Origin of the sequence: Candidatus Avoscillospira sp. LCP25S3_F1 (assembly GCF_052117125.1) — a bacterium.
Lineage (GTDB): Bacteria > Bacillota > Clostridia > Oscillospirales > Oscillospiraceae > Avoscillospira_A.
Window position 1 is genome coordinate 1 of sequence record NZ_JBQKJT010000003.1, and the last position, 115343, is coordinate 115343.

A 115343-nucleotide genomic window follows, 5' to 3' on the forward strand; every position below is an offset into this window, starting at 1 on the left:
CTGGCGGCTTGAAGTTGTGCGCTCTCGCGAAGAAATGCGCCGGGAAGCCTATGGTTTCCTGCCTGATGGGTGATTCGACAGCGCTTGCCTCAGCAATTGTGCGGTGCTGCCTTAAATCTCCTTTAATTTTGTCATGAGACGAAAAATGGACGACTGAATGTTTAACCCATTGGAATCATCTCCTAAATTGCCATAGATAGACTATAGCATATGTCATAAAGTTACCCCGATTTCTATTTTTCTGGGATATTCTAAATTATAACTTATGAATATATATTTGTCAATAAACTATATATTTACAAAAAGATATTTTTTATTTATACTGATTATCAGAAAATAACAACACCATAGAGGACAACATTATGGCTCAAAAAAAGGAATCTTCCAAAAAGAGCGGTACCGTTGCCAGCATCAATGACTCTTTGAAAAAGGCCACCACAGAGATGCTAGTTCTGTTTGTACTGCATCAAAAATCCATGTATACCTACGAGATGATGAGTACGATAGAACAACTTAGCGAGGGAAGACTGTCGTTTAATACGCTTTATCAGGCCATCTATCGTCTGCGCGATCACGGATATATTGAAGAATCAGAAAAAATCCTGTCACAGGACAACCGGGTTCGGATTTATTTCGCCATTACACCGGCAGGAGAAGCGTATCTCCAGGATCTGCGGCAAGAGTACCAGAACTTCATCGATACGATTGCTCTGATTTTTTCCAAGGATGGCAGTTTACAGGGGGATGAGACAACATGAAAGAAGTATGGAATATGTATGCCAGAGAACTTCGCAGTTGTTTGCAATGCTCCCGCGCACAAAAGAACGCATTTTTACGAGAAACTAAGCGGCTGGCCGTGGATTATTTGGCCGGTGTTCCTGAGCCGAGCATTGAGGATCTGATTGAATTTTTAGGAACACCAGAGGAACTGGCCCGTTCCTATCAGGATACCCTCGGAGAGCAAAGTGCAAGGATATACCGGAAACAAATCAACCAAAAGCTGTGGCTACTTTGCACCATCAGTCTGGTTGTACTGGTTGGCGCCATCGTCTCGACTGCTTATTGTATGTACCTTTCCGACCGCTGGCATGACGTTACAATCACGCAAGAGGAAACTGTCATTATTTATGAAGAGAGCGAAACAACGTAAACCCGATCTGTAAAGCATATTGCTTCGCATGGCTGGCAATGTAATATGTTGGACCCTGGCTTCTATTGTCGCTCAAAAGGATTAAAAAGGAGAAAGACCGATGAAAAAAATTCTTTCCATGGTAACCGTTTTGGCGCTCTTATGCGTCATGCTTACAACCTCTGCACTGGCACGCCAAGAAGTCCGTACCAGTATTACGGATTTGGGCAATGGCATCACGGTAGAGCGCGTTATTACCGTGAATGAACTGGACACGCGCAGTTCCACCAAAAAGGCATCCGCCAAAAATACATTTAAAAATAACGGTGAAGTAATTGCTACTGTGACCTTGACCACCACCTTTGGTTATGATGGCACGAGAGCATGGGTTGTCAGTTCCTCCGGGTCCCACTCAGTTGAATCGGGCTGGACTTATAAGAATGAAAACATAACAAACTCCGGCGGTACATCGCGGTTGACGGCTGAACTTAAAAGCACCACAGGGCTGAGTCGCGTACCGGTAAATATCGACCTTGTTTGCACAAAGAATGGTGAGATTTCTTAAACCAGATTGTGTCGATAGAGGATGATGGTTTCAATTACTCAGGTTAGCCATGCATAGTAATGTGTTGATATTCTTTCTGCGGAGACATGCTTAGTAAATATTTTGTGGCACGGCTAGAGTTGCTACTAGTCGTGCCACAAAATATCTGGGAACAGAGCACATAGAAAATACACATGATCAATTGTCTCTTTTGTTCCACTAGTGGTTAAACTGCCACCCAATCCAGTACCACCACCTGTCAAAAAGGCGCAGGCAACCAGATGGTTGCTTGCGCCTCATTTTTTTCTCGACAGGTTATCCGAGGGTTCTCCAGCAAACGCCGGGGAATCTTGGGATAGCCCGTCGAGATATGGACAGGATTCTTACGCCAACGCTTGCCATGTAGACAATTTTGCAAAAAACTTAGAAAAATTTTTGCATTTTGGTAGAAAAAGATATTCTTGTCGTGATCCTCCCGATTTTCGTTGACCATCCACGAATCAACGAAAATCAAAGGAGGACCTACCATGTTTGACCGCAGCAGCGATTACGCTTTGAACAAAAAGGAACCGGAGGCCATCGTATGCAAGAGCGCCACCGGAGTACATATTCGTTTGACCCGCAATGACTTTTCCAGTGAAGCAGAATTTGAGAAGTGGAAACATTGGTCTGACGAGGACTATCACGCCGCCGAAAAAGCCGACCATCGCCACGACAACCGCAAACTCTCCCTGGAGGGCCTGGCTGAATTGTCCTTCGCCGTACTCTCTGCCGAGACCGAGATCATGGATCAGTATGATCGTCAAGATAGAGCCCGTCTGTGCCGTCTGCTGGCCGAGGGATTGGAGGCCTGCTTGACCGTATCCCAGCGCCGCCGCCTATGGCTCTACTGTGTGGAGGGGCTGACGGTAAAAGAAATTGCGGCACAAGAGAAGGTCAAACATCAGAATGTATCCAAGCGTATTTTGGCCGCTAAAAAAATTCTCAGAAAATTTTTAGAAAGGTGGGTGCAGAACTGGGGCTAAACCGGCGATAGGTGAAGGATGGTTTTTCATTCCTTCTATGTTACTGACAACTGAATAGGGCAAGCCAGATACTTGCCGTACTCTGTTGAGCCATACGCTGGGTGCGCCGGGATCTTCCATCGGGAAAGGAGGTGACAACTCCGATGGAAGGGAGCGATCCACACCGCCAGCGCAAAGCGGTCGGGCAAAACCGCAGGCCATGACACAGGTACGGGATCATGCTACTTGCGTCGGCTATGCGTCACAGCGTAGGACGCCCCGCCCACGGGAATGGGGGGAGGTTTATCAGCCTATGGAGCGGCTGCCAACCGCCGCTGGCCTGTCTATGATATATTATATGCACTGTTAGCGTACCGTTATAACCCGAATGAAACGACCGTTTTGCGTCTCACCGTGAGACATGATTGATAGGAGCGAGACATGAAACCTATGGAAGTAAAACAATTTCCCTCTGAAGTTGTCACCATTGACGGCTGTACTGTCATTCTGCGATATGCTGAAAAACCAGTACCCGGAGCATTGGATGCTATGCGGGAAACCTTGATAAATCAAAACTTTTCTGCTGAAAAACACTCTATTTCTTGCAAAAATGACAAAAATATGGTATAATAATAGTGTAAAATGTACCTTGACAAATAAATAGAGAGATAGAGAAAACAAGGATACATACACTGTTTTTCCAAGTGAAAAATGAGGTGTATGGTATGGAAAATACATTACGAGTTTACTGTCTGTATCGCGTATCTACGGTAGGACAGGTTGAAAAAAATGATATCCCCATGCAGAGGGAATTTTGCCGGGCATTTGTAGACAGTCACCCCGGTTGGCAGATTGAAAAAGAACTGTATGAAAAGGGCGTTTCGGGCTTTAAGAAGTCAGCCAAGGAGCGAGACGCCATACAGGAAATCCTGCGTGACGCTGTGCAGGGAAAATTTGATATTCTGCTGGTCTATATGTTTGACCGCCTGGGTCGCAAGGATGATGAAACGCCGTTTATCGTTGAATGGTTTGTACGAAACGGCATTGAAGTCTGGAGTGCAACAGAGGGAGAACAGCGGTTTGATAACCATGTAGACAAGCTGCTGAATTACATACGCTACTGGCAAGCCTCCGGCGAAAGTATCAAAACCTCTGTACGCACCAAGACCCGGCTGGAGCAGCTTACCGAGAGCGGCTTTTACACGGGCGGTTCCATTGCATATGGCTATCGTTTGGACAAACGGGGCCGTACCAATAAGCGGAATAAGGAAGTTTATGATTTGGCGATAGACGAGGACGCCGCAAAAATCATCCAACTGATTTTCCATAAATATGTCTATGAGGGGTTCGGCGCTCAGCGTCTTTCCAAGTATCTGACGGAAATGAATATCCGAAAACCAAACGGAAAGAACTTTCCGAACACATCCATAAACCGAATCATCAAAAATCCCATTTATACAGGGGTCATTCGGAATGGTGAAGTACAATCGGAGATCATTCCAGAATTACAGATCATAGACCAAGATACATTTGACCGGGCGCAGAAAATCATGTCTGACAGAACGACACACCATGCGGAAACGCCCTTGAACTTGAAAGGACAGTCTCTTTTGGTGGGTAATATTTTCTGCGGACATTGCCGGAATCGACTTACCTTAACCACTGGCGGCAGAAAACGGGTCCGAAAGGATGGCAGTATTTATCACGATGTTCGTGCCAGGTATCAGTGCCACTACAATGTGCGCCATCCGGGAGAATGTGATGGACAATCGGGCTATGGGGTAAAAAAGCTGGATGGAATCGTGGACCGGATCGTGCGCTATCAGCTTTCCAAAATCAGCACGGCATCCGGGGAAGATATTGTAGCCAAGCAGAATCAAAAGGCCATCGATCTTGCCAAAGCAAAGCATCATATGGCAACCATGCAGTTAGCAGACAAGAAAAAAGAACTGGTTGATTACCAGAACGAAGGTATTAAGGTAATCCGTGGGCAAAGCAAATTTGACATGGATTTTCTTAATGAACTTGTGAACAAAGTCAAAACCGAAATCCAAGAGTTAGAAGCCACTGTGAAAGCAGCAAGGGAGGAACTGGACGCACATATTGCCAATGCCGATGTAGAGCGGAAGGAATATGAAAAGATAAAGACCTGGGCTGATCTCTATGATGGCTGTACCTTTGCTGCAAAGAAGATGATTATTTCTCAATTCATCAAATCTGTCTATGTCTATCGAGATTACACACTGGAAATCGAGTTTAATGTTTCCTTTGAGGAGTTCCAAACCATGGCAACAGAATGCCGGGATCAAGGCGCAAATGAGCAACCTTTGGTCTATATTACGGCATAAAAAAACAGGCTTGCATAAGCAAGCCTGTCTGTGGTGGACCCAAAGGGACTTGAACCCTCGACCTCTCGGATGCGAACCGAACGCTCTCCCAACTGAGCTATGGGCCCATATATCTGTCACGGCTGACTACCAAGTGAGTCACCGGACCAAACATATGACGGTATGAAGTTTTTCCAAAAGGGATGCGAACCGCATGGGGACCGCATGAGTTACCGGCCCCCATGCGGGGGCATATAACTGGCCCGTGCGCGCTCCCAGCTGAGCTATAGGCCCAAATCAACAGTTCCAAAAGCGGAACAGAAGAATAAAGCAATATGAAATTATAGATGTGGCAGAAAACCGAACCCTTTGCGCTCCCAACTGCACTACAGGCCCATAGACCGTGGCCGGGCCTGCCGCAGCGATTCCTAGTCGGCGGCGAAGCCTTGGCCCCGATGCAGGAGACATGTGGTAAGCGGCATGTTTCCTGCCGCATTATTATAGCGTATCTACAGCAAAATTGCAACACTGGATTGTGGATTTTTATCACCTTATTGACATTGGGGGCAGGGATCGTAGCCGTTACTCTGGGCCAGCTTGCGGCTGTAGGCCCAGAAGCTGTCCCGTTTGAACTGGCTGCAATCATAGGCGTGGTACAGACCGCTCCCGTCGTTGTTGACAAATACAACGTAACTGTCCATGAAATTGGCCTTCTCACTGGCTGCGGCATAGGACGACTGGAGACTGCTCAACTGCTCCTGCAGCGACTGGGCGGTTTCCTCCAGCGTGGCCTTTTCCTCCATCAGCTTGTCCAACTGCTGCTTTTGAGAGGTCAGATCATACTGGGACTGAGATACGTTGCTCTGGGATTCATTGAGCTGCCGTTCCAGCTTGCTGATTTCCTCTTCCAGAATGGCAATGGAACTGTTGGCCGTCTCCAGCTGGGCATTGAGGATTTCTTTGCTCTGTTCCAGGGCGGCAAATTCATTTTCCCGCTGTTCCAGCAGCTGCTGTCGTTCCTGAAGACGGTTTCGCTCCACCATCAGCCGGCCATGGGTCAGGGCAATATATCCAACAGCGCCGGCCAGCAGCAGGGACACCAGCACCAGGGCTACAGTGACGTCTTTTTTGGAGGAACGCCGTTCCGTGCCGCGGGCGCTGCTGCTCTTCCGGGCATCCGACGGACGGGACTGGGCGGCGGTAGCCGGACGGCGAACCGGTTCCCGCTGTTCCGGAGCCTGACTACAGGCGGCACAAAACAGTTCGCCTTCAGGAATCTCCCGGCCGCACTTAATACAATTCATCGGAAACACCTCCGTAGAAACGGGTCGAATTTATTTGAAATTATATCGCATCTGACAGCGATTGTAAACGCTGTACTGTTAGATTTCCGCAAAAAACGGAAATTATTCCCGATATTGTGAATGTTCCAAGAAGAAACCGTGAACTTTTTTAGAATTTGGGAACCTGGGAACCGCCATCTCGTCCAAGGAGACAGGAAGCGCGACGAGGCGTTTCCATATATCCGGCCCCCTGACCCCGGGCCAACGATTCAAAAGGAGATCATAACAATGAAAAACAAACGTTTCTTGATGCTGGCCGCCGTGTCCGTCCTGTCTGTTGCCCTGCTGGCAGGCTGCTCCGACAAGAAGGACGAGGATGCCACCGAAACCACCACGCCTTCTACCAGCGAGACCGGCGAGACCAACACTGACGCCACCACGGAGATGGCTCCGGAGAATCAGGAGATCGACGAGACCACGGCTGGTGATGAGACTGCTATGCCCACTGAAGACACCGACGCCGGTGATGCAACCACCAACGGCGACGAGACGACCGCCACCGACGGCGACAATGCTGCCGCCGACGAGGAGAGAGACTCCAATGACGCCGCTGAGGAGCAGCAGCCCGAGACCACTGAGGCTGGCAACGCCGGCTGATTCCGTATCCATAAGCAAAAAAGAGTCCCTCCGTGGAGGGGCTCTTTTTTTAGTATATGGCTTTTCATTTGGCGGCACCGGCTTTTGCGTTGGCCTTGGCGTCACACTTGGAGACGTAAATGGCACAGGTGGCGTCGCCGGTGATATTCAGGGTGGTACGGCCCATGTCGAAAATCTTATCGACACCGGCAATCAGCGCGATACCGGCTACAGGGACGTTGACGCTCTCCAGCACCATGGCCAGCATAATCATACCGGCGCCGGAGACACCGGCGGTACCGATGGAGGCCAGGGTAGCCGTCAACACGATGGTGGCCATCTGCGCGATGGTCAGGTCGATGCCGTAGCAGGAGGCGATAAACACGGAGGTGACGCCCATATAGATGGCGGTGCCGTCCATATTGATGGTGGCGCCCAGGGGCAGCACAAAGGAGGAGACATCGGGGTTGGCGCCCAGCTTGTTGCAGCACTCCAGATTCAGGGGCAGCGTGGCGTTGGAGGATGTGGTGGTAAAGGCACAGATCATGGCAGGGGCGATACCCTTGAAGAACTTGCCCAGGCGCATGCCGCTGAGGAAGCGGACGGAAGCGCCGTAGACCACCACCACATGGACGATGTAGGCGGCATAGGCTACACCGATGACAATGGCCAGGGACTGGATGATGGAGGGACCGTTGACGGCCACTACGTCGCACATGAGGCAGAACACGCCGATGGGCGTCAGGCCGATAACCATCATCATTACTTTCATGATGACTTCATAGAGATCGTTGACCAGACCGGCAACCCGCTGGCCCTTTTCACCGGATAACAGAATGGCCGTGCCGATGAACAAGGCGATGACGATGACCTGCAGCATATTGGCATTGGTGAAGGCTGACCAGATGTTATCGGGGAAGATGGCCACAATGGTGTCCATGACGTTGGAGGATGCCGCTTCATACTCCACACCGGCCGTCTCCAGCAGGGGGAACGTGGACTTGAAGACGTTGGCAAAGAACAGGCCGATCACCACGGCCACGGCGGTGGTACACATATAATAGAGGAATGTGCGGCCGCCGATTTTGCCCACGCGCTTGATATCCTGCAAGGCCACTACGCCGTCGGTGATGGACAGGAAGACCACCGGCACCACCAGCAGCTTCAGCAGATTGATGTAAATGGTACCGAAGGGTTTGATGTACGCCGTCGTAAAGTCGCCGTGACCCACGAAGGCAACGCCTGCCACGATACCGAGCGCCATACCAATGAAGATTTTGGCGCTGAGGTTCAGTTTCTTTTTCTTCATAAAACATACCCTCCTCTTTTCTTTTGCAGCAGCAGCCGATGCCGCTTGCACAGTAAAATCATACCATAGCCTTTTGCCGCATTCCATCGACTTAACGGTATCTAAACGGATATGCGGCCTCTGTTAACGAAGTCTAAACAGGTTGGCGGCGCAGTGTACAAAAGAAGACGGGCAGCCTATGGAATTTTCTGCGTAGGTATACAAGGAAAGAATCAGTGGAAAAATTTTATGTTTTGCGGTATGATGAGGAAAAAATGCAATGGAGGAGCGGCCATGATCGAAATTTTGTGGCAAAGCGACGACGCGGTGGTGTGCGTCAAACCGGCGGGGATGACCTCCCAGGAGGGGGGACTGGTGGATGTGCTGCGGCAGCAGCTGGGGGGGGAAATTTATCCGGTCCATCGGCTGGACAAACCGGCCGCCGGCGTCATGCTCTTTGCGCGGACGGCGGAGAGTGCGGCCTTTTACGGGAAAGCCATCCAGGAAAACCGGGTCCATAAGGCGTATCTTGCCCTGCTGACCGGCGTGCCGGAGACAGCGGAGGGACGGCTGGAGGATTTGCTGTATCATGATCCCCGCCGCAACAAGACGTATGTGGTAGATCGAAAGCGCCGGGGTGTCCGGGAAGCGGCCCTGGAATATCGGGTGGTGGCGGAGCGGGAGGGCCGGGCCTTGGTGCGGGTCCGGCTGCTGACGGGCCGGACCCATCAGATCCGGGCCCAGTTTGCCGCCCGGGGCTTGCCCCTGGCAGGCGACGGCCCTTACGGCGGCGGCAAGGGTCCGCTGGGTTTATGGTCTGTCAGTTTGACGTTCCCACGGCCCGACGGCACGGAAAAAACCGTCGAGCGGATGCCCGACGGTCTGCCCTTTGCGGAGTTTCTGCCTTAGAGTACTATTTTTCCGGGTTGAATTTCAGCAGCATATAGGGCTCGATGTTCAGCACCGTGGCAATGTTGAACAGCAGCTCCAAGGAGATGCCCCGGTTCATGTTGGGCGCCTCCACGGCCCCCATGTGCTGCCGGCTGATGCCCACCCGTTCGGCCAGCTGGTCCTGGGAAAGACCCCGCCGTTTACGGTAGTAGGCAATGGCAAAGCCCAGTTCCGTAAACCGTTCCCGGTTGTCAAAATGGTTGTCGGCCATGGCCGCCGCCTCGCTTTCTCCAAATTGTGGATACCTCTATTGTAGTCGGTTTCAGGCGCGATGGAAAGCAGGTGTGAAACGATTTTTTCTGTGTTACACACGATAAATTCTCTGCTGAAAGCGTAAAAGGAAAAAGCGTTGGGAAATTGACGGACATACCTTGACAAAGGAAAATTTTTCGGATATAATAGTACAGCTTGTGAAACACAGGCATCCTTGCCGGCGCGGCGCGTCGGCCATTAGACCATAAGGAGGTGCAATAACATGGCAAAGATTACTGGCAAGTATGAGGTTCTCTATATCATCGACCCCGCTGTGGGCGAAGAGGGCATTCAGGCTCTTGTGGAGAAGTTCAAGGGCATTGTCGAGGACCATGGCACGCTGAGCAGCATCGACGAGTGGGGCAAGCGGAAGCTGGCCTACCCCATCAACGACCTGAACGAGGGTTACTACGTCCTGATGACCTGCGAGGCCAAGCCCGAGTTCCCCGCTGAGCTGGACCGTGTGTTCAAGATCACGGAAGGCGTTATGCGTTCCCTGATCACCGCTCTGGAGGCCTGATCGGCTTCCCCCGATAGGAGGGCTCATTATGTTGAATCACATTGTTCTCATGGGCCGTCTGACCCGTGACCCCGAACTGCGCCGCACCGGCTCCGGTGTGGCAGTAGCCTCCTTCACCCTGGCTGTGGACCGCGATTTTGGCGGCCGCGACGGCGGTGAGAAGGAAACGGATTTCATCGACATTGTCGCTTGGAGAGGTACGGCGGAGTTTGTCTCCAAGTATTTTGCCAAGGGCCGTATGGCGGTGGTATCCGGTCGGCTACAGATCCGTGGCTGGACCGACAAGGAGGGCAACAAGCGCCGCAGTGCGGAGGTTGTTGCCGATAACGTCTACTTTGGCGATTCCAAGCGGGACAATGACAATGGGTTTGCCCAGAGCTACGGCGGCGGTCAGAACTACGGCGGCAGCCAGACGTTTGCAGGCGGCCAGCAGGGATACGGCGCCCCCCAGTATGGCGGTGCTCCCGGTTATGGCGCGCAGCCCAATTACGGCGGCGGCTATGGCGATCCCGGCTTCGGCGGTCAACAGTCCTTTGGCGGCGAACCCAGCTATGGCGGTCAGCCCGGCTACGGCGCACCGACGGCGCAGCCGACTCCGGCTCCGGCGGCGGCTCCCGGCGATTTCGCCATCATGGAGGACGATGACAGCGAACTGCCCTTCTGATTCCTTTTCTACAAGACTTTGAAGTAAGGAGGTTTCCTCATGGCTAACGATAGAATGCGTCCCCGTAAGCGCAGAAAGGTCTGCAGCTTCTGTGTGGACAAGGTCACGCAGATCGATTACAAGGATACGGCCAAGCTGCGCCGCTTCCTGTCCGAGCGCGGCAAGATTCTGCCCCGCCGTACCACCGGCACCTGCGCTGCTCACCAGCGTCAGCTGACCACTGCCATCAAGCGCGCACGGCACATCGCCCTGCTGCCCTACGTGGCTGAATAAGGTATCGAGGACGAACCGCGAAACGGTTCGTCCTTTTTTCTCCCCGGCATACGGGGAAAATTTTTGTAAAACGACATAATTTCCGTTGATGATACCGGATAGCTGTGGTATACTGTAGGCGGAAAAATCCGTATTGCATTTATTTATCACATCCAAAAGGAGATTTAAAATTATGAGACTGACCAATGTCAAAGACGTGCAGAAGTTCACCCAGGTTGTCAACGAGTGCGAGCACGATGTATACCTGAAGTCCCAGGAGGGCGACGTGTTCAACCTGAAGTCCTCCATGTCCCAGTATATCGCCATCGGCCGCCTGATCGAGGAGTCCGGCGATACGCTGGAGCTGTTCGCCGACAGCAAGGAAGATGAGGCCCGTCTGATCCGCTTCCTGTGCGAGCTGGACGAGAGCCACAACGAGGATGGCAAAAAGGCCTGATTCTATTGAATCAATATGAGAAATCCCTGTCCGGAAAAACCGGACAGGGATTTTTTTCACCGCGCTGGCGGGTTATTCTACTTTCGGCAGCTGGGCCAGGCTGGCGGCCAGTTCCTCATCGGTGGGGATGCGATCGGTCATTTCGCCGTCATTGAACCGCTGATAGGCCACCATATCAAAGTAGCCGGTACCTGTGAGACCGAAGACAATGGTCTTTTCCTCGCCGGTTTCGCGGCACTTAATGGCCTCGTCCATGGCGACGCGGATGGCGTGGCTGGACTCGGGAGCGGGCAAAATACCCTCCACCTTGGCAAAATAGGTGGCGGCTTCAAAAACCTTGGTCTGTTCCACGGAGACAGCTTCCAGGAAGCCGTCATGGTACAGCTGGCTTACGGTGGAGCTCATGCCGTGGTAGCGAAGACCGCCGGCATGGCTGGCCGAGGGAATGAAGTTGCTGCCCAGAGTGTACATTTTGGCCAGGGGCGTCACCATGCCGGTGTCGCAGAAGTCATAGGCGTACTTGCCGCGGGTCAGACTGGGGCAGGAGGCAGGCTCCACAGCGATGATACGGTACTGCTTCTCACCCCGGAGCATCTCACCGACAAAGGGAGAGATCAGGCCGCCCAGGTTGGAACCGCCGCCAGCGCAGCCGATGATGAGATCGGGGGTAATGTTGTACTTCTCCAGCGCTGCCTTGGTCTCCAGACCGATAATGCTCTGGTGGAGCAGCACCTGATTGAGAACGGAGCCCAGGACATAGCGGTAACCCTCCTGATTGGCGGCGGCTTCCACGGCCTCGGAAATGGCGCAGCCCAGGGAGCCGCTGGTGCCGGGGTGCTCGGCCAGAATCTTGCGGCCTACCTCAGTGGTGTTGGAGGGAGAGGGGGTCACCTGGGCACCGTAGGTCCGCATGACCTCCCGGCGGAAGGGCTTCTGCTCATAGGAGCACTTGACCATGTACACCTGGCAGTCCAGACCCAGGTAGGCGCAGGCCATGCTCAGAGCTGTGCCCCACTGACCGGCGCCGGTTTCGGTGGTCACGCCCTTGAGGCCCTGCTTCTTGGCGTAATAGGCTTGGGCAATGGCGGAGTTCAGTTTGTGGCTGCCGGAGGTGTTGTTGCCCTCGAATTTATAATAGATTTTGGCCGGCGTCTGGAGCTTTTCTTCCAGGCAGTAGGCCCGGACCAGGGGAGACGGACGGTACATCTTATAGAAATCCTGAATCTCCTGGGGAATGTCGATGTAGGGGGTGACGTCGTCCAGCTCCTGCTGCACCAGCTCCTTGCAGAACACGGGTTCCAGGTCGGCGGCCGTCATGGGCTGATGGGTGCCCGGATGCAACAGGGGGGCGGGCTTATTCTTCATGTCGGCCCGCACGTTATACCAGGCTTTGGGCATCTCGTGCTCTTCCAGATAGATCTTATAGGGGATGGCGTGGATATCGGACATGGTAGTTGGCTCCTTTCTGTGGGGGAAAGAAGGTATAAAAAAACGCTCCTGTCCCCAATGAAAAACGTTCATTGCTGGGACAAGAGACGAACCTCTTGCGGTGCCACCCGGCTTGGCGCAGTACGCCCACTCTGTGCGTACTAACATACGCTGCTGTTGGTAACGGAGTGTCTCTCCGGCTTGCCTACTGCCAAAGGGGGTTCGGCTTGCCCTCAAAAGCCCATTCCCAGCAGTTGCCCTCACCGCCTCACACCACCCGGCGGCTCTCTGAAGAGTTAAAACTACGGTACTTACGCTTTCTCAACGGTTTATCTGGTTGTAATTTATCACAGCAATGCAGCGATGTCAATAGCAAATTTATTTTTTTCCAAAATAGGACAAATTCACCCATGTTCTTGCAATTTTCCGCTGGTTCGTCTATAGTGAGAAAAAAGGACCGGCGGATATTTCCCAGGAAGCGATAAAATGCCGCCGGGTGCAGATACTATGGTCGTTGCCGCGGCAAAGCGGCGCAAGGAGGGGTCATATATGTCCGGAACCTATCCGCAGGAACTGGCGGAGGTATTAAATCTGATGCACCAGCCGGTGCTGCTGGCGGTGGGCGGGGAAATCGTCTTCCGCAACGACGCGGCCATGACCGTCAGCCGGCCCGAAGCCGTGTCCCTGTCGGACTATTTGCCGCCCCTGGCGTTGGAACAGTACCGGACCGCCGGACCAGGTACGCTGGAACTGACAGTGGAACTGCTGGACGGCGCCCACAGTGCTGTGGTCCGCAAGAGCGGGGCATACGACACCATCGCCGTACGGCCCAGGGCCCAGTCCGATGCCCTGCGGTTCGACGCTATGACGTCGGTGGCACGGGCCGTGCGCCGAGACCTGACGGCACTCTTTGATTCTGCCGCCGGTCTGTTTCCCCTGTTGGAGGAGCTGGAGGACCCGGATATCCAGGACAAGACCGCTCGCTTTAATCAGGGGCTGTACCGGCTGCTGCGGTTGTCGGGCAACTTGTCCGATGCCGGGGCGTATCTCAGCGGGCAGGGGCGGGGCTGTTTTGTCCGGCAGGATGTGGCGGAACTGCTGCAATCGCTCCACCGGTCGGCGTCGCCGCTGGTGCGGTCGGCGGGACTGACGCTGGAATTGCAGCTGCCGGACGGCCCGGTTATGGCGGCGGTGGACGGGAAGAAGCTCCAGCGAGCGGTCCACAACCTCCTGTCCAACGCCATGCGGTTTACGCCTGCCGGAGGGACCATCACCCTGTCCCTGGTGGACTACGGCCACGCGGCCCATATTACGGTTCGAGACAACGGCGAGGGCATGAGCCCGGCCCAGTTGTCCCGCATGTTCGACCACTATGAGGACCGGGAGCCGGGTTTTGGCGACGACCGCTGGGGCGTGGGCTTGGGTCTTCCCCTGGTGCGGATGATTGCCAATCTCCACGGCGGCACGGTGGTGGTCAATTCCGAGCAGGGCCAGGGGACCACGGTCACCATGTCCATCTCCCGGCGGTTGCAGCCCAGCGACGGCGACCAGGTCCGCAGTCCCATACAGCAGATGGAGGACCACGGCGGCTACGATGTCCATGTGCTGGAACTGTCCGACGCCCTGCCCCGCAGCATCTTCGACAGCCGGGGTATGTAAGTGTCCCATAAAAAAACGTGCGTGCTGTTGCGACACAGCACGCACGTTTTTTACGTGAAATGAAATTCAGAGGCCGGAGGCGTCCATGAGCTGAATGGACACCGCATAATATTTGCCGTTTCGGTAGACGGTCAATTCCACCGTCTGACCGGCTTTATATTGATTTTTCACCATTTCCAGGTCTTCGCCCGTGGAAACGGCAATGCCCTCGATGGCGGTGATGGTATCGCCTTGGCGCAATCCCTGGGCATAGGCGTCGCTGCTGGGGTCCACGGTGTCCACATATACACCCTCGGGGATGCCGTAGTAGACGCGGACAGCGGCGGGCAGGTCGCGGGTGTTGATGCCGATGGCGGGACGGCCGGAGATATAGCCCTGCTCGATCAGTTCATCAATGATGGGCTTGGCCGTGGCGATGGGAATGGCAAATCCCAGACCCTCCACGGAGGCGGAAGTGTAGTAAGAACTCATTTTCATGGTGTTGATGCCGATGACCTGTCCATAGGCGTTGATCAGGGGGCCGCCGGAGTTGCCGTTGTTCAGGGCGGCATTGGTTTGCAGCAGCGTCATGGTGCGGCCGTTGACGGTCAGATCCCGGTTGATGGCGGAGATGATGCCGTCGGTCATGGTACCCCGCAGCTCCGTGCCCAGGGGATCACCGATGGCCACCACCATGTCGCCCACCTCCATACTATTGGAGTCGCCGAACTCCGCCGGGGTCAGGCCCGTGGTGTCGATTTTCAAAACGGCCAAATCGGAGGTGGCGTCGCTGCCCACCAGACTGGCGGCGTAAGTCTGGTCCATGGAAGTCAGAACCTCAATGGCAACGGCGCCGTCAATGACGTGGTCGTTGGTGATGATGTAACCATCCTCGGACATGATGATGCCGGTGCCGCTGGCGGAGCCGCTGCGCTGGGTGGAAATGATGGAGACAACGCTGGGAATGCACTTGCGGTAGATGGCTTGCAGGCTCAGCCCCTGGCCGCCGTCGGAGGCGGTCTCCGGCAGGGGACCCGGTGTTTCTGTCACCATCAGTTGTGCGCCGCTGCCGGTGGGGTTTCCGCTGGGCTGCAAAACTGCCACATCGTCTCCGGCTGTTTCTGCGGATTGACTTTCCGCGTCGCTGCCGCTGGCAGGACTCTGAATGGACAGAGTCACACCACTGCTGGTTTGGCGCAAATTGACGGAAAAGCGGCTGAGGACAGCTACCACGCCGCCGATGACCACCACCAGCAGCAACAGCAGCCACCACCCGCCCCGGTTGCGGCGGCAGCGGCGGGGAGGACGGCCGCTGCCGTGACCATAATAGTCTTCATAGGGATACGGGTCTTCGGGTGTGGGGTCCGATTGGTTTCCATAAGGGTACAACATGGACATGAGCGGCCCTCCTTTCACAGTAAAAAGTTGTGAGTATAGTATATCCATCCCGGCGGGGAAAGTGTTTAAGATTCTGTTAATTTGCCCGCTGAATTACTTTCGAATGGGCAATGTAAAGGAAAATTCCGTTCGCCCGTCCTTGCTGGTGGCGTAGATGTCCTCACCGTGGCCCTCAATGATGGTCTTGACGATATAGAGCCCCAGACCGTAGCCGTCCCGGTCCACGGAGCGGCTCTTGTCCATCTTGTGGAACCGGTCAAAGACCAGGGGCAGCTCCTCCGGCGGGATGGTGGGGCCGGTGTTGCCCACGGTGACCCGGGCCCGCTGGCCCTCGGCGGCGACGCGAACCCACAGCTGCCCCTCCTGGGGACAGAATTTCACGGCGTTGTCGGTGAGGTTATAGATGACCTGGGTGATGGCGTCGCTGTCGGCCCAGACCATCAGACCTTCATCGGGCAGGTCCGCCTCCACTTCGATGTGCTTGTCGTTGATCTTCTGCTCGAAGGAGATGAGCACCTGACCCACGGATTCCACGATGTCAAAGCGGCGCTTGCGCTGCTCGGGAATGCCCTGGGACTGAAGCCGGGAGATATCCAGCATGGACCGCACCAGCCGCGACAGCCGCCGCACTTCGTCGGAAACGGTCTGCATGTACTGGCGGTGGCGCTCCGGCGGAATGGTGCCGTCCAGCATACCATCCATAAAGCCGGCAATGGTGGTCATGGGTGTTTTCAGCTCGTGGCTGACATTGGCCACAAACTCCCGGCGGCGGATCTCCGATTGCTCCAGGGAGGCGGCCATATTGTTGAACTCGGCGGCCAGCTCGTGCATTTCCACGGTGCCGCCCTCGTCCACCTTGGCCCGGGCCCGCAGGTCGCCGTGGCCGAAGCGATGGGCCGTCTCGGCCAAATCCTTCAGCTGCTGGGCCTCATATCTGGCCAGAATCGAGGAGGCGGCCAGAGCCACCAACAGCACCACACCGGCGGTGATGAGGAAAATCTGGAACATGGGGCCCATGAGCTGAGCCGCTTCTTCGGCGGGGGTGGATACCACCACAAAGCCGATGCTCTCGCCGGTGGCGCGGGACACCACCGGCGTGGCTACATAGTATCGGGTGCTGTCATACAAATCCTTCAGGTCGCCCTTGGCGTAGGTCTCGCCGCCCAGCAGGACGGCTGCCGTCAGACCGGGGTCCAGTTGGGTGCCCAGATGGGGACAGGCGATATCTTCGCAGGAACAGAGAATGACCCGGCCGTTTTCATCGCAGATGACGGCGTCATTCTCTGCTACATGGGAGGCAAAGCTGAGACTGATGCGGAAATCCCAGTTGTCCTCCAGCTGGCCGGTGGTATCGTAGGCCGAGGCCAGCTCCGCCACGGCCTGTGCGTTGTTGCTCAGGGATTCCCGGGCGGCGCTGATTAAGTAGTTGCTCAAAAGCGCCCGGAAGCCTGCCCCCAGAAAGAGGACGCACAGCAGTACCAGACCGGCAATCAGGCCAAAGAGCCGGGCAAAGGTTGTCTTCACGGCGTGTTGACCTCAAATTTATAGCCCACGCCCCAGACGGTCTTGAGGCTCCACTGATCGGATACGCCTTCCAGCTTCTCCCGCAGCCGCTTGATGTGGACGTCCACAGTGCGGCTGTCGCCGAAGTAGTCGAAGCCCCACACCTCGTCCAGCAACTGGTTGCGGGTGTACACCCGGTTGGGGCTGGCGGCCAGATGGTACAGCAGCTCCATCTCCTTGGGCGGCGTGTCCACCTTTTTGCCGTCCACCACCAGCTCAAAGGAATCCAGATCGATGATCAGCTTGTCATAGACCAGCCGCTTGCGGGGGGACTCCTCCGGCAGGGCGCCCCGGCGCAGCACCGCTTCGATGCGGGCCAGGACCTCTTTCATTTCAAAGGGCTTGGTAATATAGTCGTCGGCGCCCATTTTCAGACCCGAGACTTTGTCCACGGTTTCGCCCTTGGCCGTCAGCATGATAATGGGCACCTGGGAGGACTGGCGGATGGTGCGGCAGACACCCCAGCCGTCCAGGCCCGGCAGCATAATATCCAGCAGCACCAGGTCCGGCTCGCCGGTGCGGAACAACTCCACGCCCTTGAGACCGTCGGCAGCCGTCAGAACGCGATACCCCTCTTTTTCCAGATAAAGACGCAGAAGTTCGGCGATGTTGGAGTCATCCTCTACCACCAGTACGGTTTTTGCCATGGAAACCCCCTCCTTGTAAATTCGTTTTTTTCATTATACCCTCCGGTCCGCTCCGGCGGGTGAACAATTTGTAAAAGATGGACCGAAGATAGGCGGAATTCCTGCGATTTTTCCAGAGATTCTGCGAAAAAAATCCTTGTCACTCCCGAAAAACCGTGTTATATTATAAAATTGAGAGATTATTGAAAAAATGAAACAACCGAAGGGAGCGACCGTTTTATATGGCGCAGGAAAACATTCGTAACATAGCAATCATCGCCCACGTCGACCACGGCAAGACGACGCTGGTGGATCAGATGCTCAAGCAGGGCGGTGTCTACCGCGAGAACCAGGCCGTCGTGGACCGGGTCATGGACTCCGGCGATCTGGAGCGGGAGCGCGGCATCACGATCCTGGCCAAGAATACCGCCGTCCACTACAACGGCGTGAAAATCAATATTGTCGACACTCCGGGCCACGCCGATTTCTCCGGCGAGGTGGAGCGCATTCTCAAGATGGTGGATGGCGTTCTACTGCTGGTGGATGCCGCCGAAGGACCCATGCCCCAGACCCGCTTCGTGCTGCAAAAGGCACTGGAGCTGGGCCACAAGGTCATTGTTGTGGTCAACAAGATCGACCGCCCCGACCAGCGCATCGACGAGGTCTGCGATGAGGTTCTGGAACTGCTGCTGGACCTGGACGCCACCCAGGAGCAGTTTGATTCTCCCACCATTTTCTGCTCCGCCCGTCAGGGTATCAGCAGCTATGCCCCCCATGTGCCCGGCACGGATTTGAAGCCCCTGTTCGACACCATCATCGAGTATATCGATCCCCCCAAGGGCGACGAGAACGGCCCCTTGCAGGTGCTGGTCAGCTCCATCGATTATAATGAGTTTGTGGGCCGTATCGCCATTGGCCGCGTGGAGCGGGGCGTCATCCGTCAGAACCAGGAGGTCATGGTCTGCGACTACCACGATCCGGAAATCAAGGAAAAGGCCAAGGTGGTGGCCCTGTACGAGTATACGGGTCTGGGCCGCAGCCCCATCCAGGAGGCTTCCGCCGGTGAGATTGTGGCGTTCTCTGGTATTTCCGATATCACCATCGGCCGCACCATCTGCGCCCCGGATGCGGTGGAGCCGCTGCCCTTTGTCAAGATCAGTGAGCCCACCATTGAGATGACCTTTTCCGTTAACGATTCTCCCTTTGCCGGCCGCGAGGGCAAGTTTGTAACCTCGAGAAATCTGCGCGACCGTCTGGAGAAGGAACTTTTGAAGGATGTGTCCCTGCGGGTCACCGAGCAGAGCGCCGACGCCTTCAACGTGGCGGGCCGCGGCGAGATGCACCTGTCCATCCTCATTGAGACCATGCGCCGTGAGGGCTACGAGTTCCAGGTGTCCACCCCTCGCGTCCTGACCCAGGAGATCGATGGCAAGCTGTGCGAGCCGGTGGAGCGCCTGGTGGCCGACGTGCCCGAGTTTGCCGTGGGCTCCGTCATCGACAAGATCAATCAGCGCAAGGGCGAGCTCATGGCCATGAACCCCGTGGGCGACCGCATGCGCCTGGAGTTCCTGGTTCCCTCCCGCGGTCTCTTCGGCTACCGCAGCGAATTTTTGACCGATACCCATGGTGAGGGCATCATGGCCTCCCGTCTGGAGACGTTCGCGCCCCTGAAGGGCGAGATCGACCGCCGTAAGACCGGCTCTCTAGTGTCCTTTGAGACCGGAGAAGCCGTCACCTACGGCCTGTACAACGCCCAGGAGCGCGGGCAGCTGTTCATCGGCGCCGGAACCCCGGTCTATGCCGGTATGGTGGTGGGCATCTGCTCCCGCAACGAGGATATGTCCGTCAACGTCTGCAAGAAAAAGCAGCTGACCAATACCCGCGCCGCCGGTTCCGACGACGCCCTGCGGCTGACGCCGCCCAGAGTCATGAGCCTGGAACAGTGTCTGGAGTATCTGGCCGACGACGAGTTGTTGGAGGTCACGCCTCAGAACTTGCGCATCCGCAAGCGCATTCTAGACCACTCCGAGCGTATGAAAGCCCTCAAGGGCAAGGGATAACTCCCGCCTATACGAAAAAGAAGCCATCCCAAAACGCGGGATGGCTTCTTTGGTTCACGGAGAAAGGTTACAGCAGACCGGCGGCCTGCAAATAGGCAATGGCGCCGTTGGCTATGCCGCGGGACAGGGCCTTCTGATAGGTGGTGTCGGCCAACATCTGACACTCGTCGGCGTTGCTCATGTAGCCGGTTTCCACCAGAATGGCGGGCATATCGGTCTCCCGCAGCACATAGTAATTGGCGGTGCGGACGCCCCGGTCTTCAGGGGACGCCGATTTCAAAATGGCGTCGTGGACGTAGTTGGCCAGCACTTCAGACTGTCCGCCCAGCTTGTAGCAGTACGTCTCCAGACCGTTGATGTCCGGTTTCTGGGGAATGGCGTTGGCATGAATGCTGATGAAGATATCCGCACCCAGTTCATTGGCCAGATCAGCCCGGTCCGACAGTGCAATGTAGGTGTCGTCATCGCGGCTGTAGATGACGCGGCATCCGGCGGCTTCCAGCCGCTGCCCCACCTCCAGAGCCATGGGCAGTACAAAATCCTTTTCGTTATAGCCGCTGTATATGGCGCCGGGGTCCTTGCCGCCGTGACCGGCATCCACCACCACCAGGGGCCGGGGATCGCCCACCTGCCGGATGGAAACAGAACCGCCGGTGGTGCTGATCTCCAGGTCCTCCTTGGTCATGCCGGTTTGCAGGTCCAGCACGATGCGGGCCACATAGGGGGTATCGTCGTAGCCATGGTCGTACTGATTGTAGCGAATGGTTTTGACCACGGGACCGTTGACGGCCACCGTGCCGCCGGCCTTGTCCAGCTTTCCGCCGGGATAGTCAAAGACCACTCTGCCGTCCAGGGTGAATACCCTGGGGGACACGGCGGTGTCACTGGCGGCCCAGGACAAAACGCCGCTGGCGGACGCCTGGGGGACGGATACGGTATAATCCGGCTCCACGGCGGGGGCCTCCGGCTCTGTAGAGGGTTGCGGTTCTTCCGGTGAATCAGGCACTTCCGGCGTCTCAGGCACTTCCGGTGCTTCCGGCTCCTGCGGCGTCTCCGGTTCCTGGGGGCTGGTGATGGAGACCAGATATTGCTGCTGGTCCCACGCCACCGACGCGCCCAGCTGTTCCGACACGAAGCGCACCGGCACAACGGTTCGGGAAATGCCGTTCAGGACAGCCATGGTGGCCGGGACACCGTCATACAGGGCCACACTCTGGCCGTTGACCAGGGCCGTGGCGGAACCAATGGTGAGGATAATGGTTTTATCCGGTGTGGTGATGGTGGCTTGCAGCGCGTCCTGATTCCAGTCCACATTGGCCCCCAAGGCGTCACTGATAAAGCGGATGGGCACCATGGTGCGGGAACGGTAAACAAAGGCCGGAACATCGGTTTGCAGGAGCTGTCCGTCCACCTCCAGGGAGGCCGTATTGACTGTGACGGTCTCAAATTGTCCCGGGCCGGTGCGCACCGACAGGGCGGTGGTCGTGGTGGCGGCTGAGGCCGTCACCGCCAGCAGCGCCACAGCCGTGAGAATCAGCAGCAGCACGGCGGCAAATCGTTTCATGTACAGACTCCTTTCCGATCAACCATGTCATTGAGAATATGTCAACCAGTTTAGTATACAATAAATTCAAAGTTTCGTCCATAGCCGCAGCCGGTGAAAAAACTGGAAAGGCTGTTTGCAACCACGGCGCCATCATGATATAATACCACAGAAAACCTAAGTATTGACCTCGGAGGAAAACCATGAGAGCAAAAACCAATCGAACCTTGATCCTCTGTCTGCTGATTGTCGCCGGTGCGGTGGGATGGGTCCTGCGCCGCTGGCAGCTTTCCACGGCCTTTGATGAGGCGGGGCTGGTCCGCAGCGGCAACCCGTCCGTCTGGGTGCTGTCCGTATTCGCCCTGGTGGTGACGGTTCTGGCCGCCTGGACAGCGGCTCGGCTGGACAAGCGCAGCGCCTATACCGACTGTTTCTCCTCCGGCGCGCCGGAGATGGCTGTCACCGTTCTCAGCGGCGCACTGGTGCTGGCAGGGTGTGTCCTGGCCATGGCCAACGGGCAGCGGACCGCGCCGGTGACGGTGCTGGGTGTGGCGGCGGCGCTGGCTATGGGGGCCGTGGGCTTGCTGCGCCGCCGGGGCGTGATGCCTGTGGCGGCGGTCCATCTGATCCCCTGCGCCTACCTCATTGTGACGCTGATTGTGGATTTCCGCCGCTGGAGCGTGGACCCCACGGTGCTGGACTACTGCTTCGACCTGTTCGCAGCCATCGGCGCTGTCTGTGCCACGGTGAATTGCATGGGCTTCTGCTTTGACAAGGGCCGCCGCCGGGAAACGGTGTTCTGGTGTCTCGCCGGGTGTTTCTTTTCCATGGTGTCCCTGGGAGATATGGGCGCGGTCCGCTGGCTCACCACCGGGGGCCTGGCCCTTTGGCTGGGCGTCAACGGCTGGCAGCTGCTGGAGGACTGACGGCAAAATTCCAGACGGAAATTTAACTTTTTTGCAGTTGAATTTCCGGTTTCGCTGGAATCGATGCGGGAACTGTCCAGGCAGCGCTGGTCGCGCCTATTTTTGACAGCGTCAAAATTCGACAAAAAAGCTTGAAAAAAAGTGCGCCATGGGGCGCACTTTTTTATTGACAATCAGTTGGCGCTGCGGAGGGTACGGGACAGCATCATGTCTCCGGCAGCCATGGCTACCACGCTCTCGGCGGCACAGGCGGTGGTGCCGACGGTGTTATAGGTGACAGAGGGGGTGGGGTTGTCATAGACGCGAACCATCAGGGCCACAGCCTGCTCATTGGTCAGCAGGTCCGTGGGATTAAAGCAGCCGTTGTTGCCGCTGAACAGGCCGCAGGCCGTCAGATCGGCCACGGACTCCACAGCCCAATCGGCAATGTCTTCCACATCGGCATAGACAGACAGTGCGGTGGTGCTGCCGGTCAGATCGGCGCCGGCGGCTTCCAGAACGCGGGAGGCGATGACGGCGGCTTCCTGACGGCTGATGGCGCCGGTGCCGTCGGTGTTGGACACCAGACCCAGTGCAGCGGCCTGCTCACAGGCCGTATCGCCTTCGGCGGTCAGACCGTAGGTGGACAGGATGTTGACAGCCATCTGGCAGAAAGTCTCCCGGTCAACGGTGGAGCCAAAATCGGTCTTGAGGTCGGCGATACCGGCCTCGGCGGCCTGCTGGATGTAGGGCTCGGCCCAGGCGCTGACAGCGGCCACGGAGCCCTCCACGGGCTGAATCTCCTGGCCGGAGCGGGACACCAGGGTGTAGCACTCATAGGCGGTGGTGGGGAACTCCAGGACCCGGTTGATACCGGCCTGACCGTTCCAGCTCCAGTTCTGCTCGAAGAGCGTCAGACTGTCGCCGTTGTTCTCCTTGACGATGGCCCAGTGGCTGTAGCCCTTGCCGCGGGCGGCGGGGCTGCCGTAGAGGACGTCGCCGGGCTGGGGGTTGTCGGTCTTGACAAAATAATAGTCATCGTTGTTGAGGACCGTGAGGGAACCCTCGCTGCAATGGAGCTCCAGGCCGTAAACCTCGGCAAAGTACCGGGGAATCAGCTCGGCACAGTAGTAGGTGGGGCCGGTGAGGTTATAGTAAGCAGGCACACCGTTCATGGTGTCGGCCACAAATTCATTGCCGGTGATGGGAACATATGTACAGTCCAGCGTGACCTCGGCAGCGGCGGCCGGCAGGGCCAGGGCGGCGGTCAGCAGGACACCGCCGATGGCGGCCACAAGTCTCTGATAGCGGGGACGATGGAACAAGCTGGTCATCCTTTCACAAAAAAGCTATCCCAATAGTAACATTTTGTAACCAACTTGTCAAGACATTTGTTGCTGATTTGTAACTAATTGGCAGAACGATTTTGGATGGCATCGAGGATGCGGCAGGCGGCGTCCTCCTTGGACAGCAGGGGAAGCGCTTCGACGCCGTCGGCGGTGATCAGGGTGAGGATGTTGGTATCCACACCGAAGCCCGCCCCGGCCACCTTGAGATTGTTGGCGCAGATCATATCCACATGCTTCTTTTCCAGTTTGGCCCGGCTGTTTTCCAGCATATCCCGGGTCTCCATGGAAAAGCCGCAGAGAAACTGTCCGGGCCGCTTGTGATCGCCCAGGTATTGCAGAATGTCCTGGGTGCGGCGCAGGGGAATGGACAGGTCGCCGTCCTTCTTCTTCACCTTATCGTCGCTGTAGTCGGCGGGGGTGTAGTCGGCCACGGCGGCGGCCTTGATGACCCAATCGCAGGTAGGACTGTGGGCGGCCACGGCCTCAAACATGTCCTGGGCCGACACCACCGGCACCACAGTGACAAAGGGCGGCGGAGCGATGGAGGTGGGACCGGAGATCAGCGTTACATCCGCGCCCCGCAGCATGGCCATGCGGGCGATGGCGTAGCCCATCTTGCCGGTGGAATGGTTGGTGATATATCGGACCGGGTCCAGGGATTCCTGGGTGGGTCCGGCGGTGACGAGAATCCGCTTGCCGGTCAGGTCGTGGGGCAGGGCCAGATGGCGCAGAACATGCTGCAACAGGTCCTCCGGCTCCGGCATCTTGCCTTTACCCACGTCGCCGCAGGCAAGACGGCCCGCCGCCGGTTCAATGACTTCCCAGCCGTAGCGGCGGAGCGTGGCGAGATTGTCCTGGGTCACGGGGTTTTCATACATATTGGTATTCATGGCCGGAGCGATCAATTTCGGGCACTTGCAGGCCAGTACCGTGGTGGTGAGCATGTCGTCGGCCAGCCCGTGGGCCACCTTGGCACAGACGTTGGCCGTGGCCGGGGCGATCAGGACCAGATCGGTCCGGTGGGCAAGGGAGATATGCTCCACCTGATGGGTGAAATTCCGGTCGAAGGTGTTGACGATGGTGCGGCGGCCCGTCAGCTGTTCAAAGGTCAGCGGGGCGATAAACTCCGTGGCGTGTTCCGTCATAATGACTTCCACCGCCGCGTGCTGCTTGACCAGGGCCGAGCAGAGGGCCGCGGCCTTATAGGCGGCAATGCCGCCGGTGATGCCCAGAAGGACGGTTTTTCCCTGTAACATCGGAAATTCCCCCAATTTGAATGGTATCGGTTTGACGAACCTTATTATGTCACAGAATAAACACAAAGTAAAGTGGCTGCGGCCTATTGCAAAAATTGGACAGCGGGGATATAATATACCGTCGGCGACAGGCAAAGCCTGCGCCAAATTTTGCGTTGCATCTCCGCAGGGCGGGGAGCGACAGCAGGAGGTAATTGCATATGAAAACCCGCAAGAAAGACACCCGCTGGATGGCGGCGGTGGCTATGTTTGCCGCCATCATCGTCGTACTGGCCAACACGCCCTTGGGCATGATCCCATTGGTCATTACCAAGGCCACCACTGTCCACATCCCGGTCATTCTGGGCGCCATTTTGCTGGGGCCCCTGGCCGGCGGTATTCTGGGCGGCGTCTTCGGCATCTGTTCGGTCATCAGCAACACCATGACCCCGGCCCTGACGTCCTTTGCGTTTTCCCCGTTCCTCAGCACCACCGGCGTGCCGGGCGCGCTGAAGGCCGTCTGGGTAGCCGTGGGCTGCCGCATTCTCATCGGCGTTGTGGCCGGCTGGCTGTGGAAGTTCCTCCGCCAGCGGAATGTCAACGGCTGGGCGTCCCTGCCCCTGGTGGGCTTCGTGGGCTCCATGGTCAACACTGTGCTGGTCATGGGCAGTATCTACGTGCTCTTTGCCCAGCAGTACGCCGCCGCCAAGGACGTGGCCCGGGAGGCCGTCTTCGGCCTGGTCATGACCACTGTGGCCTTTAATGGCATCCCTGAGGCCCTGGCCGCTGCCGTGCTGGTGGCCGCCATCGGCAAGGCGCTCCTGCGGGTGACCCGCACCCAGCTTCAGACGGCGTAATATAGAAAACAGGGCAGCACCGCATAATTTGTCAAGAGCACTGGGCGAGCTATTTTGACTCAAATAAAAGTTTGAAAATCGCCGGGATACTGGATGTATTTCAAGATTTACAAACTGTACAGTTGGGGCAAAAGAGCCGTCCAGGGCCGCAGACACCATTATGTGGTGTTGCCACAAAAATAAGAGGTGAAATGGATGCTCCTGGCCATCGATATCGGAAACAGTAACATCGTTTTGGGCGGCATTGACGATGGTACCATCGTCTTTGAGGCCCGCATTGCCACAGACCACATCAAAACCTCCGACCAGTACGGCATGGAGATCCGCAATATGCTGGAGTTCTTCCATGTGGACCTGGATACCGTGGAGGACTGTATCATTTCATCGGTGGTGCCGCCGGTGTTCAACGCCGTCCATACGGGCATCATCAAGCTGACGGGCCGCAAGCCCATGGTGGTGGGGCCCGGCATTAAAACGGGTCTGAATATCCACATGGATGACCCGGCCTCTGTGGGCAGCGACCGCATCGTCATTGCCGTGGCGGCATTGCAGGAGTATGAGCCGCCTCTGGCGCTGGTGGATATGGGTACGGCCACCACCATTGAGATTGTGGACCACGACAACACCTACCTGGGCGGCTGCATTATTCCCGGCGTCCGGGTGTCGGCGGAAGCCCTGTCCAGCCGGGCTTCCCAGTTGCCCGGTATCCAGCTGGATAAGCCCAAGCGCGTTATTGGCAAGAATACCGTGGAGTGTATGCGCAGCGGCATCATGTATGGCGCCGCCGCCATGCTGGATGGGATGCTGGACCGCATGGAGGAGGAGCTGGGCAAACCGTTGCAGGTGGTTGCCACCGGCGGCATCGCCCGGTATGTGGCGCCACTGTGCAAGCGGGAGATGAAGCTGGAGCGGGACCTGCTCCTCAAGGGCCTCTATATCCTCTACCAGAAGAACAAGCGCAAGTGATTTTCGGGGCGGAGCCAGTGGGTTCCGCCCCGTTTGTTGCGCCGATTTGAAATTTATAGTATACTGATTGCCGGAATTACGAATGTGGGAGGAACCCCTTTGGAAAACTATTTTGAACCGCAGATGGACAAGCGGGCGGTCAATGAGATCAGCGCCTTGGGACTGGCCCATGTGGGCGACGGTGTCTTTGAGCTGCTGGTCCGCACCTATCTCTGCACCGGCGGCCGGGCCACCCAAACCAGCCTCCACAAGGCCACGGTGCGGCAGGTCAGCGCACCGGCTCAGGCGGCTCGTATGGAGCGGATGCTGCCGCTGCTGGACGAGGAGGAGCAGTCCTACTACCGCCGGGGCCGCAATGCCCACGCCCATCACGCCATTCCCAAGAATGCCAGCCGGGACCAGTACGCCAAAGCCACGGGGTTGGAAACGCTGTTTGGGGCCTTGTATCTGCTGGGGCGGCGAGATCGGATTCTGGAACTGTTCACCCGGACTATGGAGGAGACCAATGCCATTTGACGCTGTATTTTTAACGGCCGTGGCCCAGGAGCTGCGGCAAGGAGCCCAAGGGGCCAAGGTGGACAAGGTCTACCAGCCGGCACGGGATCAGGTGATTCTGCAATTACGCACCCGGGATGCCAACCGGAAGCTGCTGCTGTCGGCCAGTTCCAATACGCCCCGGGCCCAGTTCACCGAAGAACCCTTTGAAAACCCTGCTCAGCCGCCCATGTTCTGCATGCTGCTGCGCAAGCACTTGGTGGGCGGCCGCATTGCGGAAATTCGCCAACCACCCATGGAGCGGCTATTGGACATGGTTCTGGACTGCACCGACGAAATGGGAGAGCCGGTGCAGAAGCGGCTGATTATTGAGATCATGGGTCGCAACTCCAATCTGATTCTCTGCGGCGGAGACGGGAGAATCATCGACTGTTTGCGCCGGGTGGATTTTGAAATGAGCGAAAAGCGCCAGGTGTTGCCCGGTCTCTTCTATCAGTACCCGCCCACCCAGGAAAAGCGGAACCCGGTGGAGACGGACCGGGACACCGTTCTGGCATTGCTGCGCTGTGAAGCGGGGGACATTCAGCTGGACAAGTGGCTGCAATCCCACTTTGCGGCGCTGCCGCCGGTGATCTGCCGGGAACTGTCCTATGGCTACTGCGGCGATACGGAGTGCCGTCCCACGGAAGCGGAGTATGAAGCGCTGGCCGATTATCTGGCCCAACAGTTTGCCGGGCTCAACGGACCCTATACGCCCACCCTGCTGCTGCGGGAGGGCAGTCCCAAGGACTATTCCTACCGGACGTTGGAGCAGTACGGAGTTTTAGGGGAGAATGAGACGTTCCCCAGCTTTTCCGCGCTGCTGGACCGGTTCTACGCTAGCCGGGAGCGGGGCGAGCAGGTGCGCCAGAAGAGCCAGGCCATCCATAAGACACTGACCAATCTGCGGGATCGAACGGCCCGAAAATTGGAAATTCAGCGGAAGGAGCTGGCCGCCACCTATGACCGGGAGCGGCTGCGGCAGCTGGGCGATATCGTCACGGCCAACCTTCACGCCATCACCCGGGGCCAGCCCCGTTTGACGGCGGTGGACTTCTACGACCCGGACATGAAGGAGATCGATATCCCCTTGTCGCCCACCTTGTCCCCCCAGCAGAATGCCGCCAAGTTCTACAAGGATTACACCAAAGCCAAGAACGCGGAAAAGATGCTGACGGGTCTCATTGAAAAGGGTGAGCAGGAGTACGCCTATTTTTGCAGCGTTCTCGACGCCTTGAGCCGGGCCGAGGGGGAAAAGGATATTGCCGATATCCGCGCTGAGCTGACGGACGGCGGCTACCTCAAGCGCAGCGGCGGCAAGAAGCAGATGAAGCAGCAGCCGTCCAAGCCCATGGTGTTTCAGTCCGACGAGGGCTACACTATCTATGTGGGCCGCAATAACCGCCAGAACGACCAGCTGACGTTGAAAACGGCGGAGAAATACGACCTCTGGCTCCACACCCAGAAAATCCATGGCAGCCACGTCATCATCGACTGCACCGGAAAGGACAAACCCGGCGACCTCACCGTTACCCAGGCGGCCCAGTTGGCGGCCTATTATTCCCAGGCCCGGGAGGGACACAACGTGCCGGTGGATGTGACGGCGGTGCGCAATGTGAAGAAGCCCGCCGGCGGCAAACCGGGCATGGTCATCTACGACCACTACAACACCGTGTATGTGACGCCGGATGCGGCTCTGGCCGACCGTCTCCGGGTCCAATAAAAAAGGAGGCATCCCCATGGCGAAAAAATGGGAGGGAAAGCACTACAGCTTTTTCCAGAATACCCAGTGCGAGTATTTTCCCTGTCACAAGACCGACAAGCCCGAGGACTTCAACTGTCTTTTTTGCTATTGTCCCCTGTATGCCCTGGGTGACCGCTGCGGCGGCAACTTCCGCTACACGGAAAAAGGATATAAGGATTGCACCAACTGCATGATCCCCCATCAACGGCAGAATTTCGGCCGCATTACCAGCCGGTACCAGGACATTGCGGAACTGACTCGACGGAAACCATAATGGTGTATGAAAATCGCCCTTCTCTGTCAAACTAAGACCAGAGGAGGGCGATGCCATATGAAAAAGGGACCCAATCAGTTGCCCTGGGAACTTCATGACCCGGCGCCGGAGCCGCCGGTGTGGAAGCAGCCTGTGGACCTGTCGGACCATATGCCCGCGGAAAACGTGCTGCCCCGACCGGTTTCGACAGAACGGGTGGAATTGTGACACAATGGGACTTCCAGGCATAGAATGCGTCGTGGCGGCAAGAGCCGCCGCGACTTTTCCGACTGGAGGGACTATTTATGTGTCAACAATGCTGGATGCGTCAGATTTGCAATCAGTGCCGCTGCCAGTGCGGCGGCAGCCCCTATTTCTGGGGCGGTATCGGCGTTGTCCGCTGCTGCGGCAACAATGGCTGCGGAAACAACAGCTGCGGTGGCAACAACTGCGGCTGCAATTCCTGCAGCTGATACCGACGGTTTCCGGGGGACGGCCATGCCGTCCCCCTTGCCGGGCCATGGTCCCTGTGCTACAATGGAGAAAAATCCACAGAGAGGAGCACAGGGACCATGGAAAAGAACTATCGCGCCCATCTCACCGGCGTGTTCGGCGATCCAGTGGACGGCAATCCCACCGGCGTCATGGAGGAGGCGGCTTACGCCGCCAAAGGGCTTAACTTCCGTTACATCACCATGCGGGTTCAGGCGGAGGACCTGGAAGCGGCTTTTGCAGGAGCCAAGGCCATGCACTTCGACGGCTTCAACCTGACCATGCCCCATAAAATCCGCGTGATTCCGCTGCTGGACCGGCTGACGGAAGCGGCGTCCATCATCGGCGCCGTCAACACCGTCTATCGGGACGGCGGCGACTGGGTGGGGGAGAACACCGACGGCAAGGGCTTTGTCCAGGCGCTGACGGCGCAGGGCGTGGACCTGCACGGCAAGCGGGTGGCGATTCTGGGAGCCGGGGGCGCGGCCCGCGCCATCGGCGTGGAGTGCGCCCTGGCGGGCGCGTCCGCCATTACCATTCTCAACCGCACGGAACAGCGGGGCCGGGAGCTGGCACAGCTGATTGACGAAAAGACGCCGGCCACCGGCAGCTTTCAGCCCTGGGTGGGCAAAGCCACGATCCCCGCCGGAACGGAGATCGTCATCCAGGCCACCTGTGTGGGGCTGCACCCCCACGGCGACCAGATGCCGGAGGTGGACCTAGACACCATCACGGCGGATATGGTGGTCTGTGATGTGGTGTTCAATCCGGTAATGCCCCGGTTTTTGCAAGAAGCGCAGCGGCGGGGCGCGCAGATTGTCACCGGCATCGGTATGCTGGTGCAGCAGGGCGCCCGGAACTTCACCCTCTGGACCGGCGAGGAGGCCCCGATACAGGTTATGTACGACACCCTGGAGCGGGAATTTGCCGAATAAGCCAAGAAGGGCGCTGCGGTCGGCAGCGCCCTTCTTGCGGCGGCCGGAAGTTATCCGGCGTGCTTTGGAATGCGGATGGTGAGCACGATTTCCTGGTCCGTCTCCTCCTGGGTCTTGGCGGCGGAGATTCCGGCGTTTTTGATCAGGTCCAGATTGTGCTCCACGGTGTTGAGAAACAGCCGCACATCCCGCAGCAGGAACCGGCCCAGACTGCGCCGCACGGGTTCCGGATGCTTCTGCTGCTCCAGCAGCCGGTCGATGTACTGTTCGGTGGCGGCTACATTGAGCTGCCGCCGGACGATTTCCTGGAGGGCGTCCATACGGGCTTGTTCGCCCTCCAGCCGCAGCAGGGCCCGGGCGTGGCGTTCCGACAGATGGTTGGCACGCAGGGCGTCCAAAACGGCCTGGGGATGCTTCAGGAGCCGCAGCTTGTTGGCCACCGCCGATTGGCTTTTGCCCACCCGTGCGGCGGCCTGCTCCTGGCTGAGACCGTACAGCCGCATCAGCTGGGCCAAACCCTGGGCCTCTTCGATGAAGTCCAAATCCCGGCGCTGTAAATTTTCCACCAGAGCCAGCATACCGGACTGCTCCTCATCCACCGTCAGTACGATGCAGGGCACCTCCAGCAGGCCGGCCAGTTTGGATGCCCGCAGGCGGCGCTCTCCGGCCACCAGCTCATAGCCGTCGGGCTGACGGCGCACCGACAGGGGCTGCAAGACACCGTACTGGGCAATACTCCGGGACAGCTCCTGCAATCCCTGGGGATCGAAGATTTTCCGGGGCTGGGCCGGATTGGGCCGGACCGCGTGGATGGGCAGCCATACCACCCGGCCCGTCTCCAGAAAGGAACGGGTTTTCGGCTTTTGCATATGCTCTCCTCCTTTGCAAAAGGGACGGGAAATCCCACTCCGATTTCTCGCCATTTCCGATAATTCCAGTATAACAAATATTTCCAAAAATTCCCGCGAAAGTTGTCGGTCATTAGAAAAACGGGTTTATATTCCGTGTTTCAACTGTGAAATGTTGGGAAATGTCGGGAAATGGCTAACGGGAGCCTGTGGAGAAAAAACCGAAAAATTCCAATAAAAAAGGCCCCCGACGACCGGTTATCCACAGGCCGTCGGGGGCGGCAAAACGCCTCCATTGGTAGAGCTGTACATTGAGCATAGCACAGTTTGCGCGCAAAGTTGGGCGAATGGCCCCGATGCCTTGCGACCGAGGTGATTTTGTGATAAAATCATTAAACTGCCGCCGGGTATGCCCCTGTGGATACTGCGCGGTGGTTTTGTTGCAAAAGGAGGAATCACCTGTGCGTTTTCTGTGGATTTTTCTTTCCGCCGCCGTCATGGTGGGGCTGGACCAGTGGACCAAGGCACTGACCGTGGCCAATATTCCCCTGGGCGGCGAAGTGCCCGTTTGGGACGGCGTATTCCATTTCACGCACTTTCAGAATACCGGCATGGCGTTTTCCATGCTGGAGGGAGCCCGCTGGCTGTTTCTGGTGCTGACTGTGGTGATGCTGGCGGCGCTGCTGTTTGCTGTGGGCAAGCGGTGGATTCACGGCCCCCTGGGGGTTGCGGCGGTGGCCTGCATTGTAGGCGGCGGCGTGGGCAATCTCATCGACCGAGCCGTGCACGGCTATGTGGTGGATATGATCGAAGTGGAGTTTATGAACTTTGCCATTTTCAACGTGGCGGACTGCTTTGTATGCATCGGCGCGGCGCTGATGGTGCTGTGGGTCCTGTTGTTTGACCGGAAAAAGGGGGACAAGCTGTGACCGTCACCTGTACGGAAAGCGGTGTGCGCATGGATGTGGCGTTGACCCAGCTGCTGGAGGATGTGACCCGGTCCGCCGCCCAGCGGCTTCTGGAGGAGGGCCGCATTACTTGCGACGACCGCACGGTGAAGAAAAACGAAAAGACCACCGCCGGACAGGTCCTCACCGTGGACCTGCCGGAGCCGGAAGCCGTGGACATTGTACCCCAGAACATTCCTCTGGACATCCGCTATGAGGATGACGATGTGATTGTCCTTAACAAGCCGAAAGGGCTGGTGGTCCACCCTGCCGCCGGCCACGCCGACGGCACCTTGGTCAACGCATTGCTTTACCACTGTGCCGGGAGCTTGTCGGGCATCAACGGAGAACTGCGGCCCGGCATTGTCCACCGGATTGACAAGGACACCTCCGGCTTGCTGATTGTGGCGAAAAACGACTTTGCTCACCAGAAGCTGGCGGCCCAGCTGGCCGATCACACCCTGGCCCGGACCTATGAGGCCATTGTCTGCGGCGGTGTGAAAGCCGACAGCGGCACCATCGACGCGCCCATCAGCCGCCACCCCACAGACCGGAAAAAGATGGCCGTGACGGAGAAGAACAGCCGCCATGCTGTGACCCATTACGAAGTGATCGCCCGGTATCGGGGGTATACCCATGTCCGGTGCCGCCTGGAGACGGGCCGAACCCATCAGATTCGCGTTCATATGGCCTACAAGGGCCACCCCATTCTGGGGGATATGGTCTACGGCCATAAAAAGCCGGAATTGGGAATGGACAGCCAGTGTCTCCACGCCCGGGAATTGACATTCCTGCACCCCCGCACCGGCGAACCGGTGACAGTGTGCTGTGAACTGCCGGATTATTTTACGGAAGTGCTCTCCAAACTGATTCCCCAGTAGGATCATGGAAACAATCTGGAAATCCCAAAAATAAAAGTTTTACTCGATTTTTAAAAAAATCGCAGGGTCCAGGGGCAGCGCCCCGGTCGCGCCGCGCACGGCGCGAAATACCCCAATCGTCCCCAGCGCCATCCGCAGATGGCGCAATCCTCGGCCATTGGCCATAGTTCCCTCCGCCGCCCCTGCGGGGTGGACGGTGGGAACCATATACCAGCAAAGAAACCGACATATTGGATACCCATAGGAAAAAGCCGCTGCGACACACGTCGCAGCGGCCCCATTTTTATGCTTGCAGCAGGTCCGCAACCAGCAGGAACAGGTCCCCATGAGTGAGTTTGGCGGGGATGTGTTCCGGGGCTTTACCCAGCTTGGCCGCCAAAAATTGCAGCAGCTCCTCGGCGGTTACCGGGTCCTCGGGGCGAATCCGGCCCTGGGACACCGAGAGACAGCCCTTTTGCTGGGCCAGCATCAGCGCTGCGGCATAGGGATGGGTGATCGTGCAGTCGTCAAAGGGCAGGCCGTGCTCTTTGCGCAGCAGCTGCACCCGCACCGGCACGCCGTCCCAGCCGAAGGCCATCATGGCCAATGCGCCCCGGGTCAGTACGGTGCTGGGCCGCAGGCTGTTGTCCCGGAAGGCCGGACACCAGCCGTGTTCCAGCAGGACCCGGGCCGCTGCCGCCCGCCGGTCGCTTTGGGGAACGTCCCGGAAGGGGGAACGCTCCAGCAGCTCCGATACGGTGACCACCTGATAGCCGTGCTGGGTCAGCAGTTCCAGCTGCTTGCCCAGACCGTCGGCCACCGGGGAACGGCGGGCCATGTTGTAACCGTCCTTCTGGAAAATGATCTGACCGCAGAAGTAGTCGGGGTTTTCCGCGAGCCTTTGGGCCACGGGCTTCCACATGGCCTCCACCTCGGCCTCGTAGGTGGCCAATGGAAGCCAACCGGCGCCGTCGTAGCTGGCGGCCATGTACTGGACCCCGGCCAACGCATAGGCATCATAGCTGTCGAATCCTCCGGCGATGCCGTCCACATAGTGGGGAGGACGCGACAGAGTCATGGTGTAGTTGTGGTGCTCTTTCAGATAGTGGTTGAGCCGCTTCACATCCTCCACCGCCGATTCCAGGTCCGGCAGGTGCTTGCGCTGGCCGTAGACAAGATTTTTCCGGCCAAAGAGAATATGGGAATAGGTGTGGTTGGTGATCTCGTGGCCGCCCTGCAATAGCCGGTCGATGAGCTCGGGACAGTGGACCGCGCCGCCGTCGGCGTCCTTGGCAAAGTCCGGGTAGTGGTCGTAGGCCACGCCGCCCCAGGTGGCAGAGCCGTGCTTGCCCTTGTGGTCCGGGTAGTTGTTGGAGGTGTCGCCCACTACGTCAAAGGAACCACGGGCGCCGTACTGTTCCAGTGTTTCCGCCAGCACCAGCGTCAAGGGCTTGCCGCCGTGGTTGTCGGGGTTGGCGGGCAGACGGCAGGGGCCGTCGTCAAAGGTCATGGCACAGAGCCGCTCGTTGAGGGCCACCTGCTCGATGCGGCGGACCGGAGACAGATAGACCGGCGTGCGGGCTCGCAGCTGGTCCTGGAAACGGTGCTTGGCCTTTTTGGCCAACCCGATGGATTTGGTCAGAAGAGACATGATGTTAATCCTCCTTTGGAGCGTGTACGAGATCGCGGAACAGGCACAGGATTTCATAGGCCAGGGCCTTGCCGGTTCGGAGAACGCCGCCCCGCTTCCGGGCCTTGGCCAGCTGGGAAAGTCCCTTTTCCCGATGGGTGGTGTGGCGGCGCAGGACCGGACGGCATCGGCCTGCGGCAATGGCTGCCTGGAGGGCAGACAGGGTTTTTGCCGGACAATCCACCTCGGTGTAACCGTTGCCCACCTCCTTACAGCCGTGGCTGTCGCTGCCGCCGACGGCGGGCAGGCCGTGGTTTACGGCCCATTGGCGGGCCTGGGCGTTGGCGTCGGGAACCTTGAAATTGGCCCGGGCGTTGACGCCCTCTACGGCGTCCAGTCCCGGCGGCAGCCGGGAACCGTCCACGCCGGGCTTCTGAAAGGGATGGGCCGCCACGGCCAAACCGCCGCAGCGGTGAATCTCTGCGACGGCCGCTTCTCCCGTGGGACGGCCGTCTTTGCAAAGTGCGTCAAACGCAATGGGGCGGTCCAGAAACAGGCCGGTGATATGGCCGGACCGGGTGGAAATCTCACAGGCGGGAATCAGCAGCACGCCGGCCAGCTCCGGCGGCAGCGGCGTACACTGGTCGTGGTCCGTAATGGCCAGGGCATCCAGTCCCGCCTGTTTGGCGGCGGCGGCCATGCGCTCCAGGCTGTGGCGGCCGTCAATACTGCGGTTCGTATGGACGTGAAGATCAACGCGCAACGTCATCGGTCACCTCCGCAGCAGGGAGCGGTAATAGAGCAGACCCGGCTTCACGTCGCCCCACTCCCACAGGCCGTCCTTGACGGCGGGGCGCAGCAGATCGCCCACGGTGCCCAACGCCCGGCCCCATTGGCCCCGCTTGGCATAGCCCACGGCGCTGCACAGGTCGGAGGCCGTAAAGTGCATCCGGCAGGGTTGCGGCTTGGGGATGGGGGGCAGGGACAGGGGCTTGTCCGGGTTGCCCGCGTTGTGGGCAAGAATGGCCCACAGCAAACTCATGCGGCTGCCGCTGCGCCGCGTCAGGGGATAGGTACCCCAGACCCGGGGATTGACCTCCAGCAGATAGGGCTTGCCATTGCTGTCCTCTTTAAACTCAAACATGGCAAGGCCGGTGTATTGGGTGGCTTCCACCATGGCGGCGGCCATGTCCACCAGCTGGGGGGCGTCGATGCAGTCGCAGCAGGCCGACGGTCCGCCGCTGACCGGGTATTCCCGGACCCGTCGGTGACACACGGCGGTGACCAGTTTCCCGTGGTCTGCCAGGACCGAACAGCCCAGGGCCCCGCCGGGCAGATACGTCTGCACCAGGGGCGGTTCTCCGGCCAGCTGCCGAAACCACTCATAGATGGGAACAAAGGACGTCATATCTCTGGCAATGGAATAGCGCTGGGACGCCGACAGGCCCAGCTTTTCCCCGCACAGGGGCTTGACCACCACCGGATAGGGCAGACGGGCGGCAAAGGTGGTGACGGCTTCGCCCTCCCGCTGCACATGGGCGGCAGGCACAGGCAACCCCAGGGACTGGGCCAGTTCCGCCACCCGGGCTTTGCTGTTGAAGTCATCCAGCTGCCGGGCCGTGGGAATCCACAGGCCGCAGACGGCGGCAAACCGCTGCCGCGTCTCCGTCTGGGCCAATGTGTTCAGTGTATCGGCGCCCACGGGCAGCAGGGCGGGTTTTTCTCCGTCTGCCGCTGCGGTCTGTTCGCACAGATGATACAGGCTGTCCAGCCAGGTTTCGGCGGGCAGCGTCACCGTCTCGTCGGCGGCGGTGCTGGAAAAACCCAGAGGAGCGGAAATGCCCTCCCGTTCGCAGCAGATCAGCCGGTGGCCGGCTTCGTGGAGGTCCCGCAGCACGGCCAGGGACATGCGGTAATGGACGTCGGTGACAATGACGGTCATGGGACCATCTCCTTTCGCGGAAAAATGCCGCACTCCGCACAGGGAGGACCCGGTGCGGAGCGGCAGACAATCATTCAGGGGTGGATGCGTCCTCATCCGGAGACGGCGCTGCCTCCATGACAGGGTTCTCGGATTCTACCGGGGCCGTGTCATCGGCAGAAGCCGGTTCCGGCCGGTCCTCATCGGCGGCAAAGGTAAATCCGCTGTCCTTTTCGGGAATGGGCCGGTCCTCCATGAGGGCCTCGAACTGGGCGCGGCTCATGGTATCGTGTTCCAGCAGGAAGTCGGCGACAGCCAGCAGCTTGGTCTCTTCGGCTTTGAGGATTTCTGTGCAGCGGGCGTAGGCCTTGTGCATGACAGCGGTGATCTCCTCGTCAATCTCCCCGGCGGTACGCTCGGAGTAACTGCGCTGCTTCTCATAGTCACGGCCCACAAAAATCTCGTTGCCGTCGGCAAAGGATACCGCGCCCAGGCGGCCGCTCATGCCGTAGCGGGCCACCATATCCCGGGCCATGGCCGTGGCCCGCTGGAGATCGTTGGATGCGCCGGTGGAGATGTCGTCCAGATACAGTTCCTCGGCCACACGGCCGCCCAGGAACGCGACGATATCCTCATACATCTCATTGCGGGAGGCGTAGCTGCGGTCCTCCTTGGGCAGGCTGATGGTCATGCCGCCGGCGCCGCCCCGGGGGATAATGGTGATCTGATGGACCGGGTCTGCCGTGGGCAGACGGTACATGGCCACGGCGTGGCCCGCCTCGTGGACGGCGGTGAGCCGCCGTTCCTGCTCGCTGATGACGCGGCTGCGCTTTTCGGGACCGGCGATGACCTTCATCATGGCCTCTTCCAGATCGGGCATGATGATGACCTTCCGGTTTTTCCGGGCGGCCAGCAGCGCCGCCTCGTTGAGGAGGTTGGCCAGGTCCGCGCCGGTGAAGCCGGAGGTGGCGCGGGAAATCACGCCCAGGTCCACCGTGTCGGCCAGGGGCTTATCCTTGGCATGGACTTTCAAAATGGCTTCGCGGCCATGGGCATCGGGTGCGCCCACATAGATCTGCCGATCAAAGCGGCCGGGACGCAGCAACGCCGGGTCCAGAATGTCCTGGCGGTTGGTGGCCGCCATGACGATGACGCCCTCGTTTTTGCCGAAGCCGTCCATTTCCACCAGCAGCTGGTTCAGCGTCTGTTCCCGCTCGTCGTGACCGCCGCCCATGCCTGCGCCTCTGCGGCGGCCCACGGCGTCGATTTCGTCAATGAAGATGATGGACGGGGCCAGCTTCTTGGCCTGATCGAACAAATCCCGGACGCGGCTGGCGCCGACGCCCACATACAGCTCCACGAAGTCGGAGCCGGAAATGGACAGAAACTGGACGTTAGCCTCACCGGCCACGGCCCGGGCCAGCAGCGTTTTACCGGTACCGGGAGGGCCCACCAGAAGCACGCCCTTGGGAATCCGTGCGCCCAGGGCAGAGAAGCGCTTGGGGTCCCTGAGGAATTCCACCAACTCCTGAAGCTCGGCCTTTTCCTCGTCGGCGCCGGCCACATCGTCAAAGGTGACCGGTGCGTTCTTGTCGGTACCGATGCGGGTGTTGGCCCGGCCAAAGCGGGCCATGCCGCCGCCACCGCCGCCGTTGGCCCGGTTCATCATAAAGAACCAGACCACAATAAACAGGATACCCAGCAGCAGGTACGGCAGAATGGTGACGATCCAGGGCAGCTCCGTGGCGGGCTCGTACTGGTATTCCAGCAAAATGCCGTCGGCCTGCTGCTGATGAATCAGAGCGCCCAAATCGTTGTAGAAAATACTCAGGCTACCCAAGTCGTGCTGGACCGTTTCACTGCCCTCATAGGGCTGGTACAGCTGTAGGGTGAGCACCCCGTCCTGAATGGTAAAGGACTTGACCTGCTCTTCCTCAAAGAGGGCCACCACCTGGGAGTAGTTTTTGATCTCCGGCGGGCCGGGGGGCTGGAGCAGGGTGGACAGGGAGGCAAAGAAGATGACCAGAATCAGGGCGTAGAACAGGAACGCCACCGGCTTGAACTGTCTTTTCAATGTGTTTTCTCCTTGTGATCGAACAAAATGGCATTAGTCCTCGTAGACCGAGGGCTTCAGCACGCCCACATAGGGCAGATTGCGGTAGTAGTCGTCGTAATCCAGGCCGTAGCCCACCACAAAGGCGTTGGGAATGGTAAACGCCACATAATCGGCCTTGATATCCACCGTGCGGCCTGCGGGCTTGTCAAGGAAGGTGCAGATTTTCAGGGAAGCGGGGCCCCGCTGACGCAGCAGGTCGCAGACATAGGACAGCGTCCGGCCCGAATCGAGGATATCCTCCAGAATGACCACATGGCGGCCGGCAATGTCGTGGTCAATGTCCTTGCGGAAGGTCAGCTTTCCCGTGGACTGGGTGCCGCCTTCAAAGGAGGTCACCGACATAAAATCCCACTGGCAGGGGATGGGAATGCAGTGGGCCATTTCGGCGAAAAAGGGGACGACGCCTTTGAGGACGCCCACAAAAATGGGCTTTTTCCCGGCATAGTCACGGCTCAGCTCCTGGCCCAGCTCCGCCAGACGGGTATGGATTTCCGCTTCCGATACGAGCACACGCTCAATATCCTGGGACATGTCAAAGGGATGAATCATAGTATCTGCACCTCTCCTTCTTTTGTATACAGGTGAATGGTGTAACAGCGCTGTCCCGGCCGGGGCAGAAAGGCCGGGTCCGCGCCCACGCCCCAGACGGCGACGACGCGGCCATCCACTTCCAGAACGGGGATGCCGTCGCGCAGGGGGGCGGGAATTTTTTTGTCAATGAGCAAGGCTTTCACCGATTTGGTGCCGCCGGAATGGTGCAGCCGGTCGCCGGGGCGGCGGCTTCGCACCAAGGGCGGCGCGTCCAGCACCAGATGCAGCCCCGGTCCAGGGACGTAAGGGTGTGGACCGTCGCAGCGGAGGGTCCGGCCATCGGGAAACGGCAGAACGCCGCCCAGGGGCAGCGGGGCTGGGTCCAATGGGACCGACACCGGAACTGTCGTACAGAGCAGATCATACTGCCGCCGCAGCGTCACGCTTGGTAGATCGAGAGAGGATGACGGCCCGGCAGTCAGCAGGGCTTCCACCGCTTCCAAATGGCGCAGAGACAGGTTATTTGCACCGGCCTCTTCCAACAGTTGCCGCAAAGCCCGCAGCCGCAGGGGACGGGGGGCTTCCAACAAGGGAGCAACCTGCCAGCCTTCGGCAGAGGCGGCGGTCTGCAATAGCCTATGCGCCAGGTCTTCCAGCAATGCTTCATCCTCCCGCAACAGCAGGGACGTGGACAAGGCCGCGCGGCTCACCGCCGGATTTTCCCGGTACAGGGCCGGAATCACATCCAGCCGCAGCCGGTTGCGGCCGCAGAGGGGCGCGGTGTTGGTGCCGTCCTCCACATGGGGCAGATGATATTCCGCCAGATAGTCGAGAATCTCCTGCCGGTTGGCGCACAGCAGGGGACGGATGATATTGTCCCGTCGGGGAGGAATGCCGCCCAGGCCCCGTAAAGCGCTGCCCCGGGTCAGATGGAGCAGCAGCGTCTCCAGATTGTCGTCGCTGTGGTGGGCCGTGGCGATGGTTTCCGACGAACCGAAAAAGTCATAGCGGACCCTTCGGGCCGCCGTCTCTACGCCGGTGCCCCACTGCTGCGCCAGAGCCGACACGTCGGCTCCGCCGCAGCGGAGGGGCACGTTCCAGGAGGCGCACAGGTCCCGGCAAAAGGTTTCATCCCGGTCTGATTCCGCCCCCCGCAGATGGTGGTTGAAATGGGCGGCGGAGACGGTCAGGGACAGGGGCAGATGCAGCAGTACATGCAGCAATGCCACCGAGTCAGCCCCGCCGGACAGGGCCACGGTGACGGCATCGCCAGGGGCCAGAAGCCGCTGGGTCCGGCACCAATCCAATACCTTATCCGTCAGCATGTTTCCACTCCCGGTCGGCAAAGGAGGTGTACTGGGGCAGCCACTGGAGCTTGACGGTGCCGGTTTCGCCGTGGCGGTTCTTGGCCACGATGCACTCGGCCACGTTTTTCTCCTCGGAATTTTCGTTGTAGTAGTCGTCGCGGTACAGGAACAAGACTTCGTCGGCGTCCTGCTCGATGGCGCCGGATTCGCGCAGGTCCGACAACATGGGCCGCTTGTCGGCGCGGCTTTCATTGGCGCGGGACAACTGGCTCAGGCAGATGACGGGGACATTCAATTCCTTGGCCATGATCTTCAAGGCGCGGGAGATCTCCGACACAATCTGTACACGGTTGTCGCTGGCTCGCTGGGGACCACCGGCGGAGGTCATCAACTGCAAGTAGTCAATGAGCACCAGGCCCAGATTGTCGATGCGGCGGCATTTGGCGTTCATCTCCGCCACGGTGATGGAGGGATTGTCGTCCACGCGGATATCCGTCTGGCTCAGGGCTGTGGCGGCGATGCCCAGCTTGGTCCACTCCTCGTCGGACAGCTGGCCCGTCACCAGACTTTGATTGTCCACGAAGCTCTCCGTGGCCATCAGGCGCATGACCAGCTGTTCCCGGGACATTTCCAGGGAGAAAAAGGCCACGGTGCGGTCGGAATATTTTTTCGCCACATTGAGGGCGATGTTCAAGGCGATGGAGGTTTTACCCATACCGGGACGGGCGGCGATCAGCAGCAGGTCCGTCTTGTTGAGACCGTTGATCTTCTTGTCCAGGTCCCGGAAGCCCGTGGAAAGGCCCGGGATGTCGCTGCCGGACAGGGCCAGCTCATTGAGCCGGTCGTAGACCTTCAACAGCACGGTGCCAATATGCTCCAGGCTTTCGCTGCCCCGGCCTTTCCGCAGTGCGAAAATTTTCTTTTCGGCGGCTTCCAGAATGTCCTGGGCCGTACCCACGCCTTCATAGACGGTCTGGGTAATCTCGCCGGCAGCGGTGGCCACATTGCGCAGCAGCGCCTTGTCCCGGACGATCTCCGCGTACTGCATGACATTGGCAGCCGTGGGGGTGATCTCCATCAGCTGCATGATGTAGGGGACCGACGTTTTTTCGTCGTAGACGCCCCGCTCTTTCAGCTTATCCAGCACGGTCACCGGGTCGATGACCTGGGAGAAGTTAAACATGGAGTAGATGGTCTCAAAAATGATCCGGTTCTGCTCCTGATAGAAATCCTCGGGCCGCAGCGCGCTGATAACCTCGGCCACACAGCGGCTGTCGATGAGGATGGAGCCCAATACGGCCTGCTCCGCTTCCAGAGAATGGGGCATTTGCCGCCCTAACAGTTCATCCATATTGGGACTCCTTTCCTTACAATGTTAGGCTTCCACCACCTTGGCGGTGATTTCGCCGGTGATTTCGTGGCCCAGCTTGCACTTCATGGTGTAGGTGCCGAAGGCCTTGATGGGCTCGTCCAGAACAATCTTGCGCTTGTCGATGGCGATGTTGTGCTGGGCCTTGAGGGCGTCGGAGACTTCGGCGGAGGTGACGGAGCCGAAGAGACGGCCGCTGCCGCCCTTGGCGGGTACGGTGACAATGATCTCCCGCAGCTTCTTGGAAATCTCCATGGCCTCGGCCCGTTCTTTGGCAGCCTTTTCGGCGGCGGCCTTGTCGTTCATCCGCATGGTGTTCAGGTTGTCGGCGTTGGCTTCCACCGCCAGCTTGCGGGGCAGGAGGAAGTTGCGGGCGTAACCGTCGGAGGCCTCAATGCACTGGCCCTTCTTGCCCTTGCCCTTGACGTCCTGTAAAAGAATGACTTTCATAGTTTGATACTCCTTATTTTCCGTAGTCCCGGAGGACAACTGTATTGGTACGTTAGTGGTCCTGCCCGTTGGACAGCCCCGCGGCAATGCGCAGGACCGCCGCCACCGGCAGGAGAAAGTATCCCGGCACACCGCCCGGCGTCAGGCCACCGATGGCCGGGGAACAACCGGCTTCCGCCGGGTACAGAAGACCCGGCAGCGTCCGGTTTCAATTGGTTTTCATACGATTTGGTACGTATCTACTGATCTTCTAAATGATTTGTTTGAGAAGAATCGTCTGGAGGCGGCTGCTCCTCCTCGACGGTATATCCGGAAAAACCGGTGCCGAAACAGATGACGGCCACAATGGGCAGCGCATACCCGCCCAAGATTCCGAACAGAACGCTGCCCCGACCAAATAACAAGCACCAAATAGCGGATACGCCAAGAAAGATGCCCAGAAGCATCCATTTCAAATCACGCTTCATACCATTATTCCTCAAAGTATTTGTCAATGGACGCAATCAACTCATGGAGCACGGTGTTCATATCCTTGCCGGTGATCTGACAGCCTGCCGTGGCCGCGTTGCCGCCGCCGCCCAGGGGCTCCAGAATCATCTGCACATTGGTGTCACCGATGGAGCGGGCCGACATGATGACCCGGTCCCCGTCGGGGTAGAGGACGAAAGAGGTATTGATACCGGCGATGTTCAAAAGCTCGTCGGAGGCCTGGGCCGCAATGGTGCGGCTGGCCGTGTAATCCAGGGCGGCAATGGCGATATCGCCCCGGTAGAGCCGGGCCCGCTGGATGATCTGATAGCGCTGCAACGTGTCTTTCAGATTGTTCTGGAACAGTTTCTTTACGTCCACCGTATCCGCGCCGGTGCGCCGCAGGAAGGCGGCGGCTTCAAAGGTCCGGGCGCCGGTGCGTACAGAAAAGTTCTTGGTGTCCAGTACAATACCGGCCAGCAGGGCCTGGGCTTCACCGGGCAGAATGTCCTTGGAATCGATGGCGTATTGCAGCAGTTCCGTCACCAGTTCCGAGGCGGAAGAAGCGTACGTCTCGTGGAGGTTCAGCACCACCTGCTCAATGTAGTCGGCAGCCCGGCGATGGTGGTCGATGACGGCCACACGGGGAATGGACTCCAGCAGGGGCTTCGATTCCACCTGATCGGGCCGGTTGGTGTCCACCACGATCAGCAGACTCCGGGAGTCGGCCAGCAGCATGGCGTCGTCCGGCGTCATAAAGGCGTCGGCGTACTCCGGCAGCTGTTCCAGCTGGGCAATGAGCTCCTTGGCGGCATTGACCTGCCGGTCAATGACAATGTGGGGCTGCTTGCCCTTTTTGCGGCACAGGCACACCACACCGGCGGCGGCGCCCACGGAGTCAATGTCGGCGTTTTTGTGGCCCATGACAAAGACCTCGCTGGACTGAGCGATCAATTCCGAGAGGGAATTGGCAATGACGCGGGATTTGACCTTGGTGCGCCGTTCCGTCTCTTTGGTCTTGCCACCGTAGAACGTAAAGTTGTACCGGTCCTTAATGACGGCCTGATCGCCGCCGCGGCTCAGAGACATCTCAATGCTCAACGAGGCAAAGCTGTAATTCTCGGCAAACGTCGCGCCGTCCTTGCCGAAGCCCAGAGACAGCGTGGCGGCAATGCCCGAGGGATTTACCACTTCCCGGATGGATTCCAGAATAGAGAACTTGCTCTCTACAAATTTTGGTAGGTCCTTGGCCTCAAAGAGGAACAGATACCGGTTGCGCTCCAGTTTCCGCAAAAGACCGTCCACGCCGTCGGTCCAGGCCGACAGACGGTTGTCGATGGCGGCGTTGATGGAGGACACCACGCCGTCGGGCAGATTGCTGACCAATTCGTCGTAGTTGTCCACCAACAGAATGGATACGATGGGACGGGAACGGATATACTCGTCCCGGACCTGCAACAGCTCCGTCATGTCCACCAGATAGATGGTGGCCAAAAACAGGGAGGGGTCGTACTGATCGGAGTGAATCTGACTGCCCAATACCCGATAGCGGCGATTGCCTAGAGTATAGTCGCCGGGGCACTCGGGCTTGCCCTCGGCCAGCCAGCGGATGGAAAGTTTGGGCAGCACCGTCTCCAGCTTGGGGCTGAAGGTGGAGGGTTTGAGGCCCGTCAATTGGTTGAAATGGTCGTTGGACCAGAACACCTCGTTGTTGGCAATGGACACAATGGCCATGGGCAGGGGCAGTTCATCCCGCAGGGCCGTGTCCAGAGAGGCGGTGGTGGACTGAATGTACCGGAGAATTTCCTTTTTCTTCCGAGTCGTGGAAATCCGGAACAACACCAGCATGATCACTGTCACCGCCAGCTCCACACCGGCCAACACATACTGGCCCATAATCGCTGCCACGCCGGACAGGAGCAGCAAAACCACAAAATAGAGGGGGGCGCCGGGCACCAGAAACCGCCGAAACGGGTTGTTCACAAGCCTTCACACCTTTCTCTTCCGGGGGATCATCCGCACAGGGTACAGATAGATTGTATTATAGCAAAAATCCTAGTAAAACTCAATGGAAACTGTCTGAAAATCCATGGGATTTTCCGGGCGGACGGAGACGGTTCCGGAGCGTCGGAGAAAAATGTGTATACTTTTCCCCCCTGTTGTGGTATACTGTATCATACGGATCGCTTTTGCAGCGACATGGATTGTGCGTTATGCGCCCCAACGGCGCATTTCAATAGAGACTGTACTTTTTTATGAATACGGCGCGGCATGGAAACAGGCGGGCGTCCGGTGACGGAGAAACGGGGCCGATTACCGGGATGAACGGGTGTCTTGGTTTTTGTGCGCTTTTTTGCCGTAATTCTTGGGCTACAGTCGCTGATTTGCGAAAAAACGCAAGCCGGTTTTCACCGGTTTTACCACCGACGCCTGCCGGTACAAGCCGCCGGAGGCGTGATTTTAAAGGAGAAGTGATTATCATTGGCTGAAAAACTGAAAATTATGAGTCTGGGCGGTCTCAACGAGATCGGCAAGAATATGACCGTGCTGGAATATGGCCGCGACATCATCATTGTGGACTGCGGCGTGGGCTTTCCCGAGGGCGACATGTACGGCGTGGATCTGGTGATCCCCGATGTGACGTACCTCATCAAGAACCAGAACAAAATCCGCGGCATTTTCCTGACCCATGGCCACGAGGACCACATCGGTTCCCTGCCCTATGTGCTCCAGCAGATCAAGGCCCCGGTCCACGGCACCCGCCTGACCCTGGGCCTGGTGAAGCTGAAGCTGGAGGAGCACAAGATTCTCGACAAGTGCAAGCTCATCACCCACGAGGCCGGGGAGACCGTCAAGGCCGGCAACTTCCAGGTGGAGTTCATCCACGTCAACCACTCCATTGCCGATGCCGTGGCCTTCGCCATCAAGACGCCCATCGGCACTGTGGTCATGACCGGCGACTTCAAAATCGACCCCACCGCCGAGGACGGCATGATCGATCTGGGCCGGTTCGGCCAGCTGGGCCGGGAAGGCGTTCTGGCGCTGCTCTGCGACTCCACCAACGTGGAACGGGGCGGCTACACCGCCAACGAAAAGGTGGTTACCGAGAGCTTCGACCGGCTGTTCAAGAACTGCGATCAGAGAATCATCGTCTCTACCTTTGCCTCCAACGCCTACCGGCTCCAGTCCCTCATCACCGTGGCCCACAAGTACGGCAGAAAAATTGCCTTTTCCGGCCGCAGTATGGAGAACATCCTCAAGGTGTCCACGGAGTTGGGCTATATGAAGCTGCCCCCCAAGACGGTGGTGGACATCAACCAGATCAAATCTATCCCCAAGGAAAAGCTGGTCATTGTGGCCACCGGCTCCCAGGGCGAGGATATGTCGGCCCTCTATCGTATGGCCTACGCCTCCCACCGGCAGGTGGAGATTCAGCCCGGCGACCGGGTCATTCTGTCGGCTTCCGCCATCCCCGGCAACGAAAAGGCCATCGGCAACATTATCAATGAACTGTACCGCAAAGGCGCCGATGTGGTCTGCGACAAGCTTTCTGAGGTCCATGTGTCCGGCCACGCCTGCCAGGAGGAATTGAAGATTATCCACGGCCTGCTGAAGCCCCGGTTCTTTATCCCTGTCCACGGTGAACAACGCCATCTGCGCATCCACGCCAAACTGGCGGTCAACGCCATGGGCATGGACCCCCGCCATGTCATCATTTCCGATCTGGGCCGCGTCATTGAGCTGACGGGCCGCTCCTGCAAGCTGACGGGCACCGTCCCCGCCGGTAAGGTCCTGGTGGACGGCAGCGGCGTGGGCGACGTGGGCAGCGTGGTCCTCCGCGACCGTAAGCATCTGGCCCAGGACGGCATGCTGGTGGTGGTGGTGAACCTCAGCGCCGAGGACGGCTCCATCCTGTCCGGCCCCGATATCATCACCCGCGGCTTTATCTACGTGAAGGAGTCCGAGGAGCTGATGGACAATCTCCGGGAGATCACCCTGGGAGCCCTGGAAAAGTGCCGCAACCGGCAGGCCCGCGACTGGGCCGCCATCAAATCGGCCATCAAGTCCGACTTGTCCCATTATCTGTTCAAGACCACCAAGCGCAATCCGATGATTCTTCCCGTCATTATGGAACTCTGAGAACCTGTTGGCCGGGCCTGCGATACAGGCCCGGCCATTTTTGCACCTTCTGGGCGGCCAACGCATAGAATGGACCATCTTTTCAAGAATGAGGTGACCGCCATGGAACCAGATACTCCCTTGCAATGCTCCGGCGGCTGTGCCAACTGCCCCAGAATGGGACAGTGCGGCGTTGCCGCATCCCAACCGGTGGAGCCGACGGCCTCCACAGCGCCGCCGTCGGACAATACCGCCTTGGAAACGTTTCTCAAAGAAAATCCCAGTCGCGGCGTCCTGCGGGTCCAGGCCTTCCGGGGCAATCAGGCCATCCCGGTGCAGGGCGTCGACATCACCGTCAGCCGGCAGCTGAGTGACGGGACAGACCACGTTTTTTACACCGGCACCACCGACGAAAGCGGTCTGGTGGATGCCATCGCCCTGCCCGCCCCGGAGTTGCAGCAGTCGGTGGAGCCGGGCGAACCCCATCCGGACGCGGCCTATCAGCTGGTGGCCCGCCATCCGGAATTTGAACCGGTCACGGCCACGGTCAATATTTTTCCGGGCATTAAAACGGTGCAGCCGGTCCAGTTGCAGCTGCGGGGGGAGTGAGCCATGTCTACGCCTGTGATCCCCGAGACCATCACGGTCCATCTCGGCTTACCCAACGACAAAACAGCGCCCAACGTGCGGGTCCCCTTTGTGGACTACATAAAAAATGTGGCATCCAGCGAGATTTACCCCACCTGGCCGGATGCGGCCCTGCGGGCCAACATTCTGGCGCAGATCTCCTTTGCATTGAACCGGGTCTATACGGAGTGGTACCGAAGCCGGGGGTATGATTTCGACATCACCTCCACCACCCAGTATGACCAGAAATACATCCAAGGCCGGGAGATCTTTGAAAATATCGGCCAGATTGTCGATGAGATTTTCAACGACTACGTGGTGAGGCAGGGGACCGTGCAGCCCCTGTTCACCCAGTATTGCAACGGTACCACCGTCACCTGCGACGGCCTGAGCCAGTGGGGCACCGTGGATTTGGCGGAACAGGGACTGGTGCCCTATGAAATTTTGCAGCAGTTTTATGGCGACGATATCGGCATTGTCCGGGACGCCCCCACGGGGCCGAATCTGCCGTCGTATCCCGGCAAGGCGCTGCGGTTGGGCGATGTGGGCGAGGAGGTGCGGACCATTCAGCGGCAGCTGAACCGCATCGCCCGGAACTATCCGGCCCTGGGCCAGGACCTGCCGCTCAATGGTATTTTCAGCGCCGCCACCGAAGAGATGGTGAAGAAATTTCAGCAGATTTTCAATCTCCAGGTGGACGGCGTTGTGGGCAAGGCCACCTGGTATCAGATCAAGGCCATCTACAATGCCGTCAAGGGATTGGGGGAATTGACCGGCGAGGGTCTCACCATCGACGAGATCGACCGGATTTTCTCCAAGGTCCTGCGCCGGGGCGACACCGGCGATCCCGTGCGGACCATACAATATTATCTGTCGGTGCTGGCGTTCTTTGACGACACCTTGCCGCAGATCGTCATTGACGGTATTTTTGGCGAGGCCACGGAACAGGCCGTCCGCACGTTCCAGCAGCAGCAGGGATTGACTGTGGACGGCATCGTGGGCCGGAACACCTGGGATGCCCTGACCAAGGCCTACAATCAGCTGCGCGCGTCCCTGCCGGAACAATATCTCAACGCTTCCGACGAGATCTATCCAGGCAAATTTTTGACGCCGGGCCAGGAGGGACCGGAGGTGGCCAGCTTGCAGCGGCTGCTGCGGCGGGCCGCCCTCAATGTGACCTTTATCCCGGCGGTGACGGAAAACGGCGTCTATGACGCCGCCACCGAGGCCGCCGTCAAATCGGTGCAGGAACGGACGGATCTGGAGGTGACGGGCATTACAGGTCCTCTGACCTGGGCGGCCATTGCCGCCATTGCCCAGGGGCTATAAGCCCCCAACAGCAACAAGCCCACCGGCCGCCGCCGGTGGGCTTGTATGGTGGTGACACTTAGCCGCTCTGCCGGGAAACCAGCTGCCAGGGAATCACCTGGGACTGGCAGGGCTGGCCCTGCATCAGCCGCATCAGCAGATCGGCGGCCATGTGTCCGGCGTTCTGCTGGCCATGGGACAGAGAGGTGACGGGAACCGGGGAAATGTCGCAGTAGGGGCTGTCGTCAAAGCTGACCACAGCCAGGTCCTCCGGTACCCGGACGCCCCGTTTCAGCAGCATGGAGATCAGCCGTGCCGCAATTTCGTCGTTGTAACAGACCAGCGCCGTACAGTGCTTGAATGTATTGGTGATGTACTGACAGTATTGGTCGTCGTTGAGCAGCCGTTCCCGGTGCTCGGTGTTGTACCAAAAAATATGACGGTCCTCCAGAGGCAGGCCCAAGTCCCGCATGGCCTCCACATAACCGGCGTACCGCTCCACGCCCTGCATATCATCGTTTTTAAAGAACCCACCGATGGCGGTGTGGCCCTTTTTGTGGAGGTATTCCACCAGCTGGCGGCCGCCGCCCCGGTTGTCATCCATGACGGACACGGCGCTTTCCTTCAATTCCTGATAGACGCCGTGCATAAAGACCAGGGGAACGCCCTGCCGGCGCAGCTGCTCGTACAGGTCCAGATTGGGAGAGGGCAGGCCGGTCTTGGTGCCCTCCACCAGAATGCCGTCGGGCAGATCGCCCTCCAGCAGCGTCTGTAAGATCCGGCGCTCATTGCCGATGTGGTTTTGCGTGGCGAAGAGGGTGGGGGCGCCGTTGTTGGCGGCCAGCACCGTTTCAATCTCCCGCAGAATATTGGGGAAAATATAGTTGCTGATATAGGTGGTGACGACGGCCACGGTTCGCCGGGGGCTGGCTGCCGGGCTGGGGTTGGCCAGAATGTGGGAACCGCTGCCCTGCCGCCGTTCAATGAGTCCCTCACTGACCAGCAGGCTCAGGGCCTGCCGTACGGTCTGACGGCTCATGTGGAATTGTGCACAGAGTTCGTATTCCGTAGGCAGCAGCATGGTGTCCCGATAGCGGCCGCTGCGAATTTCCTCCCGCAGCGTACCGGCCACCAACTGATATTTTGGTTGCATAGGCTCGGATTCTCCTTGTTGGTATATCCGTGCTGCCGGATGCGGCGGCACACGGACGTGCTCCATTCTGTGACCAAGCATATCACACTTGTAGTATGATGGCAAGAAAAATAATATTTGTACCATACAATAAGGTCGAAACTGGAAATGAACTGGGAGAGGTTATGGAAGAACACCGTCGGAACCGCCGGAAATCCTGCGAGAGAGACCGTACAAATTTATTTTAAAGCGAACAAAATACAGTCCAAATTTACCGACTGTGCACTATGACCAAACAGAAAAAACAGACAAAATTGAAAAAATGTTGCAATAACTTTTAAAAAACTGTTAACAGGCCAAGTTTTTTTTAAAAAATCGGAAGAATTGCTTTTCTAAAGCAAAGTGTCAAAATTTTTGTATTGTTACAAACTGAGAAACATAAAATTGTCCGTACCTCTTATTGACATTTGCAAGGAAAAGCGTATACTAAGAACCATCAAACGGCCGGATGCATCGGGGGTGACTACCCGAAAGAGCCGCCGGCCAATCATGAAATGGAGGAAAATTCATCATGAAGAAATTTGTTGCTCTGCTTCTTGCTCTGATGATGGTACTTGCCATGGGCGCTTGCAGCTCCAACGGCACCACCACCGAGACCCCCAACGACACCGCCGCTACGGATGACGCAGCTACCACTGACGACGCTGCCACCACCGATGACGCTGCCACGGAGGACACCGGCGCTGCCGATGGCGAGCTGATCAAGGTTGGCTTCGCTCAGGTTGGCCACGAGTCCGACTGGCGTACTGCTTCCACCAAGTCCGCTCAGGACGTCTTCACCGCTGAGAACGGCTATGAGCTGTCCTTCGTCGACTGCGACAACGATTCCGCTGTGCAGCTGGACGCCGTCCGTAACTTCATCCAGCAGGGTATGGACTACATCATCATCGACCCCATCGTTGCCACCGGCTGGGACACCGTTCTGACCGAGTGTGAGGACGAGGGCATTCCCGTCATCGTCATCGACCGTACCGTCGACGACTCCGACAAGTACGTTTCCTGGGTCGGCTCCAACTTCAAGACTGAGGGCCTGGCCTGCGGCGAGTGGCTGAAGGCCTACGCTGCCGCACAGGGCATCACCGAGATCAACGCTCTGGTCATCGAGGGTTCCACCGGCGCTTCCGCTACCATCGGCCGTACCGAGGGCTTCAAGGAAATCGCTGACCGCGAGGGCTGGACCATTCTCGACTCCCAGAACGGTGACTTCACCGAGGCCGGCGGCCAGGAAGTCATGGAGTCCTACTGCCAGAGCTACAAGGGCCAGTTCAACGTTGTGATCTGCCAGAACGATAACGAGGCTTACGGCGCTATGACCGCCATGGATCAGGCCGGTGTCACCTACGGTGTCGGCGGCGACGTCATTCTGGTTTCCTTCGACGCCAACAAGGCTGCCCTGCAGCTGGTGCTGGACGGCAAGATCAACGCCAACTTCGAGTGCAACCCCATGGCTGCTCCCGACGTAGACGCCATCATCAAGCAGCTGGAGGCCGGCGAGACCCCCGAGAAGGAAGTCTACATGAACGAGTCCTGGTTTGTTGCTGAGGACGTGGCCGGTGAGACCATCACCGTCGACGGTCAGGAGCAGGCTCTGGTTCTGATGACCCAGGAGGTCCTGGACGCTCGCCCCTACTAATTCTTTCAAATATCCCTAAATCGTGTTATACCCAGGGGAGGAACCCGGCGTTTCCCGGGGTCCTCCCCTTCAAATTTTGTAGAGGTGATCCGTTTTGGAAAACAACATTGTTTTGACCGCCCGCGGGATCTGTATGACCTTCCCCGGCGTCAAGGCCCTGGACAATGTGGACTTTACCCTACGCAAGGGTGAAATCCATGCCCTCATGGGTGAAAATGGCGCCGGTAAGTCCACCCTCATCAAGTGCCTCACCGGCATCAACGATTTTGAGGCCGGCGAGATCCGCGTGGACGGCGTGGACGGCCCGGTAAAGAACCGCTCTACTCTGGACGCCCAGCGGGTCGGTATCTCTACCGTGTATCAGGAAGTCAATCTCTGTCCCAACCTCAGCGTTGCTGAAAACCTGTACATCGGCCGCGAGCCCATGACAGCGCTCCATACCATCAATCGCCGGGCCATGTTCAAGCGGGCCGACGAGCTGGTAAAACGTCTCGACATCCATGTGGATATCACCCAAAACCTGGAAAATTACTCTCTAGCTATCCAACAGATGATTGCCATCGCCCGCGCGGTGGACATGAACTGCAAGGTGCTGATTCTCGACGAGCCCACCTCCTCCCTGGATGACGGCGAGGTGGAGAAGCTCTTTAATATGATGCGCACCCTCAAGGAGCAGGGAGTTGGTATAGTATTTGTCACCCACTTTCTGGAGCAGGTCTACGCCGTCTGCGACCGGATTACGGTTCTGCGCAACGGTACGCTGGTGGGTGAGTATCCCATCGCCGACCTGCCCCGTCTGGAACTGGTCTCCGCCATGATGGGCAAGGACTTCGACGATCTGGTGGACATCCGTCCCGAGGGATACAACGACCGCACCTTCGACCAGCCGGAAATCGAGGCCCGGGGCATGAGCCACCGGGGTACCATCAAGCCCTTCGATCTGGATATCCGCAAAGGCGAGGTCGTGGGTCTCACCGGTCTGCTGGGTTCCGGCCGCAGTGAGTTGGCCCGCGTCATCTACGGCGCCGACAAGAACCAGACCGGCACCTTGAAGGTGGGCGGCAAGGAAGTCAAGATCAACCAGCCCATCGACGCCATGAACCTGGGCATGGGCCTGCTGCCCGACGACCGCAAGGCCGAGGGCATCATCGGTGATCTGTCCGTCCGGGAGAACATTATCCTGGCCATGCAGGCCAAGCGCGGTATGTTCCGTCTGATCCCCCGGGCCAAGCAGGAGGAAATCGCCGATCACTACATCCAGCTGCTGCAAATCAAGACCGCCAGCCGCGAGACGCCCATCAAGCAGCTGTCCGGCGGCAACCAGCAGAAGGCCATTCTGGGCCGCTGGCTGGCCACCGACCCCGATTTCCTGATTCTGGACGAGCCCACCCGCGGCATCGACGTGGGCACCAAGACGGAAATCCAGAAGCTCATTATCAAACTGGCCCAGGAGGGCAAGAGCATCCTGTTCATCTCCTCGGAAATCGAGGAAATGATCCGTACCTGTAACCGGATGGCCGTCCTCCGCGACGGCGCCAAGGTCGGCGAGCTGGACGGCGAGCTGACGCAGGAGCGCGTGATGAAAGCCATTGCAGGAGGTAGCAAAGTTTGAAACAAAGCGATAGCCGAAGCAGAAGGAAAAAGGGCGCAAAAACACAGCCGCAGGGACTGCGGGAAAAAACGATATGGAAGAGGGTCTCAACCTGACTCGACGGCCAGTTCGTCCTTGAAAATATAGCCCCGCTTGCGAAGTAGAGCCAGGCCCTCCGCCTTGGAAATAACAACGGAATGCTCCGTCAGCTTGTCGGCAAGATAACCCTTTGCGGAATAAGGCTCCAGCTTGGACAGGACGTTCCAGATAGCGGTCAGAAGCATCCGGCATACAGCGATAATCGCTTTCTTGTGCCCACGGCGGGCTTTGATTCTGCGGTAGCGTTCCCTGCATTCAGGGTGCCTGTCGGATTTTATGACGGCATTTGCTATTTGAACCAGCAGAGGCTTCAAATAGCAGCCAGCTCTGGAGATTCGTGTGGACTTCACTTTCTTATTGCTCTGGTCATTTCGAGGACAGCATCCAGCCCAGGAAGCCAGGTGCTTTGCAGAGGGAAATACCGACATATCAACGCCGATCTCGGAGATAAGGGCCACAGCCGTCAGCGGAGCGGCGGCAAAGCCAGGAACCGTGCGGATCAATTCCAACTGGTAAGGATAGGGCTCAGCAAGCCGGAGGATTTCAGCTTCGATACGCTCCCTGTGCGCATTCAGTTGGTCGATGTGCAGCAGGCATTCCTTGAGTTTGGCTGCCTGTTCACGGGATACCACCCCGTCCACAGCAGCTTGGATTTCCTCAACAGGATGCTTGCAGCGCCGGTGGATAAACGGAGTCACATCAAACTGCTCACCAGGATGCTCCAAAATGTACTGGATAATGGAGCGTGAGGATTTTCCAAACACGTCAGAAAACACATCATCCAGCTTCAGATTGGAAACGGTGAGGCAGTTTTGGGCGCGGTTCTTCTCTCCGGTCAGCATATTGGTGAGCTTCACACGGTAGCGCATCAGGTCACGGAGCTGGCGGATGTCCGGCGGTGGGATAAAGCTGGGCTTGACCATGCCGCACATATACAGGTCGCAGATCCACTTGGCGTCCTTGCGGTCGGTTTTGTTGCCCTTCTGCGGTTTCGTGTATTTCGGGTGCGCCAAGGTGACCCAACAGGTCTTTTCAAGGATATTGAATACAGGAATCCAGTATTTCCCTGTGGATTCCATGCAGACATCCGAGCAGGAGTATTTCGCAAGCCAGTCAGCCAGATCCCTCAGTCCGTTGGAAAACGAGGAAAAGCGAGCCTGCTTGTACTCTGTCCGGCCATTGGAATCCGTGATACCGATACAGGCAAATATCCAGGTTTTGTGAATGTCCAGTCCACAGCAGTTTTTGCGGAGAATTTTGAAAGCCATTTGCCTCCCTCCAGACACAGTGTTTGGGGAGGTTCGGCAGGGACTGGCCACCCGGCAAAATCGAGTCGATTTGAAAGAGATAAGTTTACGGGCTGCTGTCATGCGCCATTCGTTGATGCCTTAACGGGTGGCCGAACCATATAGAAATGCGGGGTTGCCGTTATACAGCCCCGCCACTCACCTCCACGGTCTCTGTAGTATACCGAGCACTCCCGTGAACAGTATAGCAAACATCAATTTCAGGCGAAAGCACCTGCGTTTCATAACCCCGTCGGTGCCTTTCGCAGAAAGGCGGATTATAGGAATGAACACCTTACGAAAAGCCACACGGCAGCAGCTGTTTCTGCCCATCGTGTGCGTCATCCTGGTGCTGGCCGTCAATATGTTCTATGACGCAGCCCGTGGCGCAGGCATCTTCAACTTCTTTCACATCTATATTCAGAACGACCTGCTGCAGGGCCGTCTGATTAACATTCTCAACCGCGGCAGTGAGGTGGCCATCCTGGCCATCGGCATGACCCTGGTGGTGTCGGCCTCCTCCGGTACCGATATTTCCGTGGGCTCGGTCATGAGCCTCTGCGCTTCCTTCTGCTGCATGCTCATCGCCGGTTTCGGCGTGTCCAGCGTGGAGAGCGCCGACCAGTTTGCCATGCCCATCGTGGTGGGCCTCATCGGCGCCCTGGCTATGGGCGTTCTGTGCGGCATCTTCAATGGTTCCCTGGTGGCCTATCTGGGCATTCAGCCCATGGTGGCGACGCTGATCCTCTGGTCCGCCGCCCGCGCCATCGGCCTGCTGCTGTGCAACAACCTGATCGTCTATATCCGCGTGCCGGAGTTCGGCATCTACGGCGGCTACATCGGCTGCGTGCCCACGCCCATCATCATTGCCGCCGCCTGTGTGCTGGTGGTGTCCCTGGTGCTGAAAAAGACGGCCATGGGCCTGTACATCCAGTCTGTAGGCATCAACAAGAAGGCCAGCCGCATTGCCGGTCTGAATTCCCGCAAGATCATCTTCATCTGCTACCTGCTCTGCGGCCTCTGCGCCGGTATTGCCGGTATCGTGGCCTCCAGCCGTATCACCAGCGCCGACTCCAACAACATCGGCCTGAACATGGAACTGGATGCCATTCTGGCCGTGGCCCTGGGCGGCAACAGCCTGGGCGGCGGTAAGTTCAACCTGGCCGGCTCCATCATCGGCGCCTACACCATCCAGGCCATCACCACCACCATGTATAACCTGGGCGTGTCCACAGAGGTTACCCCTGTGTTCAAGGCCATCATCGTCATTCTCATCGTCGCCATCCAGGCGCCCCCCGTCAAGGCCTGGTTCAAGAAGCACAGCGCAGCCAAGGCTGCCAAGAAGGAGGTGGCCCGCGTATGAAAGCGCCCGCCAATGCCATCAAGCGCCGCAGCGGTTCCATCAACGGTCATACCCTGCTGATGCTCATTACCATTGTTCTCTTTATCCTGCTCTACGCCGGCGGCTGCATCGCCTACGCCGACAAAAACTTCACCCGTGTGCAGACCTTCCTCAACATCCTGCGTTCCAGCGCGGGTCTGATCTGTGTCACCTGCGGCATGACCTGCGTCATGCTCACCGGCGGCATCGACATCTCCGTGGGCTCTCTGATCGCCCTGGACTGCATGATTCTGGCGATGGGTATGGGCGACTGGGGTTTCAGCGCCGTCACCTCCATGGCCCTTGTTCTGGTGCTGGGCGTTGTCTTCGGCCTGTTCCAGGGCTTCTGTGTGGGCTATTTGCAGATTCAGCCCTTTATCGTCACCATGGCCGGTATGTTCTTTGCCCGAGGCATGACCGCGGTCATCTCCACCGATCAGCTGTCCATCACCGCCGAGAGCAGCCAGTGGTTCTATGATCTGGCCAACTACCGTATCTACCTGCCCTTCGGCGGCTATGTAAACAAGGCCGGTAAAATGGTCATGCCCTACATCGGCTGGGGCGTCGTGGTGGCCTTTGTGGTCCTCATTGCCATTTTCCTGATCCTGCGGTATACTCGCTTCGGACGCTCCCTATACGCGGTGGGCGGCAACGAGCAGTCCGCGGCCATGATGGGTCTGAACGTCAAGAAGACCAAGATGATGGCCTATGTGCTGGCCTCCTTCCTGTGCTCCATCGGCGGCATCTGCTACGCCATGAACACCATGTCGGCCAATGTCAACCAGGCCACAGGTCTGGAAATGGACGCCATTTCCTCCTGCGTCATCGGCGGCACCCTGCTGACCGGCGGTGTGGGCAACGTGCTGGGCTCTCTCTTCGGCGTGCTCATCAACGGCACCATCTCCAGCATCGTGCAGACCAACGGCAAGCTGGCCAGCTCCTGGCCCAACATTCTCACTGCCATTCTGCTGTGCTTCTTCATCGTCCTGCAGAGCGTCTTTGCCATCCTGAAGGATCGGAAGAAATAATCTAGGAGGATTATCATGCAAGTGCAAGAACTCATCGCCAACGGCGGCGCGTATCTGGGTCTGGAGCTGGGCTCCACCCGTATCAAGGCCGTGCTCATCGATAACGACCACCAGGTGGTGGCCACCGGCAGCTACGGCTGGGAAAACCGCTATGAGGGCGGCTACTGGACTTACCATCTGGAGGATGTGTGGGCCGGTATCCAGGCGGCTTATACGGAACTGGCCGCCGATGTGAAAAAGCAGTACGGCGTCACCCTGACCAAGCTGGCCGGTATGGGATTCTCCGCCATGATGCACGGCTATCTGCCCTTTGACAAGGACGGCGCCCTGCTGGCTCCCTTCCGCACCTGGCGCAATACCACCACCGGCCCTGCCGCTGAGGCGCTGAGCAGCCGGTTCCACTTCAATATTCCCCAGCGCTGGAGCATCGCCCATCTGTATCAGGCCATGCTCAATGGGGAGGAGCATGTAGGCTCCATCGACTTCCTGACCACTCTGGCCGGTTACGTCCACTGGAAGCTCAGCGGCAAGCGTGTCCTGGGCGTGGGCGATGCCAGCGGCATGTTCCCCATTGACAGCACCACCGGCGACTATGACGAAACCATGGTGCAGAGCTTTGATGCCCTGGCCGCCGAGGGTGGCTACGGCTGGAAGCTGCGCAATCTGCTGCCGCAGGTCCTGTCCGCCGGTGAAGATGCCGGCTGTCTGACGGAGGAGGGCGCCAAGCTGCTGGACGTCAGCGGCAACCTCCAGGCCGGAATCCCCATGTGTCCCCCCGAAGGCGATGCCGGAACCGGCATGGCCGCCACCAACGCCGTGGCCGAGCGCACCGGCAACGTGTCCGCCGGTACCTCCATCTTTGCCATGATCGTTTTGGAAAAGGCCCTGTCCAAGGTCTATCCCGAGATCGACATGGTCACCACCCCCGACGGCAAGCCCGTGGCCATGGTCCACTGCAACAACTGCACCAACGAGATTAACGCCTGGGCCAAGCTGTTTGCCCAGTTCCAGGAGGCCATGGGCCAGACGGTGGATATGAACAAGCTGTTCACCACCATGTTTGAGTCCGCCCTCCAGGGCGACGCCAACGGCGGCGGTCTGGTGCTGTACAACTACCTGTCCGGCGAACCCATCACCGGCCTGGAGGAAGGCCGTCCCCTGTTTGTCCGCGGCCCCGAGAGCGAGTTCAGCTTTGCCAACCTGATGCGTACCCAGCTGTATTCTGCGCTGGCGACGTTGAAGCTGGGCATGGATATTCTGAGCGGGGAGCAGGTGGCCGTGGACCGTCTGCTGGGTCACGGCGGCTTCTTCAAGACCCCCGTTGTCGGCCAGCGCATGATGGCCGCCGCGGCCAACGCCGCCGTCTCCGTCATGGAGACCGCCGGTGAGGGCGGCCCCTGGGGCATGGCGGTCCTGGCAGCCTACGCCGGACGCAAGAGCCAGGGTCAGACCCTGGACAACTATCTGGACACCTGTGTGTTTGCAGGTCAGAAGGTTACCACCGTAGAGCCCCAGGCCGAGGATCTGGCCGGCTTCATCGCCTTTATGGAGCGCTACCGCGCCAATTTGTCCGTGGAGCGGGCAGCGGTGGAACACTATACAATCTGAAATCTGAGCAAAAGCGATATTGCAAAGGAGCAAATTCCCCATGAAAAATTACGAGTTTTGGTTTGTTGTCGGCAGTCAGTTCCTGTACGGCCCCGAGGTCCTGGAGACCGTGGCCAAGCGTGCCGCCGAGATGGTTGAGAAGATGAACGCTTCCGGCAAGCTGCCCTACAAGCTGGTCTATAAGGTCACCGCCAAGACCAACCAGGAGATTGCCGAGGTGGTCCGCGAGGCCAACTACGACAAGAACTGCGCCGGTATCATCACCTGGTGCCACACCTTCTCCCCCTCCAAGATGTGGATTAACGGCTTTGTGAACCTGCAAAAGCCCTATTGCCACTTCGCCACCCAGTACAACCGGGAGATTCCCAACGACGAGATCGACATGGACTTCATGAACCTGAACCAGGCCGCCCACGGCGACCGGGAGCACGGCTTCATTGCCGCCCGTCTGCGGATGCCCCGCAAGGTCATCGCCGGTTACTGGCAGGATGATGACGTCCAGGAGCGTCTGGGCAGCTGGATGCGTGCCGCTGTGGGCGTGGCCTTCTCCAAGGAGCTGAAGGTCATGCGCTTCGGCGACAACATGCGGGAAGTCGCCGTCACCGAGGGCGACAAGGTCGAGGTCCAGGCCAAGCTGGGCTGGCGGGTCAACACCTGGCCTGTGGGCAAGCTGGTGGAGACCATGAACGCCGTCACCGAGGCTGAGATTGACGAACTCATGGAGACTTACAAGAAGTCCTATGACATTGCCACCGACAACATCGACTCCATCCGCTACCAGGCCCGCGAGGAAATCGCCATGAAGAAGATGCTGGACGCCGAGGGCTGCATGGCCTACTCCAACACCTTCCAGGACCTGTACGGCATGCGTCAGCTGCCCGGTCTGGCTTCCCAGCACCTGATGGCGCAGGGCTACGGCTACGGCGGCGAGGGCGACTGGAAGGTTTCCGCCATGACCGCCATCATGAAGGCCATGGGCGAGAACGGCAACGGCGCTTCCGCTTTCATGGAGGATTACACCTACCATCTGGAGAAGGGCAACGAGTACAGCCTGGGCGCCCACATGCTGGAGGTCTGCCCCTCTGTGGCCGCTGACCGTCCCCGCATCGAGGTCCATCCCCTGGGCATCGGCGACCGGGAAGACCCGGCCCGTCTGGTGTTCGAGGGCAAGCCGGGCGACGCCATTGTCGTCAGCCTCATCGACATGGGCGGCCGTCTGCGCCTGATCTGCCAGGATATCCACTGTGTCAAGCCCATTATGCCCATGCCCAACCTGCCCGTGGCCCGGGTCATGTGGAAGGCGGAGCCCAACCTGACCACCGGCGTCGAGTGCTGGATCACCGCCGGCGGCGCCCACCACACGGTCCTCAGCTACGACGTCACCGCCGAGCAGATGAAGGACTGGGCCACCATGATGGACATTGAATTTGTTCACATCACCAAGGATACCACTGTGGAGTCCCTGGAGCACGAGCTGTTCCTCAACGACCTGGCCTGGAAATTGAAATAATCTCTGAATACTGCTACAATGGGCCTGTTATCAAGCAGGCCCATTGTTATCGCAATGTGTGTGTATGGAATTGGAGGATAAAAGTATGTTGGAAGCACTGAAAGAACAAGTCTGTAAGGCCAATCTGGAGCTGCCCAAGCATGGCCTGGTCACCTTCACCTGGGGCAACGTCTCCGGCGTGGACCGGGAGCAGGGGCTCATGGTCATCAAGCCCTCCGGCGTCAGCTATGAGAATATGACCGCCGAGGATATGGTCGTGGTCCGCCTCAGCGACGGCGCTGTGGTGGAGGGCAAGTGGAAGCCCTCCAGCGACACCGACACCCATCTGGCCCTGTACAATGCCTTCCCGGCCCTGGGCGGCATCGTCCATACCCACAGCCGTTGGGCAACTTCTTTTGCCCAGGCCGGTAAGGGCGTTCCCGCCTTCGGCACCACCCAGGGCGACTATTTCTATGGAGAGATTCCCTGCACCCGGAAGATGACCCCCGAGGAGATCGGCGGCAAGTATGAGCTGGAGACCGGCAACGTCATCATTGAAACGTTCAACAGCCGCAAGATTGACCCGGCCCAGGTGCCTGCCGTTCTCGTCTATAGCCACGGTCCCTTTGCCTGGGGCAAGGACGCCATGGACGCCGTCCATAACGCCGTGGTCCTGGAGGAGGTCTCTTTCATGGCGTTCCACGCCATGGCTTTGACCCCCGGCCTGTCTCCCATGCAGCAGGAGCTGCTGGACAAGCACTATCTGAGAAAGCACGGACCCGGTGCCTACTACGGCCAGGGCTGAGGAGGAACGGCTATGGAACGCAAGGCTTTTGGCATTCTGCCCGACGGCCGGACCGTGGAGGAATTGACCATCCACGGCGGCGGCCTGACGGCCTCCATTCTCACCTGGGGCGGCATCCTGCGGACCCTGTGGGTACCCACCAAGGACGGCTCCACGGTGGACGTGTTTCTGGGTATGGACACGGTGGGGGACTACTTGCAGCAGGATAAATACCTGGGCGCCCTCATCGGCCGCTATGCCAACCGCATCGGCGGGGCCAGCTTCGACCTGGGCGGTAAGATTTATCCCCTGGCGGCCAACGACGGCCCCAACAGCCTCCACGGTGGCCCCGGCGGTTTTGACCGGCAGATGTGGACCGTGGAGAACCAGACCGAGGATTCTGTAACTCTGACCCTGGAAAGCCCCGATGGCCAGGAGGGCTACCCCGGAAACTTGAGTGTCCGGGTGGTGTATCTGCTGGATGGCGACGGCCTGCATATCCGCTATGAGGCAACCACCGACGGCGATACCATTTGTAATCTGACCAACCACGCCTATTTCAATCTGAGCGGCCACAGCAGCGGCCCGGTGACGGATCAGGAGATTCAGATTTTTGCCGACCGCTATACGCCCACGTTGCCAGGCTCCATTCCCACCGGTGAGATTGCCCCGGTGGACGGCACGCCCATGGACCTGCGGGTGTCCCAGCCCATGGGACTTCATGCCGACGACGACTTTGCCCAGCTGAAACTGGCCGGCGGCTATGACCACAACTGGGTCATCAACGGCCACGACGGAACGCTGCGTCCGGCGGCCCGGGCCGTGAGCCATGAGACCGGTGTGGTCCTGGAGACTCGGACCACGCTGCCGGGTATCCAGTTCTACGGCGGCAACTACCTGGACCATTGCCCCCGCGGCAAGGGCGGCGCACCTTATGCCGCCCGCTGGGGTTTCTGCCTGGAGACCCAGTTCTTCCCCGACAGCCCCAACCATGCCAACTTCCCCAGCGCCGTTTTGAAGGCCGGGGAGACGTACCGCAGTGAGACGGTCTACCGCTTCTCTGTAGAATAACGTATGATAAAAAATCAACGCCCCGACGGCAGTCGGGGCGTTGTGCGTTTTTCAGATGCGGATCAGCTCATACTGATCGGTACCCAGGCCGATTTTCACGCCGTGGTCGATCTGGCCCCGCCAGTTGGTGTTGGGGTGGCTGGCCGTGAACACATCTTCAATAGACGGGTCGCCGTGGTCGTCGATCCAGGTGTTTTGCAGTCTCGGCTGAGCCAGCACCGCATCGCAGCAGGCTTTGTCGATGGCCACCGGGTCAAAGCTGGCGAACATGCCCACATCCGGTACAATGGGGGCGTCGTTTTCCGCGTGACAGTCGCAGTTGGGGGACACGCTGTTGACCAGAGTGATGTGGAAGTGCGGACGGCCGTCCACCACAGCCTTGGTATACTCGGCAATTTTGCCGTCGAGAATCTCGCACGTTTCGTCGTGGGGCGACACAATGGCGTCCACGGGACAGACGCCGATGCAGCGGCCACAGCCCACGCACTTGTCGTGGTCAATGAACATCTTGCCGTTGTCCTGGAGCTGCGGAGCGTCGTGGGCGCAGATCTTCTGGCAGCTGCCGCAGCCCACACAGTCGTCGGTGGTGTTGGGCTTGCCGGCGTTGTGCATGGCCATCTTGCCGGCCCGGCTGCCGCAGCCCATGCCCAGGTTCTTCATGGCGCCGCCGAAGCCCGTCATCTCATGGCCCTTGAAGTGGTTCAGAGAGATGACAATGTCGGCATCCATAACGGCCCGGCCAATGCGGGCGGTCTGCAAATACTGGCCGCCTACAATGGGAACCTCCACATCGTCGGTGCCCTTGAGACCGTCGCCGATGATGACGGGACATCCGGTGGTGATGGTGTTGAAGCCGTTCATCTCCGCCGCCATCATGTGGTCCACGGCATTTTTCCGGCCGCCCACATACAGGGTGTTGCAGTCCGTCAAAAAGGGCTTGCCGCCCAGGTCCTGGATGAACTCCGCAACAGCCCGCACATAGTTGGGCCGCACATAGGCCAGGTTGCCCGGCTCACCGAAGTGCAGCTTGATGGCCACATACTGATTGGTGAAGTCGATGGTGTCCATACCGGCCGTGGCCAGGAGGCGCTTGAGCTTTTGCAGCAGATTCTCATCGCTGCTGGTGCGGAAATCCGTAAAATATACCTTGGCTTTTTCCATGGGAATAACCCCTCCGTATTATAAAGAATCGATACTACTATGGTAGCCAAAAAAAGTGGCGTTGTCAACGGAAACGGCGGAGGACCAGCCTCCGCCGCGTATCATATATCTTACATTTTTCCGCTGCGCACCGCCACCAGCTGTGCCGCGATGGACAGGGCCACTTCCTCCGGCGTCTCGCCGCCGATGGGCAGGCCAATGGGGGACCACACCCGGGCAATGTCCGTATCGGTAAAGCCCTGCTCCCGCAGCAGCTTGTTGGTCATGGCGATCTTGCTGCGGCTGCCGATGCAGCCGATATACCGGGCGGGAGTCTTGAGGACCTGGGAGAGAATTTCCCGGTCGCTCTGGTGGCCTGGCGTCATGACCACCACATAGTCCTCTTCCGTGATGGTCACCCGTTCCAGCACTCGGTTATAGTTGCCGATGTAAAGTTTGGCCGCCTGCGCAAAGGCCGGAGCTTCCACGGCGTGGGGGCGGCTGTCATAGACCACCGTACGGAAATGGACCGTATGCAGCAGGGGCACCAGCGCCTGGGCCACATGGCCGCCGCCAAAGACGTACACCGTACCGGGGATCGTCAGGGGTTCGCTGTACAGGGTGGGGGTCAAAACCGACTGGGGCGCCAGCAGGGGCTCCACAGGACCGTCCAGGGAAAGAAATTTCAATTCCCCGTCCTCATAGAGCCCCATGGCCGGAGCGTCCAGCCGCGTCAGCAGCCACGCCTTGCCGCCGGCGTCCAGACGGGCGCACACGGCATCCAGCAAAGGCAAGCTCTCGCTGCCCATGGGCTGGAAATATACCGTCACCTTGCCGCCGCAGACCATACCCAGGTCCGTCTTGTCGTGGTTGCTCAGATCAAAGTGGTACTGTCCCGTTTCCTCGCCCCGGAGGAAGCCCCGGGCGATCTCTGTGGCGCGGAATTCCACCGCGCCGCCGCCGATGGTGCCCACGGTGCTGCCGTCGTCAAAGACGGCCATTTTTGCCCCGGCTCCACGGGGCGTGGAGCCGCTGCTGGCAATGATACTGCACAGGACCGCCTGGTCTCCGGCGGCCACCCGGTCCCGCAGGGTGTGAAACATCTGCTGCATATGGTTACCCCTCCAGTTTTCCGATGGAATTGGCCACCAGGGCCTCATACTGCTCCGTGGTCAGATCGCAGTGGTAGAACAGGTCGAAATATTTCGTCACTTCCTCCTGCAAATTGTAGTCGATATCGTCGGGATACAGCACCGCGCCCATCCACAAAAGGCCCAGGTACCGCTGGACCGAGGGCGGGAAGCCCATCCAGTTGTAGGGACCCATGGGGGCCTCGTAATACCGGCCCGTCTGAATGGCTGTCATCTGGGCGTAGCCGTCGTTCTCCGCCACCGTGTCATAGATGCTGTCGGGGGCAAAGAGCAGAACTTCCGGATTCCACACCAGAAGCTGCTCCATGGAGACCTCGTTGCCGGTGCCCTTGGAAGAGGGGGATTCCACCACGGCCACATTGTTGGTCATCAGGTCCAGCAGCTCCGCGTGGTAGGAGCCCTGGGCAATGACATTGAGGCCCTGGCTGCCGGTGACGTACAGCACGTCCACCTTGTCCACGGAGGCGGCCAGCGCTTCGGCACGGGCGTAGGTGTCCTCACAGTAGGCGGCCAGAACCTCGGCCTCGTCGGCCCGGTTCAGCAGCTTGCCCAGCTGGCGGTAGGCGTCGCCCATGGTCTTGGTGGTGGCGGAGATGTGGACAAAGGGAACGCCGGTCTGCTCCTGCAACGTGTCCAGGTCCTCCACCACCGTGCCCTTGGGCTCGCCCACGTCAATGACCACCTCCGCGCCGCTGGCCAGCAGCGCTTCACCGTTCATGGCCTCCTGACCGCCGTACAGCTGGCCCAGCAGGGGCAGATTATAGTATTCCGTATCCAGGAATTGGGCGGCGCTGTCGTCCCACTCGTTGGCAATGCCCACCAGCAGATCAGGGCACAGGGCGAACAGTACGATCTGGGCCATGGGGCCGGAGACGGCCACCTTGGTGATGTTGGCCGGGACCGTCACCGTGCGGCCAACGCTGTCGGTAAACTCCACCGTCCCGGCGGCATCGTCGGCGGGAGCGGTGGTCTCTGCCGTGGTGGGGGCGGTCTCCTCCGTAGCGGCGTCCTGGGACGGGGTCTCCGGCTGCTCTGCTGCCGGGGCGGCACAGCCGCTCAGAAGCAGCAGGGCCAGAAACAGGGAAAGAATGCGTTTTTTCATGGGGTTCCTCCAATCTCCGGAATGTCCGGTGCGTGCAATATGGTGATGACATAGGTGGTGGGAGAGGGGTAATACAGGGGAAAGGTATCGTCCTCCCGCCGCTCCAGCCGGGGCAGCACCGTCTCCACCGTCACGGTGGACGTGTCGCCGCTGCGGTCGTAGATACGGAAAAACAGCACCGCATCGTCGAGACTGCGGAAGGGCTGGCCCTTATCCACAGTCACCTCTGTCTGGGAATAGGGGATGGAAAGGGCGTCCAACCGCTCGATCAGCCGCCCCGGCGACAACCGGCGGCGGCCGCCGCCCAGACTGAAGGCATGGTTTTGCGTGGCCTTCTGGACCACGGCAACCTTGCCGCGGCACTGACGGCGGGCCGCTGCTAAAATCTCATCGGGCTGTCCAAAGGAACAGAACACCATGGCCCCATAGGGCGTGTCCGTCCGACGGGACAGAATATCCGTGTGTAAAATTTCCGGTTGGTCACCCTGACGCCGCCGTTCCAAGGCCGCCAGGGCGTCCGATGACAGATCAGCGGCGACGACGCGGGAAAACTGTTTCGTCAAGGCCAGGGACAGACCGCCCACGCCGCATCCGGCGTCGCAGATCTCGTCTCCCGGTATCAGCTGACGCAGAGCGGTGGCCAGAGTATCCGTCGCGCCGTTGTAGTCCTCGGCGTCCACCATAAAGCGGATCATGTCCGGTGTCCAGCGGAACATGGACCGGCGCACCGGAGCAATGAGCACACCGTCGTCGGTGTCCAGGAACCGGGCCGGGACGCCGTACAGCTGCCGCAGCAGAGCCGGGGTCACCGCCTCCCGGGGCGGGCCGTCGGCCACAATGCGGCCCCCGTCCAAAGCCACAACGCGGCTGGCATACAGCATGGCCTGCTGGGGGTTGTGGCAGGAAAGTAGGATGGTATAGCCTTGCCAGGATAAGGAGGCGATCTGCTCCAGCACCCGGACCTGATTGCCGAAATCCAGCGCTGAAGTGGGTTCGTCAAGAATCAGGATTTTGGCCTCCTGGGCCAGGGCGCGGGCCAGCAGGACCAACTGCTGTTCGCCGCCGGAGAGCTGGGAAAAGTTCCGTCCTGCCGCGTCCTCCATATGGAGCTTGGACAGGGCCTCCATGGCCAGCTGCCGTTCCCTGCGGCCCGGCGCGGCAAAGGCGCCCAGGCGGTGGTTGGTCCCCATGAGCACTACATCCAGCACGGTGTAGGCAAAGGCCGGGTGGTGGGCCTGGGGGATGTAGGCAATGCGTTCCGCCCGCTGCCGGGGGGACCAGGAAGCAAGGTCCTGGCCGTCCAGCGTCACCCGGCCCGTGTAGCCGTCCAGCAGACCCAGGAGACAGCGGAACAGCGTTGTTTTGCCGGCGCCGTTGGCGCCCAGCAGAAAAATCAGCTCGCCGGGACCGGCAGACAGGTTGACACCGTCGAGAATGCGGCGGTCGCCGTAGGAAAAAGAGATGGATTCCAGATTCAGCATACGTCGTCCCTCCCGCCCCGCAGCAGCAGTACCAGGAAAAAGGGCGCGCCCAGCACTGCCGTCAGAATACCGATGGGAATTTCGACTGCCAGCAGATTTCTCGAAAGGTCGTCCACCAGCAGCAGAAACAGCGCTCCGGCCACCATGGACGCGGGCAGCAGGGCCCGGAAGTTGCTGCCCACCAGACGGCGGCACAGATGGGGCATGACCAGACCCACCCAGCCGATCATACCGCTGACGGCGATGGAAGCGGCGGTCATCAGGGTGGCGCAGAGGACCACCAGCAGCCGCAGCCGCCCCGGATGGACGCCCAACGCTCTGGCTTCCTCCTCCCCCAAAGTCAGCAGATTGATTTTCCACCGCAGCAGCACCAGAGGAATCATCCCCAGGGCCATGACGGGGGCAATGCGCCACACTTCGTTCGTGGTGGTGCCGTTGAGACTGCCCAGGAGCCAGTACGTGATGGCCGGCAATTGATTGTTGGGGTCCGCCACCAGTTTTACATAGGAGGTGCCGGCGCTGCACAGGGAACTGATGACCATGCCGCAGAGGACCAGATTGAGAATCCGGCTGCCGGGAGCCCGGCGGCCCACGGCGTAGACCAAAGCCACAGTGCCAATGGCGCAGAGAAAGGACACCAATGTGATAGCGTTATGGGTCAATCCCAGAAGAATGGCAATGGCTGCGCCCATAGCCGCGCCGGAGGACGCGCCCAGGACGTCCGGCGACGCCATGGGATTTTGAAAGACACCCTGATAGGCAGCGCCCGCCCCGGAGAGACAGGTGCCCACCAGACAGGCCATGAGAATCCGAGGCAGCCGCAGATTCCAGATGGAGGTGACCATATTGGCGTCCCAGGTGGGCTCCCAGTGAAAAATGGGGTCCGTCAGAATTTTGTAGGACCGGACCATCCCCACGCCGTAGCGGCCCAGGGCAATGGACAGAAAGACCAGGGCCAGCAGCAGCGCCCACAGGAGAATCAGAACGCGGAGTTGACGTTTCATGGAGTCACCGCCTTGTCCAGCAGCCGGATCAGGTGGCCGGGCAGACCGTCGCGGCTGGCTTCCGTCACCGATAACAGCAGGGCATTGCGACCGGCGAATTGGCCCCAGAAAGGGCAGTCGGCCCGCTGGCGTACCACCGCCAACACCAGAGGACTTCGGTCCATCAAGGCCAGGACGGCGGCGGTAAAGGCGGGGGAGCGGGCCTCCAGAAACCCCAGCTCATCCAGCAGCGTCACCACACCGGGACGCAGTTCCGCCGCCGCCTGGTCAAAGGCGTGGGGAACGGCTGCCGCGCCCTGTTCCGTCCGGCGGGCCACGGTCCGCTCGGTGCCGTCGTGGAGCAGCCGCAGCCGCAGTTCATCCCCCGCCCATCGGGTGGTAAAACCGCCCAGGGACAGGGGACGAGCCGCCAGGGCTTTCGTCAATACGGTGGTTTTGCCCACCTGTACGGGGCCGGTCAATAGGAGTTCCAATCACTCACCGCCTGTTCAATCGTGATACTGAATTGAGAATAACACAGGGGACAGGCGGTGTCAACCAAACAAAAATGCAGGGTTTTGTTCGTCAAAAAACTGCCAAACGGATGTGACAGAGCAGCAAGGGAAGTGTGTGGGGGACAAAACTCCCGCGCATTAACTGCAGAACACCGAAAATTCAACTTTTTTCAGTTGAATTTCCACCACAACTTGTAAAAACACCTGTTTGACAAGCTGAAACGGGAGCGCCGCAGCGCTCCCGTTTCAGGATTTTTTCAGAAGCCGGATATCGTTTCCGGCGAAGAGCAGCAGCTCATAGGTCCCCAGGAGCCGGGAGGCGATCTGGGGTGTGTAGCGCTGGCGGATTTCGGTGGTGGTCAGATTGGTGGAGATGATGGTGGGCCGTCCGGCCATGAGCCGCCCGTTGACCAGGCTGTAGAGGGCCGACAGGGTGAACTGGGTGGTCATCTCCGTGCCCAAATCATCGAGTATCAGCAGATCACAGTGCAGATACTTGGCGGTTCCATGGCCGCCGCCGCCGAATTTCTCCGCTTCAAAATCGGAGAACACCTGTCCCGCCGTCTCATAGACCACGGCATACCCGCCGTCGGCCACGGTGCGGGCAATGGCGGCGGAGAGAAACGTCTTGCCCAGTCCCGTGCCGCCGGACAGCAGCAGGGACGGCGACTGCACCGAAAATTCCGCCGCATAGCGGCGGCATCGCTCGTAGACATGGCGCATGACAGCCCGGGGGGAGTAACCGCCCAGGTTGGCATCCTCCGTATCGGGGTACAGATCGAGACGAAAGGCGTCGAACCGCTCATTGCCGCTGAGCAGACTGGACAGCTCCTTTTTCTGCTCCTGACGGCACAACTCCGCCAGACATTCACACATGCGCTCGCCCACATATCCGGTGCCGCCGCAGACAGCGCAGATGGGCTCGGCCTTCAGATCGGCCTCGTCGATACCCTCGGATTCCAGAATCCACGCCCGTTCCCGCTGAAGCTCCAGATTGGCCTTGCGCATCTGTTCCACGGTCTGTGTGGGGTCCTCGCCCCGCCGGAACGCCGCCGTCATGACCTGGGCCACCGTGGCGCGGAGCTGCCGGTCGATTTCCCGCAGACGGGGATGGGCGTCGTAGATGGCGGAAATGCGCCGGTCGTTCTCCTGGTCCCGGTTGGCCCGTGCCGCCGCCAGACGGGCTCTGGCCCGGCGCAGCACCTGATCGGAATAGGGCATAGTGGTTCCACCTCCATGTTACTGATTCAACAGCCGCCGCAGGGCGTCCTGCTCCAGAGACCCCAGAGGCCCCTGTCCGGCGCTGCCCGCCGGGGGACGGCGGTTGTTGTTCGGATAGGCGGTCTGCTGGCTCCGCTGGTCGCCGCCTTCCACCTCCTGGACCGTGTGCAGACCCTTCTCATGCCAGGATTTCAGAATGGAATTGCAGTAGGGCCACTTCATGGCTCCGGTGTTGAGACACGTCTTTTCGTAGGCCATGGCGATGACGTCGTCGCCGAAGCCCCAGTCCAGCCACTGACGGATGTACTGTTCCTCGGCCCGGGTCAGCCGCCGGTCGCCCAGCTGGAGACGCTGCTGGACCCGCGCCACCACCGTCTGCTTTTGCAGCTGGGTCTGCATATAAAAGGCTGCGTCCTCCAAAGTATCAATGCCCTGGTCGGCCCAGTAGTAGGCCTCCTTTTCAATGGTCCGCAGAGATGGAGCACGGACCAGGCCGCGGGCCCGGCTGCGCTGGATGCAATATGTAATCAGAATCCCGATGACCTCCGTGGGCAGGCCCAGGTAGTCGTGAAGGGACAAAAGAATTTTCAATTCTTCCGTGGACAAAACCCGCCCCAGCCGCCGTTGGGCCTCGCCGACCAGCAGACTGAAGCTGTTGCCCCGTTCCGTGGCCCGCAGGACGTCGGCCTCTGTGTATACCGGCGGCTGATCCCGGACGATGGGCCGTTGCCGGGGGTCCTCCAACAGGCCCAGCTGCCGCAGAGAGGCCATGGCCCCGTCCACCCGATGGGCGGGCCAGCGGAGGGCTTCGGCGGCGGCGGCCGGGTCCGCGCCGCTGCGGAGATACAGGTACAGCAGCGCCCCGTCTCCGGAGCCTGCGCCCAACAGGCGGCGCACCTCCGAGAGAGGCAGGGACAGGACAGGTTCATTCATGGCGCTCGGCTCCTTTCCGACAAAATGGGCGAAATTTCGTATCATAGATTATACCACATCCGCCGCCCTGGTTGCAACGGGGAAACACTGGGTATTAGCACAATGCGGAGGTATCGTTCCGATACCTCCGCAGAACATGCCGTTATGAAATTACAGCCGTTTGGCAATGGCGCGGGCGGCCTGGACGCCGGAAGCGCCGGCCTGGGCCAGACCGCGGGTGATACCGGCGCCGTCGCCGATGGCGAACAGGCCCGGCAGCTGGGTCTCCAGCTCCTCGGTCAGCTGAATGCGGGCGGAGTAGAACTTGACCTCCACGCCATAGAGCAGCGTATCATAGTTGGCGGTGCCGGGGGCGATCTTGTCCAGGGCGTAGATCATCTCAATGATGTTGTCCATGTGACGCTTGGGCAGTACCAGGCTCAAATCGCCGGGCGTGGCGTTGAGGGTGGGGCGGGTGAAGGAGTGGCCCATGCGGTGCTCGTTGGTGCGGACGCCCTTAATGAGGTCGCCGAACCGCTGTACCAGAACGCCGCCGCCCAGCATGTTGGACAGAGAGGCAATGTGCTTGCCGTATGTATAGGGCTGGTTGAAGGGAGAGGTGAACCGGTTGGACACCAGCAGGGCAAAGTTGGTGTTGTTGGACCGCAGGGCCGGGTCGGCGTAGGAGTGGCCGTTGACGGTGATGAGGCCGTCCACGTTCTCCGCCACCACATGGCCGTAGGGGTTCATGCAGAAGGTGCGGACCGTGTCGCCGTACTGCTTGGTCCGGTAGAGCAGCTTGGACTCATAGACCACATCGGTGATGTGCTCGAATACCTTGGCGGGCAGCTCCACGCGAACGCCCAGGTCCACCTGGTTGTTGGTCATGTCCAGGCCCAGCTCCCGACAGCGGTCGGCGAACCACTCCGCGCCGCAGCGGCCGGGGGCGCTGACGCAAAAGCGGCAGTCCAGGGTTTCACCGTCGGCCAGGTGCAGGCAGTAGCCGCCGTCCACAGCTTCGATCTTATCCACATGGGTCTTGAAGCGGAACTCACAGTTCTGGTCCCGCAGGAATTCATAGATGTTGGTGAGGATTTTCAGATTGCGCTCGGTGCCCAAGTGCTTGCAGCGGGCCTGGAGCAGATGCAGATCGTTCTCCAACGCCTTCTTTTCGATGGCACGGGCAGCGGGGGTGTCGGTGGAGAAAATCTCCTTGGTAGCGCCGAACCGGACGTTGACGCTGTCCACATAGTCGATGAGGTCCAGCAGGTGCTGGTTGTCCAGGTAGTCGCCCAGCCAGCCGCCGAACTCTGTGGTGAAGTTGTATTTGCCGTCGGAGAAAGCGCCGGCGCCGCCGAAACCGGACATGATGGAGCAGGGCTTGCAGGAAATGCAGTCCTTGACCTTGCCGGCCACAATGGGACAGCTGCGGTGGTAGATGTCCTGGCCCATTTCCAAAATGGTGATTTTCAGATTGGGCTTCAGCTTCAGCAGTTCATAGGCTGCGTAGACGCCGGCGGTACCGGCGCCGATGATGGCTACATCGTAAGTCATGACAAAAACTCCTTTTTGTTTTTTCCAATTTGCAGACGGCGCGCTCAGCCCACCACAGTTTCCCCGGGCAGATCATCGGTGGGAGCGGCCTTGAAATATTGATCCATGACGGCCACAGCGGCCTGAGCCAGATTGCCGCCCTGGGCGCCTTTTTCCACATAGACGGCGATGGCGATCTGGGGGTCGTCCATGGGCGCGTAGCAGACAAATGCACCGTGGGCGGAGCCGGTGGAACCGTGCTCGGCGGTGCCGGTCTTGGCGCAGACGGCGACGTTGTAGTTTTTCAGATAGGTGGAAGCCGTACCTTCGGTGACGGCCAGACGCATACCCTCTCGGACAGCCGCCATGGCTTCGTCGGAGAAGGTGTAATTGTTGGCTACCACCGGCTCATTCTCCACCAGTGTTTCCGTGTAGTCGGAGGAGACAATGCGCTTTAAGAACGTGGCTTTGTACCGCTTGCCCTGGTTGGCCAGGGAGGCGGTGTAGACGGCCAGCTGCATGGGCGTAAAGCGGTTTTCCGACTGGCCGATGGCGGCGGCGATGGTGTCGGCGTCATACCAGCCGGCCAAGTCCGGGTTGTCCTTATGGACCTCGGCTTTGGTTTTCGGGTTGGCCCGGTAGCCGATGGCCTCACCGATTTCCACGCCGGTGTGCTCGCCAAGACCCAGCTGCTTGGCCACATTGTCGATGGCTGTGATGCCCGTGCGGCGGCCCACCTCGTAGAAGTAGTAGTTGCAGGACACCGACAGGGCTTCCATCATATTGATGATGCCGTGGGTGGTGCCGGTGTTGGTGTAGATCAAGCACTCAGGCTGATACGTATCAAAATAGGTGTATTTACCCAAGTCGTCGATTTCATAGAACCGACCGATGCCGGCACTGTCAATGGCGGCGATGGATGTGACCATCTTGAAGGTGGAGCCGGGCGGCATGGGGGCTTGCAGCGCCCGGTTATAGTAGGGCTTGTAGGGGTCCTCGCTGAGGGTGGCGTAATCCTCGTAGAACGTTTCCAGGGAATAGGTAGGGTAGCTGGCACAGGCAAGCACCTCGCCGGTGTTGACGTCAATGGCCACCAGCGCGCCGCCCTCGGCGTCCTGGCCCTTGCCTTTACTGTCGGTGGAGGAGGAGGAAAGACCGTGTTCCCGCAGGTCCAGAATGATCTTTTCCAGTGCTTCCTCGGCGGCGGCCTGGAGGTTGATGTCGATGGTCAGCATCACACAGTCTCCGGCCTCCGGTTCCACAGCCCAATATTCATCCAGCACCTCGCCGTCCTCATTGACTGTGGTGACTTTGGTGCCGTCGGTGCCGTGGAGCTCCGGCTCAAAGGCCACCTCAATGCCCGACTTACCCACGGTGGCGTTCATGGGGTAGCCCAGATCCTTGTAGGTGGACTGGTACTCGTCGGCCCACATGGTGCCGAGATATCCCAGAATGTGGGCGGCGTATTCGGTGTTGTAGGAGCGAACTGTGGAGGTCTGCACATTGAGGCCCGGCGTAGCCAGCTCCATGATGGCCGACAGGGTATCGGTGTCGGCGTCGGCCAGCAGCGTGTAGCTTTCCAGGCCGGTGCCTTCGACGGCCAGCAGGGCCAGCTCGTAGCGCAGGCCCGTCACCAGCCGCTTCTGCTGGTCGGTCCAGTCTGAGGGGATACTGAAAATCTTTTGCAGCTCCTTCATCAGGGTCTGGGGGGACATGTCCGGGTCGAGGCCGTAGGCCGACAGGAATTTACGGAAGTTGTTCTGCCAGCTGGAGTCCAGATCGTCCAGGGTGTAGGCGTAGGGAGTGGTTTTGGAGATGGGCAGATGGTCCGCATAGTCCGCGCCCAAACTCTCGCACAGTTCACCCAGCTCCAGAAGCCGTTGGTTGGGGTCGTCGGCGTTGAGGAGGATCACCCGATTGAGCTGAATGTTGTAGCTGGCCCGGTTGGTCACCAGGACGTTGCCGTTGCGGTCCAGAATGGGGCCGCGGGCCGCCTGGACCACGGTGCGGTAGGTGTAGGAGCCGGGCTCCTGGGTGGCCTGGGACTGGAGTTTGAACAGTTGGGCGCCGTAAGCACCCACCAGGGCCAGAATCAGCATCACCGTGACAATGACGCGAAATCGTGCTTTACGTTCCATGGCGATTACCTGCCTTTGCGATCTTGCCGGTCAGCCACCAGAACAGGGGCGTGGTCAGCAGCGAAAAACCAATTTGCAGCAACAGCAGCCGGGAGGCGTCAGCGGGCATGGGGGAGCCCAGAAACAGCCGCTGGACGTAGACGACCCCTTCACAGAGGACCAGATTCAACAGACTGCCGCCGACAGCGGGCATCAGGGAGCGGGTCACATAGGCGCTGGTGATATATCCGGCCACCATGGAGCCCAGGGGCAGGAGAAACACGAACACCGCGCCGCCGGAGGCTCCCGACAGGGCCCAGAAAGCGGCGGTGATCAAAGCGAACAGCCCACCCTGTTCATGCCCCTCCCGACAGGCCACGCAGGCAGCATAGACGGGCAGCAGGCTCAGCTTGGTACCGCAGAAGGTGCGGTTGCCCAGCACCGAGGTGGACAGCAGCAGCACCAGAAGAAATCCGGCGCTGTAGAGACTCCAGCGGAGGAGATTGCGTTGGCGTTGTGTCATGGCAATCCCTCACGACTGGTAATCGGCGATGAGGAACACCTGTTCCAGATCGCCCAGGTCGGCGGCAGGGGTCAGCTTGGCGAACTTGCCGACGCCGGTCTCGTCGTGTCCGGCGTCGGAGATATAGCCCAGCAGCAGATTCTTGGGGTAGAAGGTGGAACCGGTGGTGACCACCTGATCGTTGTTTTTGAGCACTGCGCCGGAGGCCAGATAGTTCATCCGCAGCGTGCCGTCCTTGTCGTAGGAGCCCTGGACCACGCCGGTGTAGCCGGAGGCGGCGATGGAGGCGGATATCTCCATGGACGGGTCCAGAATGGTGGTCACCGTGGCCCAGGTGGGCCCAGCCTCCGTGACCATGCCCACCACCTGCCCGTAGGCTGTGACGGCGCACATACCCTCTTGAATGCCGGATTCGGTGCCGCGGGAGATGGTGCAGGCCGTTTTCCAGTTGGAGGACTCCCAACTGGTGACGTAGGCCGAACGGAACGTGAAATCCGGATGGTCCTCCTGCAGTCCCAGCAGGGCGGTCAGGTATTCGTTTTCCCGTTCATACTGGGCCACGTCCCGGGCGTCCTCTTCCAGTTCGGCCACCCGCTGCTTGAGCAGCTCGTTCTCGGCCTCCAGGGCGTCGTAGCGGAACAGATAGTCGTAGAACTGCTCCACCTGCCGCACCGCCGCCGCTGTGGCGGACCGGAAGGGCGACAGCAGCAGACCCGTGACCTGCTGGCCCAGGGTGGCGCCGTCGCTGATGACGCCCACCACCGCAAAGAGGATGGCCAGGCTCATGGCCGCGGCCAGAATCATTTTGACCCGGCCGGAAAAGAATTTTTTCAATGCGTTTGCACCTCAGAACTCAAGTTACGTCGGCCTGTCCCAGAATCTCCACGCCCAGATGGCGGAGCATGGCGCACAGGCGGCAGATGGGGAGCCCCATGACGTTGTAATAGTCGCCGTCCAGCCGTTCCACAAAGAGACCGGCTAGCCCCTGAATGCCGTAGGCGCCGGCCTTGTCCATGGGTTCGCCGGTGGCCACATAGGCGGCGATCTCCTGGTGGGACAGGGAACGGAACCAGACATGGGTTACCACCGTGTCGGTGACGGTGCGGTTTCCCCGGCGGACGGTGACGCCGGTCATCACCTGATGGTCCCGGCCCGACAGGGCCGTGAGCATGGACACGGCTTCCTCTGTGGTGCGGGGCTTGCCCAGCACCCGGTCCTCCAGGACCACCACCGTGTCGGCGGCCACAATCACGGCGTCGTCTCCGGCGGTCTCCGCAATGGCCGCGGCTTTCTGGGCCGACAGACGGGCCACCTCATCAAAGGGTTTCTTTCCGTTGTCCATGGTTTCGTCGATGTCGGCGGCCGCGACCGCGAAGGAAAGGCCCATACGGGCCAACAGCTCCCGCCGCCGGGGCGACTGGGAGGCGAGCATCAATTCCATATCAGCAGGGTTCTCCTTATCAGTAATTACATAGACCTTTAACTATAGAATTATACACGAAACGCAACAGAAAACGCAAGCCCCACAAGAAAAAACAGGGGGACCACCAACTGTCCCCCTGCGAATTACATTATTCCACGCCCCGCACGTAGAGTCCGCGGGTGTGCTGGCCGGGGTCGAAGACGCCGCCGCTCTGCCAGGCGCGGACCACCAAATCCACCTCCCTGGGATTTTCCGTGGTGAACAGCAGCCGGTGTCCCCATACGCCCAGGACGCCCAATTCCTTGCGGCGGTCCAGCAAAAACAGCTTCCGGCCGTTGAGGACCACGCTGCGGCAGGTGCCGGGGTCCGGCAGGATGGGGAACTCGGCCCCGGTCCGGTCCACCAGACTGGTGGGCTGGCCGTGGCAGTTGCAGATGCCGGTGCGGTTGCGGATGAGACAGCTCTCTGTCAGCATCAGGGGCAGACGGCCATAGACCAGCAGTTCTGTGGGCAATGCCTTGCCCAAATCCCGAATCTGGGCCAGCCGCAGTTCAAAAGAGGCCGTCAGGGAGCGGAAATGGAGCCGCCGCACCTGTTGGGCCGTCAGGGTGTTGCACACATTGAGACCAAAGTCGCCCCGCAGCTCCATACCCAGCTCCAGGGCCGTGATGATCTGCCCCAGATTGCCGATGAGGACCGTGGAGACACCCAGCTGCCGGACGGTTTCCAGCTGGCGGCGCACCTTGCCCAATTCCCGATCCCAGACCACACGGGGCAGCACGGCGCAGACCTCCGTCCGTTGGCATAACGCGACCACCCGGTCAGGGTGGTCGGCCAGTTCGCTGACAGGCACATAGAGCACCGTGGGCCGGGCTGCCAGCAGGGAAGGCGTCACCTGCTCCAGAGACCGGACCTGTACGGTCAGTACCGGACGGCCGCTGTGGGCGGGCCAGGTGTGGGCAGGGGTGTAGCTGTGGAGGGGCACCCGGGGCAGCTGACCCCGCAGGGCCGACAGCCGGATCAGTGCCTCCCGACGTAGACCGTTGACCACGCTGGCCGGAACCATCAGGCCGGGGGCCACCTGGGCCTGGACCTGACGGCAGACGTATGGGGTGCCGCCGGTTTTGGAAAGGCGCGTCGTCAGCTCCTCCTCCGTCACAGGATGGCTGATGGCCTGTTGGGGCACAGGGCCTTCGGCCCGGCACACATGGCCGGACCAGTCCGCCACCAGCAGCGTCACCGGGCGGCCCGGCTGCACGTCGATCTGGAACCGCACCGGCACCCGGGATACCTCACCGGTTTCGTAGGTGGCGCGGGCTTTGGCCAGCAGTTGTTTATCCTCCCGCTCGCCGGTGCGGATGCCCAGCATGGAGCGGTCCACCTGATCCCGCAGATATCCATCGGTGAAGCCTTGGCGGGAGAAGATGCCCTGGAGCTCCTCCAGGTCCTTGCGGGAAACGGGCTTGCCGTCCAGGGCCGCCCGGTAGATGCGGGTCACCACGGCCACATATTCCGGCCGCTTCATGCGGCCCTCCAGCTTCAGGGAGTGGACGCCCATGGCTTCCAGCTTCAGAAGGTGCTCAATGGCGCAGTTATCCTTGAGACTCAGGGGGTACTGCTGCTGATAGCGGCCATAGCCGCAGGGGAGACGGCAGGGCTGGGCGCACTGGCCCCGGTTGCCGCTGCGCCGTCCGATGACGGCGGAAAAGTAACACTGGCCGGAATAACACATACAGAGGGCGCCGTGGCCGAAAACTTCGATTTCCACGGGGCTTTCCCGGCAGATGGCGGCGATTTCGCTTTCCGGCAGCTCCCGTGCCAGGACCACCCGGCTGCATCCCAGCTTGGCGGCCAGCTTGACGCCGTCCAGGTTGTGAATGCTCATCTGGGTGCTGGCGTGGACCTCCACCGTAGGGGCAATTTCCCGGCACATGGAAACCAGGCCCAGGTCCTGGACAATAAAGGCGTCCACACCCAGCTGGGCGGCCCGGCGAATCAACTCCGCCGCTTCGGGCAGCTCCCGGTCAGAGGCCAGGGTGTTCAGCGTCAGGTGGACCCGGACGCCGCGAACGTGACAGTAGGTGACGGCCTCCCGGAGGTCGTCCAGGGTGAAATTCCGGGCGCCCATGCGGGCGTTAAAGCCGCCGGCGCCCAGATAAACGGCGTCCGCGCCGTTCTGGACCGCAGCCCGCAGGGCGTCCATGGAGCCGGCGGGGGATAACAATTCGATCATCTATCTCAACCTCTCATACAGAGAACAACAGGGGTTCTGGAATATGTCAACCAGTATACCATATTTAGTAGCTGGAGAAAAGAGAAGGCACAAGAAAAAGTTTACATAAAATCAGAACGGTCTTTCAGCAAAAACTTACAAACGCCCTGCCGTCCGCCCTTTACAAGAACCGGGAAAATGGGGTATGATAAGAGCAATCTGGCTCGATCAAAAGGAGGATGCGCCATGCATCACGGATATCTTTCCTGCGCCTGCGCCGCCCCGGCTCTGCGGGTGGCTGACTGCGCGTACAACGCCGTTGAGACGGTGAACTGGATAGAGAAAGCCCATGCGCAGGGGGTACAGCTGCTGGTTTTTCCAGAACTGGGACTGACCGGCTACACCTGCGGGGAGCTGTTTTTGCAGAAAACTCTGCTGGACGGGGCCATGGACGCGCTGATGACCGTCAAGGAGGCCACGGAGGGCAAGTCCATGGTGGTGTTTGTGGGACTGCCGGTCCAGTGGAATCACAAGCTGTACAACTGCGCCGCCGTGCTCCATGATGGTTCCATTCTGGGACTGGTACCCAAAACCCATTTGCCCAACTACGGCGAATTTTATGAGCAGCGGTGGTTCACTCCGGCCACGGAGGAACTGTGCGTCACCCTGGATTTGGGCGGAGAGGCGGTGCTGCTGATGCCCAACCAGATTTTTCCGTGCCTGAATGTGCCGGAGCTGGTGCTGGGCTGTGAACTCTGCGAGGACCTGTGGGCGCCCAATCCCCCGTCGGTGCAGCAGGCGTTGGACGGGGCCACGGTCATCGTCAACCTGTCGGCGTCCAATGAGGTGGTGGGGAAGGACAGCTACCGCCGGGACCTGGTGAAAAATCAGTCGGCCCGATTGTCCTGTGCTTACCTCTACTGCTCCTGCGGCGACGGGGAATCCACCACCGACCTGGTGTTCTCCGGCCATCAGCTGATCAGTGAGGACGGCGCCTTGCTGGCGGAACGGCGGGACCGGACTCCCGGTATGGTGAAAACGGAAGTGGATGTCCACAAGCTGGACGGCGAGCGCCGCCGCCGCAACACGTTCCCGGCCCGGTCCGCCTGCAAGGGGGAGAGCGCCGCTTTTTATCTGGAGGAGCGGGAGACGACGCTGACCCGGTTTGTGGACCCCATGCCCTTTGTCCCCGCCGACACGGCGGCCAGAGACGGCCGCTGCGAGGACATTCTGAGCCTACAGGCGGCGGGACTGCGGAAACGCATTGAGCATGCTCACGCGAAAACGTGCGTGGTAGGCCTGTCCGGCGGTCTGGATTCCACCCTGGCACTGTTGGTCACCGTCCGGGCCATGGACAGTCTGGGCCGGGACCGGAAGGACATTCTGGCCGTCACCATGCCCTGCTTCGGCACCACCAGCCGCACCAAGGACAACGCCACCAAAATGGCCGAGCTGCTGGGCGTCCGGTTTCTGACCGTGCCCATCGGCGCGGCGGTGGAGCAGCATTTTAAAGACATCGGTCTGCCGGAGGATGACCGTTCGGTGACCTACGAGAACGGACAGGCCCGGGAGCGGACCCAAGTGCTCATGGATTTGGCCAACCGGCAGGGCGGCATGGTCATCGGCACCGGTGACTTGAGCGAGCTGGCCCTGGGCTGGGCCACCTATAACGGCGACCATATGAGCATGTACGGCGTCAACGGTTCTGTTCCGAAAACGCTGGTGCGCCATATTGTCCGGTATGTGGCCGACCACAGCGACAAGGATTTGGCGGCGGTGCTGCTGGATATCCTCGACACGCCGGTGTCGCCGGAGCTGCTGCCGCCGGAGGACGGGGAAATTGCCCAGAAGACGGAGGATTTGGTGGGTCCCTATGAGCTGCACGACTTTTTCCTCTATCAGATCGTCCGCTTTGCCTTCCCGCCGTCCAAGGTCTACCGGCTGGCCCGATACGCTTGGCAGGGACGGTATGATGATGAGACCATTTTGAAGTGGCTCAAGACCTTCTACCGCCGGTTCTTCCAGCAGCAGTTCAAGCGGAGCTGCCTGCCCGACGGCCCCAAGGTGGGCTCCGTCAGCCTGTCGCCCCGGGGCGATTGGCGGATGCCGTCGGACGCCTGCGCCACCCTGTGGCTCGACGAACTGGAAAATCTCTAAAAGGCAAACATTTTACTTGATTTTTCAGAAAATCGTGGGGTCCAGGGGCAGAGCCCCGGTCGCGCCTCGCAAGGCGCGAAATACCCGCCTGCCGCAGCGGGCGAACCTAGTGCCTCCGGCGCCATCCGCAGATGGCGCAATCCCCGCGGCAAAGCCGCAAGGCCACCGTCCCCACCCCAATGCGGGTGGAGGACGGTGGCCTTTTTATGGTTATTTTCCAATGAAATCTTCCCGGATGGCCATTATGAGCGCGTCCACATCCTCCAGCGTGTTCTCATGGCTGAAGCTGATGCGGATGGCTCCGTCGATGACGTCGGCGGGCAGACCCATGGCCTCCAAAACGTGGCTGCGGTGGCCTTTGGCACAGGCAGAACCGGCGGAGACATAGATTTCCCGGTCCTGGAGCCGGTTGATCAGCTCCTGGGAGCGGTGGCCCGGGATGCTCATGCCCACAATATGGGGGGCTGCCGCCGCGCCGAAGAGCACCACGCCGGGCAGCTTGGAAAGCGCGTCCCGGCAGTGGTCCCGCAGCGCTTCCATGTGGGTGATATCCGCTTTCAGAGACGCGGCTCCCACAGCGCAGGCCGCGCCGAACCCGCAGATGGCCGGCAATCCTTCGGTGCCGCTGCGGAAGTTCCGCTCCTGACCGCCGCCGTGGAGCAGGGCGGGCAGGGGCAGGCCCGGCTTGATGTACAACGCGCCGACGCCTTTAGGACCATGGACCTTGTGGCCGGAAATGGAAATCAAGTCCGCGCCCAGGGTTTTGGCTTTGAACGGCACTTTTAGAAAGCCCTGGACCGCATCGGTGTGAAACAGGGCGTTGGGGCTTTTGCGGCGGGTGGCCCGAATCATCTGCTGCAAGGGCATGACCGCGCCGCACTCATTGTTGACCATCATCACGGACACCAGAATGGTGTCGGGCCGCAGGGCGGCTTCCAGCGTTTCCACGGAGACAGTGCCGCTTTCGTCGGGCTGGAGATATGTCACCTCGAAGCCCTGCTGCTCAAACTCCTTAGCTGGATGGAGGACGGCGTGGTGCTCCACCGCTGTGGTAATAATGTGGCGGCCCCGCTTGCCCAGCCGTTTGGCGGCCCCGTGAAACACCCAGTTATCGGCCTCCGTGCCGCCGGAGGTGAAGAATACCCGGTCCGGTTCGGCGCCCAAAGCCGCCGCCACCTGCCGCCGGGCCTGACTGAGCCGCCGGGCGGCGTCCATGCCTAGATTGTGCAGGGAAGAGGGGTTACCCCAGCAGTCCCGCAGCAGCTCCGTCACCGCCGCCACGGCCTCCTCACAGGGCCGGGTGGTGGCGGAATTGTCAAAATAAATCATGGTACGCTCCTCTATGGTTCCGGACAGCGCCGCAAATTGTGGGGCGCTGCCTCAGATAATGTCAATCATATACTGGCACAGCTCCCGGGCGGCCTTGTCCATGTGACGGGTCTCTTCGGGGGTCAGTTCCAATTCCACAATCCGCTCCACGCCGCCGCTGCCGATGACGGCGGGAACGCTGAGAAAGATGTCGTCCTGGCCGTATTCGCCGTGGAGGGCCGCCGAGACACAGAGGGTCTTATGGCGGTCGCTGAGCACGGCGTCCACAATATCCGCCGCGGCGGCGGCCATGGCGAAGGCGGCGGAGCCTTTGACCTGAATCAGGTTGTAGGCCGTATCCGCCGCTGTGTTGGCCACGGCTTCCCGGTCCACCGTCTCCGGCAGGGGATTGCCATTGACCCGCACCCGGCTCCAGGGAATCACCGGCTCTGTCCCGGCATCCCCCAAAACCCAGGCTTCCACGGCGGCGGGGTCCGTGTCCAGCGCCTCCGCCAGATGGCTCCGCAGACGAGCCGCGTCCAGAGACGTGCCCAAACCGATGACCCGTTCCGGCGGCAAATCCGAAAGCTGATGGGAAAGCCACGCCATCAGGTCCGAGGGGTCTGTCAACACCACCAGAACGCCGGAAAATCCCGTAGCCATAACCGTCGGCACAATGCGGCCAACGGTGGTGGCGGACCGGTCCAGCTGGTCCAGCCGGGGCGCGTTGGGCGCCGGATTGGCCGACACAGTGAGCACGCAGACCTGGGCGTCGTCACAGTCGTAATAGGTACCTGACCGAATGCGGGTTCGGCCACCCAGCACCCCCAGACTGTGACGCAGGTCCGCCGCCTGAGCACGGGCAAGCCGTGGGTCCGCGTCCACCAGAACCAACTCGTCACACAGGTTCCGCAACACCAGATGGTGGGCCAGGGTCCCGCCGATCTGTCCAACACCGAGAATGGCTACCTTCTTCGCGGCCATAGTCCTCTTTCCTCCATTGACTGGAGACCATACCATAAGCATCTTTACCAAATGATGCGGTATTGTCTCCGCTGTTTTCTAGTTTAACCTCTTGTTTGCCGAATCACTTTCCAACACAAAAGCGCGAAAAAATCTGATCGGTGATCTCTGTTCGGGCCGTCCGGCCATTGATCTGTCCCAGCAGTTCCATGGCTTCCTCCACGTCCACCAGAACGGCGTCCGGCGTCAGCCCCTGCCGCAAAGCCGCCGCGGCCCGTTCCAGCGCTTCCGACGCCAGGAACACCGCGCCCGCCTGCCGGGCGTTGGTGAGAAGCGTGCCGTCACAGGGCAGGTCCAGGGGGAACAGTTCTTCCACCACCCGTTCCAGGGAATCCAGTCCCGCGCCGGTTTTGGTGCACAGGGGAATCACCCAGTCAAAGGGCAGATCCGCCGGGGAAATCTGCTGGGGCAAATCCTGTTTGTTCAGCAGGGCGATGGCGTGCTCTGCCTCCCAGGCCGCCGCCATGGCCGCCTGATCCGCATCGTCCAGGGGACGGCTGCCATCAAAGACGCACAGGGCCAATTTTGCCCGTTTGGCTGCCTGACGGCTCCGCTCCACGCCCATGGCTTCGATCTGATCGTCCGTGTCCCGAATGCCTGCCGTGTCCGTCAGGCGCAGTTTGATGGAACCCAGTTTCAAGACTTCCGTCACCGCGTCCCGGGTGGTGCCGGCCACGTCGGTGACAATGACCCGGTCATAGCCCGCCAAGGCGTTGAGCAGGCTGGACTTGCCCACGTTGGGCTTGCCCAGAATGACGGCGTCGAGACCGTTTTTCAATACCGTGCCTCGGCGGTAGGTGGCGGCCAGAGCGGCTAAATCTGCCTGTGCCGATGACACGGCTTCGGTGATCTCCGAATTGCGGAAGTCGTCAATGTCCTCGTCGGGGTAGTCCAGGACGGCGTGGAAATGGGCGCAGAGCCCGGCCAGCCGGTCATACAGCGGGTCGATGCGGCTGCGGACCGCGCCGGACAGCTGCCCGGCGGCATTGGCGGCGGCTTCGGCGGTATCTGCCTCAATGAGATCAATGACGGCTTCGGCTTGGCTCAGGTCCAGACAGCCGTTGAGGAAAGCCCGCTTGGTAAATTCACCGGGTCCGGCCTGATGGGCTCCGGCGGCGAACAGCGCTTGCAGTCCCGCCGCAAGAACGGCCAGAGAGCCGTGACAGTGAAGCTCCGCCGTATCCTCACCGGTGTAGGAGTGAGGAGCCCGGGACACGGTGGCCAGCACCTGATCCAGCATCCGCCCCTGGGCGTCGTGGAGACTGCCCAGCACCAGACGGCGATCCGCCGTATCGGCCAGGGGTTTGCCGCTGACAGCGGTGAACACCCGGTCGGCCACGGCGATGGCGCCGTCGCCGGACAGGCGCAGAATGCCGATGGCCCCCGGCTGGGGCGCCGTGGAAATGGCGGCGATGACCTGAGACATGCGATCCTCTCCTTTTCGTGTATCAAGCACATAGTATACTCCTTTTTTACCCCGATGACAAGTGAGACCGGCGGAGAATTGTCGGAGTTTGGCGAAAGCGTTGCGTTTTTCCGGAAATTATGGTATTTTATAAAGACTAAACTGTTCGAAAGGACATATCGCCATGAAACAATGGATTGCTGCATTGCTCTGCGCCCTGGTTTTGGTGCAGCCGGTTCTGGCCACCGGCACGGGTAATGACGCGGATACCAACCAGGAAGAGACCACCGGTGAAACAGCCGACAACACTGCCGATACCGCCGGGGACAATACCGGCGCAGCCGGTGACGGCGGCACGGACCGCATTCCCAGTACCGACCCGGATACTGCCACGGCCACCGGCGGTACTGCCGGCACGACTACCAACACCGGTACGGCCACAGGCACCGGGACTACCGGCAACACCGTAGACGCCAAGACGGCCACCATTACCAATTTTAATGCCCAGTGGGTGGTGGATGCCAAGGGCCAGGCCACGGTCACCATCCGGGTGGACATGAACCTGCCCTCATCGGTGACGCAGCTGGACTTTCCCATCGGCAACGGCGTGAATGCACAGCTGAGCGGTTATGATAAGGTCGAGACCGTGGACATCACCGATGGCAAAGCGCTGCGGCTGGTGGCGAACCCGGGCTTCACGGGCGTCCAGACCTTTACGCTGTCCTATGCGGTGGAGAACGCCATCAAGGTCACCGAGACGGGCCAGAAGCTGGAACTGGATATCATGGCGCCGGGCTGGGCCTGGCCCATGACGCAGGCGTCCTTTACACTGACAATGCCCGCCGTCTTTACCGGAGAGCCGACTTACGTCGGCGGTTATTATGCTGATTTGGTGGCCGACTATATGAATCTGGAGCAGACGGATACCACCATCACCGGCACCTATAAAGAGCCGCTGCGGGACCACGAAAGTCTCAGCATTTCCCTGGATTTGCCTGCCGAGTACATCACCATCCGCAGTGCCAGCGGCATTTCCCAGGTGGTGACGCTGGCGGTGACGATTCTGCTGGCGGTGCTGGCATTGCTGTACTGGTACAAAACCCTGTGCAACGGCAAAATGAAAATTGTCTCCCGCACCATGGCACCCGACGGCGTGGGCGCCGGAGAACTGCCCCTGCTGCTAATGGGCGCCCGTCCCCGGCTGTCGTTACAGGTGGCCCAGTGGGCTTCCCTGGGCTATCTGGTCATGGGTTATGACCAGCGGGGCCGGGTGATCCTCCAGAAGACCATGGACATGGGGACCGAGCGCCGTCAGTCGGATCAGGTGACCTTTCAAAAACTGTTTGGCGACAATACGGTCTGTGAGGGCGAGGGCCGCCGGTTTGCCGCCCTGGCGGACTGGTACGCCCACAATATGGAGCGCAGCTGCCGCCGCCGCTATTTCTCCCGCACCAGCGGCGCGCCGCTGATCGTCTATCTGCTGGGCGTGATCTCCTGTGCAGTGGCCCTGTTCGGCGCGGCTTCGGCGGGCCTGCCCGCCGGAAAGCTGCGGGGCCTGCTGCTGGTCCTGTTGGCGCTGCTGGGTCTGGCCGCCGGTATTTCTGCCACCATTGCTGCCATTATGGCCACACGGCGGCAATTTCAACCGGTGGTCCTCGGCGTGTTTTTGCCGCTGGTGGCGCTGGTGCTGTCTGTGGTGTGGGGCGGCGTGCTGCCCATGGTCATCGCCTTTGCCACGGTGGTGTTCGGCGCGGTGGCAACCATGCGCGGCGGCCGCCGCAGCGCTGCCGGTCAGAATATCACGGCCCAGGCGTTGGGCTTCCGCCGGTACGTTCAGTATCTGTCGGCCCACCAGCTGACTATGCAGCTGCGGGACAACGGGCTCTATTTCTATGATCTGCTGCCGTTTACCGAGGCCATGGGTCTCAGCGACGATCTGGCCTCCCGGGTCGGCCGGTTCCAAATGGAGCCTTGCCCCTGGTTCCGGGCCCGCCGCAAGCAGCCCCAGACGCCCCCCGGCTTTACGGCGGCGTTTCAGGATATGCTCCGGCGCATGGACAACAGCGTACAATAACCGCTTGAACCGTCCATTCCCATCCGAATATCAGAAAATTACCGCAGCGACACGAGAAAATAGCTTTCTTGTGTCGCTGCGGTTTGTTTGTGCGGGAAAATGCTGGAGCGAATGGCCCCGATGTTGGCGCGGTTAAATCCGGAGGTCCAGATTGGGAGATATGACCGCAAACCGTTCAAAATACCCCTTGGCGGCACATTGCAGATTGGACAAAAACCGGTTCAGCAGACTGGCGCTTTCGGGCTCCTGTTTGGAGGGGGAGAGCAAATCCGAGACCTTGCGCGGCTTCCCCTGCGCATCCAAACGAAATTCGGCTTCCTGGCGGTGCTCCGTGCCGCTCTCGTCGGTCCAAAGGACCCAGGTGCGTCCTTTGAAGCTGTCGGTGGGGTCAAAGCCGTCGGTGGTGTAGTCGGTGACGGTCTTGTTGCCGTTGGCGTCCACCTCGGCAAAGGACGTGATCTGAATGCTTCCCTCGGCGGTCACCTTGCCGCCGGTTTCATAAAACCACTGGAATTGCTTCGGCGGCACCACATCCGGGTCCAGAATAAAGTGATTCTCAGATACAATAAACGGGTCGCCGGCCAGAGCGGAGTTGAAGTTATAGCGGTGGGTCTCGCCATTAGCCAGGTAATCGGGAACGGTGAAGGTGGAGTCGTGCTCCTGGGCCATAGCCTGGGCGCCTGCCGTGATGGCGGAAATTGCCGATTCGCTGGCGTAATAGTAATCGGCATTATAATAGCTCCAGCCGCGCTGTGCGTTTTCCTCGCCGGTAATGTACCGCTGCCCCTCGGCGTTGTTGCGCTCTACGGCGGCGGCCAGGATTTTCTGCCGGAACACATCGTAAAACCGGCTGGCCGTTTCCTTTTGCGTATCGGTCAGAGGACCGGTGGGGTTCTCAGCAGAGCCGAACAGCTCTTTTTTCAGCAGCCGTTCATACTCGGCCTGCAATTCAGTTTCAGACAGCTTTCCGTCCATAAATGCGTTGATGGGGGCGTCCATGGGGCTTTTCACTGCGGAGAAATCACCGCGCAAGGCGTCTTCCATGGTAATGTAGGAAAAATTGGAATCAAAGCGCACAAAGGAATCGGTATTTACAGAGTTTGCAGGGACCTTTTGTAGGTCTTTGGAGATGTCCAAATGGGTTCCGTATGGACTTTGCATGACAGGGTAATTGGACGGATTGACGCCGTTCATGTGCAAGACCTCCTGATTTGTTCCAAAATCGATGTTGCCTGTATCTTTGGTGTGTGCCGGAAGCCACGCCAAAAGCAGTGAAATACAATCATTTCTATTATCGACACATTTTTCCAAAAGATTAGAATGCGGTATGGCCCATTGGGACCAGGGCTGGAACCGTCAAATGGTCAGCAAGAGGCCCGCTGCCAACGGCAGCGGGCCCCAAAAGGCGTTATGTAAGATTACACATATTGTTGGGTATTGACGTCCACCACGCCGCGGGTGGTGATGCGCAAGGTGGGAATCACGGGCAGAGCCAGGAAACTCAGTGTCATAAAGGGGTCAATGCCGGGGTTGATGCCCAGGCTGTAGGCCACTTCCTTGGCGTGCTCCAGCGCTTCGTTTAGCTGCTCCACCGGCTGCTCGGTGAGGATACCGGCCACTTCCAGCACCACCTCAGCCAGAATCGCGCCGTCCCGGACCACCACGATGCCGCCGCGGTTCTCTACCACCCGGTTGACGGCCACGGCCATGTCGGCGGAATTGGTGCCTACGGCGATAATGTTGTGGCTGTCATGGGAGATGGAGGTAGCCACGGCGCCGTTTCGCAGGCCATAGCCGTGGAGGTAGCCCAGGCCGATGTGGCCGGTGCCCTTGTGGCGCTCCACCACGGCTACTTTCAGAATGTCCTGTTCCACGTCCACCTTGGTGGCGTAGCCGCAGTCGGTGGTGAGGAGTTCTCCATCCACCAGACCGATGATGCCGCGCTGGCGCTTGTCGCGGAAATCGTCCACTTCCAGCGTCCGGACGTGGAACGTGTCCCGGGCCCGTTCCAGCAGATAGGGATCGATCTGGGGCCACGGCATATCGCGGCAGTAGTCGTCGCCGTACCACAGCTTGCCCTTTTTAAAGACCATTTCCACCTGAAAGTGCTCCAGGCTGTCCACCACGCAGAAGTCGGCCAGGTAGCCGGGGGAGATGGCGCCCCGGTTGTTGAGCTGATAGTACCGGGCGGCGTTGTGGCTGGCCACTTTGACGGCAATAATCGGGTCTACACCGGCGGCGATGGCCCGACGCACAATGTGGTCGATGTGGCCCTGCTCCAGAATGTCGTTGGGATGGCGGTCGTCACAGCAGAACATGCAGCGCTCATAGTACTGGGGCGTCAGCAGGGGCAGCAGGGCGTCGAGATTCTTGGCCGCCGTGCCCTCCCGAATCATAATGTACTGGCCCAGACGCAGCTTGACCAATGCGTCTTCCATGTCGTAGCACTCGTGGTCCGAATAGACGCCGGCGGCCACATAGGCGGCCAGGTCCTTTTCCCGGATACCGGGGGCGTGGCCGTCGATCTTCTTGTGGTGGGCCTGGGCCGCCACAATTTTCTCCAATACCATGGAATCGGCGGCGATGACGCCGGGATAGTTCATCATTTCCGCCAGACCGTTGACTCTGGGATGCTCATAGAACGAGTCGATGGCCCGGTAGTCCAGCACCGCGCCGGACTCATCCAGGGGCGTGGCCGGAACGCAGGAGGGCAGCATAAAGCGCACGTCCACCGGCAGGCCCTCGGTGGCCTGGAGCATGTAGTCGATGCCGTCGGTGCCCATGACGTTGGCAATCTCATGGGGGTCCGTGATGACGGTGGTGGTGCCGTGGGGCAGCACCGCCCGGGCAAACTCCCGGGGGCTGACCAGAGAGCTTTCCAGGTGGATGTGGGCGTCGATGAGACCCGGCAGGACGATTTTGCCGTGCATGTCGTAGGTCAGGCGGCCCTCATAGGTACCCATGCCCACAATCAGCCCTTCGGCCACGGCAATGTCGGCGGTGCACAGCTCGTTGGAAAACACGTTGACATAGGTGGCGTGCTTCAAGACCAGATCAGCCGGTTCCAGCCCGGCGGCCACGCGGACGATCCGCTGCTTTTTCCGCAGCTTGCGGTTGATTTTGCCGGAATAGCTTTCGTTGGTATTTGCCATAGGACTCATCCTTTCGCGCTTGGCACATCGGACGGAAAACTCCGTCCATCAGGCGACGGTGTTTGTCTATTTTGCACATTGTACCACACTCCGGCGGGAAAGTCCAGTGAACGGACGGGGAATCCTGTTACCGCAGAAAGGGCAGCTGCTGCCAGTGGCGGTAATCCTCTAAGGTGCAGGCGGCGGTGGCGGCGATTTCGTCCCACTGGTGGACCGTGGCCGGGTCGGCCACGGCGCAGACCTGGAACCCGTCGACCACCGCCGTGTGGACGGCATAGCAGGCGTCCTCAAAAATCCAGGCGGCATCCTTGGGCGTACTGCCCAACGCCGCCCGGTAAATTTCCGGCGTATGCTTGCTGTGGCCCACCTCGCCGCAGGTGTAAATTTCGTCGAACAGCACGTCGGCTCCCGTCAAAGCCAGGGCGGGCAGCAAAAGGCGGCGCTCCGTGGCCGTGGCCAGCACCAACGTCACGCCCCGGCCCTGTAACATCCGCAGAAACTCGAGAGCGCCGGGCTTCAATTCGGCTTCCTTTGTATAATACTGCTGCACCCGCTGCTCCAGAATGGCATGGATTTCCTCCACGGGCTGGGGCAGATCGTAGTCTTTCTTTAAAAAGGGGGCAAACTCCAGCATGCCCAGGGCCAGGGTGTCCCGGCCAATGCTTTCCTTGGGGGAATGCCCCAGAGTTCTTACCACATGGGCTGCCGCGTTGCGCCACATGGCGGTGGAGTCGAGAATGGTTCCATCCATATCAAAGATGGCTTTTTGCAGTGTCATGGTGTTCTCTCCTTCTGAAAAGTACCCCCACTGTACCATCCCGTCCGGCAGCCTGTCAATGGCTGTCTATGCAAGAACATATTGTATATATACATAATATACTGTATATTTATGGGGAATAGCTGAATATTCCTAAATATGCGTGAAAGTATCATGTATTTTTATTCAATTTTACACTTGCCTTTTCGCTGCTGCGGTGCTATGATAGTGCCACAAAATAAAACGACACCTACGGAGGCGCATTTGCAATGAGTGAGATCAAGAAAATCGTCCTGGCCTATTCCGGCGGCCTGGATACTTCCATTATCATTCCCTGGCTGAAGGAGCACTACAACAACCCCGAGATTATCGCCGTGGCTGCCGATGTGGGCCAGGACGACGAGCTGGAGGGCCTGGAGGAGAAGGCCATCAAGACCGGCGCTTCCAAGCTGTATGTGCTGGACCTGGTGGACGAGATGGTGGACGACGTCATCATCCCCTCCATGATGATGGGCGCCAAGTACGAGGACTACCTGCTGGGCACCGCCTTTGCCCGGCCCATCATCGGCAAGGCCCTGGTGGACATCGCCAAGAAGGAGGGCGCCGACGCCATCGCCCACGGCGCTACCGGCAAGGGCAACGACCAGGTCCGCTTTGAGCTGGCCATCAAGCGGTTCGCTCCCGAGATGAAGATCATCGCCCCCTGGAGAGAGTGGGATATCAAGTCCCGTGAGGAGGAGATCGACTACGCCGAGGCCCACAACGTTCCGCTGAAGATTTCCCGTGAGACCAACTACTCCAAGGACAAGAACCTGTGGCACCTGAGCCATGAGGGTCTGGATCTGGAGGACCCCACCAACGAGCCCCTGTACGACAAGGAAGGCTTCCTGGAGATGAGCGTGTCTCCCTTCAAGGCTCCCGACGAGGCCACCTATGTGACCCTGGACTTTGAAAAGGGCTGGCCTGTGGCCCTCAACGGCGAGAAGATGAAGGCCAGCGCCATCATTGCCAAGCTGAACAAGATCGGCGGCGCCAACGGCATCGGCCTGCTGGATATCGTGGAGAACCGGCTGGTGGGCATGAAGGACCGCGGCGTCTATGAGACCCCCGGCGGTACCATCCTGTACCGGGCCCATGAGGTTCTGGAGATGCTGACGCTGGACCGTGACACCAAGCACATGAAGTCCAAGCTGGCTGTGGATTTTGCGGATCTGGTGTACAACGGCAAGTGGTTCACCCCCCTGCGGGAGGCCCTGACGGCCTTTGCCGTGGATACCCAGAAGTATGTCACCGGTCAGGTGAAGCTGAAGCTCTACAAGGGCAACATCATCACCTCTTCCGTGTCCTCTCCCTGCACCCTGTACTCCGAGAGTCTGGTGACCTTCGACGAGAGCGACTACGATCAGGCTCAGGCCACCGGCTTCATCAACCTGTGGGGCCTGCCCGATACGGTGCAGGCGCTCAGAGAGCAGGGCAAGCTGTAAGAATGACGATTCCGAGGGGCAAACGACTGTTTGCCCCTCCTTTGCAATGATGATTTCTACTGGAAGAAAGGAACGAACGAGCCATGAAACTTTGGTCCGGACGGTTTGAAAAGAACACGGATAAGCTGGTGGACAGCCTTAACGCCTCCATTTCCTACGACCAGCGGATGTATGAGGAGGATATCACCGGCTCTATGGCCCATGCGACCATGCTGGGCGCCCAGGGGATCATCCCCCAGTCGGAAGCCGACCTGATTGTGAAGACCTTGGGGGAGATTCTGGACGACTGCCGCGCCGGCAAGATCGAGTTTACCGAGGAGAACGAGGACATCCATATGAATGTGGAGGTCCTGCTGACGGAGCGCATCGGAGCCGCCGGCAAGCGGCTCCACACGGCTCGGTCCCGCAACGATCAGGTGGCTGTGGACTTGAAAATGTACCTGCGCAACGAAATCGGAGACCTCCAGGAAAAGGTGAAAAAGCTGATTTCCGCCATCTGCGACAAGGCCCAGCTCCATCTGGAGTCCATCATGCCCGGCTACACCCATTTGCAGCGGGCCCAGCCCTCCACCTTTGCCCACTATACCATGGCCTACGCCGAGATGCTGACCCGGGACCTGAGCCGTCTGGCCGACTGCAAGACCCGGCTGAACCAGTGCCCTCTCGGCTCCGGCGCCATGGGCGGTACCACCTATCCCATCGACCGGTTTATGACGGCCAAGGCCCTGGGCTTCGACAAGCCCACGGAAAACTCCATCGACGGTGTCTCCGACCGGGATTATGTTCTGGAACTGGCCTCGGCGCTGTCCATTCTGATGATGCACCTGTCGCGTTTTTCCGAGGAGATCATCCTGTGGGCCAGCTATGAGTTCGGCTTTATCTCCCTGGATGATGCCTATGCTACCGGCTCCTCCATCATGCCCCAGAAAAAGAACCCCGACATTGCCGAGCTGGTTCGCGGCAAGACGGGCCGGGTCTACGGTGATCTCATGGGCCTGCTGACGGTGATGAAGGGCTTGCCTCTGGCCTACAACAAGGACATGCAGGAGGACAAGGAGGCCATTTTCGACGCCGTGGACACCGTGGGCCTGTGCCTGGATGTGTTCACCCCCATGTATGAGACCATGACGGTCCGGGTGGACAAGCTGCGCCGGGCCGCCGCCGAGGGCTTCATCAACGCCACCGACTGCGCCGACTATCTGGTGAAGCAGGGCATGCCCTTCCGGGACGCCTACACCTGCGTGGGCAAGTTGGTCCACTACTGCATTGAGCAGGGCAAGACCCTGGAGACGTTGTCTCTGGACGAGTATCATGCGGTATCGCCCGTCTTTGATGAGGGCGTCTATCAGGCCATCGATCTGATGACCTGTCTCAAGGGCCGCATGGTCCCCGGCGGCCCCGCCCCGGAGATGGTCCAGAAGCACATCGACCACACCCGCGCTGCCATCAAGTGAGGTCACTCCCGGTAATTCCGGAGGTAGAACCAGTACAGGGTTCCCACGGAAACGGCCAGAAGCAGACCGGCCAGCAGGACCTCCCATCGGTTGGCTGGTTCGGCCGAAGCCACCCGGGGGAGCCAGAAAAAGGCCAGAAACAGCAGGGGCCAGCTGTTGCGAAGCAGCCGCAGCAGCCGTTTCCGGCCCTGGGGCACGTCGGGCTCCAAAGCCTCCGGCGTTTGGGCCACGCACCGGACGGTCATCACCGGCGCCGGCCCCATGCGCCGGTGGAGGCGCATGGCCCGGTAGGGAATGCCGTCGATGGTGAACTCCGGCTCCAACCCCTCTTTGGTGATGACCAGATTGAGACCGTGGTCGTTGGCGTAAGCACATAGGACATTGGTAAAGTCCGCCGCCGTGGCGATGTTGTCGTCGGGGGTGAAGGCAAAGGAGCGTCTGCGATCTGCCGCCGCCACCTTCCGGTAGTCGGCCTTCCAGTCCTGAAACAGACTGCGCCGCGTCTCCGGCGTATCCATCTGCCGCAGCAAACGGTCTACAAAGGCTGCGTCCACCGTGGCCGCGCTTTGTAGCTGACGGCAAAATCCAATGGACATCTCCAGCTCTTTACGGCGCTGTTGCAATCGTATCGCTTGGGCGGCGGCCAGATCGGCTACGGTGGTTTCTCCCCGCAGACAGGCGGCGATGTCCTCCAGAGGCGTGTCCAGCATCCGCAGGGCGCGGATCAGCTTCAGGGCTTCGAGGTCCTGCTGGGAGTAGTCCCGGTAGTCATTATCTGGGTTCCGGGCCGGATGGATCAAGCCCTGTTGTTCATAAAATCGAAGATTCCGCCGGGATATCCCGGTACACTGTTCGGCTTGCTTGGCATTCATAGGGACGCCACCTCCGTTTTTTGGTTTGGATGTCCTCATGATACACTATGCACCAGGTGCCAGGTCAACAGAGATTCTGAAAAAATCCGTATGTAGGAGGAACTTTCCCATGGAACAGAAGCATTTTCTCAAGCTGCTGGACTTTACGCCCGCAGAGATCACCCATTTTCTCGATGTGGCCGCCGATTTGAAGGCCAAGAAGAAGCAGGGCATTGCCCATGCCTGCTGTCCCGGCAAGCATGTGGCCCTGATTTTTGAAAAGACCTCCACCCGGACCCGCTGCGCCTTTGAAGTGGCCGCCCGGGATCTGGGCATGGGCGTCACCTATCTGGACCCCTCCGGCTCCCAGATCGGCAAGAAGGAATCCATTGCCGATACGGCACGGGTCCTGGGCCGGATGTATGACGGCATCGAGTACCGGGGCTTCGGCCAGGACATCGTGGAGGAGTTGGCCCATTACGCCGGTGTCCCCGTCTTCAACGGCCTGACCAATGAGTTCCACCCCACGCAGATTCTCGCCGATTTCCTGACCATCCAGGAGCACTGCGGCAAACTGAAGGGCATCAAGCTGGTGTACATGGGCGACGCCCGGTACAACATGGGCAACTCCCTGATGGTGGGCTGCGCCAAGATGGGCATGCACTTTGTGGCCTGCGCCCCCAAGGCGTATTTCCCCGACCAGAAGCTCATTGACCAGTGCCAGGCCATTGCCGCCGAAACCGGCGCCACTCTGGAGTTCTGCGAAGACCCCATGGCGGCCACCAAGGGCGCCGACGTCATCTATACCGACGTGTGGGTGTCCATGGGCGAGCCCATGGAGGTATGGGAGCAGCGCATCCACGATCTGAGCCCCTATCAGGTCAACAAGGCCCTCATGGACAACGCCGGTCCCCAGTGCAAATTTATGCACTGTCTGCCCGCGTTCCACGATCTCAAAACCACCATTGGCGCGGAGATGGGCGCCAAGTTCGGCCGGGACTCCATGGAGGTCACCGACGAGGTCTTTGAAAGCCCGGCATCCATTGTCTTCGACGAGGCGGAGAACCGTATGCATACCATTAAGGCCGTCATGGCCGTGCTGATGGGCGGTATGTAACCCAGAAACAGCAAAAAGACTCCCGCTTGCAGCCGCAAGCGGGAGCTTTTTTCGTCAATAGATCAATAGTTCTCGGCCTTGATCTGGAAGTAGGCCTGGGGATGGGCGCAGACGGGGCAGACCTGGGGAGCAGCCTTGCCCACCACAATGTGGCCGCAGTTGGAGCACTGCCACACACAGTCGCCGTCGCGGCTGAAGACCAGCTTGCCCTCCACGTTGGCCAGAAGCTTGCGGTAGCGCTCCTCGTGCTCCTTTTCAATGGCGGCCACACCCTCAAACAGAGCGGCAATGTGGTCGAAGCCCTCCTCGCGGGCCTCCTTGGCAAAGGTGGCGTACATGTCGGTCCACTCGTAGTTCTCGCCCTCGGCGGCGTCCAGCAGATTTTCTTCTGTGGAGCCAATGCCGTGGAACAGCTTGAACCACATCTTGGCGTGCTCTTTCTCGTTATTGGCGGTCTCCTCAAAGAGGTTGGCAATCTGGACATAGCCGTCCTTGCGGGCCTTGGAGGCGTAATAGCTATACTTGTTGCGGGCCTGGGACTCGCCGGCGAAGGCGGCCATCAGGTTTTTTTCGGTCTTAGAGCCTTTCAGTTCCATAGTAGGTTCTCCTTTGCAGTGATAGAATTGTCAACGCGCCGACGGCGCGGTGGACGCTCAGGGAAGAATCTTGTTGGGTTTGAGATACCGCTCCTGCTCGGAAAAAATACAGCCGCAGTACTTTTGCATATAAAAGCCATGCTCCCGGGCAAAGGTCTGACCATCCCGGAACAGGGGACGGAAATCCTGATAGAAAAAGGATACTCCAAATTCCCGGGCAGCAGTCTCCGCCACCTCCCGCATGAGCTCGTGCTGCTGATAGGGACTGATAAAGAGACTGGAGGAAAAGGCGTCAAAGCCGCCCTCGGCGGCCTGGCGGGCCGTTTCCCAGAACCGCATTTCGTAGCACTTGAGACAGCGGCCGTCGATATTGGCTGCTACCTCCCGGACAAAGGGCCGCAGGCCGTAATCATCCCGCTCGATCAGGGGCAGACCGATTTCTGCGGCGTAGTCCCGCAGACAGTTGCGGCGGGAACGGTATTCGGTGAACGGGTGAATGTTGGGATTGTACCAGAACGCCGTCACGTCATGGCCCTGGGCCTGTAAATCGGCAATGGGCCGGTTGGCGCAGGGGGCGCAGCAGGCGTGCAACAGAATCTTCAAAACGATTCGCTCCTACTCGATGAGATCGCCGGTGAGCCGTCCCGTCACATAGGGGGCGCAGCGTTCCCGATGGGCCACATGGAGCGGATGCTCCCGAAAGTGTTCCAATGCGTCGGCGTCGGCAAATTCGGCGTAAAAGATGAGATCATAGGCGCCGCCGGCCAGATTGCGGCCGATATGGGCCTGTTGCAGTCCGTCGATGCCCAGCAGCGTCTCCGTGGAGGCCGTCAATACCTGCAATGCGTAGTCGGCCTGTTCCGGGGCGGCGTAGTCCTCCCGCAGTTTCCAGAATACAATATGGCGTACCATAGGGGATCATCCTTTCCCAACCTGCTGAGAATCGGCAGGAAATTCAAATATCTCCCGTATTATACTCCAGAATTAGGAGGAAAAAAAGTAAACGGTGTAAAATTCTCTGTTTCGCACAAGGGATGGATGGAACGTTAGTCCAAGGCCAGCCCCAGATAGGGGGATACTGCCGGCGGCGTCTCTGTCAGCCAACGGGCCATGGCAAAGGGTGTTTCTCCGCCGGGCGACCGTACCAGCAGCCGGGAGACCCCCAGGGCGGCGGCCATCAGGTCCGCACCTTCCGGTCCGTCGCCGGGCCACAGCAGCTCATAGACCACGCCCTCTCTGTCGCCGTCCACGGCACCGCAGCCGCAGCCGGTGACGCCGTTTGCTTCCAGCCGGTACAGGCCGCCGCCGTAGTGGACGGCCAAGTCCCGCTGGAAGGAGAGAATGGGCACCGAACAGGACACATAGGCCCGCCGGGCCAGCAGTTCCTCCCGCAGCATCAGGTACTCCGGCGGCTCAATGGCTTCCCAGGTTCCGGCGGCGGGAGCGGCGTCCAGAGTTTGGAGGGAAACGGTGGTGTAATCGGAAAAGCCGTACCGCTTGTACAGCTGCCGCAGACTGCCGCTGCCCGGCACCAGCACCAGCCCACGGACGCCCTGTTCCGGCAGCGTCCGGGCGAAGTAGTCCAGCATATCCCGGCAATACCCGCGGCCCCGATGGGCCTCGTCAGTGGCTACCGCGTAGACATAGGCCACGGGCCAGCCCTTGCCGTCGTGGCAGACGGTCATGGGCAACCAGTGGGCCATGGCCACAGCGTCGTCACCGTCCCGGCACACCACAGTGCTGTCGAGACGGAACAAACTCTGAAAAAATCGGTCGATGACGGCCGGATCATCGCCAAAAGCCTGCTGCCACAGGGTTTTCAATCGCGGCACGTCGCCGGAGCGGGCCGGACCGGTCACAGCGTAGCCTCCAGTTCGGCGAAGCCCTTGCACAGCAGCAGATCCGGATGATACGATTCCTTGGCCTTCCGCAAACCCGGCAGACCCATGTCATCCTCCCGGTTCAGATAGGCCACTTCCGGGTATTTGCTGCGGATATACCGGGCAAACTCCCGGTTAATGATGGGATAAGCGCCCTGAATGTGGGCGTAGGCCTTTTCAAAATTCACGTCAAAGGTATCGGGCTGGATGTGGTGGCCCATGGTAAAGGCCATGACCTGACCCTCGGCCCGCAGCAGCAGACCCTCCAGACCCAGGGCCTCGTAATCGTCAAAGGCCCGGCCCAGGGCGATTTTCTCAATGCGGAAATCGTGCTCGTCGGAGGTTTCGCCGTCGTACTGGGCGTACCAGTCCTCGGCCATGGCCCGGCACAGGGGCAGGGTATCGGCGGTAATGGGCTCCACGGTCCAGTCCGGATGGTTCTGCTCAAACCGGTTACAGTGGTTCCGCTTGGACTGGAGCTTTTTGCCGCCCAGATCGGCCAGACGGTTGATGTCGTAGAGATAGTCAAAGGCGTTGCGGTTTTCCGTAAACCGGAACTGGCCCGGATACAGGGCGTCCAGCTCCTGACGGCGGTTGCAGTCCACACACAGCAGACGCATGGGGTGGTTATAGTAGGCGGCGTCCTCGATCAGACGGTCGATGACGTACCGCAGGTCTCCCTGACCGGCCGGATAGGCGTAATACTTGATGCCGTTGTATTTGATGAACTGCACCAGGTAGTCGCCCACCTGGGCAACTTCGCCGTAGCCACGGCCCCAGAGGTACATATTGACAAAGCTGGTCTCACAGCCGCGATAGCCTGCGGCACGGTAATACGGTTGCATCCATTCCCGGTCGGCCAGGGTAGGATGATGAAATTCAATGGGCACAATGATTCTCCTTTGTACAATTGGACAATAATAAGAATGATTCTTGATAGATACTATAGCACAGATAGGGGAAAAAAGCAATGGGTGAAATTTTGCTTGTGCTTTAGAATGTGAGCGTTTATAATGGCTCCATGAAATTTCTTCATAATTGTTTGAGAGAGCAGGAAAAGCATGGATACAAAAAAGTATGAGGCGTTGCTGGCGTCGGCGCGGCTGGGCTCCTTCACCAAGGCGGCCCAGGAGCTGGGCTATACCCAGTCGGGGCTGACCCATATGATGAACGCCCTGGAACAGGAACTGGGATTCCCGCTGCTGGAGCGCGGCCACTACGGTACCCGGCTGACGGAGCGGGGCGGCGAACTGGAACCGGCCATTCTGCAATTTGTGGAGGCGGGCAAGGCGCTGGAAGCCCAGATCGACGCGGTCCGGCGGCAGGAGAGCCGGTCGGTGCGGGTGGGAGCCTATTCCAGTATGGCGGTCCATTGGCTGCCTGCCATTTTGCAGCGGTTCCGGGATATCTGCCCCAACGTCCGGGTGGACGTGCAGATGGCGGGCATTGAGGAGCTGTACGGATGGGTCCACAGCGGCCAGGTGGAGCTGGCCTTTGTCAGCCGTCAGGACGATTTGAAGGCCGATTTTCTGCCTCTGAAAGAGGACACGCTGGTGGCGGTGCTGCCGGATGAACCGGCTTTCGACGGCTGGAAGACCTTTCCCGTTTCCGCCTTTGAGGACCGGGAGTTTCTGATGCCCGCCCTAGGCTTTACCAGAGACATTATGCCCATGTTTCGCCGCCATCATGTCCACCCCCGCATACGAAAAACAACGGTGGACGACCCGGTGGTGATCTCCATGGTGGCCCACGGCCTGGGCGTCAGCATTATGACAGAATTGATCATGAGCGGTCGGTCAGACCCTACGGTGAAGGTGCTGCCCATTGAACCCCGGACCTTCCGGGAATTGGGCATTGTGGTCCGCAGCCGCCGGGAGTTGAAACCGGCGGTGCAGGAGTTGATCCAGTGCGCCGCCGAAACCATTCGGGAAATGCAGTCGTAACGACGATAAGTATTTTAAAAAGGAGCGGATATCTGTGAAAAAACTGTGGAGTATGTTGGTGCTGACGGCGTTGTTGACAACCGGCCTGACGGCCTGCGGCGGCGGGAGCGGCCAGGAAACCGGTGATGGTACCGGCGTGCTGGCGGGCTTTACAGCCCAGGACCTGGAGGGCAATGACGTGGACGACTCCATTTTTGACAACTATGACGTGACCATGGTCAACGTCTGGGGTACGTTCTGCGGCCCGTGCATCCAGGAGATGCCGGACCTGGGCAAGCTGGCCGAGGACTACGCCGGCAAGGGATTACAAATCGTGGGCATCGTCAGCGACGCCACCGACTATGAGGGTGGTTATCCGGAGGAGACTGTGGCGCTGGCCAAGGAGATCGTGGAGGAAACGGGAGCCGACTATCTCCACCTGCTGCCCTCCCAGGATTTACTGGACCGGGTGCTGTCCAGCATCCAGGTTGTGCCCACCACGTTTTTTGTGGACAGCGAGGGCAACCAGCTGGGCGGCATCGTCACCGGCTCCAAAAGCTATGACGAATGGACGGCCCTCTTCGACAAGAAGCTGGAGGAGGCCAAATCGTGAAGCGCCATCTTCCGGCGGTGGCCGTGTTCTGCGTGGGGGCGGTGCTGCTGACCCTGGGCATTATGCGGGGTGAGGCCCAGACGGTGCTGCAAAAGGCCGTCATCATCTGTATGGAGTGTATTGGAATTGGCTAGAAAAACACTGCGCAGTAAGCTGCGCCTGGGCTGTCAGCTGGCCTTTACAGCCCTTTCCAACGGGTACGTCCAGGGCTTTTTCAAGGGAAAAATCTACAGCGGCCCCACCAAATACGCCTGTGTGCCGGGGCTCAACTGCTATTCCTGCCCCGGCGCGTTGGGGTCCTGTCCCATCGGGTCCTTGCAGGCCGTCATCGGCAGCCGCAAGTTCCACCTGTCCCTCTATGTGCTGGGCTTTTTGATGATGGTGGGGGCCATCCTGGGAAAGGCGGTCTGCGGCTTCCTCTGCCCCTTTGGCCTGGTGCAGGATTTGCTGCATAAAATCCCCGGCGTGAAGAAGCTGCGCCGCTTGCCCGGCGAGAAGTATTTACAGTGGCTCCGGTATGTCATGCTGGGCCTTTTGGTGATCCTGCTGCCCATGGTGGTGGTGGATATTGTGGGCCAGGGCTCTCCCTGGTTCTGCAAGTATGTCTGTCCCTCCGGTACCTTGCTGGGCGGTATTCCTCTGCTGGCGGGGAATCCGGCCTTGCAGTCGGCGGTGGGCTGGTTGTTCACCTGGAAGGTGGCCATTCTGGTGGTCATTCTGGTGCTGTCGGTGTTCCTGTACCGACCCTTCTGCCGGTATCTCTGCCCCTTGGGAGCCATCTACGGTTTTTTCAACCGGTTTGCCCTGTACCGCTTTACCCTGAACGAAGACCAGTGTACCCATTGCGGCGCCTGCCGCAAGGTTTGCGGCCTGGACATCGACCCCAGCAAAACCCCCAATCACAGCCAGTGCATCCGCTGCGGCAAGTGTCTCGACAGCTGCCCCCATGGAGCCATCGTCTCCACCATGGCCAGACGCAAAAAGAAGGGAGAGACGGTATCTTGAAAGAAACCATTCTGGCCGGGCTGCCGGCCATTCATTTAACGCTCACGGAGCAGCAGGTGGATACCCTGTGCGCGTTTGGAAAGCTGCTGCTGGAGAAAAACCAGGTCATGAATTTGACGGCCATTACCGACCCCAAAGAGGTGGCCCGGCTCCATTTTCTCGACTCCATGGCGTTGCTGGACATTGCCGATCTGGCAGGTAAGCGGGTGGTGGATGTGGGCTGCGGCGCGGGTTTTCCCGGCGTGCCCCTGAAAATCGCCCAGCCTGCCATGGATTTGACGCTGCTGGACTCCCTGGGCAAACGCATGACATGGCTGGGGGAGGTGCTGCCCCAGCTGGGGATAGAGGCCGCCTGTGTCACGGCCCGGGCCGAGGAATTTGCCGCCGACCATCGGGAGCAATACGACTTCGCCACCTCCCGGGCCGTGGCCCGGCTCAACATCCTCTGTGAACTGTGCCTGCCTCTGGTCCGGGTGGGCGGCGCGTTCCTTGCCATGAAGGGCGCGGCGGCCCAGGAGGAACTGGACGAGGCCAAAGGGGCGGTTGCCAAGCTGGGCGGCAAGCTGGAACGGGTTTACGAATATCCCGTGGGCGATGCAGTCCACCGGGTGGTGGTCATCCGCAAGGTCAAACCGACCCCAAAGCAATATCCCCGGCGGTATGCCAAGATCAAACAGCAGCCGCTGTAACCGGTTTCAATGGGCATGTTGATGAAAACCGGAAACATGGCGGAGAAAAAGTTGTGACGTCCGACAATATGCACAACTATCTCCGGCATTTATAATGGAATCCATAAGCAGATTGCCCACAACTGAACAGGAGGAAATCCCATGCCCAATTTGTTTTACCTGTCTCGATCCACCGACGGCTGGCAGAATCTGGCCACTGATGAATGGCTGCTGGATAACCTGGCCCCCGACGAGATGATCCTCTACTGTTATATCAACCGCAATGCCGTCATCATTGGCAAGAACCAGAACCCCTGGCGGGAATGCAACCTGGGGGCCATGGAGGCCGACGAGGTGCAGTTGGTACGCCGCATCACCGGAGGCGGCGCCGTATATCACGACACGGGCAATCTGAATTTCAGCTTTATTGCCGGCGAGGACCTGTACGATGTGGAAAAGCAGATGAATACCATCTTGCAGACCATCCGGATGCTGGGCATTCCCTGTGAGTTTTCCGGCCGTAACGATTTGCTGGCCGAGGGCCGCAAGTTTTCCGGCAACGCTTTCTGCAAGCGGGGAAAGATCTGCCAGCATCACGGCACCCTGCTCATCAACTCCGACATGAGCCGGTTGCAGCACTATCTTCAGGTGGACCCCCGGAAACTCCAGGCCAAGGGTGTGGAATCGGTCCGAAGCCGGGTCTGCAACCTGACGGAATTTCGCCGGGACCTGACCATTCCCATGGTGGTAGGCACGCTGAAGCAGGCGTTCCGCAAGACCTACGGCGACTATACGGAGTGGGTTCCCACCCCGGCTGACGAGGCCGCCATGGCGCCCTATCGGGAGAAGCACAGCTCCTGGGAGTGGCGCGTGGGACAGACGCCTGCCTTTGATCTGGAGCTGGACCGTCGGTTTGACTGGGGCGGCGTTCAAATTCTGCTGACGTCCCGGGAGGGCTGCGTGGAAAAGGCCGAGGTATTTTCCGACGCCATGGACCCGGAACTGCCCGCCCTGGTGCAGGGACTGCTGACGGGCTGCCGGGTGGATTCCCAGCAGATGGCCCAGGCTTTGGACCGCTGCGAAAATCAACAAATCCAGGAGATTGCCGCCTGGATTCGCCAGGAGCGATTGTAATGCGCACGTTAAAATACGTTATTTTGGGTCTGCTCATGCGCCATTCCATGAGCGGCTACGACATCACCAAGGAGTTCCAGAACGGCCTGACGGAGTTCTGGGACGCCAAGCACAGCCAGATCTATCCGGAACTGCGGAGACTGTACGACGAAGGGCTCATCACCTACGAGGTGCAGATTTCCGGTGAGGCCCTGGAGAAAAAGGTCTATTCCATCACGGAGCAGGGACGGCAGGAGTTCCATGCCTGGGTGGAGGAGGATGTGGATACTATTCCGTTTCAGCGGGATGTGTTCCGTCTGAAGCTGTATTTCAGCGATAATCTGGAGCCGTCTGCGGCGCTGCATATCATCGACGCCCAGCGGCGTCTCCACCGGCAGAAGCTGGAACACCTGGAGGACAAGGTCCGGCGGTGCTTCGGCACGCCGCCCAAGCGGGGCACACCGGCGCTGGGAGACTATGTGGTGATCACCGGCGCCATCATGCGGGAGCGGGCCTATCTGGAATGGCTCGATGCCTGTACGGCGCTGTATCAGTCGGAACCCTAACAAAAGAATCCTCAAAAACCCCGCCGTGACACCACGGCGGGGTTTTGTGATGCAGATAGGGATCAGAACAGAATTTGCCAGGGAAGACGGCCGCTGTCGGGATCGGTGATGCCGAACTTTTCACGGTTGATCTCGTCAATGGCCTTGCACAGGGAGGCATAGGTGCCGGGGAACACAGAGCCGGGACCGCCTTGGGTGATGCAGGGAATGAAATAGTTGGGCCCAATGGCATCACAGACCTTGCGGGCGGCCTTGCGGCAGTCTTCCTCGGTCCAGCCGGAGAAGTCCACGGATTTGTTGTCGATACCGCCCATAAAGCTGATCTTTCCGCCGTACTTCTTCACCAGTTCCGGCACATTGTTGGACTCCATACAGCCCTGCCAGACGTCAATGCCCATTTCGATCATATGGGGCACCAGGGTGGCGGCGTAGCTGTCGGAGTGGTGGAACACCAGCTCCACACCATGATCGTGGTAGTATTTGTAAATTTCCTTGTAGGGTTCCAGGAAGAAGTCGGCAAACATATCGGGACTCATAAAGGTGCTCAGTTCGCTGCCCCAGTCGTCGTGGTGGAAAATGGCGTCGGGATGCAAATGGGAGCAGATGCCTTCGGCCAGCTTCAATTCCCACTCCGTGAGATATTTGATAAGGTCGTGCATCTCGTCGGGATTGGTGATGTAGTACACCAGGGCGTTGGTGATCTCACACAGATAGTGGGTCTGCTCGAAGAGACCGGGGGCTACAAAGGCGGCCTTGTAGGACTTGGAACCGTCCACGGCGTCGTATTGGGCTTTGAGTTGGTCCCAATCGGCCTGGGGGAAGTCCAGGGGCGGAGCCTTGACATAGTCCTTCCAGTCCTCAATGTCCTTGACCACGATTTTGTCGGGGGTGTGGACCGGGAAAGCGCCGGGGGTACCGGTGGGGAAGGAGTTGGTCACGCCCCAGGCGTTGACAATGTTTTCCTGGCCGGGGGCCGGGGAGGGATTATGCAGCCAGTAGGGGTGGAACAGAAGCTGAATGGCTTCGTACTGATTGACATAGCGGTCGGGCTTGCCGCCGCGGATAACCTGGCGGAGATTTTCCTTTGCAGTCAGCATGACATCAAACTCCTTTACATAAAAAACAGGTGATTATCGTAGAAAAAACGCTGTTTTTAAAATGATTATCATTGGTATGGTTCTATCTTACCAGTAATCGAAAAGAATATCCAGAGGCTGTCGGTACAATTTTTCACGGCGGGAAATGCGAGGTCATTGTGCCAACAGCACAATGGCCCGTGGACAGAGCGGTCCCACTGTGATAGACTGAAGGAAAAGGAGTGGTTCCCGTGAAATTGAGTATGTGGAATCTGGCCAACGCCCTGGCAGCCCTGGACCCGGAGGTGTCCATCCGCCCCGATTCCCCCATGGTCCTGCGCAGCGGGCGGCTGGCCTGGGCCACCAACTGCGTCCAGGTACGGCAGGACGGCCCAGACTGCCTGTGCCTATGGGAAAGCGATTCCATCCGCATCCGAGACATGGACGCTTTGGAGGGGGTGGAACTGGTTCAAAGTGTCTTCGACGCCATGAACGACTGGTATGCCGACCTGCGGGAGGCGGCGGAGGCCCGGGACTATCAACGGCTGGTGGACCGGTGCCATGTGGTGTTCCACAGCCCGGTACTGCTCAGTGATGAAAACGGCTGCGTCCTGGGGATCAGCGCCTGTTATGGCGCCGATGAAGTGGATGAGGAGTGGCGATACCTGAAAACGTATGGGTATGCCTCTCTGCGGGCCATTGAAAATATCCGGACAGCACTGGGGCCAGTAGCTGTCTCCAACGAGGTCGTCCGGCTGCCCCATCGCAGTTCCGGGCGATTTAGCGCCGGACTGACCACCCGGGTGTTCCGCAGCGGGCAGCCTTTGGGCCGCCTGACAGTGCTGGAGCGGGAGCGGCATCTGAACCGGGGGGATGTGCAGATCGTTCAGCAGATTGCCGCTCTGCTGGCGGTGAATCTCCAGCCGGAGCACACTGGCGGCAAAAGCGGCGGCGCTTATCTGGACCGGCTGATGGCGGGGCAGACGTTGGGGGAGACGGCCTGGGAGCACCTGTACCGCACCCGGGGATGGCTGCCGGAACACACCTACCGGCTTTGGGCGTTTCGCGGCGGCGGACAGGAGACGTCGCCCCTGCGGGAGACGTTGGGCCGCACGGTCCATCAGGCCATCTGTACGGCGGCGGAGGGACAGCTCTGGGTCCTGGTCAACGAGACACAGGGGGGACGAACCCTGGCGGAGAAATTGGAGAAACTGGCCGCCGATAACGGACTACATCTGGCGTGCAGTCTGCCAGGGGGCGGGGTGGCGGAGACGGTCCAATGGGCGGAACAGGTCCGCTACGCCATGGAGCGTTCCACGTCGCCGGCAGTTCTGGAGCCGTTTTCCACCTGGGCTGTGGACTATCTCCTGTGGGGGACCAGAGAAGCGGGCCAGGTGCTGGCGGCCTGTCATCCTGACGCCCGCCGCCTGTGGCGGGAAAAACAGGACGGCGCGCCCATGCTGTACGACACCCTGCGGACGTATCTCGACCTGGAACGGGGGGCCAATCGGACGGCGGCGGCCCTGTCCATCCATAAAAATACACTTTTTTACCGGCTCCATAAGCTGGAAGAGCTGTTGACCGCCGATCTGGATGATCCTCAGACCCGACTGCACTTGCAACTGTCCTTCCGCATTCTGGAGCAACAAAAAAATGACAGGCATTGAGCCTGTCATTTTTTATGGAGCAGGGTACGGGAATCGAACCCGCCTTCTCAGCTTGGGAAGCCGATGCACTACCGATGTACTAACCCTGCGTCATCTCGCAGAGTTAGTATAGCAGATTCCCGTGTAAAATTCAACCGAAAATTGTCAAGGTTTCAAACGGAACAGACGGCACCCATTTTCCCAGGTGATTTGTTCGATTTCCTCCACGGTTTTGTCCCGCAGCTGGGCCAGCTTTTCCGCCATACGGGGCAGCATGGTGGAGTCGCAGCGTTTGCCCCGGTAGGGCTCCGGCGCCATATAGGGGCAATCGGTTTCCAGTACGATGCGGTGCAGGGGCACATTCTCCGCCACCTCCAGCGCTTTGCGGGCGTTTTTGAAGGTCAGTACACCGGTAAAGCCCACATACCAGCCCAGCTTCACCAATTCCCGCGCCATCTCCAGAGAGCCGGAGTAACAGTGGAACACGCCGGTGACGTCGGGGAATTCCTTTACAATCTCCAGACCGTCGCCGTGGGCGTCCCGCTCGTGGACGATGACCGGCAGATGCAGCGCCCGGGCCAGTTCCATCTGCATCCGAAAGGCTTTTTTCTGCTGCTCCCGGGGTACGTCTTCATAATAATAGTCCAGGCCGATTTCTCCAATGGCGACCACCTTATCCTCTTTGGCCAATTCCCGATAGGTATCCACCAACGCGCCGTCCACATGGTCGGCGTCATCGGGGTGGGAGCCGACGGCAGCATATATAAAGTTGTATTGATGGGCCAGTTCAATGGCCATCCGGCTGGATTCCAGATCGCACCCGGCATTCAGAATGCGGCCCACGCCGTTTTGCTGCATGGAGGCCAGCAATTCGTGGCGGTCGTTGTCAAAGCGTTTGGCATCGTAGTGGGCATGGGTATCAAAGAGCATGGTCTGTTCCTCCTGCGTTCTGCTCCAGCCAGATCAGCAGCACCGCCACGTCGGCGGGGCTGACGCCGGAAATTCGCGAAGCCTGGCCCACATTGAGGGGCCGGATGGCGTTGAGCTTCTGCCGGGCCTCCAACCGCAGTCCGCCCAACTGGTCATAGTCCAGATCGGCGGGCAGCAGACGGGCTTCGGCTTTCTGAAATTCGGCCACCTGCTTTTCCTGCCGTTCCAGGTAACCGGCGTATTTTAATTGTATCTGCACCTGTTCCGTCACGGCGGCGGGCAGGTCCGGCCGTTCCGGGTCAAAGGGGGCCAGCATTTCATAGGTGACGCCGGGACGGCGCAGCAGGTCGGCCAGACGGGCCGACGATTTCACCGGCATCTCTCCGACTTGCTCCAGCATGGCCGAAAGTTCCGGGGAAGCCGGAACGCCCTTGGCTTCCAGACGGGCTTTTTCCCGTTCCACTGCCGCGTATTTTTCCTCCACAGCCCGGAGCCGGTCATCGGACACCAGACCGACGCGGTGGCCGATGGCCGTCAAACGCTGGTCGGCATTGTCCTGCCGGTGGAGCAGCCGGTATTCGCTGCGGGAGGTCATAATGCGGTAGGGTTCGTGGGTACCTTTGGTCACCAGATCGTCCACTAGAGTTCCAATGTAGCCGTCGGAGCGCTTGAGGATCATAGGCTCCCGGCCCAAGAGCTTCAAAGCGGCGTTGACACCGGCTACAAAGCCCTGAACGGCGGCCTCCTCATAGCCGGAGGAGCCGTTGAACTGGCCGGCGCCGTAGAGCCCGCTAATTTTCTTTGTTTCCAATGTAGGCAGCAGCTCCGTGGGGTCAATGCAGTCGTATTCGATGGCGTAGGCGGGCCGCATCATCTCGGCGTGCTCCAGACCGGGGATGGTGTGGAGCATTTCCAACTGGACATCCACCGGAAGACTGGACGAAAAGCCCTGCAAATACAGTTCGTCGGTGTCGAGGCCCGTAGGCTCCACAAAGAGCTGGTGCCGGGGCTTTTCCGAAAAGCGCACCACCTTGTCCTCGATGGAGGGACAGTACCGGGGGCCGATGCCGGTGATCTTGCCGGAATAGAGGGGAGAGCAGTGGAGGTTGTCCCGGATGACTCGATGGGTTTGTTCATTGGTATAGGTGAGGTAGCACACCGCCCGGTTTTTCAGAGGATGCTCCGTGGTAAAAGAGAAGGGCTCGGGATCGCTGTCGCCGGTCTGCACTTCCATTTTGGAGAAATCGACGCTGCGGGCGTTGAGACGGGGCGGCGTACCGGTTTTGAACCGCTGGAGCCGCAGGCCCAGGTTCCGCAGACAGTTGGAAAGACCGTGGGCGGCGTGCATACCGTCCGGGCCGGAGTCATAGGAGACGTCGCCGGTGATGACGCTGCTCTCCAGATAGGTGCCGGAGGCGATGACCACGGCGCGGACGGGAAACCGCAGGCCCAGCCGCGTCACCACGGCGGAGACAGCGCCCTGTTCCGCTTCGATTGCCGTCACCTGATCCTGGCGCAGATAGAGGTGCTCCTGCTGTTCCAGAATGTGCTTCATATGGGACTGATATAGCCGCCGGTCGGCCTGGGCCCGGAGGGAGTGGACGGCGGGGCCTTTGCCCAGGTTCAGCATCCGGTATTGGATGCAGCAGGCATCGGCGGCCCGTCCCATTTCACCGCCCAGGGCATCCAACTCCCGGACCAGATGGCCCTTGCCGGTACCGCCGATGGCGGGGTTGCAGGGCATATTGCCAACGGCGTCTAAATTGATGGTAAACACCACCGTCCTGAGACCCAGCCGGGCGGCGGCCAGACCCGCTTCGATTCCGGCGTGACCGGCGCCGATGACGGCGATATCGTAAGTTTCCATGGGGGATTCCTCCCAAACGCAGAATATTCTAGCCTATATTGTAACAGTTGAGGGAGGGAAGTGCATGAGGGGCGCCGCCCATGGCGGCGCCCCTCTTGGAGGAATGGGCGGGATTCAAACCTGTTCCAATTCGGCGGTATTCTGCAATCGGGCGGTGATGGTTTCGGCAGCGCGGAACGCTGTGTTGGCGGCCAGGGTGGCGACCACCACGCCGCCCATGCCCCAGCCGTAAAAGGAGAACACCGTGGCGACGGCACCGGTAAAGACGCCGTAGAGCACCCGGAAGGTCAGCCCCATGGGGGTGGTCACCGGGTCGGCGGACAGGAAGCAGGCCCCCAGGATGGTACCGCCCCAGCAGAGCACGGCCAGAGGGTCACAGTGGGGCAGCACTGCCGCTGTCAGAAACGACGCGCACAGATAGGGAAGGGCCACCGCCCAGGGCAGCAGATGGCGCATGGCCAGATAGGCCGCGCCCACCAGCAGCAGCAGCGTGGACGCCTCTCCCATGGCCCCGTCCAGATAGGCCATGAGGAAGGTGCCCTGGCAGTCCTTTAGGGCCAGGGGACACAAAAGAGGCAGCAGGGCGGCGCGGCCCAGTGCGGCGGGATTCCACCAGTTCTGGCCGATGCCGCCGGTGAGGACCTTGACGGACACGGCCAGGAAAGCCCCCAGGGGCGCGGCCCACAGGGCGGCCCGGGCGGGCAGCAACAGGGCCGACAGCAGGCCCGTCACCAGAATTGTCAGCGTTCGCAGCTCCTGCCGTCCGGTGAAGCGGTCCCATAGAAATTGGGTGCCGGCGGCAGCGGCCACGGCCAACAGAATCATGGCGGCGGCCCGCAGGCCGAAGAACCAGACGGCCCCCGCTGCTGCCGGCAGCAGGGCAATGGCGGCGTCCAGCATTTGCAGGGCCGTGGATTGGCCACAGTGGATGTACGGTGCGGTATTCATAATAAAACCTCCTCTTTGGATGGGGTGTACCCGGCGGCGGGACAGACGTAGCGGCAGGCGCCGCAGTGGAGACAATGGCCGATGCCCAGCCAGGGCTGGCGGTCCATGGGGCAGACGGCGGCGCAGCGACCGCAGCGGATGCAGGGGGTGCCGTTGCGATGGCGGCGGGGCGGTAGGACGCACAGGGATGTGATACCGGGGACCAGGGGACCGTCGGCATGGCGCAGGGGAGAGCCGGTCATGGGGCCGCCCAGCAGCAGGGGACCGTCCGGGGCGGCGGCGGCTTCCAGAATGGCCGACAGGGGCGCGCCCATGGGGGCGTCAATAAGGGCGTGGCCCCGCCGCCATGCCACACTGACCCGCTGGCGGATGGGGGGTGTGCCTTGCAGCGCCGCGCCGAAAGCGGCCACCGCGCTGACGGGCAGCACCAGCACGTCGCCCTCCTGGGGCGGCTGGCCGGGGGGCAGACGGCCTAGGGATTCTGCCAATAATTGGGGATGGGCCAGGGGATAGCGCTGGGGGACCGTCATCACGGTGCAATCCAGGGATGCGGCGGCTTGGGCCGCCTGATGCTGACCGGCTCCCACGGCCAGCAGGGTGCGCCGGGGATGGAGCAGTCGGTTCAGAAAGGCCAGGCCCGCCGCCACGGCGTCGGCGTCAAGACAGAGGGCCGCGTCCTCGGTGCAGTGCCACGGTTCCCGGTCCATGGCGGAGAGAATCAGCGTATCCAGTCCCGGCGCGGCCTGGGTGACGGCCTGGGCCAGGGGACGGCCGCCGGGCAGCCGTACGCCGCTGTCCCAGAGGGCGTACTCGTCGTCCGGCAGCTCCAGAGGGTCAGAGGCCGTGTCCAGACCGTCGTTTTGGAGGATCAGCGCCAGACAGGAGCCGCCGGCGGCTAAGTCCATAGTGTCCAGGGCGGCCACGGTGCCGGAGACCGGCGAGAAGAGGGGCAGGGGATCGCCGTTGCCGTCGGCTACCCGCTGGCCCCGGGAGACAGGGTCCCCGACCCGGACCAGGGGGGTTTCCCCCCGGGGCAGGGGCAGAATGATACGTTCTTGCTGCGGCAGACTGGTGGGGGGCGTGGTGACCGCCCGGCCCATGGGGACGCCGCGATTCCATGGCAGCATGGACAGGACCTCCTTCTATATCTGGTAAATTTTGGCTATATCATACCGGAGGCCGCCGGATTTGTCCACTGGCCGGAAGGGGTCGGAAAATGCAGAGGGGGGCGGAAGAGAAGCAAAGGCCCCCGCAGGCTCCCGGTGGCCGTCGAAAGTTGCGAACGAAAGTTGGTATAGACGGCGCGGCGGACGGCGGCCCGTCAGCTGCCGTCGGGGAAATGCGGGGAAAAACGGTTTTTCTTTGCATTTTTTTTATCCATGCGGTACAATACTCTTATCTATCCCCAAGGAGGGAACCCCATGTTTCCCAAGGAATTTTTAAGCCGCATGGAGGGGCTGATCGGACCGGAGGGTCTGGAGGCGTTTCTGGACGCCGCCAAGCGGCCCCGTGCCGTGGCCCTGCGGCTCAACACGCTGAAAAAACTGCCAACGGTCACCGGCGGCGAACCGGTGCCATGGGCGGCGAACGGCTATTATTTCGACCCCAACACCCGCCCCGGCCTGTCTCCCTATCACGACGCGGGGGCATACTACTTGCAGGAGGCCAGCGCCATGGCTCCGGCCGGTCTGCTGGATGTACGGCCCGGCATGACCGTTCTGGACCTGTGCGCCGCCCCCGGCGGCAAGTCCACCCAGCTGGCCGCCCTGCTGGATGGCCAGGGGCTTCTGATCTCCAATGAAATCGAGCCGAAACGGGCCAGAATCCTGGGCCAGAACCTGGAGCGCATGGGCTGCGCCAATGCGCTGGTGCTCAACGAACATCCGAAACGGCTGGAGGAGCGGTTCCCCGGCTATTTTGACCGCATTCTGGTGGACGCCCCCTGTTCCGGCGAGGGTATGTTCCGCAAGGAGGCCGCCGCCGTGGCCGACTGGAGCGTGGAGACAGTGCAGATGTGCGCCCGGCGGCAGGATGAGATTTTGAAATCCGCCGCCGTCATGCTGCGGCCCGGCGGCCGCCTGGTCTATTCCACCTGTACCTTTGCCCCGGAGGAAAACGAGGGTACCGTGTCCCGGTTCCTCCACACCCACCCGGACTTTCATGTGGTAAAGGTGGACGCCCCCTGGTTTGCCCCCGGCCGTCCCGACTGGATCGATGACCCGGCCCCCGGTCTTGAAAAGACGTTTCGTCTGTGGCCTCATAAACTGAAGGGCGAGGGCCATTATATTGCCGTGCTGGAGAAATACGGAGAGGATGCGGAGCCGGCGTTCTCCACCGCCCGTACCGGACGGCGGGAACCGTATCCCGCGGAATTGTCGGATTTTCTGACCGCCCTGGACATCAGTCTGCCGGAGGGAGAACTGCTGCCCTTTGGAAAATCCCTGTGGCTGGCGCCGCCTGCCATGCCGGAACTGCGGGGTCTTAAAGTCATCCGCCCCGGCCTGGAGCTGGGCCAGCTGCTGAAAAACCGGTTTGAACCGGCCCACGCCCTGGCCCTGTGGCTGAAAACCGCCGCCTCTGTGGCGGACTTTTCCGTGGACAGTCCGGAGATCGCCGCCTATCTGTCGGGCCAGACGCTTTCCGCCCCCCAGACCGGGTGGACGCTGATCACCGTAGACGGCCTTTCCATGGGCTGGGCCAAGGGCAGCGGCGGCGTGCTGAAAAACCACTATCCCAAGGGGCTGCGCCGGTAACCTATGGTTGGCGTGGATGCCATGTTGGGAAAAAGAACGGCAGGGCGGGGCCTGCCCCCGTTGCCGTACATCCATCCATAAGGAGGTTCGTGTGTATGTCAAAAGTCCTGATCGTCGAAGATGAACGGGCCATTGTGGAGATTCTCAAATTCAACCTGTCCCGGGAGGGCTACGAAACGCTGGAGGCATTGGACGGCGAAGCCGGTCTCCAGCTGGCCCGTACCGCCGACCCGGATTTGATTCTGCTGGACGTGATGCTGCCCAAGCTGGACGGCTTTTCCATCTGCCGTCAGCTGCGGGAGGGGGGCGTCAGCACACCTATCATCATGCTGACCGCCCGTGAGGAGGAAAACGACAAGGTGTTCGGCCTGGAGGCCGGCGCCGACGATTACATCACCAAGCCCTTTTCCATGCGGGAGCTGATGGCCAGAGTCAAGGCCAACATCCGCCGCCGCACGCTGGATTCCGCCGAGAACCCCGCACCGTCCCAGGAGACGCCGTCTGCGGGGCTGGTATTGGACCCGGACGGCTTCTCCGCCCGCAAAAACGGCGTCCTCGTGGAGTTGACCCAAAAGGAATTTGATCTGCTTTCGTTCTTGATGGCCGCACCCGATAAGGTGTTTACCCGGGAAGAACTGCTGGAAAAAGTCTGGAATTACGACTACTACGGCGATATGCGCACGGTGGACGTGACGGTGCGCCGGCTCCGTGAAAAAATCGAGGACGACCCCGGCAAGCCCGTCCACATCCTCACCAAGCGGGGCGCGGGCTACTACTTCGTGCTGTAACGGCACAGAAAAACGAGGTGCAACATGGGCTCCATCCGCACAAAACTGGTACTCATTATGATGCTGTTGATTCTGGCGCTGATGACCGTCGTCGGTTCCTTCCTCATCAACGGTGTCGGGAATTTCTATATCGATCAGTTCTACGACGAGATGGGCCGCACCTTCTCTCAGGACTTCATCCGGCAGCTCCAGGATACCGCCGACGAGGGCGAGAAGGAGATGCAGAGACTGCTCATGTCCAATGCGGACCTGGGCATCGATATCACCGGGCGCAACGTCTATGTCCTGGACAGCAGCGGCGCCATACTTGCGGGCTCCGACCAAACTGCCGCTGTCTCCACCACCAACAATCTGCTGGAGGCCCTCAATGGACGGGTGGGCCAGAACAGTTCCATCACCAGTCCCTATATGGATTTGGCGGTGCCCATCACAGGGGACAACGCCTCGTACATCGTCTATGTGCTGGACAATAAATCCACCGTCAACGACTTGACCGCCAATGTCATGGATATCATTGTGCAGTCTCTGATTATGGGCCTGGGCATCTGTCTGGTACTGTCGGTGCTGCTGGCACAAATCCTCATTACGCCTCTGCGGGCCCTGTCCAAGGGGACCCGGCGGGTGGCCGCCGGGGACTTTTCAGAAAAGCTGGAGGTCACCTCCCGGGATGAAATCGGTGCGTTGACCCGAGATTTTAACGACATGTCCCGGGTCCTCCGGGACACCCTGGCCGCCGCCGAAAACGAGCGCAACAAGCTCTCCACCCTGTTTCTGCATATGACCGACGGTGTGGTGGCCTTTGATGCCCAGGGCCGCGTTATCCACGCCAACCCCGCCGCTGTTCAGATGCTGGGCTGTGACCCGGCCAAATCCGGCGGCTTTGACGAGCTCTTCGGCCAGGAGACCCAGCTGCCTCTGGTGCTGGCTTTGGAGAGTCCGGAGTTCGTGGAGACGGAGAAAACCGTGGGCGACCGGAGTTTGGAGCTGTTTATGGCGCCGTTCACCACCGAGGGCAGCCCCGCCGGTGTCATCGCCGTCATTCACGACGTCACCGAGCAGCGCAAGAGCGAGCAGACCCGCCGGGAATTTGTAGCCAATGTGTCCCATGAGCTGCGCACGCCCCTGACCAACGTCAAATCCTATGCGGAGACCATGGCAGACGCCGGCGGCGACCTGCCGCCGGAATTGCAGCAGCAGTTCCTGGGCGTCATCATCAACGAAGCCGACCGCATGACCCGCATTGTCCAGGACCTGCTGACCCTCAGCAAGTTCGACTACGGCAAAATGGAGATGAACATCTCCCGGTTTTCCTTTGCCGGGGCCATCCGGGATGTGGCCGAAGCCGTGGCCATGGACGCCCGCAATCACGGCCACACCCTGA

107 protein-coding genes and 2 tRNA genes (1 of these 109 running past the window's edge) are annotated in these 115343 nt (G+C 59.8%); 52 read left to right on the forward strand and 57 right to left on the reverse strand.

Annotation, left to right across the window (positions count from 1 at the left end; translation table 11 throughout):
* Positions 1–362 precede the first annotated feature (362 nt).
* From ACTQ33_RS02965 to ACTQ33_RS02990, 6 genes are all read left to right on the forward strand, one after another.
* A complete protein-coding gene (locus ACTQ33_RS02965; protein ID WP_441462040.1) occupies positions 363–758 on the forward strand; it encodes a PadR family transcriptional regulator in 396 nt (131 codons plus the stop codon).
* Positions 755–1150, forward strand: a complete 396-nt coding sequence (locus tag ACTQ33_RS02970) for a hypothetical protein (RefSeq protein ID WP_441462041.1) — start codon at positions 755–757, stop codon at positions 1148–1150. The genes ACTQ33_RS02965 and ACTQ33_RS02970 overlap by 4 nt, the downstream gene beginning before the upstream one ends.
* A gap of 100 nt (positions 1151–1250) precedes the next feature.
* On the forward strand, positions 1251–1694 hold the full coding sequence (locus tag ACTQ33_RS02975) for a hypothetical protein (protein ID WP_441462043.1): 444 nt from the start codon (positions 1251–1253) through the stop codon (positions 1692–1694).
* 506 nt (positions 1695–2200) lie between these two features.
* Positions 2201–2698 (forward strand): RNA polymerase sigma factor, encoded by a 498-nt coding sequence (locus ACTQ33_RS02980; RefSeq protein WP_441462045.1) that lies wholly within the window; start codon positions 2201–2203, stop codon positions 2696–2698.
* 420 nt (positions 2699–3118) lie between these two features.
* Positions 3119–3307: a hypothetical protein gene (locus ACTQ33_RS02985; RefSeq protein WP_441462047.1), complete on the forward strand. Its 189-nt coding sequence runs from the start codon at positions 3119–3121 to the stop codon at positions 3305–3307.
* A 95-nt stretch (positions 3308–3402) separates the two neighbouring features.
* Complete coding sequence (locus ACTQ33_RS02990) at positions 3403–5025, forward strand: recombinase family protein (RefSeq protein ID WP_441462049.1); 1623 nt, start codon at positions 3403–3405, stop codon at positions 5023–5025.
* A gap of 31 nt (positions 5026–5056) precedes the next feature.
* On the opposite strand, the gene ACTQ33_RS02995 is transcribed toward ACTQ33_RS02990, so the two are convergent.
* Together ACTQ33_RS02995 and ACTQ33_RS03000 are read right to left on the reverse strand one after the other, a co-directional pair.
* Positions 5057–5132, reverse strand: a tRNA-Ala gene (locus ACTQ33_RS02995).
* Between the two features lie 423 nt (positions 5133–5555).
* Positions 5556–6308, reverse strand: coding sequence for a hypothetical protein (locus ACTQ33_RS03000; protein ID WP_441462051.1), 753 nt, complete (start codon positions 6306–6308; stop codon positions 5556–5558).
* A 267-nt stretch (positions 6309–6575) separates the two neighbouring features.
* Between ACTQ33_RS03000 and ACTQ33_RS03005 the strand changes: the two genes are divergently transcribed.
* Positions 6576–6944: a hypothetical protein gene (locus ACTQ33_RS03005; RefSeq protein ID WP_441462053.1), complete on the forward strand. Its 369-nt coding sequence runs from the start codon at positions 6576–6578 to the stop codon at positions 6942–6944.
* Between the two features lie 64 nt (positions 6945–7008).
* Here ACTQ33_RS03005 and ACTQ33_RS03010 read toward each other — a convergent pair whose 3' ends face one another.
* Positions 7009–8232, reverse strand: a complete 1224-nt coding sequence (locus ACTQ33_RS03010; RefSeq protein WP_441462055.1) for a dicarboxylate/amino acid:cation symporter — start codon at positions 8230–8232, stop codon at positions 7009–7011.
* A gap of 273 nt (positions 8233–8505) precedes the next feature.
* Here ACTQ33_RS03010 and ACTQ33_RS03015 point away from each other — a divergent pair, with 273 nt between their 5' ends.
* A complete protein-coding gene (locus ACTQ33_RS03015; protein WP_441462057.1) occupies positions 8506–9120 on the forward strand; it encodes an RluA family pseudouridine synthase in 615 nt (204 codons plus the stop codon).
* Between the two features lie 4 nt (positions 9121–9124).
* On the opposite strand, the gene ACTQ33_RS03020 is transcribed toward ACTQ33_RS03015, so the two are convergent.
* Complete coding sequence (locus ACTQ33_RS03020; protein WP_441462059.1) at positions 9125–9373, reverse strand: helix-turn-helix transcriptional regulator; 249 nt, start codon at positions 9371–9373, stop codon at positions 9125–9127.
* A 264-nt stretch (positions 9374–9637) separates the two neighbouring features.
* On the opposite strand from ACTQ33_RS03020, the gene rpsF reads away from it, so the two are divergent.
* The 4 genes from rpsF (at position 9638) to ACTQ33_RS03040 (ending at position 11307) form a co-directional block, all read left to right on the forward strand.
* Positions 9638–9934: a 30S ribosomal protein S6 gene (gene rpsF / locus ACTQ33_RS03025; protein WP_441462061.1), complete on the forward strand. Its 297-nt coding sequence runs from the start codon at positions 9638–9640 to the stop codon at positions 9932–9934.
* Positions 9935–9962: 28 nt separating this feature from the next.
* Entirely contained in the window at positions 9963–10598 is a 636-nt protein-coding gene (locus ACTQ33_RS03030; RefSeq protein ID WP_441462063.1) for a single-stranded DNA-binding protein, read from the forward strand.
* A 39-nt stretch (positions 10599–10637) separates the two neighbouring features.
* Positions 10638–10871, forward strand: coding sequence for a 30S ribosomal protein S18 (rpsR, locus tag ACTQ33_RS03035; RefSeq protein ID WP_441462064.1), 234 nt, complete (start codon positions 10638–10640; stop codon positions 10869–10871).
* Between the two features lie 172 nt (positions 10872–11043).
* Positions 11044–11307, forward strand: coding sequence for a hypothetical protein (locus ACTQ33_RS03040; protein WP_441462066.1), 264 nt, complete (start codon positions 11044–11046; stop codon positions 11305–11307).
* Positions 11308–11379: 72 nt separating this feature from the next.
* On the opposite strand, the gene ACTQ33_RS03045 is transcribed toward ACTQ33_RS03040, so the two are convergent.
* Entirely contained in the window at positions 11380–12756 is a 1377-nt protein-coding gene (locus tag ACTQ33_RS03045) for a TrpB-like pyridoxal phosphate-dependent enzyme (RefSeq protein WP_441462068.1), read from the reverse strand.
* 528 nt (positions 12757–13284) lie between these two features.
* Here ACTQ33_RS03045 and ACTQ33_RS03050 point away from each other — a divergent pair.
* Positions 13285–14394 carry a sensor histidine kinase gene (locus ACTQ33_RS03050; RefSeq protein WP_441462070.1) on the forward strand — a complete coding sequence of 370 codons (1110 nt, stop codon included), beginning with the start codon at positions 13285–13287 and terminating at the stop codon, positions 14392–14394.
* A gap of 66 nt (positions 14395–14460) precedes the next feature.
* Here ACTQ33_RS03050 and ACTQ33_RS03055 read toward each other — a convergent pair whose 3' ends face one another.
* From ACTQ33_RS03055 to ACTQ33_RS03065, 3 genes are all read right to left on the reverse strand, one after another.
* On the reverse strand, positions 14461–15771 hold the full coding sequence (locus ACTQ33_RS03055) for a S1C family serine protease (RefSeq protein WP_441462072.1): 1311 nt from the start codon (positions 15769–15771) through the stop codon (positions 14461–14463).
* Between the two features lie 93 nt (positions 15772–15864).
* Positions 15865–17295, reverse strand: coding sequence for a sensor histidine kinase (locus tag ACTQ33_RS03060; protein ID WP_441462074.1), 1431 nt, complete (start codon positions 17293–17295; stop codon positions 15865–15867).
* The gene (locus tag ACTQ33_RS03065; protein ID WP_441462076.1) at positions 17292–17981 is read right to left on the reverse strand and encodes a response regulator transcription factor; all 690 of its coding nucleotides are present in this window, start codon (positions 17979–17981) and stop codon (positions 17292–17294) included. The genes ACTQ33_RS03060 and ACTQ33_RS03065 overlap by 4 nt, the downstream gene beginning before the upstream one ends.
* A gap of 221 nt (positions 17982–18202) precedes the next feature.
* Between ACTQ33_RS03065 and typA the strand changes: the two genes are divergently transcribed.
* A complete protein-coding gene (typA, locus tag ACTQ33_RS03070; protein WP_441462078.1) occupies positions 18203–20020 on the forward strand; it encodes a translational GTPase TypA in 1818 nt (605 codons plus the stop codon).
* A gap of 67 nt (positions 20021–20087) precedes the next feature.
* Here the strand turns inward: typA and ACTQ33_RS03075 are convergent, their stop codons facing one another.
* The gene (locus tag ACTQ33_RS03075; protein WP_441462080.1) at positions 20088–21584 is read right to left on the reverse strand and encodes an N-acetylmuramoyl-L-alanine amidase; all 1497 of its coding nucleotides are present in this window, start codon (positions 21582–21584) and stop codon (positions 20088–20090) included.
* A gap of 182 nt (positions 21585–21766) precedes the next feature.
* On the opposite strand from ACTQ33_RS03075, the gene ACTQ33_RS03080 reads away from it, so the two are divergent.
* Positions 21767–22489, forward strand: coding sequence for a hypothetical protein (locus ACTQ33_RS03080; RefSeq protein WP_441462082.1), 723 nt, complete (start codon positions 21767–21769; stop codon positions 22487–22489).
* 173 nt (positions 22490–22662) lie between these two features.
* Here ACTQ33_RS03080 and ACTQ33_RS03085 read toward each other — a convergent pair whose 3' ends face one another.
* A complete protein-coding gene (locus ACTQ33_RS03085; protein WP_441462084.1) occupies positions 22663–23793 on the reverse strand; it encodes a CHAP domain-containing protein in 1131 nt (376 codons plus the stop codon).
* A gap of 83 nt (positions 23794–23876) precedes the next feature.
* Positions 23877–25073 carry a bifunctional phosphopantothenoylcysteine decarboxylase/phosphopantothenate--cysteine ligase CoaBC gene (gene coaBC, locus ACTQ33_RS03090; RefSeq protein ID WP_441462086.1) on the reverse strand — a complete coding sequence of 399 codons (1197 nt, stop codon included), beginning with the start codon at positions 25071–25073 and terminating at the stop codon, positions 23877–23879.
* A 200-nt stretch (positions 25074–25273) separates the two neighbouring features.
* On the opposite strand from coaBC, the gene ACTQ33_RS03095 reads away from it, so the two are divergent.
* From ACTQ33_RS03095 to aroE, 8 genes are all read left to right on the forward strand, one after another.
* Positions 25274–25909, forward strand: coding sequence for an ECF transporter S component (locus ACTQ33_RS03095; RefSeq protein ID WP_441462088.1), 636 nt, complete (start codon positions 25274–25276; stop codon positions 25907–25909).
* A gap of 195 nt (positions 25910–26104) precedes the next feature.
* Entirely contained in the window at positions 26105–26875 is a 771-nt protein-coding gene (locus ACTQ33_RS03100; protein WP_441462090.1) for a type III pantothenate kinase, read from the forward strand.
* Positions 26876–26974: 99 nt separating this feature from the next.
* Positions 26975–27391, forward strand: coding sequence for a Mini-ribonuclease 3 (locus ACTQ33_RS03105; protein ID WP_441462092.1), 417 nt, complete (start codon positions 26975–26977; stop codon positions 27389–27391).
* Entirely contained in the window at positions 27381–29132 is a 1752-nt protein-coding gene (locus ACTQ33_RS03110; protein ID WP_441462093.1) for an Rqc2 family fibronectin-binding protein, read from the forward strand. The genes ACTQ33_RS03105 and ACTQ33_RS03110 overlap by 11 nt, the downstream gene beginning before the upstream one ends.
* A 16-nt stretch (positions 29133–29148) precedes the next feature.
* Positions 29149–29427: a cysteine-rich small domain-containing protein gene (locus tag ACTQ33_RS03115; RefSeq protein ID WP_441462095.1), complete on the forward strand. Its 279-nt coding sequence runs from the start codon at positions 29149–29151 to the stop codon at positions 29425–29427.
* Between the two features lie 57 nt (positions 29428–29484).
* Positions 29485–29634 carry a hypothetical protein gene (locus ACTQ33_RS03120; protein WP_441462097.1) on the forward strand — a complete coding sequence of 50 codons (150 nt, stop codon included), beginning with the start codon at positions 29485–29487 and terminating at the stop codon, positions 29632–29634.
* A gap of 77 nt (positions 29635–29711) precedes the next feature.
* Entirely contained in the window at positions 29712–29879 is a 168-nt protein-coding gene (locus ACTQ33_RS03125) for a hypothetical protein (protein WP_441462099.1), read from the forward strand.
* Between the two features lie 99 nt (positions 29880–29978).
* Positions 29979–30833, forward strand: coding sequence for a shikimate dehydrogenase (gene aroE, locus ACTQ33_RS03130; RefSeq protein ID WP_441462101.1), 855 nt, complete (start codon positions 29979–29981; stop codon positions 30831–30833).
* 50 nt (positions 30834–30883) lie between these two features.
* On the opposite strand, the gene ACTQ33_RS03135 is transcribed toward aroE, so the two are convergent.
* On the reverse strand, positions 30884–31702 hold the full coding sequence (locus tag ACTQ33_RS03135) for a ParB/RepB/Spo0J family partition protein (RefSeq protein WP_441462103.1): 819 nt from the start codon (positions 31700–31702) through the stop codon (positions 30884–30886).
* 440 nt (positions 31703–32142) lie between these two features.
* Between ACTQ33_RS03135 and lspA the strand changes: the two genes are divergently transcribed.
* A complete protein-coding gene (gene lspA, locus ACTQ33_RS03140; protein ID WP_441462105.1) occupies positions 32143–32610 on the forward strand; it encodes a signal peptidase II in 468 nt (155 codons plus the stop codon).
* A gap of 29 nt (positions 32611–32639) precedes the next feature.
* Positions 32640–33509 carry an RluA family pseudouridine synthase gene (locus ACTQ33_RS03145; RefSeq protein ID WP_441462463.1) on the forward strand — a complete coding sequence of 290 codons (870 nt, stop codon included), beginning with the start codon at positions 32640–32642 and terminating at the stop codon, positions 33507–33509.
* A gap of 39 nt (positions 33510–33548) precedes the next feature.
* Here the strand turns inward: ACTQ33_RS03145 and ACTQ33_RS03150 are convergent, their stop codons facing one another.
* The 11 genes from ACTQ33_RS03150 to ACTQ33_RS03200 all read right to left on the reverse strand — a co-directional run bounded on the left by ACTQ33_RS03150 (position 33549) and on the right by ACTQ33_RS03200 (position 45263).
* Positions 33549–33674 (reverse strand): hypothetical protein, encoded by a 126-nt coding sequence (locus ACTQ33_RS03150; protein ID WP_441462107.1) that lies wholly within the window; start codon positions 33672–33674, stop codon positions 33549–33551.
* A gap of 118 nt (positions 33675–33792) precedes the next feature.
* Positions 33793–35139, reverse strand: a complete 1347-nt coding sequence (locus ACTQ33_RS03155; protein WP_441462109.1) for a polysaccharide deacetylase family protein — start codon at positions 35137–35139, stop codon at positions 33793–33795.
* A gap of 4 nt (positions 35140–35143) precedes the next feature.
* Positions 35144–35887, reverse strand: coding sequence for a CehA/McbA family metallohydrolase (locus ACTQ33_RS03160; RefSeq protein WP_441462111.1), 744 nt, complete (start codon positions 35885–35887; stop codon positions 35144–35146).
* 3 nt (positions 35888–35890) lie between these two features.
* Positions 35891–37060, reverse strand: a complete 1170-nt coding sequence (locus ACTQ33_RS03165; protein ID WP_441462113.1) for a carboxylate--amine ligase — start codon at positions 37058–37060, stop codon at positions 35891–35893.
* Between the two features lie 70 nt (positions 37061–37130).
* A complete protein-coding gene (gene ftsH / locus ACTQ33_RS03170) occupies positions 37131–39113 on the reverse strand; it encodes an ATP-dependent zinc metalloprotease FtsH (protein WP_441462115.1) in 1983 nt (660 codons plus the stop codon).
* A 33-nt stretch (positions 39114–39146) separates the two neighbouring features.
* Positions 39147–39704 (reverse strand): hypoxanthine phosphoribosyltransferase, encoded by a 558-nt coding sequence (hpt, locus tag ACTQ33_RS03175; protein ID WP_441462117.1) that lies wholly within the window; start codon positions 39702–39704, stop codon positions 39147–39149.
* Complete coding sequence (gene tilS, locus ACTQ33_RS03180) at positions 39701–41011, reverse strand: tRNA lysidine(34) synthetase TilS (RefSeq protein WP_441462119.1); 1311 nt, start codon at positions 41009–41011, stop codon at positions 39701–39703. Before tilS ends, hpt begins: the two co-directional genes overlap by 4 nt.
* Positions 40998–42344 (reverse strand): replicative DNA helicase, encoded by a 1347-nt coding sequence (dnaB, locus tag ACTQ33_RS03185; RefSeq protein WP_441462120.1) that lies wholly within the window; start codon positions 42342–42344, stop codon positions 40998–41000. The genes tilS and dnaB overlap by 14 nt, the downstream gene beginning before the upstream one ends.
* 24 nt (positions 42345–42368) lie before the next feature.
* The gene (gene rplI, locus ACTQ33_RS03190; protein WP_441462122.1) at positions 42369–42812 is read right to left on the reverse strand and encodes a 50S ribosomal protein L9; all 444 of its coding nucleotides are present in this window, start codon (positions 42810–42812) and stop codon (positions 42369–42371) included.
* A 239-nt stretch (positions 42813–43051) separates the two neighbouring features.
* Entirely contained in the window at positions 43052–43279 is a 228-nt protein-coding gene (locus tag ACTQ33_RS03195) for a hypothetical protein (RefSeq protein ID WP_441462124.1), read from the reverse strand.
* Between the two features lie 4 nt (positions 43280–43283).
* Entirely contained in the window at positions 43284–45263 is a 1980-nt protein-coding gene (locus ACTQ33_RS03200; protein WP_441462126.1) for a DHH family phosphoesterase, read from the reverse strand.
* A 519-nt stretch (positions 45264–45782) separates the two neighbouring features.
* Between ACTQ33_RS03200 and ACTQ33_RS03205 the strand changes: the two genes are divergently transcribed.
* The 3 genes from ACTQ33_RS03205 (at position 45783) to ACTQ33_RS03215 (ending at position 49355) form a co-directional block, all read left to right on the forward strand.
* Entirely contained in the window at positions 45783–47420 is a 1638-nt protein-coding gene (locus tag ACTQ33_RS03205) for a ribonuclease J (protein ID WP_441462465.1), read from the forward strand.
* A gap of 102 nt (positions 47421–47522) precedes the next feature.
* Entirely contained in the window at positions 47523–48008 is a 486-nt protein-coding gene (locus tag ACTQ33_RS03210; protein WP_441462127.1) for a hypothetical protein, read from the forward strand.
* A gap of 3 nt (positions 48009–48011) precedes the next feature.
* Complete coding sequence (locus ACTQ33_RS03215; protein ID WP_441462129.1) at positions 48012–49355, forward strand: peptidoglycan-binding protein; 1344 nt, start codon at positions 48012–48014, stop codon at positions 49353–49355.
* Between the two features lie 58 nt (positions 49356–49413).
* On the opposite strand, the gene ACTQ33_RS03220 is transcribed toward ACTQ33_RS03215, so the two are convergent.
* Complete coding sequence (locus ACTQ33_RS03220) at positions 49414–50487, reverse strand: GntR family transcriptional regulator (RefSeq protein ID WP_441462131.1); 1074 nt, start codon at positions 50485–50487, stop codon at positions 49414–49416.
* A gap of 550 nt (positions 50488–51037) precedes the next feature.
* Between ACTQ33_RS03220 and ACTQ33_RS03225 the strand changes: the two genes are divergently transcribed.
* Together ACTQ33_RS03225 and ACTQ33_RS03230 are read left to right on the forward strand one after the other, a co-directional pair.
* A complete protein-coding gene (locus ACTQ33_RS03225; protein ID WP_441462133.1) occupies positions 51038–52159 on the forward strand; it encodes an ABC transporter substrate-binding protein in 1122 nt (373 codons plus the stop codon).
* Positions 52160–52253: 94 nt separating this feature from the next.
* Positions 52254–53771 carry a sugar ABC transporter ATP-binding protein gene (locus ACTQ33_RS03230; RefSeq protein WP_441462135.1) on the forward strand — a complete coding sequence of 506 codons (1518 nt, stop codon included), beginning with the start codon at positions 52254–52256 and terminating at the stop codon, positions 53769–53771.
* Between the two features lie 86 nt (positions 53772–53857).
* Here ACTQ33_RS03230 and ACTQ33_RS03235 read toward each other — a convergent pair whose 3' ends face one another.
* Complete coding sequence (locus ACTQ33_RS03235) at positions 53858–55117, reverse strand: IS110 family transposase (RefSeq protein ID WP_009261187.1); 1260 nt, start codon at positions 55115–55117, stop codon at positions 53858–53860.
* A gap of 304 nt (positions 55118–55421) precedes the next feature.
* Between ACTQ33_RS03235 and ACTQ33_RS03240 the strand changes: the two genes are divergently transcribed.
* From ACTQ33_RS03240 to ACTQ33_RS03265, 6 genes are all read left to right on the forward strand, one after another.
* Complete coding sequence (locus ACTQ33_RS03240) at positions 55422–56498, forward strand: ABC transporter permease (protein WP_441462137.1); 1077 nt, start codon at positions 55422–55424, stop codon at positions 56496–56498.
* A complete protein-coding gene (locus ACTQ33_RS03245) occupies positions 56495–57544 on the forward strand; it encodes an ABC transporter permease subunit (protein ID WP_441462139.1) in 1050 nt (349 codons plus the stop codon). The genes ACTQ33_RS03240 and ACTQ33_RS03245 overlap by 4 nt, the downstream gene beginning before the upstream one ends.
* Positions 57545–57559: 15 nt before the next feature.
* Complete coding sequence (locus ACTQ33_RS03250; RefSeq protein WP_441462141.1) at positions 57560–59152, forward strand: xylulokinase; 1593 nt, start codon at positions 57560–57562, stop codon at positions 59150–59152.
* Positions 59153–59192: 40 nt separating this feature from the next.
* Positions 59193–60662, forward strand: coding sequence for an L-arabinose isomerase (gene araA, locus ACTQ33_RS03255; protein WP_441462143.1), 1470 nt, complete (start codon positions 59193–59195; stop codon positions 60660–60662).
* Positions 60663–60747: 85 nt separating this feature from the next.
* Positions 60748–61446 (forward strand): L-ribulose-5-phosphate 4-epimerase, encoded by a 699-nt coding sequence (gene araD / locus ACTQ33_RS03260; protein ID WP_441462145.1) that lies wholly within the window; start codon positions 60748–60750, stop codon positions 61444–61446.
* A 12-nt stretch (positions 61447–61458) separates the two neighbouring features.
* Positions 61459–62496, forward strand: coding sequence for an aldose epimerase family protein (locus tag ACTQ33_RS03265; RefSeq protein WP_441462147.1), 1038 nt, complete (start codon positions 61459–61461; stop codon positions 62494–62496).
* A 51-nt stretch (positions 62497–62547) separates the two neighbouring features.
* Here ACTQ33_RS03265 and ACTQ33_RS03270 read toward each other — a convergent pair whose 3' ends face one another.
* From ACTQ33_RS03270 to ACTQ33_RS03335, 14 genes are all read right to left on the reverse strand, one after another.
* Complete coding sequence (locus ACTQ33_RS03270; protein WP_441462149.1) at positions 62548–63657, reverse strand: DUF362 domain-containing protein; 1110 nt, start codon at positions 63655–63657, stop codon at positions 62548–62550.
* Positions 63658–63767: 110 nt separating this feature from the next.
* The gene (locus ACTQ33_RS03275; protein WP_441462150.1) at positions 63768–64748 is read right to left on the reverse strand and encodes an XdhC family protein; all 981 of its coding nucleotides are present in this window, start codon (positions 64746–64748) and stop codon (positions 63768–63770) included.
* Positions 64749–64752: 4 nt separating this feature from the next.
* A complete protein-coding gene (locus tag ACTQ33_RS03280) occupies positions 64753–65889 on the reverse strand; it encodes an ABC transporter substrate-binding protein (protein WP_441462152.1) in 1137 nt (378 codons plus the stop codon).
* The gene (locus ACTQ33_RS03285) at positions 65886–67370 is read right to left on the reverse strand and encodes an ATP-binding cassette domain-containing protein (protein WP_441462154.1); all 1485 of its coding nucleotides are present in this window, start codon (positions 67368–67370) and stop codon (positions 65886–65888) included. The genes ACTQ33_RS03280 and ACTQ33_RS03285 overlap by 4 nt, the downstream gene beginning before the upstream one ends.
* A complete protein-coding gene (locus ACTQ33_RS03290; protein ID WP_441462156.1) occupies positions 67364–68374 on the reverse strand; it encodes a FecCD family ABC transporter permease in 1011 nt (336 codons plus the stop codon). Before ACTQ33_RS03290 ends, ACTQ33_RS03285 begins: the two co-directional genes overlap by 7 nt.
* Positions 68371–68847, reverse strand: a complete 477-nt coding sequence (locus ACTQ33_RS03295; protein WP_441462158.1) for a nucleoside-triphosphatase — start codon at positions 68845–68847, stop codon at positions 68371–68373. Before ACTQ33_RS03295 ends, ACTQ33_RS03290 begins: the two co-directional genes overlap by 4 nt.
* Positions 68848–69114: 267 nt before the next feature.
* Entirely contained in the window at positions 69115–70089 is a 975-nt protein-coding gene (locus tag ACTQ33_RS03300; RefSeq protein ID WP_441462160.1) for an ATP-binding protein, read from the reverse strand.
* An 18-nt stretch (positions 70090–70107) separates the two neighbouring features.
* Entirely contained in the window at positions 70108–71022 is a 915-nt protein-coding gene (locus ACTQ33_RS03305) for a DnaD domain protein (RefSeq protein WP_441462162.1), read from the reverse strand.
* A gap of 150 nt (positions 71023–71172) precedes the next feature.
* Entirely contained in the window at positions 71173–72555 is a 1383-nt protein-coding gene (locus tag ACTQ33_RS03310) for an NAD(P)/FAD-dependent oxidoreductase (RefSeq protein ID WP_441462164.1), read from the reverse strand.
* Between the two features lie 44 nt (positions 72556–72599).
* Complete coding sequence (locus ACTQ33_RS03315) at positions 72600–74672, reverse strand: penicillin-binding transpeptidase domain-containing protein (protein WP_441462166.1); 2073 nt, start codon at positions 74670–74672, stop codon at positions 72600–72602.
* Positions 74662–75174: a hypothetical protein gene (locus ACTQ33_RS03320; protein WP_441462168.1), complete on the reverse strand. Its 513-nt coding sequence runs from the start codon at positions 75172–75174 to the stop codon at positions 74662–74664. The genes ACTQ33_RS03315 and ACTQ33_RS03320 overlap by 11 nt, the downstream gene beginning before the upstream one ends.
* Positions 75175–75183: 9 nt before the next feature.
* Positions 75184–76008 (reverse strand): rod shape-determining protein MreC, encoded by an 825-nt coding sequence (gene mreC, locus ACTQ33_RS03325; protein WP_441462170.1) that lies wholly within the window; start codon positions 76006–76008, stop codon positions 75184–75186.
* Between the two features lie 19 nt (positions 76009–76027).
* Entirely contained in the window at positions 76028–76615 is a 588-nt protein-coding gene (locus ACTQ33_RS03330) for a Maf family protein (RefSeq protein ID WP_441462171.1), read from the reverse strand.
* Positions 76616–76745: 130 nt separating this feature from the next.
* Positions 76746–78830, reverse strand: coding sequence for a DUF3656 domain-containing U32 family peptidase (locus ACTQ33_RS03335; RefSeq protein ID WP_441462173.1), 2085 nt, complete (start codon positions 78828–78830; stop codon positions 76746–76748).
* A gap of 225 nt (positions 78831–79055) precedes the next feature.
* Between ACTQ33_RS03335 and ACTQ33_RS03340 the strand changes: the two genes are divergently transcribed.
* Positions 79056–80966, forward strand: coding sequence for an NAD(+) synthase (locus tag ACTQ33_RS03340; protein ID WP_441462174.1), 1911 nt, complete (start codon positions 79056–79058; stop codon positions 80964–80966).
* A 210-nt stretch (positions 80967–81176) separates the two neighbouring features.
* Here the strand turns inward: ACTQ33_RS03340 and ACTQ33_RS03345 are convergent, their stop codons facing one another.
* From ACTQ33_RS03345 to mnmE, 3 genes are all read right to left on the reverse strand, one after another.
* The gene (locus tag ACTQ33_RS03345; protein ID WP_441462175.1) at positions 81177–82295 is read right to left on the reverse strand and encodes a cysteine desulfurase family protein; all 1119 of its coding nucleotides are present in this window, start codon (positions 82293–82295) and stop codon (positions 81177–81179) included.
* A gap of 51 nt (positions 82296–82346) precedes the next feature.
* Positions 82347–83258 carry a lactate/malate family dehydrogenase gene (locus ACTQ33_RS03350; RefSeq protein ID WP_441462176.1) on the reverse strand — a complete coding sequence of 304 codons (912 nt, stop codon included), beginning with the start codon at positions 83256–83258 and terminating at the stop codon, positions 82347–82349.
* Between the two features lie 103 nt (positions 83259–83361).
* On the reverse strand, positions 83362–84723 hold the full coding sequence (gene mnmE, locus ACTQ33_RS03355) for a tRNA uridine-5-carboxymethylaminomethyl(34) synthesis GTPase MnmE (protein WP_441462178.1): 1362 nt from the start codon (positions 84721–84723) through the stop codon (positions 83362–83364).
* A gap of 163 nt (positions 84724–84886) precedes the next feature.
* Between mnmE and ACTQ33_RS03360 the strand changes: the two genes are divergently transcribed.
* Positions 84887–86776 carry a DUF2207 domain-containing protein gene (locus ACTQ33_RS03360; protein WP_441462180.1) on the forward strand — a complete coding sequence of 630 codons (1890 nt, stop codon included), beginning with the start codon at positions 84887–84889 and terminating at the stop codon, positions 86774–86776.
* Positions 86777–86908: 132 nt separating this feature from the next.
* Here ACTQ33_RS03360 and ACTQ33_RS03365 read toward each other — a convergent pair whose 3' ends face one another.
* From ACTQ33_RS03365 to ACTQ33_RS03375, 3 genes are all read right to left on the reverse strand, one after another.
* Entirely contained in the window at positions 86909–87970 is a 1062-nt protein-coding gene (locus ACTQ33_RS03365; protein ID WP_441462182.1) for a hypothetical protein, read from the reverse strand.
* A gap of 224 nt (positions 87971–88194) precedes the next feature.
* Positions 88195–89928 (reverse strand): adenine deaminase, encoded by a 1734-nt coding sequence (gene ade / locus ACTQ33_RS03370; RefSeq protein ID WP_441462184.1) that lies wholly within the window; start codon positions 89926–89928, stop codon positions 88195–88197.
* A 127-nt stretch (positions 89929–90055) separates the two neighbouring features.
* Entirely contained in the window at positions 90056–90706 is a 651-nt protein-coding gene (locus ACTQ33_RS03375; RefSeq protein ID WP_441462186.1) for an HAD family hydrolase, read from the reverse strand.
* Positions 90707–90954: 248 nt separating this feature from the next.
* Between ACTQ33_RS03375 and ACTQ33_RS03380 the strand changes: the two genes are divergently transcribed.
* Entirely contained in the window at positions 90955–92169 is a 1215-nt protein-coding gene (locus ACTQ33_RS03380) for an argininosuccinate synthase (protein ID WP_441462188.1), read from the forward strand.
* A gap of 83 nt (positions 92170–92252) precedes the next feature.
* The gene (gene argH / locus ACTQ33_RS03385) at positions 92253–93623 is read left to right on the forward strand and encodes an argininosuccinate lyase (protein ID WP_441462190.1); all 1371 of its coding nucleotides are present in this window, start codon (positions 92253–92255) and stop codon (positions 93621–93623) included.
* A gap of 2 nt (positions 93624–93625) precedes the next feature.
* Here the strand turns inward: argH and ACTQ33_RS03390 are convergent, their stop codons facing one another.
* Entirely contained in the window at positions 93626–94495 is an 870-nt protein-coding gene (locus tag ACTQ33_RS03390) for a MerR family transcriptional regulator (RefSeq protein ID WP_441462192.1), read from the reverse strand.
* Between the two features lie 109 nt (positions 94496–94604).
* Between ACTQ33_RS03390 and argF the strand changes: the two genes are divergently transcribed.
* Positions 94605–95591 carry an ornithine carbamoyltransferase gene (argF, locus tag ACTQ33_RS03395; protein WP_441462194.1) on the forward strand — a complete coding sequence of 329 codons (987 nt, stop codon included), beginning with the start codon at positions 94605–94607 and terminating at the stop codon, positions 95589–95591.
* 62 nt (positions 95592–95653) lie between these two features.
* On the opposite strand, the gene rbr is transcribed toward argF, so the two are convergent.
* The 5 genes from rbr to ACTQ33_RS03420 all read right to left on the reverse strand — a co-directional run bounded on the left by rbr (position 95654) and on the right by ACTQ33_RS03420 (position 98957).
* Positions 95654–96187: a rubrerythrin gene (gene rbr, locus ACTQ33_RS03400; protein WP_441462196.1), complete on the reverse strand. Its 534-nt coding sequence runs from the start codon at positions 96185–96187 to the stop codon at positions 95654–95656.
* Positions 96188–96244: 57 nt separating this feature from the next.
* Positions 96245–96790 carry an epoxyqueuosine reductase QueH gene (locus ACTQ33_RS03405; RefSeq protein ID WP_441462198.1) on the reverse strand — a complete coding sequence of 182 codons (546 nt, stop codon included), beginning with the start codon at positions 96788–96790 and terminating at the stop codon, positions 96245–96247.
* Between the two features lie 12 nt (positions 96791–96802).
* Positions 96803–97099 carry a Dabb family protein gene (locus tag ACTQ33_RS03410; RefSeq protein ID WP_441462199.1) on the reverse strand — a complete coding sequence of 99 codons (297 nt, stop codon included), beginning with the start codon at positions 97097–97099 and terminating at the stop codon, positions 96803–96805.
* Between the two features lie 134 nt (positions 97100–97233).
* Positions 97234–98046, reverse strand: coding sequence for a GNAT family N-acetyltransferase (locus tag ACTQ33_RS03415; RefSeq protein ID WP_441462200.1), 813 nt, complete (start codon positions 98044–98046; stop codon positions 97234–97236).
* Positions 98043–98957 (reverse strand): DUF2156 domain-containing protein, encoded by a 915-nt coding sequence (locus ACTQ33_RS03420; RefSeq protein WP_441462201.1) that lies wholly within the window; start codon positions 98955–98957, stop codon positions 98043–98045. Before ACTQ33_RS03420 ends, ACTQ33_RS03415 begins: the two co-directional genes overlap by 4 nt.
* Positions 98958–99128: 171 nt before the next feature.
* On the opposite strand from ACTQ33_RS03420, the gene ACTQ33_RS03425 reads away from it, so the two are divergent.
* The 7 genes from ACTQ33_RS03425 (at position 99129) to ACTQ33_RS03455 (ending at position 103954) form a co-directional block, all read left to right on the forward strand.
* A complete protein-coding gene (locus tag ACTQ33_RS03425; protein WP_441462202.1) occupies positions 99129–100010 on the forward strand; it encodes a LysR family transcriptional regulator in 882 nt (293 codons plus the stop codon).
* A 34-nt stretch (positions 100011–100044) separates the two neighbouring features.
* Entirely contained in the window at positions 100045–100602 is a 558-nt protein-coding gene (locus tag ACTQ33_RS03430) for a TlpA disulfide reductase family protein (protein ID WP_441462204.1), read from the forward strand.
* Entirely contained in the window at positions 100599–100736 is a 138-nt protein-coding gene (locus ACTQ33_RS03435) for a CD1871A family CXXC motif-containing protein (RefSeq protein ID WP_441462206.1), read from the forward strand. The genes ACTQ33_RS03430 and ACTQ33_RS03435 overlap by 4 nt, the downstream gene beginning before the upstream one ends.
* Positions 100729–101607 carry a 4Fe-4S binding protein gene (locus tag ACTQ33_RS03440; protein WP_441462208.1) on the forward strand — a complete coding sequence of 293 codons (879 nt, stop codon included), beginning with the start codon at positions 100729–100731 and terminating at the stop codon, positions 101605–101607. The genes ACTQ33_RS03435 and ACTQ33_RS03440 overlap by 8 nt, the downstream gene beginning before the upstream one ends.
* Positions 101604–102296 (forward strand): 16S rRNA (guanine(527)-N(7))-methyltransferase RsmG, encoded by a 693-nt coding sequence (rsmG, locus tag ACTQ33_RS03445; protein ID WP_441462209.1) that lies wholly within the window; start codon positions 101604–101606, stop codon positions 102294–102296. Before ACTQ33_RS03440 ends, rsmG begins: the two co-directional genes overlap by 4 nt.
* A gap of 141 nt (positions 102297–102437) precedes the next feature.
* Positions 102438–103409, forward strand: a complete 972-nt coding sequence (locus ACTQ33_RS03450; protein WP_441462211.1) for a lipoate--protein ligase — start codon at positions 102438–102440, stop codon at positions 103407–103409.
* Positions 103409–103954 (forward strand): PadR family transcriptional regulator, encoded by a 546-nt coding sequence (locus tag ACTQ33_RS03455; protein ID WP_441462213.1) that lies wholly within the window; start codon positions 103409–103411, stop codon positions 103952–103954. The genes ACTQ33_RS03450 and ACTQ33_RS03455 overlap by 1 nt, the downstream gene beginning before the upstream one ends.
* Before the next feature lie 62 nt (positions 103955–104016).
* On the opposite strand, the gene ACTQ33_RS03460 is transcribed toward ACTQ33_RS03455, so the two are convergent.
* Entirely contained in the window at positions 104017–105051 is a 1035-nt protein-coding gene (locus ACTQ33_RS03460; RefSeq protein WP_441462215.1) for a uroporphyrinogen decarboxylase family protein, read from the reverse strand.
* Between the two features lie 230 nt (positions 105052–105281).
* On the opposite strand from ACTQ33_RS03460, the gene ACTQ33_RS03465 reads away from it, so the two are divergent.
* A complete protein-coding gene (locus tag ACTQ33_RS03465) occupies positions 105282–106697 on the forward strand; it encodes a helix-turn-helix domain-containing protein (RefSeq protein WP_441462217.1) in 1416 nt (471 codons plus the stop codon).
* Positions 106698–106712: 15 nt separating this feature from the next.
* Here ACTQ33_RS03465 and ACTQ33_RS03470 read toward each other — a convergent pair.
* From ACTQ33_RS03470 to ACTQ33_RS03490, 5 genes are all read right to left on the reverse strand, one after another.
* A tRNA-Gly gene (locus ACTQ33_RS03470) sits at positions 106713–106786 on the reverse strand.
* A 55-nt stretch (positions 106787–106841) separates the two neighbouring features.
* Entirely contained in the window at positions 106842–107606 is a 765-nt protein-coding gene (locus ACTQ33_RS03475) for a TatD family hydrolase (protein ID WP_441462219.1), read from the reverse strand.
* The gene (gene mnmG / locus ACTQ33_RS03480) at positions 107596–109473 is read right to left on the reverse strand and encodes a tRNA uridine-5-carboxymethylaminomethyl(34) synthesis enzyme MnmG (RefSeq protein WP_441462221.1); all 1878 of its coding nucleotides are present in this window, start codon (positions 109471–109473) and stop codon (positions 107596–107598) included. The genes ACTQ33_RS03475 and mnmG overlap by 11 nt, the downstream gene beginning before the upstream one ends.
* A 114-nt stretch (positions 109474–109587) precedes the next feature.
* Complete coding sequence (locus ACTQ33_RS03485; protein ID WP_441462223.1) at positions 109588–110421, reverse strand: RnfABCDGE type electron transport complex subunit D; 834 nt, start codon at positions 110419–110421, stop codon at positions 109588–109590.
* Complete coding sequence (locus ACTQ33_RS03490) at positions 110418–111548, reverse strand: hypothetical protein (RefSeq protein WP_441462225.1); 1131 nt, start codon at positions 111546–111548, stop codon at positions 110418–110420. The genes ACTQ33_RS03485 and ACTQ33_RS03490 overlap by 4 nt, the downstream gene beginning before the upstream one ends.
* 294 nt (positions 111549–111842) lie before the next feature.
* On the opposite strand from ACTQ33_RS03490, the gene ACTQ33_RS03495 reads away from it, so the two are divergent.
* From ACTQ33_RS03495 to ACTQ33_RS03505, 3 genes are all read left to right on the forward strand, one after another.
* Entirely contained in the window at positions 111843–113174 is a 1332-nt protein-coding gene (locus tag ACTQ33_RS03495) for an RsmB/NOP family class I SAM-dependent RNA methyltransferase (protein WP_441462227.1), read from the forward strand.
* Between the two features lie 95 nt (positions 113175–113269).
* Positions 113270–113962 (forward strand): response regulator, encoded by a 693-nt coding sequence (locus ACTQ33_RS03500; protein ID WP_441462229.1) that lies wholly within the window; start codon positions 113270–113272, stop codon positions 113960–113962.
* 24 nt (positions 113963–113986) lie between these two features.
* Positions 113987–115343: the 5' portion of an ATP-binding protein gene (locus ACTQ33_RS03505; protein WP_441462231.1), read on the forward strand. It continues 386 nt past the right edge of the window; 1357 of the gene's 1743 nt are visible here — the first part of the coding sequence; the start codon lies at positions 113987–113989; the stop codon falls past the right edge of the window.

Excerpts from the sequence above, each read along its gene's own strand:
- ACTQ33_RS02965 (WP_441462040.1), top strand. The coding sequence starts at position 363 with ATGGCTCAAAAAAAGGAATCTTCCAAAAAGAGCGGTACCGTTGCCAGC.
- ACTQ33_RS02970 (WP_441462041.1), top strand. The coding sequence starts at position 755 with ATGAAAGAAGTATGGAATATGTATGCCAGAGAACTTCGCAGTTGTTTG.
- ACTQ33_RS02975 (WP_441462043.1), top strand. The coding sequence starts at position 1,251 with ATGAAAAAAATTCTTTCCATGGTAACCGTTTTGGCGCTCTTATGCGTC.
- ACTQ33_RS02980 (WP_441462045.1), top strand. The coding sequence starts at position 2,201 with ATGTTTGACCGCAGCAGCGATTACGCTTTGAACAAAAAGGAACCGGAG.
- ACTQ33_RS02985 (WP_441462047.1), top strand. The coding sequence starts at position 3,119 with ATGAAACCTATGGAAGTAAAACAATTTCCCTCTGAAGTTGTCACCATT.
- ACTQ33_RS02990 (WP_441462049.1), top strand. The coding sequence starts at position 3,403 with ATGGAAAATACATTACGAGTTTACTGTCTGTATCGCGTATCTACGGTA.
- ACTQ33_RS03000 (WP_441462051.1), bottom strand. The coding sequence starts at position 6,308 with ATGAATTGTATTAAGTGCGGCCGGGAGATTCCTGAAGGCGAACTGTTT.
- ACTQ33_RS03005 (WP_441462053.1), top strand. The coding sequence starts at position 6,576 with ATGAAAAACAAACGTTTCTTGATGCTGGCCGCCGTGTCCGTCCTGTCT.
- ACTQ33_RS03010 (WP_441462055.1), bottom strand. The coding sequence starts at position 8,232 with ATGAAGAAAAAGAAACTGAACCTCAGCGCCAAAATCTTCATTGGTATG.
- ACTQ33_RS03015 (WP_441462057.1), top strand. The coding sequence starts at position 8,506 with ATGATCGAAATTTTGTGGCAAAGCGACGACGCGGTGGTGTGCGTCAAA.
- ACTQ33_RS03020 (WP_441462059.1), bottom strand. The coding sequence starts at position 9,373 with ATGGCCGACAACCATTTTGACAACCGGGAACGGTTTACGGAACTGGGC.
- rpsF (WP_441462061.1), top strand. The coding sequence starts at position 9,638 with ATGGCAAAGATTACTGGCAAGTATGAGGTTCTCTATATCATCGACCCC.
- ACTQ33_RS03030 (WP_441462063.1), top strand. The coding sequence starts at position 9,963 with ATGTTGAATCACATTGTTCTCATGGGCCGTCTGACCCGTGACCCCGAA.
- rpsR (WP_441462064.1), top strand. The coding sequence starts at position 10,638 with ATGGCTAACGATAGAATGCGTCCCCGTAAGCGCAGAAAGGTCTGCAGC.
- ACTQ33_RS03040 (WP_441462066.1), top strand. The coding sequence starts at position 11,044 with ATGAGACTGACCAATGTCAAAGACGTGCAGAAGTTCACCCAGGTTGTC.
- ACTQ33_RS03045 (WP_441462068.1), bottom strand. The coding sequence starts at position 12,756 with ATGTCCGATATCCACGCCATCCCCTATAAGATCTATCTGGAAGAGCAC.
- ACTQ33_RS03050 (WP_441462070.1), top strand. The coding sequence starts at position 13,285 with ATGTCCGGAACCTATCCGCAGGAACTGGCGGAGGTATTAAATCTGATG.
- ACTQ33_RS03055 (WP_441462072.1), bottom strand. The coding sequence starts at position 15,771 with ATGTCCATGTTGTACCCTTATGGAAACCAATCGGACCCCACACCCGAA.
- ACTQ33_RS03065 (WP_441462076.1), bottom strand. The coding sequence starts at position 17,981 with ATGGCAAAAACCGTACTGGTGGTAGAGGATGACTCCAACATCGCCGAA.
- typA (WP_441462078.1), top strand. The coding sequence starts at position 18,203 with ATGGCGCAGGAAAACATTCGTAACATAGCAATCATCGCCCACGTCGAC.
- ACTQ33_RS03075 (WP_441462080.1), bottom strand. The coding sequence starts at position 21,584 with ATGAAACGATTTGCCGCCGTGCTGCTGCTGATTCTCACGGCTGTGGCG.
- ACTQ33_RS03080 (WP_441462082.1), top strand. The coding sequence starts at position 21,767 with ATGAGAGCAAAAACCAATCGAACCTTGATCCTCTGTCTGCTGATTGTC.
- coaBC (WP_441462086.1), bottom strand. The coding sequence starts at position 25,073 with ATGTTACAGGGAAAAACCGTCCTTCTGGGCATCACCGGCGGCATTGCC.
- ACTQ33_RS03095 (WP_441462088.1), top strand. The coding sequence starts at position 25,274 with ATGAAAACCCGCAAGAAAGACACCCGCTGGATGGCGGCGGTGGCTATG.
- ACTQ33_RS03100 (WP_441462090.1), top strand. The coding sequence starts at position 26,105 with ATGCTCCTGGCCATCGATATCGGAAACAGTAACATCGTTTTGGGCGGC.
- ACTQ33_RS03110 (WP_441462093.1), top strand. The coding sequence starts at position 27,381 with ATGCCATTTGACGCTGTATTTTTAACGGCCGTGGCCCAGGAGCTGCGG.
- ACTQ33_RS03115 (WP_441462095.1), top strand. The coding sequence starts at position 29,149 with ATGGCGAAAAAATGGGAGGGAAAGCACTACAGCTTTTTCCAGAATACC.
- ACTQ33_RS03120 (WP_441462097.1), top strand. The coding sequence starts at position 29,485 with ATGAAAAAGGGACCCAATCAGTTGCCCTGGGAACTTCATGACCCGGCG.
- ACTQ33_RS03125 (WP_441462099.1), top strand. The coding sequence starts at position 29,712 with ATGTGTCAACAATGCTGGATGCGTCAGATTTGCAATCAGTGCCGCTGC.
- aroE (WP_441462101.1), top strand. The coding sequence starts at position 29,979 with ATGGAAAAGAACTATCGCGCCCATCTCACCGGCGTGTTCGGCGATCCA.
- ACTQ33_RS03135 (WP_441462103.1), bottom strand. The coding sequence starts at position 31,702 with ATGCAAAAGCCGAAAACCCGTTCCTTTCTGGAGACGGGCCGGGTGGTA.
- ACTQ33_RS03145 (WP_441462463.1), top strand. The coding sequence starts at position 32,640 with ATGGATGTGGCGTTGACCCAGCTGCTGGAGGATGTGACCCGGTCCGCC.
- ACTQ33_RS03150 (WP_441462107.1), bottom strand. The coding sequence starts at position 33,674 with ATGGCCAATGGCCGAGGATTGCGCCATCTGCGGATGGCGCTGGGGACG.
- ACTQ33_RS03155 (WP_441462109.1), bottom strand. The coding sequence starts at position 35,139 with ATGTCTCTTCTGACCAAATCCATCGGGTTGGCCAAAAAGGCCAAGCAC.
- ACTQ33_RS03160 (WP_441462111.1), bottom strand. The coding sequence starts at position 35,887 with ATGACGTTGCGCGTTGATCTTCACGTCCATACGAACCGCAGTATTGAC.
- ACTQ33_RS03165 (WP_441462113.1), bottom strand. The coding sequence starts at position 37,060 with ATGACCGTCATTGTCACCGACGTCCATTACCGCATGTCCCTGGCCGTG.
- hpt (WP_441462117.1), bottom strand. The coding sequence starts at position 39,704 with ATGATTCATCCCTTTGACATGTCCCAGGATATTGAGCGTGTGCTCGTA.
- tilS (WP_441462119.1), bottom strand. The coding sequence starts at position 41,011 with ATGCTGACGGATAAGGTATTGGATTGGTGCCGGACCCAGCGGCTTCTG.
- dnaB (WP_441462120.1), bottom strand. The coding sequence starts at position 42,344 with ATGGATGAACTGTTAGGGCGGCAAATGCCCCATTCTCTGGAAGCGGAG.
- rplI (WP_441462122.1), bottom strand. The coding sequence starts at position 42,812 with ATGAAAGTCATTCTTTTACAGGACGTCAAGGGCAAGGGCAAGAAGGGC.
- ACTQ33_RS03195 (WP_441462124.1), bottom strand. The coding sequence starts at position 43,279 with ATGAAGCGTGATTTGAAATGGATGCTTCTGGGCATCTTTCTTGGCGTA.
- ACTQ33_RS03205 (WP_441462465.1), top strand. The coding sequence starts at position 45,783 with ATGAGTCTGGGCGGTCTCAACGAGATCGGCAAGAATATGACCGTGCTG.
- ACTQ33_RS03210 (WP_441462127.1), top strand. The coding sequence starts at position 47,523 with ATGGAACCAGATACTCCCTTGCAATGCTCCGGCGGCTGTGCCAACTGC.
- ACTQ33_RS03215 (WP_441462129.1), top strand. The coding sequence starts at position 48,012 with ATGTCTACGCCTGTGATCCCCGAGACCATCACGGTCCATCTCGGCTTA.
- ACTQ33_RS03220 (WP_441462131.1), bottom strand. The coding sequence starts at position 50,487 with ATGCAACCAAAATATCAGTTGGTGGCCGGTACGCTGCGGGAGGAAATT.
- ACTQ33_RS03225 (WP_441462133.1), top strand. The coding sequence starts at position 51,038 with ATGAAGAAATTTGTTGCTCTGCTTCTTGCTCTGATGATGGTACTTGCC.
- ACTQ33_RS03235 (WP_009261187.1), bottom strand. The coding sequence starts at position 55,117 with ATGGCTTTCAAAATTCTCCGCAAAAACTGCTGTGGACTGGACATTCAC.
- ACTQ33_RS03240 (WP_441462137.1), top strand. The coding sequence starts at position 55,422 with ATGAACACCTTACGAAAAGCCACACGGCAGCAGCTGTTTCTGCCCATC.
- ACTQ33_RS03245 (WP_441462139.1), top strand. The coding sequence starts at position 56,495 with ATGAAAGCGCCCGCCAATGCCATCAAGCGCCGCAGCGGTTCCATCAAC.
- ACTQ33_RS03250 (WP_441462141.1), top strand. The coding sequence starts at position 57,560 with ATGCAAGTGCAAGAACTCATCGCCAACGGCGGCGCGTATCTGGGTCTG.
- araA (WP_441462143.1), top strand. The coding sequence starts at position 59,193 with ATGAAAAATTACGAGTTTTGGTTTGTTGTCGGCAGTCAGTTCCTGTAC.
- araD (WP_441462145.1), top strand. The coding sequence starts at position 60,748 with ATGTTGGAAGCACTGAAAGAACAAGTCTGTAAGGCCAATCTGGAGCTG.
- ACTQ33_RS03265 (WP_441462147.1), top strand. The coding sequence starts at position 61,459 with ATGGAACGCAAGGCTTTTGGCATTCTGCCCGACGGCCGGACCGTGGAG.
- ACTQ33_RS03270 (WP_441462149.1), bottom strand. The coding sequence starts at position 63,657 with ATGGAAAAAGCCAAGGTATATTTTACGGATTTCCGCACCAGCAGCGAT.
- ACTQ33_RS03275 (WP_441462150.1), bottom strand. The coding sequence starts at position 64,748 with ATGCAGCAGATGTTTCACACCCTGCGGGACCGGGTGGCCGCCGGAGAC.
- ACTQ33_RS03280 (WP_441462152.1), bottom strand. The coding sequence starts at position 65,889 with ATGAAAAAACGCATTCTTTCCCTGTTTCTGGCCCTGCTGCTTCTGAGC.
- ACTQ33_RS03285 (WP_441462154.1), bottom strand. The coding sequence starts at position 67,370 with ATGCTGAATCTGGAATCCATCTCTTTTTCCTACGGCGACCGCCGCATT.
- ACTQ33_RS03290 (WP_441462156.1), bottom strand. The coding sequence starts at position 68,374 with ATGAAACGTCAACTCCGCGTTCTGATTCTCCTGTGGGCGCTGCTGCTG.
- ACTQ33_RS03300 (WP_441462160.1), bottom strand. The coding sequence starts at position 70,089 with ATGCCCTATTCCGATCAGGTGCTGCGCCGGGCCAGAGCCCGTCTGGCG.
- ACTQ33_RS03305 (WP_441462162.1), bottom strand. The coding sequence starts at position 71,022 with ATGAATGAACCTGTCCTGTCCCTGCCTCTCTCGGAGGTGCGCCGCCTG.
- ACTQ33_RS03310 (WP_441462164.1), bottom strand. The coding sequence starts at position 72,555 with ATGACTTACGATGTAGCCATCATCGGCGCCGGTACCGCCGGCGTCTAC.
- ACTQ33_RS03315 (WP_441462166.1), bottom strand. The coding sequence starts at position 74,672 with ATGGAACGTAAAGCACGATTTCGCGTCATTGTCACGGTGATGCTGATT.
- ACTQ33_RS03320 (WP_441462168.1), bottom strand. The coding sequence starts at position 75,174 with ATGACACAACGCCAACGCAATCTCCTCCGCTGGAGTCTCTACAGCGCC.
- ACTQ33_RS03330 (WP_441462171.1), bottom strand. The coding sequence starts at position 76,615 with ATGGAATTGATGCTCGCCTCCCAGTCGCCCCGGCGGCGGGAGCTGTTG.
- ACTQ33_RS03335 (WP_441462173.1), bottom strand. The coding sequence starts at position 78,830 with ATGATCGAATTGTTATCCCCCGCCGGCTCCATGGACGCCCTGCGGGCT.
- ACTQ33_RS03340 (WP_441462174.1), top strand. The coding sequence starts at position 79,056 with ATGCATCACGGATATCTTTCCTGCGCCTGCGCCGCCCCGGCTCTGCGG.
- ACTQ33_RS03345 (WP_441462175.1), bottom strand. The coding sequence starts at position 82,295 with ATGATTTATTTTGACAATTCCGCCACCACCCGGCCCTGTGAGGAGGCC.
- ACTQ33_RS03350 (WP_441462176.1), bottom strand. The coding sequence starts at position 83,258 with ATGGCCGCGAAGAAGGTAGCCATTCTCGGTGTTGGACAGATCGGCGGG.
- mnmE (WP_441462178.1), bottom strand. The coding sequence starts at position 84,723 with ATGTCTCAGGTCATCGCCGCCATTTCCACGGCGCCCCAGCCGGGGGCC.
- ACTQ33_RS03360 (WP_441462180.1), top strand. The coding sequence starts at position 84,887 with ATGAAACAATGGATTGCTGCATTGCTCTGCGCCCTGGTTTTGGTGCAG.
- ACTQ33_RS03365 (WP_441462182.1), bottom strand. The coding sequence starts at position 87,970 with ATGAACGGCGTCAATCCGTCCAATTACCCTGTCATGCAAAGTCCATAC.
- ade (WP_441462184.1), bottom strand. The coding sequence starts at position 89,928 with ATGGCAAATACCAACGAAAGCTATTCCGGCAAAATCAACCGCAAGCTG.
- ACTQ33_RS03375 (WP_441462186.1), bottom strand. The coding sequence starts at position 90,706 with ATGACACTGCAAAAAGCCATCTTTGATATGGATGGAACCATTCTCGAC.
- ACTQ33_RS03380 (WP_441462188.1), top strand. The coding sequence starts at position 90,955 with ATGAGTGAGATCAAGAAAATCGTCCTGGCCTATTCCGGCGGCCTGGAT.
- argH (WP_441462190.1), top strand. The coding sequence starts at position 92,253 with ATGAAACTTTGGTCCGGACGGTTTGAAAAGAACACGGATAAGCTGGTG.
- ACTQ33_RS03390 (WP_441462192.1), bottom strand. The coding sequence starts at position 94,495 with ATGAATGCCAAGCAAGCCGAACAGTGTACCGGGATATCCCGGCGGAAT.
- argF (WP_441462194.1), top strand. The coding sequence starts at position 94,605 with ATGGAACAGAAGCATTTTCTCAAGCTGCTGGACTTTACGCCCGCAGAG.
- rbr (WP_441462196.1), bottom strand. The coding sequence starts at position 96,187 with ATGGAACTGAAAGGCTCTAAGACCGAAAAAAACCTGATGGCCGCCTTC.
- ACTQ33_RS03410 (WP_441462199.1), bottom strand. The coding sequence starts at position 97,099 with ATGGTACGCCATATTGTATTCTGGAAACTGCGGGAGGACTACGCCGCC.
- ACTQ33_RS03425 (WP_441462202.1), top strand. The coding sequence starts at position 99,129 with ATGGATACAAAAAAGTATGAGGCGTTGCTGGCGTCGGCGCGGCTGGGC.
- ACTQ33_RS03450 (WP_441462211.1), top strand. The coding sequence starts at position 102,438 with ATGCCCAATTTGTTTTACCTGTCTCGATCCACCGACGGCTGGCAGAAT.
- ACTQ33_RS03455 (WP_441462213.1), top strand. The coding sequence starts at position 103,409 with ATGCGCACGTTAAAATACGTTATTTTGGGTCTGCTCATGCGCCATTCC.
- ACTQ33_RS03460 (WP_441462215.1), bottom strand. The coding sequence starts at position 105,051 with ATGCTGACTGCAAAGGAAAATCTCCGCCAGGTTATCCGCGGCGGCAAG.
- ACTQ33_RS03475 (WP_441462219.1), bottom strand. The coding sequence starts at position 107,606 with ATGCTCTTTGATACCCATGCCCACTACGATGCCAAACGCTTTGACAAC.
- mnmG (WP_441462221.1), bottom strand. The coding sequence starts at position 109,473 with ATGGAAACTTACGATATCGCCGTCATCGGCGCCGGTCACGCCGGAATC.
- ACTQ33_RS03485 (WP_441462223.1), bottom strand. The coding sequence starts at position 110,421 with ATGAATACCGCACCGTACATCCACTGTGGCCAATCCACGGCCCTGCAA.
- ACTQ33_RS03490 (WP_441462225.1), bottom strand. The coding sequence starts at position 111,548 with ATGCTGCCATGGAATCGCGGCGTCCCCATGGGCCGGGCGGTCACCACG.
- ACTQ33_RS03495 (WP_441462227.1), top strand. The coding sequence starts at position 111,843 with ATGTTTCCCAAGGAATTTTTAAGCCGCATGGAGGGGCTGATCGGACCG.
- ACTQ33_RS03500 (WP_441462229.1), top strand. The coding sequence starts at position 113,270 with ATGTCAAAAGTCCTGATCGTCGAAGATGAACGGGCCATTGTGGAGATT.